This window comes from Pseudomonas chaetocerotis (genome assembly GCF_015712105.2).
Classification (GTDB): Bacteria; Pseudomonadota; Gammaproteobacteria; order Pseudomonadales; family Pseudomonadaceae; genus Aquipseudomonas; species Aquipseudomonas chaetocerotis.
The window spans coordinates 113,721-229,063 of sequence record NZ_JACFYX020000004.1; the positions used below are offsets into that span (position 1 = coordinate 113,721).

Here is a 115,343-nt window from a genome sequence, read left to right on the forward strand (position 1 = left end):
AACTTGCGCGTGGTGCGATTGAGCAAACGTACGCCAAGACGCTCTTCCAGCAACGCGATACGCCGGCTCACCGTCGATTTCTGCATCCCCAGGCTGGTCGCCGCCTGCGTGAAACTGTGGCACTCCACCACCCGGGTGAAAATCAAAGCATCATCGAGCCCCATGATTGTTCCTCATACGCAACAAAGCATGCCAGATCGTGAGTCTACTAGCGAAAAGGGAACGCTGTTAAATTTACTTACATTTCTCCGACGCATCCCGAGCCTCAAGCATGCCCGCCAAACTGCAACGTCGCCTTTTCGTATTCGTGATCCTGCTGGCGTTGATCGCCGGCGCCCTGCTCGCCCACTGGCTGCTGATCGGTCGCTACCACGAGAGCACGGACAATGCGTATGTGCAGGGCGAGATCACTCGCGTCTCCAGCCAGTTGAACGCACGCATCGAGAAGGTACTGGTACGTGACAACCAACATGTGGAGGCCGGCCAACTGCTGGCCGTGCTGGAAGACGCTGACTTCCGACTGGCTCGCCAGCGCGCCCTCGCCGCGCTGCAAACCCATGAGGCCGAGCGCGCCCAGGCGCAGAGCAAACTCGACCAGCAGGCCAGCCTGATTGCCGCCAGCCAGGCCGATGTCGCCGCCAGCCAGGCCACCCTGGAGCGCGCCAAGCTCGATCTCGGCCGCGCCCAGGCCCTGCGCAAGCCGGGTTACGTCTCCGAAGAACGCGTCACCACCCTGGCCGCCGACAACCGCGTGGCCCGCTCGCAAGTGGCCAAGGCCCAAGCCGACCTGCAGGCCCAGCGTCAGCAGGTCGCCAGCCTGGAAGCCGAACTCAAGCGCCTGGACGCACTGATTCTTTCCGCCCAGGCCGACCTGGAACAGGCCGACCTCAACCTGTCGCGCACGCAGATCCATGCACCGATCAGCGGCCTTGTCGGCCAGCGTTCGGCCCGCGAAGGCCAGGTGGTGCAGAGCGGCGCCTACCTGCTGTCGCTGGTGCCGGATCAGGACATCTGGATCCAGGCCAACTTCAAGGAAACCCAGATCGGCCGCATGCGCCCGGGACAGAAAGCCCAATTGTTGTTCGACAGCTACCCCGACACGCCCATCGAAGGCCGCATCGACAGCCTGTTCGCCGCCTCCGGCGCACAGTTCAGCCTGCTGCCGCCGGACAACGCCACCGGCAACTTCACCAAGGTGGTGCAGCGCATTCCGGTCAAGCTGACCTTCGCCGCCGACAATCCGCTGCACGGTCTGATCCGCCCCGGTATGTCGGTGGAAGTCAGCGTCGACCTGAGTGGCGACGAACACCATGGCGGGTGATGCGCTGATCCGCCCCACGGCGGAGCCCAGCCGCCGCGACTGGATCGCCGTGATGAGCGCCATGCTCGGCGCCTTCATGGCGGTGCTGGACATCCAGATCACCAACTCCTCGCTCAAGGACATCCAGGGCGCGCTGTCCGCCACCCTGGAAGAAGGCTCGTGGATATCCACCTCCTACCTGGTGGCCGAGATCATCATGATTCCGCTGACCGCCTGGCTGGTGCAGCTGCTCTCGGCGCGGCGCCTGGCGGTATGGGTGTCGGTGGGCTTTCTGATCGCATCCTTGCTCTGCTCCCTGGCCTGGAGCCTGGAGAGCATGATCGTGTTCCGCGCACTGCAGGGCTTCACGGGCGGTGCGCTGATCCCACTGGCGTTCACCCTGACGCTGATCAAGCTGCCCGAGCACCACCGCGCCAAGGGGATGGCCCTGTTCGCCATCACCGCCACCTTCGCCCCCTCCATCGGCCCGACGCTGGGCGGCTGGCTGACCGAGAACTGGGGCTGGGAATACATCTTCTACATCAACGTGCCGCCCGGCCTGATCATGATTGCCGGGCTGCTCTATGGCCTGGAGAAAAAAGCGCCGCACTGGGACCTGCTGAAGACCACCGACTACGCCGGCATCGTCACCCTCGGCCTGGGCCTGGGCTGCCTGCAGGTATTTCTCGAGGAAGGTCATCGCAAGGACTGGCTGGAGTCGCAACTGATAGTCGGCCTCGGCAGCATCGCGCTGGTCAGCCTGATTCTGTTCGTGATTCTGCAAATCTCGCGGCCCAACCCGCTGATCAACCTCGGCGTACTGCGCGAACGCAACTTCGGCCTGGCCAGCATTTCCAGCCTGGGCCTGGGCGTCGGCCTGTACGGTTCGATCTACGTACTGCCGCTGTACCTGGCGCAGATCCAGGGCTACAACGCCATGCAGATCGGTGAAGTGATCATGTGGATGGGTGTGCCGCAGCTATTTCTGATTCCGCTGGTGCCCAAGCTGATGAAGATCATCTCGCCGAAATGGCTGTGCGCCCTGGGTTTTGCCCTGTTCGGTGCGGCGAGTTTCTTCTCCGGGGTACTCAACCTGGACTTCGCCGGCGAACAGTTCCAGCACATCCAGATCATCCGCGCCCTCGGCCAGCCACTGGTGATGGTCACCGTGTCGCTGATCGCCACGGCCTACATCCTGCCGCAGGACGCCGGCTCGGCCTCCAGCCTGTTCAACATCCTGCGCAACCTCGGCGGCGCCATCGGCATCGCCCTGCTCGCCACCCTGCTCGATGCGCGCGCCAAGGTCTACTTCGACTACCTGCGCGAAGCCATCGTGCCGACCAACCCGCAAGTCGATGAACGCCTGCACCTGCTGACGCAGACGCTGGGCAGCGAACAGGCGGCCCTGGCCAAACTCAGCCAGGTCGTGCACGAACAAGCGATCATCATGGCCTACAACGACGCCTTCCATTTCATCGGCATAGCCCTGGGCGTGAGCATGCTGGCAATCCTGCTGACGCGAAAGCTGCCGCAGAACATGGCAGGCGGTAGCGCGGCGCATTAACGCCAATACCGCCCGATCTGTAGGAGCGGCGCGCCGCCGCGGAGGGTTCGCCAAAGCACCGCAGCCAAAAGCTTCGCCCCGGGGCGGGGCTCCTGCACAGGCACCTCCGCCCCACGCAGCGGCATCAAACCTGCAACAACCGATCCCTCAGCTTCTGAATCTCATCACGCAACTGCGCTGCAGCCTCGAACTCCAGGTCGCGCGCCAGGGCGTACATCTTCTCTTCCAGCTGACGAATACGCTTGGTGATCTCGCTCGGCGAACGCAGTTCGTTCTCGTAGCGCGCACTCTCCTCCGCCGCCTTGGCCATGCCCTTGCGCTTGTTACTGCGTGCGCCCGGCACCACGGCGCCTTCGAGAATGTCCTTGACGTCCTTCTGTACGCCCTTGGGCACGATGCCATTGGCTTCGTTGAAGGCGATCTGCTTGGCACGGCGCCGTTCGGTCTCGCCGATGGCGCGCTGCATCGATCCGGTCATGTTGTCGGCGTAGAGAATCGCCCGGCCGTTGAGGTTACGCGCCGCGCGACCGATGGTCTGGATCAGCGAACGCTCACTACGCAGGAAGCCTTCCTTGTCCGCATCGAGAATCGCCACCAGCGACACCTCGGGCATGTCCAGTCCCTCGCGCAGCAGGTTGATGCCCACCAGCACGTCGAAGGCGCCGAGGCGCAGATCGCGAATGATCTCCACCCGCTCGACGGTATCGATATCCGAGTGCAGGTACCGCACCTTGACGTCATGGTCACCCAGGTAGTCGGTCAAATCCTCGGCCATACGCTTGGTCAGGGTCGTAACCAGTACGCGGTCCCCCGCCGCCACGCGCAAACGAATCTCCGACAGCAGATCATCGACCTGAGTGCGAGCCGGACGCACCTCGATCTGCGGGTCCACCAGGCCCGTCGGTCGCACCAACTGCTCCACCACGCGCCCAGCATGCTCGCCCTCGTATGGCCCTGGCGTGGCCGAGACGAAAATGGTCTGCGGGCTGGCCGCCTCCCACTCCTCGAAGCGCATCGGTCGGTTATCCAGCGCAGAAGGCAGGCGGAAGCCGTACTCCACCAGTGTTTCCTTGCGCGAGCGGTCGCCCTTGTACATCGCACCGACCTGCGGCACCGAGACATGGGACTCGTCGATCACCAGCAGCGCCTCGTCCGGCAGATAGTCATAAAGAGTGGGTGGCGGCGCGCCGGATGGGCGACCCGACAGATAGCGCGAGTAGTTCTCGATACCATTGCAGTATCCCAGCTCGAGAATCATCTCCAGATCGAAGCGCGTGCGCTGCTCCAGGCGCTGTGCCTCCACCAGCTTGTTCGCCCCACGGAGGTACTCCAGGCGCTGCTGCAGCTCGACCTTGATGTGCTCGACCGCCTCCAGCAAGGTTTCACGCGGCGTGACGTAGTGGCTCTTGGGATAGAAGGTGAAGCGCGGCAGCTTCTGGATCACCTCCCCGGTCAACGGATCGAAGGCGCTGATGCTCTCCACTTCGTCATCGAACAACTCGACGCGAATGGCTTCGAGATCCGACTCCGCCGGGAAGACGTCGATCACATCGCCACGCACGCGGAAGGTGGCACGAGCGAAATCCATATCGTTGCGCGTGTACTGCAGCTCGGCCAAGCGGCGCAGCAGCGCGCGCTGATCCATCTTGTCGCCACGGTCGAGGTGCAGCACCATTTTCAGGTACTCCTCGGGGCTACCCAAGCCGTAGATCGACGACACGGTGCAGACCACGATGACGTCCTTGCGCTCGATCAGTGCCTTGGTCGCCGACAGGCGCATCTGCTCGATGTGATCGTTGATCGAGGCATCCTTCTCGATGAAGGTGTCCGAAGACGGCACATAGGCTTCCGGCTGGTAATAGTCGTAGTAGGAGACGAAGTACTCCACCGCGTTGTTCGGGAAGAACGCCTTGAACTCGCCATAAAGCTGCGCAGCCAAGGTCTTGTTCGGCGCCAGAACCAGCGTCGGGCGCTGCACTTGAGCGATCACGTTGGCGATGGAGAAGGTCTTGCCCGAGCCGGTCACCCCCAGCAGGGTCTGGTGCGACAGACCAGCCTCCAGCCCCTCGACCATCTGCCGGATCGCCTCGGGCTGATCGCCGGCTGGTTTGAAACGGGTCACCAACTGAAACTCGGACATGCAGCACCTCGACAAATGGCTGTGACGCCTCCTTTCGGACTGCGTCAAAAGCCATGAATTGCGGGGCGATCTGGCGATAGGTCCAGGTAGAGTCAAATTACCTGGCAAAAGGCCTTAATTCAGGGCTTTGCGCTGTCGCCCCCTGGATTCAGGGTCGTTATACTAACGCCCCGTTTACGCGCCCCCTAGCGCTTTTGTCGGGGACGCCTGGCCACCCACCCCTCACTCGAGTTGCCGCACCCATCATGAGTCTCTTCTCTGCCGTCGAAATGGCTCCGCGCGATCCCATCCTGGGCCTCAACGAAGCATTCAACGCCGACACCCGCACCACCAAGGTCAACCTTGGCGTGGGCGTCTACTACAACGAGGAGGGGCGAATTCCGCTGCTGCGCGCCGTCGCAGAAGCCGAAAAAGCACGTATCGAGGCCCACGCACCGCGTGGCTACCTGCCGATCGAAGGCATCGCCGCCTATGACAAGGCCGTGCAGGAACTGCTGTTCGGCAAGGGCGCCGCGCTGATCGAAGCCGGCCGCGTGATCACCACCCAGGCCCTGGGCGGTACTGGCGCACTGAAAATCGGCGCCGACTTCCTCAAGCGCCTGCTGCCGGACGCCACCGTGGCCATCAGCGACCCGAGCTGGGAAAACCACCGTGCCCTGTTCGAGTCCGCCGGCTTCCCGGTGCAGAACTACCGCTACTACGATCCGTTCAGCAACGGCGTGAACCGTGGCGGCATGCTCGAAGACCTGCGCAACCTGCCGGCCCGCTCCATCGTCGTACTGCACGCCTGCTGCCACAACCCGACCGGCGTCGATCTGCAGCTGGAAGACTGGAAGGCCGTGCTGGACGTGCTGCGCGAGCGTGAGCACGTGCCCTTCCTCGACATCGCCTACCAGGGCTTCGGTGACGGCATCGAGCAGGACGCCGAAGCCGTGCGCCTGTTCGCCGAGTCGGGCCTGGAGTTCTTCGTCTCCAGCTCCTTCTCCAAATCGTTCTCGCTGTACGGCGAGCGTGTTGGCGCCCTGTCGCTGGTCACCAGCAGCCGTGAAGAGTCGACTCGCGTCCTGTCGCAGCTCAAGCGCGTGATCCGCACCAACTACTCCAACCCACCGACCCACGGTGCCACCGTGGTCGCCAGCGTACTGGGCAGCCCCGAGCTGCGTGCCATGTGGGAAGCCGAGCTGGGCGAAATGCGTGACCGTATTCGCAGCATGCGCCTTGCCATGGTCGAGCAACTGGCCTCGCTGGGCGCCAAGCGCGATTTCGGCTTCGTCGCCGAGCAGCGCGGCATGTTCTCCTACTCCGGCCTCACCGTGGAACAGGTAGAACGCCTGAAGGAAGAGTTCGGCATCTACGCCGTCGGCACCGGCCGCATTTGCGTCGCCGCGCTGAACAAAGGCAACCTGGACAGCGTCACCCGCGCGATCCACGCCGTGCTGTAAGCCCTAGTGATAAACAAAAACGCCGGCCCATGAGCCGGCGTTTTTGCATGCACCAAAGCCACACACCTGGAGGAGCGGCTTCAGCCGCGATCTGTCGCGGGCCAACTGCTGTCGTGACTAAAGCCCCTCCCACGACACCACCGCTGAACACCCCGAATTCTGACCACATAGATATCGCGGCAAAGTGTTGACTTCTCTTTTTTAATCAGTAACATACGCGCCGTTGTTCCGCGATAGCTCAGTCGGTAGAGCAAATGACTGTTAATCATTGGGTCCCTGGTTCGAGTCCAGGTCGCGGAGCCAAATTCAAGAACCCAGCCTAACCGCTGGGTTTTTTATTGCCTGCGGACTCTCACCAGGGACCATGTCCCAGGTTATTCGCTTCGCTCACCCCTCCGGGGCCGCGCTAAAGCGCGTTCAGCTGCGCTGTCGAGTCCAGGTCGCGGAGCCAAATTCAAGAACCCAGCCTAACCGCTGGGTTTTTTATTGCCTGCGGACTCTCACCAGCCTGCGAAAAACCAGAAAAAACCCGCCGAGCGCAGGACGCAGGGCGGGTTCTGGTACAACGTGATATACCTTACAGCGTCACGGCAGCCGGCTCGGGCTCGGCGGCCATTTCAACGTCCGGCGCGACTTCGATGTGCTGCAGTTCGAGACGCTCGCTGCTCCACTGGCGAATGCGGTTGGTCAGCGCCAGGTCGTCGTTCAGCTTCTGCCCGTAGGACGGGATGATGGCCTTCAGGCGCGCCTGCCACTCAGGGGTGGCGACCTTGTCGGCGAACGCCTTCTCGATCAGGTGCAGCATGATCGGCGCAGCAGTGGAAGCACCCGGCGAGGCGCCCAGCAATGCGCTGATGCTGCCATCGGCAGAGGTCACCACTTCGGTGCCGAACTGCAGCACGCCGCCCTTCTCGGCATCCTTCTTGATGATCTGCACGCGCTGGCCAGCATTGATCAGCTCCCAATCGGCATCCTGCGCCTGCGGGAAGTACTCGCGCAGCGAGGCCATGCGGTCTTCCTGGCTGAGCATCAGTTGACCCATCAGGTAGGTGCTCAACGACCAGTTGTCCATGCCGGCGTTGACCATCGGCATGAAGTTGTCGCTGGTCATGCTGCTGAACATGTCGAGCAGCGAGCCGTTCTTGAGGAACTTGGTGGAGAAGGTGGCGAACGGGCCGAACAGCAACACGTTCTCGCCGTCGATCACACGGGTGTCCAGGTGCGGCACGGACATGGGCGGCGAACCGACCGAAGCCTTGCCGTAAACCTTGGCCAGGTGCTGAGCCACGATGTCCTGGTTACGCGTCATCAGGAACTGGCCGCCGACCGGGAAGCCCGCGTAGCCCTCGGCTTCTTCGATGCCGGACTTCTGCAGCAGCTTGAGCGCGCCACCACCGGCGCCGATGAAGACGAAGCGCGCGTTGATGCTCTGCTCGGCGCCGTCCTTGGCCAGGTCGGCCACGGTCACGCGCCAGGTGCCGTCATCGTTGCGCTTGAGGTCGCGAACTTCGTGCTCCAGGTGCAGGCTGGCCTGCTCCTTGCCGATCAGCGAGTCGATCAGCTGACGGGTGATTTCACCGAAGTTGACGTCGGTACCAATGGCCATGCGCGTGGCGGCGACCTTCTGCTGCGGGTCACGACCTTGCATGACCAGCGGCACCCACTCGGCGATCTGTGCATGGTCCTCGGTGAACGCCATGCCGCGGAACAGGTTGCTGTGCTGCAAGGCAGCATGGCGCTTGCGCAGGTACTCGACGTTGTCGTCGCCCCAGACGAAGCTCATGTGCGGAGTGATGTTGATAAAGCTCTTGGGCTTGCTCAGCACATCGCGCTCGACCTGGGTGGCCCAGAACTGCTTGGAGATCTCGAACGACTCATTGATCGCGATGGCCTTGCTGATGTCGATGCCACCGTCGGCGGTTTCAGGGGTGTAGTTCAGCTCGCAGAACGCCGAGTGGCCGGTGCCGGCGTTGTTCCAGCCATTGGAGCTTTCGGCAGCTACCTTGTCGAGGCGCTCGTAGATTTCGATGCTCCAGTCCGGCTGCAGCTCGTGGAGGTAGGTGCCGAGGGTGGCGCTCATCACGCCAGCGCCGATCAGCAGCACGTCGACGGTTTTCTCGGGCTCGCGGGGCTTGGAGCAACCGATCACGCTGAGACAAAGCAGCGTCAGCAGGATTTTTTTCATGGGACAGTCCAGTTCATCGCACGACGACAACAGCCGTGCAGGCAAGGTTTCGGGCAGCGGCCGTGTGGGCCGCGCATGGGCGATAGCCGCAGATCTGCGGCGCGACGGGAGGAAGGGTGTTTCCAGGCCTCTTGGCGGGCGTATTCCGATCGCACCGCGTGCAGGAGCAATATGCGTGCCGCTGAAAGGATTCAGCAGCCCCGATGCGGCTTTCTGCCACACAGCGGATTCCGCGCTGGCGGGAACTCGCCATCTCCACGCAAAGAGGCCCCTGGAAATGGCGGAATCCCGCCCGAATCAGGCCAGCAGCAGTGGCAGCAGCAAAGCGGTGCCGATGCCCAGCAGGCTCATCGCCAGGGCGGCGAAAGCGCCACACTCCTCGCCTTCCTGCAAGGCATGCGCGGTGCCGATGGCGTGAGCATTGATACCGTAGCTCAGGCCACGGGCCGCCGGGTGATCCACCCCGGCCCAGCGCAGCAGCAGCGGCCCCATGGCCGTGCCGATCACGCCGGTAAGCATGACCATCACCGCCGCCAGCGAAGCGACACCGCCGATCTGCTCGGCCACCGGCATGGCAATCGGCATGGTCACGAACTTCGGCGCCAGGCTCATCACCACGCTCCAGTCGGCGCCCATCGCCCAGCCGATGGCCAGGGTCAGCGCTACCGACAGCACGCCGCCGGCCGTGAGGGTGATCATCACCGGCCAGAACAGTTGGCGGATGCGCTTGATGTTGTGCTGCAGCGGCACTGCCAGGGCCACGGTGGCCGGCCCCAACAGCCAGGCCACGGGCTCGGCGCCGGCGCGGTAGGTGGCGTAATCCACCCCACAGAGCAGCAAGGTGGCGACGATCAGCGTCACCGACACCAGCACCGGTTGCAGCACCAGCCAGCCGCTGCGGCGATAGAGCCAGGCCGCGATCAGAAAGGCAGCCAGGGTCAGGGCGATGGCGAACAGCGGATGATGAGTCAAGAGCGTCATCCCTGGCGCTCCTGACGGCGGATCAGTGTCTGCAGCAGCCAGCCGCAGAACGGCACCGTCACCAGCAGCGACAGTACCAGTGCCATGGCGATCACCGGCAGCTCGCCGAGCAGCAGGTCGCTGCTGGTCATGATCCCCGAGGCGGGCACGGCCAGTAGCAGCGGCAGGTAAGGCAGCAAACCACCGGCGGCCTGTTGCAGCGGCTCGGGCACGGCGCCGCGCCACATCAGCCAGACCGAGAGCAGCAGCAGGCCGATGATCGAGGCTGGCAGCATCGGCAACAGCCAGTGATTGAGGGCCACGCCGAACAACTGCAGCAATACCAGCCAGAACAGGCCACGCACCATCATGATTTCAACTCCTCCTTATAGCGCCCCCGACGAAACAGCGGACGCGGCTCGATAACCGAGCGACCATACAACACACTGAGCCCTTGCAGGCCCTTGAGCGCATCCTCCAGCGATTTGTCGGCGCGCACGGCAAAGGCATCGAAGCCGCACTGACGCATGTGCGCCAACTGGTCGCGCAGTACATCGCCCACAGCGCGCAACTCACCGCGCCAGCCCAGTCGGGTACGTAGCAGGTAGGCCTGGCTGTAGCCACGGCCATCGCGAAAGCTGGGGAAGTCGATGGCGATAAGCGGCAGGCTGGCGAGAAAAGGCTGCAGCGCCTCCGGCTCGTCATCCACCTGCAACAGCAGGCCGTCGGCGCTAACCGCCCTACCCTCCAGCACCGCAGCAGGCTGCCGCTCGCGCCAGGCTGCCAGCGGCAGGATCAGTGGCGCGTCCCCTTCAGCGTCGAGTTGCCAGGGATCATCATTGACGATGCAGGCCTGGCCCTCGACCAGGCGAATCAGGTTGTTCATGCCACCTCCTCGCGGCTGTACACGCGCTCCTTGAACGGCTCCAGGCCGATGCGCTGGACGGTGTCGAGAAAGCCCTCGTTCACCTCTCGGTAATCGACGTAGGTACGCACGATGCGCTCGATAACCTCAGGCACCTGTTCGGCGGCGAACGACGGGCCGATCACCTTGCCCAGCGCCGCCTGCTGGCCCTGGCTGCCGCCGAGGGTGAGCTGGTACCACTCGCTGCCGTTCTTGTCGACGCCAAGGATGCCGATGTTGCCGATATGGTGGTGGCCGCAGGCGTTCATGCAGCCGGAGATGTTCAGGCTGATATCCCCGAGGTCATGCAGGTAGTCGAGGTCGTCGAAGCGCTGCTGGATGGCCTGAGCGATGGGGATCGACTTGGCGTTGGCCAACGAGCAGAAGTCGCCACCGGGGCAGGCGATGATGTCGGTAAGCAGGCCGGCATTGGCCGTGCCCAGCCCCGCCGCCTGCGCCTCGCGCCAGAGCGAATGGAGGTCGCTCTTGCGCACGTCGGGCAGCACCAGGTTCTGTTCGTGGGCGACGCGAATCTCGCCGAAGCCGTAGCGCTCGCTCCAGTCGGCCAGCGCGTCCATCTGTTCTGCGCTGACGTCGCCGGGTGGCGCGCTGATACCCGGTTTGGTCGACAGCACCACGCTGAGATAGCCGGGCACCTGATGCGCCATGACGTTGCGCGAGACCCAACGGGCGAAGGCCTCGTCACGCGCCAGGTGGGTACCGAAGTCGAGGTCGAGGGCGTCCTGTGGCACGTAGGCCGGCTTGTGGAAGGAGGTGGCGACGCGCTGGTATTCGTCCTCGGTCAGGCGCGCCGGGCCGTCCTTGATCGGCTGCCACTCGCGTTCCACTTCGGCGGCGAAGGCCTCGATGCCGAGGGCCTTGACCAGGATCTTGATGCGCGCCTTGTACTTGTTATCGCGGCGGCCGTGGCGGTTGTACACGCGCAAAATGGCCTCGACGTAAGACAGGCAGTCCTGCCAGTGCAGCCCCTCGCGCAGGGTCTGGGCGATGATCGGCGTGCGCCCCAGGCCGCCGCCGACCAGCACGCGCAGGCGCAGATCGTTGGCCACATCGCGGTAGAGCTGCAGGCCGATGTCATGCACCTGGATCGCTGCGCGGTCCTGTTCGGCGGCGCACAGGGCGATCTTGAACTTGCGCGGCAGGAACAGGAATTCCGGGTTGACCGTCGACCACTGGCGGAGAATCTCGGCCAGCGGGCGTGGGTCGAGGTACTCGTCGGCGGCCACCCCGGCAAAGGCTTCGGTGGTGATGTTGCGCACGCAGTTGCCGGAGGTCTGGATGGCATGCATGTCGTGCTCGGCCAGCCAGTCGAGAATGTCCGGCACGCGCTCCAGCTCGACCCAGTTGAACTGGATGTTCTGCCGTGTGGTGAAGTGCCCGTAGCCCCGGTCGTACTCACGGGCGATGTGCGCCAGCGCGCGCATCTGCCTGGCTGACAACGTGCCGTAGGGAATCGCCACACGCAGCATGTAGGCATGCTTCTGCAGGTACAGGCCGTTCTGCAGCCGCAGCGGCAGGAACTCCTCCTCGCTCAGCTCGTCGGCCAGACGTCGCTGTACCTGGTCACGGAACTGGGCGACGCGCTCGCGCACCAGCGCGCGGTCATAATCGTCGTATTGGTACATGCCGGCAGGCCTCCTGATCACGGGGCGTCGACTATGCCTGCCTGGGGTGTACCGAAAACAGCGCCAGAAAAGCCTTAAAAAACCGGATCAGATCGAGACGAGAGTGGCCGGCGCAGCGCACTGAATGGCGCGGCGCGATGTCGCAGGGCGATATCTGCATCGCTCGGCATGAAGGCTCCTGGCGCCAGAAATGGCGCGGTTCGGCGGCCTGTCAGCGGTTCTACCCGGAGTGCCGCTCGGTCATCTGATCCGCTTTTTTATCGAAAACCTGAGTCTGTTTTGCGAACAGTCCCACTCGGATCATGGCGCCAGCCTGATAAACGCCTGATGAGGGCACGACATGACCGATCTGATCCCCGTGCGGGCCGTCGAGACCCTCGACCCCGCCAAACCGATTCGCCTGACACCGGCCCAGGCCGGCGGCCCGATCCACACGCGCAGCTTCACCGGGCGCTTTCGCAACCTGCGCCTGCTGGGCGCCGGCCTGCTGTTCCTGTTGTTCTTCGGTACCGCCTGGATCGACTGGAACGGCCGCCAGGCCGTGCTCTGGGACCTGGATAACCGCCAGTTCCACATCTTCGGCGCGACCTTCTGGCCGCAGGATTTCATCCTGCTCTCGGCAATCCTGATCATTGCTGCCTTCGGCCTGTTCTTCATCACCGTGCTGGCCGGCCGCGTCTGGTGCGGCTACGCCTGCCCGCAAAGCGTATGGACCTGGGTCTTCATGCGCGTCGAGCAGATCACCGAGGGCGACCGTGGCCAGCGCATCAAACTCGATGCCGCGCCCTGGTCGCTGCAGAAACTGGCTCGGCGCAGTGCCAAGCATGGCCTTTGGCTGGCGGTGAGCGTGGTCACGGCGATGGCCTTCGTCGGCTACTTCACGCCGGTACGCCAGTTGACGCTCGACCTGGCGACTCTCGAAGTCGGCGCCACCACGGCGTTCTGGGTGCTGTTCTTCACTGCCGCCACCTACATCAACGCTGGCTGGCTGCGCGAGAAGGTATGCCGCGACATGTGCCCCTACTCGCGCTTCCAGAGCGTGATGTTCGACAGCGATACGCTGGTCATTTCCTACGACGCCGCCCGTGGCGAGAACCGTGGCCCGCGTCGCAAGGACGCCGACTACAAGGCCGAGGGCCTGGGCGACTGTATCGACTGCACGATGTGCGTACAGGTCTGCCCCACCGGCATCGACATTCGTGATGGCCTGCAGCTGGAATGCATCGGCTGCGGCGCCTGCATCGACGCCTGCGACAGCGTGATGGACAAGCTCGGCTATGCCCGCGGCCTGGTGCGCTACAGCTCCGAGAATGAGCTGGCCGGCGGCAAGACCCACTGGCTGCGCCCGCGCCTGATCGGCTATGCGGCGATGCTGGCGGTGATGATCGGCGCCTTCGCCTGGGCTCTGGCCGAGCGGCCGCTGATCTCCCTGGACGTGACCCGCGACCGTGGCCTGTTCCGCGAGAACGCCCTGGGCCAGATCGAGAATATCTACAGCCTGAAGATCATCAACAAGACCCAGCAGCCACGCAGCTACGCCATCGCGTTGGTCCAGGCCGGCGACTTCGAACTGCATGGCCCGAGCACACTGAAGCTGGCGCCGGGGGAGATTCGCGACCTGCCGGTGAGCGTCGCGCTGACCGCCTCGCACAACGCGGCCGGACCGCAAACCCTGCGCTTCGAAGTGCGCGACAAGGCCGATACGCAGAGCCATGTGAGCACCAAGAGTACCTTCCTCGCGCCGCTGCGTTGAGGCGCAGTAAACCGTGCTGTTCACCTAACGAAAGGTGGACACGATCAATCCCCTCTCCCCCACGGGGAGAGGGTTAGGGAGAGGGGGAGATGACACTCAGCGGTGTATCGATCCCTCTCCCCCGGCCCCTCTCCCATGAATGGGAGAGGGGAGCAAGCGTCGTAGCCCGAATGCAATCCGGGGCGATTCGAGATACGTTCCCCTTCACGAGGCACTGCCATGTCTGCCGCTCACCCCGTAAAGTGTTCGCCCGTACCCTTTGCCTCGGTGAACCAGGACAGGATGAAACGCTACGAAAAATTCGCCGACGAGATCGCCGAGCTGATCCGCACCGGCGTGCTCGGCCCTGGCGAGAAGGTGCCCTCGGTGCGCCATGCCAGCCGCACCTACGGCGTCAGCCCGTCCACCGTGTTCCAGGCCTACTACCTGCTGGAGGATCGCGGCCTGATCCAGGCGCGGGCGCGCTCGGGCTACTTCGTCCGCGAACACGCCAAACGCCCGCTGCACGAGCCGGAACTGACCGCACACGCAGCGCAGACCACCGAGGTGGACGTCAGCGAGCTGGTGTTTTCTGTGCTCGCCTCGTTGAAGGATCCGCACACCGTGCCCTTCGGCTCGGCGTTCCCCAGCCCCGACCTGTTCCCCCTGCCGCGCCTGGCCAAGAGCATGGCGCACGCGCTGCGCGGGCTCTCGCCGCACGAGATCATCGCCGACATGACCGCCGGCAACGCCGACCTGCGCCGGCAGATCGCCCTGCGCTACATGGTCAGCGGCGTGATGCTGCCGATGGAGGAGCTGGTGATCAGCAACGGCGCCATGGAGGCGCTCAACCTCTGCCTGCAGTGCGTCACCCAACCGGGCGACCTGGTGGCCATCGAGTCGCCGACCTTCTATGCCTGCCTGCAGGTGCTGGAGCGGCTGCAGCTCAAGGCGGTGGAAATCCCCGTACACCCGCGCGAAGGTATCGACCTGGGCGCCCTGTCGGAGAGCCTCAAGCAACTGCCGATCAAGGCCTGCTGGTTCATGAGCAGCCTGCAGAACCCGCTGGGCGCGAGCATGAGCGAGACCAGGAAGCAGGCGCTGTACGAACTGCTGGTCGAGCATCAGGTGCCACTGATCGAGGACGACGTATACGCCGAGCTGTACTTCGGCAGCCACCCGCCCAAGCCGGTGAAGAGCTTCGACCGTGAAGGGCTGGTGATGCATTGCAGCTCCTTCTCCAAGAGCCTGGCGCCGGGTTATCGCATCGGCTGGGTGGCCGGCGGGCGTTATGCCGAGCAGATCGCCCGACTCAAGCTGATGACCACCATCTCGCCTTCGGTGCCGGCCCAGGCGGCGCTGGCCGATTATCTGCAGCACGGCGGCTACGACCGTCACCTGCGCAAGCTGCGCCACGCCCTGGAAATGCAGCAGAGCGCGATGCTGGCCTCGGCTTCCCGGCACTTTCCTGCCAGCACGCGGGTCACGCGGCCGGCGGGCGGCTACTTCCTCTGGTTCGAATTCCCCGAGCGCCTGGACTCGCTGCAACTGCTGCGTCTGGCGCTTGCCCAGGGCATCAGCCTGGCGCCGGGACCGATCTTCTCCGCCAGCCAGGGGTTTCGTCACTGCGCGCGGCTGAACTACGGCCACCCGTGGAACCCGCGCAGCGAACAGGCCATGGAAGTACTCGGGCGCCTGGTGGCGGGGTTGTTGTAGCCCGGATGAAATCCGGGAGCCGGAGCAAGAATCGCCCCGGATTGCATCCGGGCTACGGTCTACACAGTGCTCTGCGTAGGGTGGATGACGCTGTTTTCATCCACCACCTGACAACCATGGTGGATCGGTGAAGCGTGATCCACCCTACCGACTGGCTACTTCCACCAGTACTCGACCTGCACGCCGAAATTGGAGCCGTTGCGCGCGCTGCCAAAGGCGCCGTTCTCGGATAATGCCGAGCCGTCGGCCAACAGGTTGGCGGCTTGCTGCGCCGCGCGGTTCCAGCTGGCGTAGGTGTAGTACAGGCGAATTTCCGGACGCGCCCAGAAACCGGGGCCGGCTGGTGACCAGGTCGGCGCGATGGTGAACTTGGTCAGCTTGCGCGTGCCGCCGGGCGCCTCGACCTGATCACGGCCGATCTCGCCAACCAGCTTGAACTGCTCGGTGAAGGCATAGCTGGTACGCCCGCCGATGGACAGCCAGTTCTGATCCGCACCGTCCGGGCGCTTGTCCTTCTGGTAGACCAGTTGCACCTGGCCACCGAGACGCGGGGTCACCTGGAAGTCAAAGAACTCCACCAGGCGCCAGCTGCGGTTGCTGCTGTCGAGGGTCGGATCGCCGGTGTAACCCAGCGCGGTCCCCGGCCCGCGACCATATTGCAGGGCGACGGTGTTGACCCCGCCGAGGAAGCCCTGCTGCTTGTGCTGCGCAGTAACCGCCCAACCACTGTGGCTGTCGGTGCTGTCCGGTTTGTCGATGTAGCTGACACCCACTTCCAGCTCACCACCCGGGTTGACCTGGAAGCCGCCGACGTTGAAATCGTGGCGGTTGATGTAGGGTTCCTGGTCGTAGTTGTCCTTGCGCGAGAACACGTAGCTGTACTTGAGGTCGCCGATCTTCATCTCGTCGATACCGAAACCGGTGGAGCTCTGGTTCCAGTAGTAGAAATCGGTGATGTGGATGTCGTTACGCTTGTAGAAACGCCGCCCGGCCCACAGCGAACCGCCACCCAGCGCCGGCATGTTGCTCCACTCGGCGTACATCTGGTTCATCCGCGCGAAGCCGTAGTCGCCGGTGAACTTGGGCGTGTGGCCGTACTGGTTGTACAACTGCGCCATGCCCTCGACGCTGACCACCGAGCCATCGTCCAGGCGAAACAGATCCTGGCGCAGATCCAGTTCGATGTACTGCTCGCATTCGTTACCCAGGCGGTACTTGGACTGCGCGCCCGGCAACTGGAAGCACTGCTGCGTGCCGCCGGTATCCGCACCGCCGACGCCGCTGCGCACGTAGCCGGTGAACTCGACGGCCTGCACCTGCGGCGTGGCCAAAGCCAGTGCCAGCAAGCAAGGGGCGCCGAGTGAACAGGTGAGGGTTTGCTGTGTGGTCTTCATCGTTGCTCCTGATTGTTTTTATTGAGCGATGCTGCGGATTACCGCCGCAGCGACGGTTCTTCGTTGTCTCGAGGGGCTGTAGCGCGGATGCAATCCGGGGGATATTGGGCAGCCCCCCGGATTTCATCCGGGCTACGCGGCTAACCGAGCTTGAACTGGGCCACCTTGTTGTCAGTGGCCTGACGCTTTCCCGGGCGCAGGCGCTCGCCGCTGGTGGCGTCGAACAACAGCACGCGCGCCGGATCGAACTGCAGATCGAGGCTGCTGCCCGCTTGCGGCATGGCATCAGGCGCCAGGCGGCAGCACACCTTGGTCTGGTTGAGGCTGACGAACACCAGCGTGTCCGGCCCCGTCGGCTCGACCACCTCGACCTCGGCGCGCAGGCTCGGCAGCGCCGCAGCGGCGCCGGCCAGCTGGATCTGTTCAGGCCGCAGGCCAAGAATCAGCTCGCGCCCGTCCAGCTCCGCCGCGGCGCCCAGCGGTAGCTCGCAGCGCGCCTGCCCCGGAGCGCCGGCCGCGGATTCGAGCAGGCCGAAGCACTGGCCGTCGCGCACCTGCACGCGCAGCGGGATGAAGTTCATCGGCGGCGAGCCGATGAAGCTGGCGACGAACTGGTTGGCCGGGTCGTTGTAGATCTCTTGCGGGGTGCCGAACTGCTGGATGATGCCGTCCTTCATCACCGCCACCTTGTCGCCCAGGGTCATGGCCTCGATCTGGTCGTGAGTGACGTAAACCGTGGTGGTCTTCAGGCGCTGGTGCATCAGCTTGATTTCGGTGCGCATCTCCACGCGCAGCTTGGCGTCGAGGTTCGACAGCGGTTCGTCGAACAGGTAGATCTTCGGCCGCCGCGCCAGCGCCCGGCCCATGGCCACGCGCTGCTGCTGGCCGCCGGACAGCTGGCCGGGCTTGCGACCCAGCAGATGCTCGATCTGCAGCAGCTTGGCCACGCGCGCCACCTCGGCCTCGATCTCGGCCGGCGGCAATTTACGCATCTTCAGGCCGAAGGCGATGTTGTCCTTCACCGTCATGGTCGGGTACAGCGCGTAGGACTGGAACACCATGGCGATGTCGCGATCCTTGGGGCTCATGCCGCTGATGTCGGCACCATCGACCAGGATCGCCCCGCCGCTGATTTCCTCCAGGCCAGCGATGCAGTTCATCAGGGTGGATTTGCCGCAGCCGGAGGGACCGACCAGGATCAGGAACTCGCCGGCGTCGATGGCCAGTTCGATGTTCTTCAGGGTGTCCGCCAGGCCGCTGCCGTAGGATTTGTTGACGTTGCGCAGTTCGAGGGTAGCCATGGTTATTACCTCAACCTTTGACGGAGCCGGCCGTCAGGCCGCGCAGGAAGTACTTACCGGCCAGGATGTAGACCAGCAGAGTGGGCAGCCCGGCGATCATCGCCGCAGCCATGTCGACGTTGTATTCCTTGGCCCCGGTGCTGGTATTGACCAGGTTGTTCAGCGCCACGGTGATGGGCTGGGTGTCGCCGCTGGCGAACACCACGCCGAAGAGGAAGTCGTTCCAGATCTGGGTGAACTGCCAGATCAGGCTGACCATGATGATCGGCACCGACATCGGCAGCAGGATGCGCCCGAAGATGGTGAAGAAACCGGCGCCATCGAGGCGCGCGGCGCGCACCAGCGCCTCGGGAATGCTCACGTAGAAGTTGCGGAAGAACAGCGTGGTGAAGGCCAGGCCGTAGACCACGTGCACCAGCACCAGGCCTTCGGTGGTGTTGGCCAGGCCGAGTTGGCCGAGGGTGAAGGACGCCGGCAGGAGGATTACCTGGAACGGCAGGAAGCAGCCGAACAGCAGTAGGCCGAAGAACAGCTGCGAGCCGCGAAAGCGCCACATGGCCAGCACGTAGCCGTTCAGCGCGCCGAGCAGCGTGGAGATCAGCACCGCCGGGATGGTGATCTTCACCGAGTTCCAGAAGTAGCCGCCGACGCCGTCCCAGGCCTTGACCCAGCCGATGACGGTGAACACATCCGGGATCGACAGCAGGTTGCCGCTGCGGATGTCGTCGGGGGTCTTGAAGCTGGTCAGCAGCATCACCAGCAGCGGCACCAGGTACACCGCGCAGGCCAGGATCAGGGTGGTGTGGATGGCTATACGGCTGAAGCTGAATGCCCTCATCCGGCGCTTCGCGCCACCTTCTCCCGGAGGGAGAAGGACATCAGAAGATCGTCGCTGCGCGACGCTCACACTACTCATGGCGTTTGCCTCGCAGTTCGGAATACAGGTAGGGCACCAGGATCGCCAGCACCGCGCCGAGCATCAGCATCGCGCTGGCGGCACCGAGGCCCATCTGGCCGCGGGTGAAGGTGTGGGCGTACATGAACATCGCCGGCAGATCGGAGGCGTAGCCGGGGCCGCCGGCGGTCATCGAAGCGACCAGGTCGAAGCTCTTGATGGCGATATGGGCGAGGATCATCAGCGCGCTGAAGAACACCGGGCCCAGGCTTGGCAGGACGATGCGCAGGTAGATGCTCGGCAGGCTGGCGCCGTCGACCTGGGCGGCGCGGATGATCGAGTGATCGACGCTGCGCAAGCCGGCGAGAAACAGCGCCATGACGAAGCCCGAGGACTGCCACACGGCGGCCATCACCAGGCAGTAGACGACACGATCCGGGTCCACCAGCCAGTCGAAGCGAAAGCCCTCCCAGCCCCAGTCGCGCAGCAGCTTGTCCAGCCCCAGACCGGGGTTGAGCAGCCACTTCCAGGCAGTGCCGGTGACGATCATCGACAGCGCCATGGGGTAGAGAAATAGGGTGCGGATAAAGCCTTCGCGGCGGATGCGCTGGTCCAGCAGCACCGCCAGAAACACGCCAATGATCAGGCTGATGGCGATGAACAGGCCGCCGAACAGCAGCAGGTTCTGGCTCGCCACCCACCAGCGGTCGTTGTCCCACAAGCGCGCGTACTGCTGCAGCCCGACGAAGTTGTAGCTGGGCATGAAACGCGAATGGGTGAACGAGAGCAGGAAGGTCCAGCCGATGTAGCCGTAGAAGCCCACCAGCACGATGACCATGCTCGGCGCCAGCACCAGCTTGGGCAGCCAGCGCTGCAAGGCGTCCAGCGGTGAGGCTTTGGTGATGACTGCGGTTGAACTCATGGTTGACTCCATTGCGTCAACGGTGGAAACAAGCCCCCTCTCCCAGAGGGAGAGGGGTGGAAAGCACGGCGCAGCCGCTCCCGTGGCGCGTGCCTGTAGGCGTGCGCCAGGAATGGAAGGCTTGGATTCGGCGGGTTACACCCGCCCTACGGCAAGGGCCGCCTAGGCGGCGCGTAGACTCACTGCACCGCCTGGATCGCTGCTGCCAGTTGCTGGGCGGCGCGCTGGGGGTCGGCCTCGGGATCGTTGAAGAAGTTGGTCACCACGTCGAACACCGCACCCTGCACGTAGCTGGAAGCGGCCATGCCGTGGGCCAGGCTCGGCTGCAGGCCGCCACCGGAAGCGGCCGCCTTGAAGTCAGCCATGGACTTCTGCGCGCAGACGTCGAAGCTGCTCATGTCCTGGTCCATGCGCACCGGGATCGAACCTTTGTTCTGGTTGAAGAACGCCTGGAATTCGTTGCCCATCACCGTGCGCGCCAGGTCTTCCTGAGCCTTGCGGTTGTCAGCGTCGTTCAGCTTGAACATGGCCAGCGAGTCGATATTGAAGGCGAAGCTGCCCTGGGTGCCAGGGAAGGCCAGGCATTCGTAGTCCTTGCCGGCGACCTTGCCGGCAGCGGTCCACTCGCTCTTGGCCCAGTCGCCCATGATCTGCATGCCGGCCTTGCCGTCGATCACCAGGCCGGTGGCGCTGTTCCAGTCACGCCCGGCGGCGTCGGCGTCGATGTAGCCGCGCAGTTTCTGCAGGGCGGCGAACACTTCAACCATTTTGTCGCCGGTCAGGGTGTCGCGGTCCTGCTCGACGAAGGCTTTGCGAAAGCCTTCGGCACCGAGAATGCTGAACGCCAGGTCCTCGAACACGGTGCCGTCCTGCCAGGGCTGGCCGCCATGGGCGATGGCGATGAAGCCAGCGGCCTTCAGCTGGTCGGCGGCAGCGAAAAATTCATCGAGGGTGGTCGGCGGCGTGGCACCGGCCTTGGCGAAGACCTGTGGGTTGATCCACAACCAGTTGACCCGGTGCACGTTGACCGGCACTGCCACGTAGTCACCTTGGTATTTCATCACCTCGATCACCTGCGGCGGCAGCAGCTCATCCCATTTCTGCTCGGCGGCAACGCCGTTGAGGTCAGCGAGCAGGCCCAGCTCGCCCCACTCCTGAATATCCGGCCCCTTGATCTGTGCAGCAGCGGGCGGATTACCGGACACGGCGCGGGTCTTCAGCACGGTCATGGCCGCTTCGCCGCCGCCACCGGCCACGGCGAAATCCTTCCAGGTGTGGCCCTGGGCTTCGACCAGTTTCTGCAGGGTATCGGCCGCACGCTTTTCGCCACCGGAGGTCCACCAGTGCAGCACTTCGACTTCACCGGCAGTGGCGGACAGGGGCAGCAGAACAGCGAGGGAGATGGCACAGGACAGGCGAGAGATCGCTTTCATGGGATAAGACACCTTGTTGTTGTTATTCGCGAGCACGTCGTGGTGCTTGCATTGCGATTGAGTCTACCCAGCCCCCATAGCGCTGGGGGTAACAAAGGGTATTGGAACGTCACCAAGCCGTTACAAATCAGTGCGAGCACGTGACATGGGGCGCAAGGGCGCGTTCAACGACTCTGACGCGGCAACCAGAGAGTGACGCGCAGCCCACCATCGCGCAGGTTGCGCAGGCTCAGCTCGCCGCCGTGGCTGTGCGCCAGGTTGCGTGCGATGCCGAGCCCCATACCGTAGCCCTGCTGCTGGCTGGCCAGGCGAAAGTGCGGCTCGAACACCTGCTCGAGCTTCTGCTCGGGCACACCCGGGCCCTCGTCATCGACATGCAGGACGAACGCCTCGGCGTCGTCCTCGATGTTCAGATGCGCACGCTCGCCGTACTTCAGCGCGTTATCCAGCAGGTTGCCGATACAGCGACGCAGGGCCAGCGGCTTGCCGGGATACAGATCACGCGCAGCCCCGTCGAGGGTCACCCGCCCCGAGCCGAGGTAGGGTTCGGTCAGCCCATGCAGCAGGTGATTGAGGTCAACCGGCTCGATGTTCTCGTGAATGTCGGTGTCCTTCACACATTGCAGCGCGCCTTTGACCAGCAGCTCGAGGTCGTCCAGGTCACGCCCGAACTTGCTCTGCAGGCTTTCGTCATCCAGCAGCTCGACGCGCAGGCGCAGGCGTGTGATCGGCGTGCGCAGGTCATGGGAAATGGCGCTGAACAGCCGGCTGCGCTCGGTCAGGTAACGACTGATGCGCTCGCGCATGGCGTTGAAGGCGCGGGCCACCTCCACCACCTCGCGGCCGCCGCCTTCGGCCACTGGCTCCACTTCCGCGCCCAGCGACAGGTGTCGCGCGGTACGGGCCAGGCGCTTGAGCGGGCGGCTCTGCAGATGCACCAGTAACCCGATGAACAACAGCAAAAAAGCAGTGGTCAGCAGGATGAACCACAGCTGCTGGGTGGGCAGAATGGGTTCCTCCAGGCTGGTATAGGGCTCCGGCAGCAGCGAGGCGATGTACAGCCACTCCCCTGGCGCCAGCCGGATCTGCGTCACCAGTACCGGCGGGTTGATCGGCTCCAGGGTCAAGGCATAGTGCGCCCAGGAACGCGGCAGCTCGTCGAGTTTCAAGCCGCCGTTGAAGATGCGCAGGTCACTCGGGCTGACGAAGGTCACCGAGATGTCGGCGGCATTGCCCAGCGCCTGGCGCAGCACCGCGGTCACCGCGTCGGTTACCGCCTGCTTGCGGGGCGTGGCTGGCAGCAGCTTCATCTGCAAGGGTCGGTCATTGAGGCTGACCACGAAGCGCGTGCCGCCCATGCTGCGCAACTGATCGAGCACCAGCGGCCGGTAATTCACCGGCAGCGAACGAAAGTAACGCACGCTAGCGGACATCGAATGCGCCAGGCTGCGCGCGGTGGTGACCAGGCCTTCGAGCTGGGTGGCGCGCAACTGCGACAGCCAGATCACGCTGGACAACGTCTGCGCAGCCAATATCGCCAGCAGCGTGAGCAGCAGCATGCGCCCGAGCAACGAGCGCGGCAGCCAGCGCCGTGGGTTAACGCCCATCGCCAGCCTGCAGGCTTACCGTGGCCGCCAGTTGGTAGCCGCTGCCGCGCACGGTGCGAATCAGCCGTGGCGGCTTGTCGGTGTCGCGCAGGCGCTGACGCAGGCGACTGACGGCCATATCGACGATGCGCTCCAGTGGCATCACCTCGCGGCCACGGGTGGCGTTGCCGATGGTGTCGCGGTCGAGAATCTGCTGTGGGTGATCGAGAAACAGCTTGAGCAGCGCAAAGTCGGCGCCGGACAAAATGACCTCCTCGCCGTCGCGGTGGAAAAGCCGATGGCTGACCATGTCCAGGCGCCAGTCCTCGAAAGCCAGCACCTCGCCGCTGCGCTCCTGAGTGAACTGGGCGCGGCGCAGCAACGCCTTGATCCGCGCCAGCAGCTCGCGAGGGCTGAATGGCTTGCCGAGGTAGTCATCGGCTCCCAACTCCAGGCCGATCACGCGGTCGGCTTCGTCCGAGCTGGCGGTGAGCATGATCACCGGCACCTGGGCCAAGCGCTGGTGTTCGCGCACCCAGCGACACAGGCTGAAACCGTCCTCGTCGGGCAGCATCACGTCGAGGATGACCAGATCGGCCGACTCCGCACACAGACGCTGGCGGAAGGCGGCACCATCGGCGACGGCGCGCACCTGAAAGCCGACGCGGCTCAGGTAGGTATCGAGCAGTTCGCGAATGTCCTGGTCGTCATCAACCAGCAGAATCGATTTGCCGGGCTGGCTCATGGTCCGCCACCTTTCTTGTTCTGGCTGTGTAACCCGGATGAAATCCGGGGTTCTATCAACGGCTCTCCCGGACTGCATCCGGGCTATGGTCCGGCGCTTGTTGCAAGGCCACACCTGCCCCCGTCAGGCCGGGGTACTCGGCCGTCACCAGCCACACCGGAATGCCGTGAAGGTAATGGCTCATGCAACCCTTGTCGCGGAAACTCTTGGCAAAACCGCTGGCCAGAAAGCGCTCGGCGAAACGTGGCACCACGCCGCCGACGATATACACCCCACCGCGTGCCCCCAGCGTCAGCACGTCGTTGCCGGCGACGCGCCCGAGCCAGCAACTGAACTGTTCCAGTACTTCGCCGGCCACAGGCTCGCCCGCCAGGCCAGCGGCGCTGATGGCCGCCGGCGTCGCGTGCTGCAACGGCTTACCGTCCAGTTCGCAGATGGCCCGATACAGCACCAGCAAGCCGTTGCCACTGAGCACGTCTTCGGCGCGCACATGACCCAGCTGTCGATAGAGGACCTGCCAGAGTTCGGCCTCGCGCGGGCTGCCAATGGGCAGATCGACGTGACCGCCCTCGCCCGGAAGCACCAGCCAGTTGCCATCTGCTTGCGCGAGCAGCGTACCGACACCGAGGCCAGTGCCGGCGCCGATCACCAGGGCCGGACGATCTGCCTGCGCCTCCCCCGGACACACCTGCACACGCTCGTGGTCGGCGATGCGGGTCATGCCCAGGGCCATGGCGGAGAAGTCGTTGACCATCAGCAAACGGTCGATCTGCAACGTTTGGCAGAACGCCGCACGATCGATACGCCAGTGATTGTTGGTGAAGCGGAACAGGTCACCGCCGACCGGTCCGGCGCAGGCCAGGCACACCGAGCCTATGGCGCCCAGCGGCAGGTCCTGGGATTGCAGATAAGCAGCGATGGCCTGTTCCGGCCCTTCGAAATCGGCGGTCGCCAGAACCTGCACCGCCTCCAGTTGTTCGTCACGCCAAAGGGCAAAGCGTGCATTGGTACCACCGATATCGCCGACCAGAGCCAGTTTCACGAAAACGACTCCTGAGCGAAGGCCGTTCGCTGATCGGCACCTGCAGAAAAGTGAGGATGCATGGCATCGACTCCAAACCCGAATTATTTTTATAGTTCAGACAACGCGCACCACAGTAAACCCGAAAATTACGCCCATCAAGACGGATAAACTTGTAATAACAACAATATTTAATGTCGACTCATAGCTCTCGCCCCGTACAACACATTCAGCCCACGGCATGATCCCGGACAATATCTGCGGCGCTGCTGCGACCTAGACTCGCACTTCGCATCTGCGCACGGCGGGTTTCACCCGCCCTACTGGTCACACGCACGGAGAGCTGCAGCATGTCACCCGATATCGTCATCGTCGGCGCCGGCCCGGCGGGCCTGTGCCTGGCACGTGCCCTGTCCGGGCACGGCCTGTCCATCGTGATACTGGAACGCCAGGCCGAGCAAGTGCTGGCCGAACCGGCCTTCGACGGCCGCGAGATCGCCCTCACCCACGGCTCGCAGGCCCTGCTCGAACGCCTGGATTTATGGTCACGCCTGCCCGCTGAGGAAATCTCCGTACTACGCGATGCCCAGGTATTCAGCGGCCCCTCGCTGTTCGCCCTGAAGATCCGCGCCGAACAGGCCGGCGCCGAACGCCTCGGCCATCTGGTGGCCAACCAGGCCATTCGCCGCGCCGCCTATCAGGCGGTAAGCACATGCGCTGATGTGCAATTGCTGTGTGACACCAGCGTGCGCGCCATTGAGGCCAGCGAGCGCGAGGTGAAACTGGTGCTGCAGGACGGCCAGGTGCTGCAACCGCGCCTGCTGGTCGCTGCCGACAGCCGCTTCTCGGAAACCCGCCGCCAGCTCGGTATCGGTGCGCACCTGAAGGACTTCGGCAAGAGCATGCTGGTGTGCCGCATGCAACATGAAGAGGATCACCAGCACGTGGCCTGGGAGTGGTTCGGCTATGGCCAGACCCTGGCCTTGCTGCCGCTCAGTGGCCGGCAGTCGTCGACCGTACTGACCCTGCCACCGCGCGAGATCGAACGCCTGCAGAAACTCGACGAAACCAGCTTCGCCCGCGAGATGGAAAGGCGCTTCGACCGCCGCCTCGGCGCCATGCAGCTGGTCAGCAGTCGCCACGCCTATCCGCTGGTAGGTGCCTATGCGCGACGCATGGTCGGTGCCCGCTGCGCCCTGCTCGGCGACGCCGCCGTGGGCATGCATCCGGTCACCGCGCATGGCTTCAACTTCGGTCTGATCGGTGTGCAACTGCTCAGCGACGCACTGCTCGCCGCTCATGGCAAACACCAGGACATCGGCGCAGCCGCGCCACTGGCGCGCTACGAGCGCCAACTACGTCTGGCGACCTGGCCGCTGTACCAGGCCACTAACCTGCTGGTAGAGCTGTACACCAACGACCAGTTGCCCGCACGCCTGCTGCGCGGTGCCGGCCTGCGCATGGCGCAGGGTCTGCTGCCGCTGAAGAAGGGCATCGCCCGTCATCTGACCGCCCAGCCCTGAACCCTGAAAAGCGCGCGCCGAACGCAGTGCGCGCTGCTGGGCACATCATCTGATACGCATCAGACAGCGGTTTCTGAGTCTGTTTTGTTTCTCCCAGCCTCCCTACAGTTTCGCCACTCGCGCGGCTACGCCCGCACTACTGTATGGAAGGTTACCGCGATGCAATCTGCTGCTTCCCACCCGGCCTATAACTACAAGGTCGTCCGCCAGTTCACCTTGATGACGATTTTCTGGGGGGTGGTGGGCATGTGCACCGGCGTGCTCATCGCCGCCCAACTGGTGTGGCCGGCACTCAACTTCGACATACCCTGGCTCAGCTTTGGTCGCCTGCGCCCCTTGCATACCAGCCTGGTGATCTTCGGCTTCGCCGGTAGCGCACAGTTCGCCGCCAGCTACTACGCGGTGCAGCGCACCTGCCAGACGCGCCTGTTCTCCGACAAACTGGCCGCTTTCACCTTCTGGGGCTGGCAGGCGACCATCCTGATCATGCTGGTGACGCTGCCCATGGGCCTCACCACCACCAAGGAATACGCCGAGATCGAATTCACCGGCGCGGTATGGATGGCCATCGTCTGGGTCGTCTACGGCATCGTGTTCTTCACCACGCTGACGCGCCGCAGGACGCCTCACATCTATGTCGGCAACTGGTTCTTCGGCGCCTTCATCCTGGTCATCGCCATGCTGCACATCGTCAATCACCTGTCGGTGCCGGTGAGTTGGTTCAAGTCCTACTCGGTGTATTCCGGCGCCACCGACGCCATGGTGCAGTGGTGGTACGGGCACAACGCCGTGGGCTTCTTCCTCACCACAGGTTTCCTCGGGATGATGTATTACTTCGTGCCCAAGCAGGTCAATCGGCCAGTGTATTCCTACCGCCTGTCCATCGTGCACTTCTGGGCACTGATCACCCTGTACATCTGGGCCGGCCCGCACCACCTGCATTACACCGCCCTGCCGGACTGGGCGCAGAGTCTGGGCATGGTGATGTCGATCATCCTTCTGGCGCCGAGCTGGGGCGGCATGGTCAACGGCATGATGACGCTGTCCGGTGCCTGGCACTTGCTACGCACCGACCCGATCCTGCGCTTTCTGGTGGTGTCTCTGGCCTTCTATGGCATGAGCACCTTCGAGGGGCCGATGATGGCCATCAAGACTGTAAACGCCCTGTCCCACTACACCGACTGGACCATCGGCCACGTGCATGCCGGGGCACTGGGCTGGGTGGCGATGATCACCTTCGGCTCGCTCTATCACCTGATCCCGAAAGTCTTCGGCCGCGAGGGCATGTACAGCATCGGCCTGATCAACGCGCACTTCTGGCTGGCCACCATCGGCACCGTACTGTACATCGCCTCGATGTGGGTCAACGGCATTACCCAGGGCCTGATGTGGCGCGCGGTGAACGAGGACGGCACCCTCACCTACTCCTTCGTCGAGGCACTGGAAGCCAGCCACCCGGGCTTCGTAGTGCGCCTGGTCGGCGGCCTGTGCTTCCTCGCCGGCATGCTGCTGATGGCGCTCAACACCTGGCTGACCCTGCGCAGCCCAGCCAGCGAACTGCAGGATGCCGGAGCAGCCGCTCATGCCGGCTGAAGCCTGGGGGATGATCGCCGTGGTGATGTTCTTCCTCGGTGTGCAACTGACCCTTGGACGCGGCAGCCAGCGTGACCTCGACGAGGCGACCATGCTGCCCTTCGCCGACGACCCCGAAGTGGCGCAGCGGGTCGAGCGCGACACCGGGCGCAGCATCCGCGGCTGCGCCTGTCCCGGCACCTGCGACGGATGCTGCAGGCATCAGGGGCAGCAGACGTTCTGAAGACTCACACCCACTGATCATTACGTTTGCGCTTGACCCGCAGCATGGTCGGCAGGATCAGCCCGAGCAGCAGCCCGGCGCCGGCGATGCTGCCGCCATAGGCCATGTAGCGCATCAGCACCTGTTGCTGTTCCTCACCGAGTTGCGCCTGGGCATCGCGCAGTTGCGAACGGGTGGTGGTCAGTTCGGCGTCCAGTGCGCCGCGGGCGGCCTGCAGCTCGTCGATGAGTTTCTTGCGTGAGTCCAGGGTTTCCTGCATGCCTTGCACACGGATCTTCCAGGCGTCGTCGATGCCTTTGAGCTCCGCGCTGAGGTCAGCGACTTTCTGTTCCAGCTGCGGCAGGCGCTCGGCCTGGCCTGGTACCGATTGCAGGTCGCGGCTGGGAATCCAGACGCTGTTGCCGCTTGCGCTGCGCACCTGGCTGTAGTCGCCCTGAGTACGCAGCAGCTCCACTTTCTCCCCGGAAACCAGGGTGCCGACGATGCGGTAGCCATCGGTGGGGCCACTGCGCACGTAGGTGTTCAGGCTGTCGCTGACCCAGCGCTGGTTGCCAGACGCCTCTTCGGCCAGAGACGGCTGTGCGCCGCCGAGCAGGCCACCGAGCAGCAGGCAGGCACCGAGAATGCGGGGTTGGAGTGGAGTATGACGAGATAAAAACATGGGCAATCTTCACGTGGCAGTCAGACGAACCCGGCGAACGGGATGGACGTTGCCGGCCACGCGCTGAAGAACACGCTCGAGCATGATGCAGGCAGAATCCGCGACGTAGACGCCACACTAGCGGCCAATAGCCATCTATTCCTGCCGGTACGGGCCGACAGCAGACAGACATTGGCCACTTGCTTCAAGTTCACTCCAGACAGGAGATCAAAGATGGACGGAGCAGCGATTCAGCCGTTGTGGCGCTGAACGAAGGCACAGAAATCCGCCAACGGCATCGGTCGGCCGAGCAGATATCCCTGGAACTGACTGCAACCGTTGTCAGCCAGAAACTGCCGCTGTGCCTCGGTTTCCACGCCCTCGGCGATCACCGTCATGCCCATGCTCTGCCCCAGGGCGATCACCGTGCGCACGATGGTTTCGCTATTGGCATCGGTGAGCACATCGCAGATGAACGAACGGTCGATCTTCAGTTTGCTCAACGGCAGGCGCTTGAGGTGGCTAAGAGAAGAAAAGCCGGTACCGAAGTCATCCAGCGAGAAGCGCACGCCATGCTCGACCAGCGCCGTCATCTTGCGCGTGAGGTCCTCCATGTCATGCACGATCAGCGTCTCGGTCAGCTCCAGTTCCAGGCGCCGGGCGTCGATGCCGTGGCGTTCGATCAGGCCGAGAATTTCGGCGACGAAACTGCTCTGCGAGAACTGCTTCTGACTGATGTTCACCGCCAGGCCCAGGTCGCCGAAGAGCGGGTCATCCTTCCACTGACGCAGGCGCGCAGCCGTTTGCTCCAGCACCCATTGGCCGATGGGGATGATCAGCCCGGTATTCTCGGCGTGATCGATGAACTCGCCGGGCGCCAACAGCCCGCGTTGCGGGTGCTGCCAGCGAATCAGCAACTCGGCACCGATGACCCGCCCGGCACCACTGAGCTGCGGCTGGTAATACAGCACGAACTGCTGCTCGCGAATGGCCGCGCGCAGGTCACGATCCAGCTCCGAGCGCTCGGCGGTGTCGCTCTGCAGGATATGCAGGAGCAGGAAGAACAGCGCCATGGCGGCAATGCCCTGCACCCAGGAGCCGACGATGCGCACATCGTCCGGCAGCGCATAAAGATCGGTGGGCCGCCAGTTGGACGCGGCCAGGGCGACGAACAACAGCAGGCAGAACAGCGACATGCCGTAACGAAGCCACAAGGGCTCATCGCGGAAGGCCATCAACGCGCCGACAGCCACCGGAAGCAGATAGAGATGCGTCGCACGCGGCGCCGTCAGGGTCGGCGGGTCGAGCAGCAGGGTTGAGGCGACGACGATAAGGATCAGCGCACCGAACAGAATCAGGTTGGCGCTACGGGCCTGGTTGCGCAGGGTCAGCGCGAAGACCGCAACACCGCTGAGGACGATGGCCACATCCATGATGACGATGGCCCAATAGCCGCGAGAAGAAAAGAACAGCCCCCAGAGCAGGCCCATCACGATCATCACCAGGCTCGACAGCATGCGCATGCGGCGCTCGCGGCGCTGCCCGACCAGAGCCAGGTCTGCACCATGCCAGAGTTTGCGAACGCGCCTGCCGAAGCTTGTGAGTGATGGCATGGTGAAATCCTGATCCGGTCACTTCATTCTTGAAGCTACCTGGCCGAATGCAAGTTTCCGGCGCAGCTTTTGACAGGCTGTCAATGCTGCCAGTGCGACTCGCTGGCCAGTCGCTCGGCAATGAAGTCCAGCAGCAGGCGCATCGCCGGCAGCATCTGCCGACGCGTGCCGTACAGGGCATGAATGCCCAGTTCCGGCGGCCGGTAGTCCGCCAACAGGCGCACCAGCCGTCCCTCGCGCAGCGGTGCAGCCACCGAATACAGGGGCTGCAGGCTGATACCTGCACCAGCCAGGGTCGCCTCCAGCAACACCATCGACTCGTTGGCGCTGAGGCTGCCGGACACCGAAACGGCACTCGCCTCCCCTCGATGCTTGAACTCCCACAGGCTGCGGCCGAAGTAGGCGTAAGCCAGGCAGTTATGCCGGGCCAGATCCTCCGGGCGCTGCGGCGTCCCGTGTCGCGCCAGGTAATCCGGGCTGGCACAGACCACCGAGCGACACACGGCCAGACGCCGGGCGATCAGATTCGGGTCGAGTTGATTGGTGATGCGCAGCGCCAGGTCGATGCGCGCCTCTACCAGATTGACCGCCTCGCTGCCGACCAACAGGTCAATGCTGACCTGCGGGTAACGCTCGGTGAAGGCCTGCAGCGCATGCACCAGCCAGGCCTGCGCGAAGGACTGGCTGCAGGTCATGCGCAGCGTGCCGCGCGGCGTATCACCCATGCCTTGCCCCAGTGCCTGCATGCGCTCGGCCAGCGCCAGCATCTCGCGGCATTGCGGCAGCATCTGTTCACCGGCGGCCGTCAGGCTCAGTCGCCGTGTGCTGCGGTGCAGCAGGCGCACATCGGCCCAGGTTTCCAGCTCGGCGAGGTAGCGCGACACCATCGCCCGCGACATGTCCAGCGCCTCGGCAGCAGCCGTCTGACTGCCGCGCTCCAGCACCTCGACGAACACCCGCGCCGCCGTCAGTCGATCCATTATTCGCTCGATCCATGCAACAAATATGGCCAGCTTACGGGGCTTTTCGCTCGCCAGGTAGCACATAAGATGCGCCGCGTCCTTATCTGCCTGGAGATCACCATGTCCCACGTTACCCGTTTGCTGGCCGGCCTCGGCCTGCTCGCCGCTGCCAGCGGCGCCCTCGCCCAACCGCTGACACTGGACACCTACAACCCACGCGAAGCCGCTGTATTTCCGGTCAGCTCGACGTTGATCAGCGGTGAGAAGGACGCCATCCTGGTGGATGCGCAGTTCTCCAACAGCGAAGCCCAGGCGCTGGTCGAACGTATACGTGCCAGTGGCAAGCGCCTGACCACCATTTTCATCAGCCACGGTGACCCGGATTTCTACTTCGGCCTCGACGTTCTGACCCGCGCCTATCCCGAAGCCAAGGTGCTGGCCACACCGGCCACCGTCGCCTACATCGAGAAGACCCGAGCACCCAAGCTGGCCTACTGGGGGCCGATTCTCAAGGACAGCGCGCCGGCCCGTACCCTTGTACCCGAAGCCCTGCAAGGCACTCGACTGGAGCTGGAAGGCCAGCCTATCGAAGTGCTCGGGCATGACCCGCAGCACACCAGCCTGTGGATTCCCGGCATCAAGGCCGTGGTCGGCGGCGTGCTGACCAGCGCCAATATCCACTTGTGGGTCGCCGATGCACAGAGCGTTGAGGCCCGCCAGCGCTGGCTGAAGTCGCTTGATGAACTCGAAGCCCTGCAACCGGCCACCTTGATTCCGGGCCATTACCTGGGCCAGCCGGCGATGAACATGGCCGACCTGCGCTTCACCCGTGACTACCTGCTTGCCCTGGAGCAGGAACTGCCCAAGGCCAAGGACAGTCAGGCGCTGATCGCGGCGATGAAGGCACGCTTTCCAGGGCTGCAGGATGACAGCAGCCTGGAGCTGAGCGCCAAGGTGCTCAAGGGCGAGATGCAGTGGCCTTGAAGCTATGCGCTGCCTGACGCAGCCACGTTAGCGCCCTTGTCGAACATCAGGGCCAACCCCCCGCCCTGATGTTCGCACCCGTGATGCATACGCCCGACAGCGTCTCTGACCTGTCGGGCGTTGCCGTTTCAGGGCCGGCAAAACCTGTACAGCCTGCACAACCGCCGGCGTGACTCGGCAGCCATTGCACGAACGTGCACGAAAGGGCTTGCAAAGAAGGGCAAACAGCTATACAAAAACTGTACACAAATAAATCTTGTACAGTTTTGGGTAAATCGCCATGCCTTCTTACCGTGCTCCGCTGCGTGATATGCGCTTCGTGTTCGAAGAACTGCTCGACGCCTACACCTTGTTGCAAACGCTGCCTGAACAACGCGAGTTCAGCGCCGACCTCGGGGGGGCGATCCTCGAAGAAGCGGCCAAGCTGGCCGAGAACGTGCTCGCACCACTCAACGGCCCCGGCGACAAGCAAGGCTGCCAGTACGATCCGCATACACACAGCGTGCGCACCCCTGACGGTTTCAAGGCGGCGTATCAGCAGTTCGCCGAGGGGGGCTGGACGGCCCTGGCGTGCACCCCGCAATTTGGTGGCCAGGGCCTGCCGCATGTAGTGAACATGCTGGTCGAGGAGATGACCTGCTCGGCCAACCTCTCGCTGGGCATGTACCCCGGTCTGACCCACGGCGCCATCAACGCCCTGACCAGCCATGGCACGCCCGAGCAGCAGGAAAAGTACCTGCCGCGCCTGATCAGTGGCGAATGGACCGGCACCATGTGCCTGACCGAGCCGCAATGCGGCACCGACCTGGGCCTGATCCGCACCCGTGCCGTGCCGCAGGCCGATGGCAGCTATGCCATCAGCGGCACCAAGATCTGGATCACCGGCGGTGAGCACGATCTGGTGGACAACATCATCCATCTGGTGCTGGCCAAGCTGCCGGACGCACCGGACGGCGTGAAAGGCATTTCCCTGTTTCTGGTGCCCAAGGTGCTGGAAGACGGGTCTCGTAACCCGGCCTTCTGCGGCGGCCTGGAGCACAAGATGGGCATCAAGGGCTCGGCCACCTGCGTGATGAATTTCGAAGGTGCCAAGGGCTGGCTGATCGGCGAGCCGAACAAGGGCCTGAGTTGCATGTTCACCATGATGAACTCGGCGCGCCTGATGGTCGGCATGCAAGGACTGGGCGTGGCCGAAAGCGCCTATCAAATTGCCCTGGGCTTCGCTCGCGAACGCCTGCAGAGCCGCTCCATCTCCGGGCCCAAGGCCGCCGACAAACCGGCCGACCCGATCATGGTGCACCCGGACGTGCGGCGCATGCTGCTGCGGCAGAAGGTGATGATCGAAGGCTGCCGCGCCCTCGCCTACTTCGCCGGCCTGCAGCAGGACATCGCCCATGGCGCCGAAGATGCCGAGGTGCGCAGCCGCGCCGACGACCTGGTGCAGTTGCTCACGCCGGTGGTGAAGGCCTTCCTCACCGATGAAGGCTTCACCTGCGCCAACGAAGGCCTGCAGGTACTCGGTGGCTCGGGTTTCACCGAAGACTGGGGCATCGAGCAACTGGTGCGCGACAGCCGCATTACCCGCATCTACGAAGGTACCAACGGCATCCAGGCGCTCGATCTGGTGGGTCGCAAGCTGTCCCTCGGAGGCGGTCGTGCCGTGCGCGCGTTCTTCGCCCTGGTCGAGGGCTGGCTCAAGAACAATGCCGAAGCTCCGCATGCAGAGGCTGTCACCCAGGCACTGAAACACCTGCAGCAAGCCACCCTGTGGCTGGCCAGCGAAGGCAGCAAGGACCCGGAGCAGGCGGCTGCAGCGGCTACGCCCTACCTGCGCCTGTTCGGTCTGACCTGCCTGGCCTGGCTGTGGTCGCAGCAGGCCCAGTTGGCGCAGCGCCAACTCGATGCCGGCAGTTCGGAAACCCATTTCTATGCGGCCAAGATCAAGTCCGCCGATTTCTTCATGGCCCGCATCCTGCCAGAAGCCAACGCCCTGCTCAGCGAGATCAAGGCAGGCAAGGCGACGCTGATGGCCTTCACTGACGAGGAATTCGCCGCCTGACCGCAGGCGCCACTGACAAGCTGCGCAATCCGACAACCCACCTCTCCCCTTTTTGGTTGTCGGATTTTTTTATTCAATACCCGTGGCCAGACGCTGGTCACGGTCAACATCAACTGCGGAGTGATGGTTCATGGCACCCCTGACATCGCGGCTCTGTTCGACCCTGCTACTGACGCTGGCGTTGCTCAGCGCCACGGTGCAAGGCAACAGCCAAGCTGCCTGGCGTGAGCAGTTGCCACAGGCCAACCTGGTCGGCAGCGGTGATTTCAGCTGGTTCGGGTTCTCGGTCTACAACGCCAAGCTATGGAGCCCGGTGCAGCAGGTGGATTTCACCCAGCCCTTCGCTCTGGAGCTGACCTACCGACGCAGCATCAGCCGGGAGACCCTGGTCGACACCAGCCTCGACGAAATTCGCCGGATCAACGGTGAGCCCCTCGACCGTGAACAGCAGGCCGAGTGGACGCAACAGATGAGCCAGGCTTTCGTCGACGTGAAGGATGGTACGCGCATCACCGGCGTATTCCTGCCCGACCAGGGCTGCCGCTTCTATGTCGACGGCAAGCTGCAGCATGTCATCGATGATCAAGAGTTCGCCCGCGCCTTCTTCTCCATCTGGCTCGATCCGCAGACCCGCAGCCCGAAGCTGCGCGCGGCATTACTCGGCCTTAACCCCTGAGGTATTGCATGAAAACCCTGTTGATTATGCTGAGCAGCCTGCTGCTGATCAGCTGCGGCCAGGTCCCGGTAGAGCGTTACGGGAACGAGAAGCCGGTGCTGGATCTGCCCACTTACTTCTCCGGGCCGGTGCAGGCCTGGGGCATGTTCCAGGACCGCTCCGGCGAAGTGATCAAGCGCTTTCACGTCGATATCCAGAGCCGTCGCGAGGGCGACAAGCTGGTTCTCGACGAGCGCTTCCTGTACAGCGATGGCACCCGCCAGCGTCGGGTCTGGACGCTGACGCCCGACGGCCCCGGCCGCTGGATCGGCACCGCCGACGATGTGGTTGGCGAAGCCATCGGTGAAGTGGCCGGCAACGCCTTGCGCTGGCGTTACCACCTCAATCTGCCGGTGGATGACAGCACCTACGTCGTCTACTTCGATGACTGGATGTACCTGATGGACGATGACACCCTGATCAATCGCTCGGTCATGAGCAAGTTCGGCATCGAACTCGGCCAGGTCACGCTGTTCTTCCGCCGTGGCGCCGCTCAGCCATGACCCTGCACAGCCTGGGCAACGGCTACAAGGCGCTGGTGATTGGCGCCAGCGGCACTATCGGCCAGGCCTTCTGCCAGTTGCTGCGTGCCGACCCCAACTGCGCCGGCGTACGTGAGCTAAGCCGCAGCAGCTCACCAGCGCTTGATCTCGAAACCCCCACCAGCATCGCCGAAGCAGCAGCAGCTTTGGCGGACGAAGGGCCGTATCAGTTGATCCTGCACACGGCCGGACTGCTACATCGCCCGGGCATAGCTCCGGAGAAAAGCCTGGCCTCTATCGAGGCCGAGGCCTTGCAGGCGGTATTTCAGGTCAATGCGCTGGGGCCGGCTCTGGTGCTGCGCCACTTTCTGCCTCTGCTCGACAAACAGGGCGCCATGGCCATGCTTTCGGCCAAGGTCGGCAGCATCGGCGACAACCGCCTCGGTGGTTGGTACGCCTACCGCGCATCCAAGGCGGCGCTGAACATGCTGATCAAGACCGCCGCCATCGAGCTGGCACGCAGCAAGCCCAGGGCACGGCTACTCAGTTTGCACCCCGGCACGGTCATCTCTCCCCTGTCGCAACCCTTTCGCGGTGCCAGCGCCGCACGTCCGGCCGAACTGGCCGCTGCGGAAATGCTGCAGGTGATCGACAGCCTTGGCACCGAGCACAGCGGCAGCTTCCACGCCTACGACGGCCAGCCCCTGCCGTGGTGACAACAGCCAACCGAGGTGGCTTGCGCATCAGGGGCGCGGCTGCCCGGCGCCCTTGAGAAAGAACTGCTCCAGCACCACCAGCGAGCGCGCACTGGCGGCGCGACCACGACGCTCGGCATCGACCATGCCATAGATCAGCGACACGAACAGTTCGGTCAGCAGCTCGGCGGTGATGTCGATGCGCAAGTATCCCTCCTGCTGGCCGCGCAGAAAGAAGCGGTCCAACGCATCGGTGTAAGCGATCCAGCGCGCTCCGTCCTTGTCCGGATCGAGGCTGTCCGGGCGGTACTGGAAGATCATGAACACCAGCAATTCGCGGTGTCTGAGGTGATTCTCGATCAGATTACGCAATGCCTGCGCCACATCGGCGACCTGCAGGTCGGCGTCCTCTATCACCTGATTGAGCGCTGTCTGGCTGTGATTCATCAGGCGCTCGACCAGGTTGTCACGCGTACTGCAGAAACGATGCAAGGTGGCCTTGCTGACGCCCGCGGCTTCGGCCAGATCTTTCAGCGTCGCCCGCGGGCGGTCGACGATGGCAACGGCGAGGGCCTTGAGCAGTTTTTCATCATTGGACATCGAAGGCCCTCCGCTTGAGCAGCGCGCATTGTGCAGAAAAAGTCCCCAGACTCAACGGGGACTTACAATTTTGCTCACAGACGATCCATATGAGTCAACATTGACTCATTTCAGCCAAAACATGATCATTCGCGCCTTTCAGGGAAAATGGATCTCACTCCAGGTGACAGGCATGAGCAGAATTCGCGGACGTTACGTTTTTTCAGTGGTCGCTCTACTGGCGGCAATCGGCCTGGCCGGCTGCGACAAAGGCGAGCAAGGATGGAGTGAGGCGCCACCCCGAGAGGTCGATGTACTGACCGTCAGGACCGAGCCGTTCACCGTGATCGCCGAACTGCCAGGCCGTATCGAGCCGGTACGGGTGGCCGAAGTACGCGCCCGGGTCGCCGGCATCGTGCTCAAACGCACCTTCGAGGAAGGCGCCGACGTCAAGGCCGGCGACCTGCTGTTCCAGATCGATCCGGCACCGTTCAAGGCCGCCCTGTCTCGTGCCCAGGGCGAACTGGCCCGGGCCGAGGCGCAGCTGTTCCAGGCGCAGGCTACGGTCAAGCGCTACGAGCCGCTGGTGAAGATCGATGCAGTCAGCAAGCAGGACTTCGATGTAGCCAGGGCTGCCCTGCAAAGCGCCCAGGCCGACAAGCGCTCGGCGCAAGCCAGCGTGGAAACCGCACGCCTTGATCTGGGTTATGCCGAAGTGCGCGCGCCCATTGCCGGGCGCATTGGCCGTGCCCAGGTGACCGAAGGCGCACTGGTCGGCCAGGGTGAAGCCACCCTGCTCGCCCGCATCCAGCAGCTCGACCCGGTCTACGCCGACTTCACCCAGCCGGCCGCCGATGCCCTGCGTCTGCGCGCCGCCATCGCCGATGGCACGGTTGCCGGTGCAGCTGATCAGCCCTTGTCGTTGCGCGTCGATGGCACCGATATCGAGAGCAAAGGCACCCTGCTGTTCACCGATATCTCCGTGGATCGCAGCACCGGCCAGATCGCCCTGCGCGGCCGCTTCGACAACCCGCAAGGCGTGCTCCTGCCCGGCATGTACGTGCGCGTGCTGACGCCGCAGGGGCTCAATCAGAACGCCATCCTGGTACCGCAACGCGCCGTGCAGCGTGCCGCCGACGGCCAGGCCAGCGTGATGCTGCTGGGCGAAGACGACACCGTCGAGGTTCGCCAGGTCACCACCGGCGCCATGCACGGCTCACGCTGGCAGATCGCCGAAGGCCTCGAGGCCGGCGACAAGGTGATCACCAGCTCGCTGGCCGCCATCAAGCCGGGCGCCAAGGTCGTGCCGCGCGGGGAAGCTGCCGCAGCATCCGACGCGAACGCTCCACAACCCCAGGCGCAGTAAGCCGGAGAGAACCTCATGTCCCTGTTTTTCATACGGCGCCCCAATTTCGCCTGGGTTGTCGCCCTGTTCATATCGCTGGCCGGCCTGCTGGCCATCCCGTTCCTTCCGGTGGCGCAGTACCCCAACGTGGCGCCGCCGCAGATCACCGTGACCGCCACCTATCCCGGCGCCTCGGCGCAGGTGCTGACGGACTCGGTGACCAGCGTCATCGAGGAAGAGCTCAACGGCGCGAAGAACCTGCTGTACTTCGAGTCCACCAGCAACGCCAACGGCATCGCCGAGATCACCGTGACCTTCCAGCCGGGCACCGACCCCGAACTGGCCCAGGTCGACGTGCAGAACCGCCTGAAGCAAGCCGAGGCGCGTATGCCGCAGGCCGTGCTCACCCTGGGTATCCAGACCGAGCAGGCCACGGCGGGCTTCCTGCTGATCTATGCGCTGAGCTACAAGGATGGCGGCAAGGACGACAACACCACGGCGCTGGCCGACTACGCCGCGCGCAACATCAACAACGAAATCCGTCGCGTCCCTGGTGTTGGCAAGCTGCAGTTCTTCGCCTCCGAAGCCGCCATGCGGGTGTGGATAGACCCACAGAAGCTGGTCGGCTATGGCCTGTCGATCGACGATGTGAACAACGCCATCCGCGCGCAGAACGTGCAGGTGCCGGCCGGCGCCTTCGGCAGCACGCCAGGCTCCAGCGAGCAGCAACTGACCGCGACACTGGCGGTCAAGGGCACCCTGGACAATCCTGATGAATTCGCCGCCATTGTGCTGCGCGCCAACCAGGACGGCTCGCGCCTGACCCTGGGCGACGTGGCGCGCATCGAGGTCGGCAGCCAGGACTACAACTTCGGCTCGCGCCAGGACGGCAAGCCCGCCGTCGCCGCCGCCGTGCAGCTGTCGCCCGGTGCCAACGCCATCCAGACTGCCGAGGCGGTGAAACAGCGCCTGACCGAGTTGTCGGTTAACTTCCCGGACAACGTCGAGTTCTCGGTGCCTTACGACACCTCGCGCTTCGTCGACGTGGCCATCGACAAGGTCATCATGACCCTGGTCGAGGCCATGGTGCTGGTGTTCCTGGTGATGTTCCTGTTCCTGCAGAACGTGCGCTACACCCTGATCCCGTCCATCGTCGTGCCGGTGTGCCTGCTCGGCACCCTGACCTTCATGTACCTGCTGGGCTTCTCGGTGAACATGATGACCATGTTCGGCATGGTGCTGGCCATCGGCATCCTGGTCGACGACGCCATCGTGGTGGTGGAGAACGTCGAGCGGATCATGGCCGAGGAAGGCCTGGCGCCAGTACCGGCGACCATCAAGGCGATGGGCCAGGTGTCCGGGGCGATCATCGGCATCACCCTGGTGCTGTCGGCGGTGTTCCTGCCGCTGGCCTTCATGTCCGGCTCGGTCGGCGTCATCTACCAGCAGTTCTCGCTGTCGCTGGCGGTGTCGATTCTGTTCTCCGGTTTTCTCGCCCTGACCTTCACCCCGGCGCTGTGCGCGACGATTCTCAAGCCCATCCCCAAAGGCCATCACGAGAAGACCGGTTTCTTCGGCGCCTTCAACCGCCTGTTCACTCGCCTGACCGGGCGCTACACCGCGCTCAACGGCAAACTGGTGCCACGTGCTGGCCGCATCATGTTCGTCTACCTGGGCATCGTGGTGCTGATGGGGTTCTTCTACCTGCGCCTGCCGGAATCCTTCGTGCCGGTCGAAGACCAGGGCTACATGATCGTCGACATCCAGCTGCCACCGGGCGCCACCCGTGAGCGCACCTCGTTAGCCGGCGAGGAACTGGAAGAATTCCTGATGGCCCGCGACGCCATCGAGACCTCCTTCCTGGTGCTCGGCTTCAGCTTCTCGGGCATGGGCGAGAACGCCGCCATCGCCTTCCCGCTGCTCAAGGACTGGTCGGAGCGTGACTCCACACAATCACCGGAGGCCGAATCGGCAGCGGTCAACCAGCACTTCGCCAACCTCGACGACGGCGCCATGATGGCCGTGCCGCCACCACCCATCGAAGGCCTGGGCAATTCCGGCGGCTTCGCCCTGCGCCTGCAGGATCGCGCCGGTCTCGGTCGCGACGCCCTGCTCGCCGCACGCGACGAGGTGCTGGGCAAGGTCAACGGCAACCCGAAATTCCTCTACGCCATGATGGAAGGCCTGGCCGAGGCGCCGCAGTTGCGCCTGGTCATCGACCGCGAACAGGCGCGTACCCTCGGTGTGAGCTTCGAGTCGGTGAGCAGCGCACTGTCTACCGCCTTCGGCTCTTCGGTGATCAACGACTTCGCCAACGCAGGTCGCCAGCAGCGCGTGGTGGTGCAGGCCGAGCAGGCCGAACGGATGACCCCGGAAAGCGTGCTCCGGCTGCACGTGCCCAACGACAGCGGCGGCCTGGTACCACTGAGCGCCTTCGTCACCACCCAGTGGGAAGAGGGCCCGGTGCAGATCGCCCGCTACAACGGTTATCCGTCGATCCGCATCGCTGGCGACGCCGCCCCTGGGGTGAGCACCGGCGAGGCCATGGCCGAACTGGAGCGCATCGCCGCCGAGCTGCCGGAAGGCATCGGCTACGAGTGGACCGGCCTGTCGTATCAGGAGCGCGTTGCCAGCGGCCAGGCAGCGATGCTCTTCGCCCTGGCCATCACCGTGGTGTTCCTGCTGCTGGTAGCCCTCTACGAGAGCTGGGCGATCCCGCTGAGCGTGATGCTCATCGTGCCGGTCGGCGCCCTCGGCGCGGTGCTGGCGGTGACCGCCATCGACCTGCCCAACGACGTCTACTTCAAGGTCGGCCTGATCACCGTGATCGGCCTGGCGGCGAAGAACGCCATCCTCATCGTCGAGTTCGCCAAGGATCTGTGGGAAGACGGCTACTCGCTGCGCGATGCCGCCATCGAAGCAGCACGCCTGCGTTTCCGCCCGATCATCATGACCTCCATGGCCTTCATGCTCGGCGTGGTACCGCTGGCCATCGCCACCGGCGCCGGCGCCGCCAGCCAGCGCGCACTGGGTACCGGCGTATTGGGCGGCATGCTCAGCGCGACCCTGCTCGGGGTGATTTTCGTGCCGATCTTCTTCGTCTGGGTGCTGTCGCTGCTGCGTACCAAACCTCAGCAAACCGACAACCATCCCCTGCACAAAGCGGAGTAATGCGATGACTGCTCACCTCACGCTGCGCCACGCTCTGCTGACCCTGGCCGTCGCCCTCGGCGGCTGCTCCCTGGCGCCTCATTACGAGCGGCCAGAGGCGCCGGTCGCCGCTGACTGGCAGGTGGCCGACGCCAATGGCACCCGCGCGCAAGCGCTGGACTGGCAGACCTTCATCGTCGATGCCGACCTGCGCCGCGCGGTGGATACCGCACTGAACAACAACCGCAGCCTGCGCCAGGCGCTGCTGGATATCGAGGCGGCGCGTGCGCAGTACCGCATCCAGCGCGCCGACCGTCTGCCGTCGCTCAATGCCAATGTCAGCGGCAACCGCCAGCGCTTGCCGGCAGATCAGTCGCAAACCGGCCGCTCGGAGGTCACCAGCGTCTATCAGGTCGGCCTCGGCCTGGCCGAGTACGAAGTCGACCTGTTCGGCCGCGTGCGCAATCTGTCAGAGTCTGCACTGGAAACCTACCTGGCCACCGAGGAAGCGACCCGCGCCACACAGATCAGCCTGATTGCCGAGGTGATCCAGGCCTACCTGACCCGCGATGGCGCACTACGGCGCAAGGCGCTGGTGGAACAGACCCTGGACAGCCGCCTGGCGTCGCTGGAGCTGGTCAGCAGACGCCGTGAAGTAGGCGCCGCCACCGCCCTGGATTACCAGGAAGCGGTCGGCCTCGCCGAGCAGGCCAGGGCCGAGCGAGAAAGCACCGAGCGCCAGCTTCGCCAGGCGGACAACGCCCTGGCGCTGCTGCTCGGCACGCCAGACACCGGGCGACTGTTGCCGTCGACCCCACGCGACGAGCTGATGGTGCTGCAAGACATCGCCCCCGGCACCAGCTCGGAACTGATCGAGCGGCGCCCCGACATTCTTGCCAGCGAACATCGCCTCAAGGCGCGCAATGCCGATATCGGTGCGGCCCGTGCGGCGTTCTTCCCGCGCATCACCCTGACCGGGTCGGTGGGCAGCTCCAGCACCGAGCTGTCCGGGCTGTTCGAGGGCGGCTCGCGTGCCTGGAGCTTCGCTCCGACGCTGTCGCTGCCGATCTTTGCCGGCGGCCGTAACCGCGCCAACCTGGATCTCGCCGAAGTGCGCCAGGACGCCGCCGTGGCCGACTACGAAGGCACCATCCAGACCGCCTTCCGCGAAGTCGCCGACGCCCTCGCCGCCACCGACACACTGCGCCGTGAAGAAGCCGCGCGGCGTGCCCTGGCCGAGTCCAGCCGAGCGGCCGAAGCCCTGGCCGAAGCTCGCTACAGAGGCGGCGTGGATGACCACCTGCGCTACCTGGATGCCCAGCGCAGCAGCTTCAACGACCAGACCACGCTGATCCAGATCAGCACCGAGCGCCAATTGGCGCTGGCCGATCTGTTCCGGGCACTGGGCGGCGGCTGGCAACGCTAGCCTGCTCACCCTTCACAAATGACAAGGCCACGCCGAAGCGCGGCCTTGTCGTTTTCGATCGCAGCGTATTCGACCTAACCAGCCCCCAGCAGATCGTTGGCGTCGAGTAGGCGCCAGGCGATTTCCGGCCTTTTCTCCATCGCCCGTCGGATCGCCGCCGGAATGCTCTGCCGGGTCTTGCGACACAGCCCCGGGTGGGCATCGAAATGCATGTGGATACCGCGCATGCTGCGCACCTCGCCATGGGCCGGCTCGATATGCAGGCGAATGCCCAACTGCTCGAACATACGCTGCCGCATGCGCTCGAGATCATCCAGGCTCTGCAGGTTTTCCAGACGCTCGAGCAGGCGCTGCTCCTCGCTGCGGTTCAGCAGCAAAATACGCGTGTCGGCGCCAGGCCTGTCCAGCAGCTCGTCACGCTGACAATCGCAGGCACCCGGTGGGCAGGGAGTACGCAGGGGCAATGGTGAATTCATGGCCCTGATCATAGCCATAGCCAGGCGCGCTGCCCATCCACTCCCATCGCTTGGCTTGCCTACGCTGCAGACTCCGTTAAGCTCACAGCATTCCCCCTCGATGCAAGGATGAACACCATGCTACGCCTCACCACGTTCGCCGCTGGCCTGCTGCTTTCGGCCAACGTCTTCGCCCTCTCCCTCTCCGACCTGAGCCAGCAGGACGCCAGTGGCGGCCTCAAGGATGCCCTGATCCAGGGCGCCCAGGTGGCCGTCAAGCAACTGGGTACGCCCGGCGGTTTCAGCAACAACCCGGACGTGCGCATCGAGCTGCCCGGCACGCTCGGCAAGGCCGCCAAGACCATGAAGATGATGGGCATGGGCGCCCAGGTCGATCAGCTCGAAGCAAGCATGAACAAGGCCGCCGAGGCCGCCGTACCGCAGGCCCAGGCGCTGCTGGTCGATGCGGTGAAGAAGATGACCGTGGCCGACGCCAAGTCGATTCTCAGCGGCCCGCAGGACTCGGCCACCCAGTACCTGAACAAGAGCAGCCGCGAGCAGATTCGCGCCAAATTCCTGCCCATCGTCAAGCAGGCCACCGATCAGGTCGGCCTGGCCCAGCAGTACAATGCGTTCGCTGGTCAGGCCGCCAGCTTTGGCGTGGTCGACGCCAAGAGCAGCACGGTGGAAAGCTACGTCACCGAACAGGCGCTCGACGGCCTGTTCGAGATGATTGCCAAGCAGGAAGCCAGCATCCGCCAGAACCCGGCCGGTGCCGCTACCAGCCTGGCGAAGAAGGTATTCGGCGCGCTCTGAGAAAAGCCTCTGACGCCTGATGCCGGTCAGATAAGCGTCCAAAGCGGACTTTAGTGGGAGCACCGCTCCTGCATGTTCGATGCGTCGGCGCTTGACTGACCGGCATTACCTGGCGCCCCGGTTGCTGGTCGCTAGCCCGGCAAACAGAGCCTGTCCAGCGCAGGCCTGGCGAAGAAAAAGCCCTGCATGTAGCGGATGCCCTGCTCGATTAACGCATCGCGCTCACCAGACGTCTCGATACCTTCGGCGATGATGCGAATTCCCAAACGCTGGGCTACCAGCACGATGCCTGCAACGATGGCCTGGCGCACCGGGTCCTGATCGATGCCACGGGTCAGGGCCATGTCCAGCTTCAGCACGTGCGGCTGGAATTCGGCCAGCAGGTTGAGCCCGGAGTAGCCGGCCCCGAAATCATCGATAGCGGTGGTGAAGCCCTGCTTGCCGTACTCGGCGAAGATCTGCTTGAGGTGCTCGGCATCATGGATCTGCTCGCCCTCGGTCACCTCGAACATCAGCCGCTCACGCGGGAAGTCGAAGCGCCGTGCCGCCTCTAGCGTGGCGCGGATGCAGGTCTCGGCGCGATACACCGCATTGGGCAGAAAGTTGATGCTGAGCAGGCAATCCGGGATGTCGAGCAGCCCGAGCCTGGATGCCTGCTCGATGGCCTTGACCCGGCAGGCCTGATCGAACCGGTAGCGGTTGCCATCATTGACCCGTCCGAGCACTTCCCCAGCGGACTCACCATTGCAGCCTCGTACAAGGGCTTCATAGGCGAACGGCCGCTGCTCCTCGATATCGACGATCAGTTGAAAAGCCATGGTGAAATCGAACCCCAGGGCCTCGGCGTTACGGCATTCGGCGCAACCCACAGGTCGAAATGGCTGAGGAAAGATGCTCTGGCTGACAATATCCATCCGCGATTCCTTGCAAAACAGGCTTGGACACCACCTCATTGTCAGCCTAGTCAAAAATGGAACAAAGCCACGCCAAGAGGTAGGGAAAACACCGGCAACAGAACGATCAGCTGGGCGACACCGAACCCCGCGTGCTGCACCTGGGGAACATCAAGATTGGCGCAAATCGAGCGAGGCCTCTGAGTCATCATGGATGAACGAGCAGATATGTACCGTTCAGCCGCGCTTGCTAGCAGTAAGCCATTATGCAGACCAGCGCGGTAATTATAGAAAATAATTTAATGTATAGGTTTGCGTATCCCGCAAAGAAAAACCCCGCCGGGCTTTTGGCCGGGCGGGGTTTTCGTTTGCCGTTGCCGATCAGGCGCAGGCGGCTTGCATCTGGCGATGCGTGTCGATGAGGTGCTGCACCACGCCAGGATCGGCCAGCGTGGAGATGTCGCCGAGAGTATCGTATTCGGCGGTGGCGATCTTGCGCAGGATACGGCGCATGATCTTGCCCGAGCGGGTCTTCGGCAAGCCGGGGGCCCACTGAATCACGTCCGGCGTGGCGATCGGGCCGATCTCCTTGCGTACCCAGTTGCGCAGTTCCTGACGCAGTTGCTCCGATGCTTCTTCGCCAGCATTGAGGGTGACGTAGACGTAGATCCCCTGCCCTTTGATGTCGTGCGGTACACCGACCACTGCGGCCTCGGCCACTTTCGCGTGGGCGACCATGGCGCTCTCGATCTCGGCGGTACCCATGCGGTGGCCGGAGACGTTGAGCACGTCGTCGACACGGCCGGTGATCCACCAGTAGCCGTCTTCGTCGCGGCGCGCACCGTCACCGGTGAAGTACATGCCACGGAAGGTCTTGAAGTAGGTGTCGACGAAGCGGTCATGGTCGCCGTACAGGGTACGCGCCTGACCCGGCCAGGAGTCGATGATCACCAGATTGCCTTCGGCAGCGCCTTCGATGATGTTGCCCAGGTTATCTACCAGCGCCGGCTGTACGCCGAAGAACGGACGCGCAGCGGAGCCCGGTTTGAGGGCATGAGCGCCCGGCAGCGGAGTCATCAGGCAGGCGCCAGTTTCCGTCTGCCACCAGGTGTCGACGATCGGGCAACGGCTCTGACCGACGTTCTCGTAGTACCACTGCCAGGCTTCCGGGTTGATCGGCTCACCAACCGAACCGAGCAGGCGCAGGCTGGAACCATCGGCGCCTTCGACCGCGGCCTTGCCCTCGGCCATCATGGCGCGAATGGCAGTCGGGGCAGTGTAAAGGATGTTGACCTTGTGCTTGTCGACGATCTTGGCGACGCGCGAAACGTCCGGATAGTTCGGCACGCCTTCGAACATCACTGTAGTGGCGCCGTTGGACAACGGCCCATAGACCAGATAGGTGTGGCCGGTGACCCAACCGATGTCGGCGGTGCACCAGAAGACTTCACCCGGCCGGTAGTCGAACACGCGCTCATGGGTCAGCGAGGCGTACACCAGGTAGCCGCCAGTAGTGTGCAGCACACCCTTGGGCTTGCCGGTCGAACCAGAGGTGTAGAGGATGAACAGCGCTTCTTCTGCGCCCATTTCCTTGGGTGCGCAGACACTGCCTGCGACCTTCATCAGGTCTTCGTACCAGATGTCACGATGCTGATTCCATTTGATTTCGGAACCGGTGCGCTGCACCACGATGACTTTCTGGATGCTGCGGGTCTCGGGGTTGGTCAGCGCGTCGTCGACGTTGGCCTTGAGCGGCACTTTCTTGCCGCCACGCAGCCCTTCGTCAGCAGTGATCACCACCTTGGATTGGCAATCGATGATGCGGCCGGCCAGTGCCTCGGGCGAGAAGCCACCGAATACCACGGAGTGGATCGCGCCGATGCGCGCACAGGCCAGCATGGCCACCACGGCTTCCGGGATCATCGGCATGTAGATGGTCACCACATCGCCGCGGTGAACGTCCTGGCCGCGCAGGGCGTTGGCGAACTTGCACACTTGCTCGTGCAGTTCGCGGTAGGTGATTTCCCGGTGCTCGGACGGGTCGTCGCCTTCCCAGATGATCGCGATCTGGTCACCGCGCTCTTCCAGATGACGGTCGAGGCAGTTGTAGGAGACGTTCAGGGTGCCGTCGGCGAACCACTTGATGTCAACGTGGTGATCATCGAAGGTGGTCTGCTTGACCTTGTTGTAGGGCTTGATCCAGTCGATCCGCTTGCCCTGCTCGCGCCAGAAACCCTCGGGGTTGACCACGGACTGTTGATACATGGCCTTGTAGGTGGCCTCGTCAGTGAGGGTCCGCGCGGCCACTTCGGGACGCACAGGGTAAAGAGACGCAGCACTCATGAAATCACCTCGACGGGGAGTTGTTTTTGTATGGTGCATGTTGTATCCCCCGACCCTTCGTGAGGCCATTCGACCATGGTCTTACCGCTCTAAGACCATGGTCTTGAAGCCCTGCCCGGCACATGTGAAGCCGATTCGACGGCATCATGGATATATCAAGGCGCGCGGATAAAAAGGTTCATCGTACCCTTCGGGGTAGGCGACCTTGATTTTCAGGAAGAAGCTGGCCAGCAAGCCGCTGGTTTGAAGAATCGGGGCGGTGTGTTTCCCAGGTGCATGCAACCAATCCGCTCGAACAAAACCCTCGCCCTACAAACACAAAAGGCCGGTCATAAGACCGGCCCGGACAACAACACTGCCAGGTATCAGTTAACACTCAACCTGTCACGGTTCTTCTCCAACGTCGCCTCGCCGATACCTTTCACCTCCAACAACTCATCGACCGAGGCGAAATTACCGTGCTCCTCCCGATAAGCCACAATCGCCTGCGCCTTGGTCGCACCAATCCCCAACAACTCACTCTGCAACGTTGCAGCATCGGCGGTGTTGAGATTGACCACAGCAACCTGCGCCAACTGCACGGCAACCGGTTTGGCACTTTCGGGCTTTGGGGTTTCAGCTGCGGCAGCAGCCAGAGAGAAGGAAGCGAGAACAGCGAACAGAAGGGAAGATAGACTGACTTTCAGCATGGGGAAACACTCCTTTGTTTTAGAAAAACGAGGCAACCATGGCCTCGCTTTTCAAACTAGACGCTATCTCCCAGCTGTCAAATCAACGCCTCAACGCTCCCGGTTTCTGAGATGAATCCAGTCGACGATCTCACCTTCCGGCACATAACCATGCACTGTTTCGCGCAGCAACATGCGCACGCGAGCGTAATCATCCTCACTGACCGCCGCCAACAACTCCTGCAGACGGCCCTTGAGCTCATCCCAGGGCAGCATGTCCTCTTCCGCGCGCATGATCATCGGATGCTCGGTCGGCTTCACATCCTCGCCGATCAGCAGCTCCTCGTAGAGCTTTTCACCCGGACGCAACCCGGTGAACTCGATGCCGATATCGCCATGCGGACTATGCTCATCACGTACAGTCAGGCCCGACAGACGAATCATCTTTTCGGCAAGATCGGCGATCTTCACGGGCTCGCCCATGTCCAGCACGAATACATCCCCCCCCTGCCCCAGCGAGCCCGCCTGAATGACCAGCTGCGCCGCCTCAGGGATCGTCATGAAATAGCGGGTGATGTTCGGATGCGTCACCGTCACCGGCCCACCCCGCTTGATCTGCTCCCTGAACAACGGAATCACCGACCCGGAAGAGCCCAGCACATTACCGAAACGCACCATGGTGAAACGGGTCTTGTTGACGTGATGAACACCTGAATCATCAGCGAACAACACGGGCGCAGACTCACGACTCAGCGCCTGCAGCACCATCTCAGCCAGGCGCTTGGTGCTGCCCATCACATTGGTAGGCCGCACCGCCTTGTCGGTAGAAATCAAAACGAAATTGGCAACGCCCGCCCTGATCGACGCCTGCGCGGCATTGAGCGTACCAACGAGGTTATTGAGCACGCCCTCGGCGACGTTATGCTCGACCATCGGCACATGCTTGTACGCAGCGGCGTGATAAACGGTATTGACCCGCCAGGTCTGCAGAATGTCGAGCAAACGCTCGAAATTACGGATAGACCCGAGAATCGGCACCAGCTTGATCGGCAGCGACTCCCGCTCGATTCGCTGCTGCAATTCGCCATGGATACTGTAGAGATTGAATTCACTGTGCTCGAAAAGCAGCAAGGTACGTGCACCGCTCGCCAGTATCTGCCGACACAGCTCCGAACCGATAGAGCCGCCAGCGCCGGTTACCAGCACGACCTGATTCTTGATGCAGCGCTCGAACAGATCTTGCCGAGGCGGCACGGCGTCGCGCCCGAGAAGATCGGCGATATCGACTTCCTGCAGATCCGTGACACTGACCCGGCCGCTGGCCAGGTCCATGAAGCCCGGAATCGTGCGCACATGAATCGGAAATACCTCAAGCGAAGTGAGAATTTCCCTGCGACGAGAACGCGAGACTGAAGGAATCGCCAGCAGCACGTCCTGGGCGCCGGTGTCATCGATCATCCGCTGAGTCTGATCGGACGTGTAGATCTTAATCCCATCGATCACGCGCCCGGCGATGCTTTCATCGTCATCGATGAACGCCACCGGCAGCATGTGCTTGCCCATGCGCAACGCCGTCAGCAACTGATTGCCCGCCGCACCGGCGCCATAGATAGCGACACGCTGCCGATCGTGCTCATAGGCATGTATACGAAGAGGAAACAGCTCACCGATAAAGTACTGCCGCATCACCAGACGAAGGCCGCCCACCAGCATCAACGACACCGCCCAGTAGATGAACACGACCGAGCGTGGCATCAACTCATCAGGCCTGACCAGATAGATCACCACAGCTAGAAGCAATGCCGACAGACTGACGGCATTGAAAATCGTCACCAGCGCGGCGCTACCGAAATAACGGAGAACCGCACGATACAAGCCGAAGCGCACAAACAGAGGGATGGCCGTAGCGGGAGCGGCAATAAACAACCACAAGTATTCGCCCAATGGATTGATCTGCCCAAAGCTGCTCAGTCGGATGACAAAGGCCACCCAAAGAGCCACCCAAAGCAGGAGGACGTCGGCAAAGACCTGCAACGTGCGCTTGGTTTGCCGCGGCAATTTCAATAGTCGCTCGCGCAACCGGTCAATCGTGCTCAACACAACAATGCCCCGATCGGTAGGTGGTACATCATTGAGCAGCCGTCGCCAATGCCATCACGTCAGCGAGAGCATCACAGGTCTGTTCAATTTCCCGCTGGCTGAGCGTGGGATGGACGAGAAACATTAAGCTAGTCTCGCCCAGCTCTTTTGCCACAGGCAGGCGCTGCGCAGGCCGCCATCCGGTGTCATCGAAAGCCTTCTCCAAGTAAACCTCTGAACAGGTTCCCGAGTAACATGGAACACCGCGCTCAGCGATCTCCGCCTGAATACGATCCCGGTTCCATCCCTCTTTGAGTCTGGATGGCTCGACAAATACATAACATTTGTAGGCAGCATGACGAATGTCGTCAGGCAAGCTCGGCACACGCAGGCCGTTCAAGGAACGGGCTCGTTGCCAGATGCGATTGGCATTCTCGAGTCGCGTAGCTTGCCAAGTCTCCATACGTTTTAGCTGAATGCGCCCAATGACCGCCTGAACCTCCAGCATGCGCCAATTAGTGCCAAAGCCCTCATGCAGCCAGCGAAAGCCAGGCGCGTGATCACGCTCATAGACTGCCTCCCAAGACTTTCCATGATCCTTGAACGACCACATTTTTGACCAGAGGTCGGGGTCATTGGTGGTCACCATCCCGCCTTCACCACCTGTGGTCATGATCTTGTCCTGACAGAAGGACCAGGCGCCGATATGCCCAATAGACCCAACCGGACGCCCCTTATAGAGAGCCCCATGCGCTTGGGCACAGTCCTCGACGACGAAAAGCCCATGCTCTTCAGCCAGTGCCATGATCGGGTCCATGTCGCAAGGCCAACCCGCCAGGTGAACACAGATGATCGCCCGTGTACGAGATGTCAGAACCGCCGCAATCGACTCGGCGGTAATTGCTTGAGAATCTAGATCAATGTCCGCAAACACAGGGACAGCCCTTGCATTCACGATAGAGGATACGGACGCCAGAAAGGTCCTTGACGTGACGATCACCTCGTCTCCGTCACCAATGCCGAGCGCATTCAACGCCAGATCCAGAGCCACCGTCCCATTCGCTAGGGAGATCGCGTGACTCGTTCCGCTCCACTGCGCAAACTCGCGCTCGAACTCTCGACACTCCTGCCCGGTCCAATAGTTGACCTTGTTGGACAGCACCACATCCCGAACAGCATTCGCCTCTTCTTCGGTAAAGGAAGGCCAAGGAGAAAACGGCGTATTCAGCACAAATAAGATTCCCAATAAAAACTTTGAAAACTGACCACGTACATAGCAACACTACAATCGGCGGGCGGGCACACCGGCCACTGTGAGGCCATCGGCAACGTCCGATACAACGACAGCCCCCGCACCGATCATGACATTTTCGCCGACGCACACCACTTGACGCACACAAGCGCCAATGCCGACCCAGCTCGCCTCACCAATGCGCACACCTCCCGCCAGACGGGCACCCGGGCTGATATGGACACCGGCCAGGAGAATGCAGTCATGGTCGACGCTGCATCCGGTATTAAGGATGCAACCCATGCCAACCCGTGCGTCTGCATTGACGACAGCACCCGCAAACACCACCGTACCTTCTGCAAGAATGGCATGGCGGCTTACGGTCGCTGCAGGATGCACCAAACAAGTAAACCGGGCTCCCGCACTTGCCAGTTTCGCGAGCTTTTCCAAGCGAATGCGATTGTCCCCGATCGCAACCAGGACAGCATCAAAGTCCGACAACTGCCCAAGCAACTCGGCAGTGCTCCCTTCGATAGGCCACGCTCCATTTCGCGTTCGTACCGGCCAGGCATCATCGAAGAACGTGATGGACTCCCAACCACAGACCTCGGCCGTGTCGGCCACGACCTTGCCATGTCCACTGGCACCCAGGATAGCCATGCGCTTCATTTGTCGTCCCCTGTGAACCTCGACATGGTTGCCTGCCCCTCAGCGCTTATACCTTCACGGACGAAAACTTTGCGCACGGTAAGCAACAGTATGCGGAAATCCAGCCAGAACGATTGATTCTTCACGTACCAGATATCCAGGTCGAACTTTTCACTCCAGCTCAGTGCATTACGCCCGTTAACCTGCGCCCAACCGGTAATTCCGGGACGTACATCATGACGTCGCGCCTGCTCGGCACTGTACAACGGCAAGTATTCCATCAGCAGCGGACGAGGCCCGACCAGGCTCATCTCGCCCTTCAGTACATTCCATAATTCCGGCAACTCATCCAGACTGGTTCCGCGCAGGAAACGTCCGAATCGTGTAAGGCGGAGCTCGTCCGGTAACGGATCACCGTTTCCATCCACGGCGTCAAGCATGGTGCGAAACTTCACCATCATGAAGGGGCGCCCATGCAAACCTGGGCGCTGCTGGCGGAAAAGCGCTGGCGAACCCAAGTAAACCCGGATCAGTATAAAAAGCGCCAGCAGCAGCGGCCAAAGCAGTAGAAGCGCCAAGGCGCTGCAAACGATATCGAACAGTCGCTTGAGCCTCATCGCTCGCTCCCGGACCGCAGTACTCGGCTGTAAAAATCATGCAGCCCTTCGACAATACGCGCGCGGGAAAATCGCTCGAGCGCCCTTGTCCTTGCGGCCTGCCCCATAGCACGACACGCCTGCCGGTCAGAAAGCAATGTTGCCAAGGCGGCAGCCAACGCGGAGGCATCTCCTGCGGGGACCAGTACCCCGGAGACACCATCCTCGACGGCATCGGTCAGCCCGTAGATACGGCTAGCAACCGAGGGCACACCAGCCGCAGCAGCCTCCAGCACGGAGCTGCCGAACCCCTCACGATAGCTTGGCAAGCAGAAAATATCGGCGGCAGTCATGCACGATTCGGGCTCTCTGGTGAATCCCTGGAAATGCAGCCGATTATCCAGGCGACCGGCGACGGAACGAATGTGCTCGACCATTCCGCCTTCGTCCGGCCCCACGATCAACCAGTGTACGGAATCGAAGCGCTCGTCGAGCTGGACTATGGCTTCTGCCATTTCCCGCAGTCCCTTATCAACGTTGAGCCGTCCCAGAAAGAGAACAAGTTGCGCATCTTCCGGAATGCCAAGCTCCGCCCTGATACGCAGCCGGGTTTGCGCATCTGGCTTGAAGCGCTCACCGTCAACACCACAAATGGACCCGTCCCCGATCACATCGACGGTATCTGCCCCGCAAACACCCTCCTCGATCAAAAAGTCTCGCTGTGACGGGCTATCTGCAAGCAAGTGCGAAGCCAGTGCGGCGATCAGACGATCTGCACTTTTGAGTACAGCACGCCCGAGGCCCTGACGCGTGACCCAGACCTGCCCGGTAAACCAATGAACACGCACTGGAACTCTGGCAAGGAAACCGGCAAGCATTGCCAGCAGCCCGGCTTTGGGAGTTACCGAATGGACGACATTAAAACGGTGTGTATAAAACAAACGCAGCAGGCACAAAAGCGACAATACATCTGCGACCGGAGAAATCTCTCGAGCTAATGCGACGTTCAGGTATGTGGCCCGCCCGTCCTGAGGTACAGGCTCGTCACCGTAACTCGAGATAACGAATACATCGTAGTCATCGGCTAAACGTTCAATATGCGGACGAAGGAAGGCATTGACCGCCATGGGTACCGTGGTGACAAAGCATATTTTTTTGCGTTTCAAAAGCGATTCACCTTGAGCCCAAAGCAGGGCAGCTAGCCAAGCGACAAGGAAAGCACCAGAGCCCGCCTCTGCGCATGCATTTGCCCGCCAGCATCACAAGGCTTGCTCCAGTGCAACACACATAGCTCATACGGGGAAACTGGGGGAGCACATTCTACGGCACTAACAATTATCATCAACTCGGCTCAAGCAACCACGACTCAGCGTCTAATCGGTCTGACGAAAGCGATTGCAGAAGCATCTAAAATTACGCCCTGGCTTAGCGAAACACATCAGGCATGAGCACCTCTCCGATGTAGTCCTTAACGGCGCGACGAGGTCGATAGCCAAGTACCGCTTCCAGCTTCTCGCACGGATAGTGCGTACGCCCAACAAGTGAATCGACTCTAGCTTGAGTCAGGGGAAAACGCTTCAGCCAACGACCACTCAGTGCGAGCCCCCTGACCAGCCCCTCTGGCAGCCTAAGAAAAGGCTGACCTGCATCCAGATGGGCCGCTATAGCGTTTACCAACTCTTCCTGGATGCAATCGTTCGATAGATTAAAGACTTCGCCTTGGGCGGCCGGATCGAACCCGCACAACATCAAGGCTTCGACTACGTCATCCACATGCACATAAGTCGACACCGCTCCAGGTGCACCCACATAGAAAAAAAGACGCCTCTTAATGAGGCGCCCCAACTGGCGCAGCGAACCATTGGGCATTCCCGGACCAAAGACATTGGACGGACGCAAAATGGAAACCGTCAGCACACCAGGCTGAGCATTGCCGATAACAAGATCATCAGCCTTTGTCTTGGTCACTTCGTATGCACCACGCGGAGCCGGTAAGCTTTCCTCAGTGATCGTACGCTCAGCACTCGCGCAAACAGGTGGGCCGTAAGCGCCTACGCTACTAAGCTGAACCCAATGCAAGGGACGGCCTGAAACCTTGGCCTGACGCTTGCTGGCAGCCAGTAAACGGGCAGTGGCGTCGACATGCAGCGCCTCCATCAGCGCTTCATTACGTAATTCACCAGCGCAATTGAAAACCAGCGAACAGCCTTCAACGGCAGCATCAAGGTCACTGCTGTGATCAAGCAAATCCAGCTGCAGCCACTCAATATGAGAATCGCCAGCAGGTGCTTCAGATTGTGACTTCCGGGACAACGCACGTACGTCATGACCGGCCTCGAGCAACGAAACAACCAGTCTTTTCCCTATGAAACCAGCACCACCAACCAGAAGAACTTTCAACTAAGACTCTCTAAACTGAGGAGGTGAAATTGAGGACATAATTTAGAAGAGCGAAGCAAAATACGCATTTATTGAGCACGCCTTCGAAAGCGGACCAAAAAGACCCGACGGATGAATTTCACTATCGACAGCCCCACCCAAAAACCCATGCTTAAAATATTAATACCTCCCCCACGATATATACTCCAATAACTGGCAACCTCCCCTTTCTCCATTTCCCAAAGTCGCCCACTAAGCCCCGCAGCACCATAAGGAGCTTTATACATATAAGCCAGAACGCGCTCGAAGAGATAACATTCGCCGGAAAAGAAACAGACATGGAGCCAAAGTCTATAGTCTTCGCAGTAACGCTCACCATAGGCAAAGCGCTGTGCGATATCACTCCGCAGCATAACCGTAGGGGTAGAAAAACGATTGGACGCCAATAACTTCCGGCAAGATATTTGAACAGGCAATACAGTACTATTCTCTAAAAGCGGGTCATCGCCTCCATCATCTACTGCCATAAGATGGCCGATCAAAGCGACATTGGGATGATGCTCCATCCAGTTATATTGCAATTCAATTTTTTGTGGATGCCAGCGGTCATCGGAGTCAAGAAACGCAACATAACGCCCTTGAGCGAGCTTCCAGCCCTCATTACGGGCAGTCCCTGGCCCAGCGTTTTCAGGCAACGCACAAACTTTTATCCAGTCCGCACCCAAACGCGCCTGCAGGCTGTATAGCACCTTTAGAGTGTCGTCCTGACTATAGTCATCAACAAGTATGATCTCTAGGGGCAGTAACGACTGACAAACAACCGAATTCACCGCTCGCGAAATGGTGGTAGCACAACGAAAACAGGGAATAATAACACTGACGCTTGCCATAGAGCGCTGGCTTTTATCCGAGCTATCATTCGGCATCATCTTTTATTTTTCCACGAGAAGGCTTTAGCAAAATTTTTTATGCCATACCTAAATACATGAACATGCAACATAAATAAAATTTTGGAAAAAAAATTTCGCGCGCTAAGCTGACAATATAGCATTATCAATGTCCCACGCAGCCGACGAAACAATTCTATTTTAAAAAAAATCATGGCATGCAGCATTTGGCATCTAACCATTCAAACGCCAATAGATGGCTTTGAGAAAACCAAAAGCCTTACTCTCCGACTTAATCCTTAGCTTACTTAACACCCACAATTTTAATCGAACTGAAAAAGAAGCGGGAGCTTCATGATGTAAATTAGCCCAGCGACTTGAAATATTTGAACACTGACTGGCCGCGCGGTAATACAAACGCAGCGATTGATCAGTCACAACTGCCCGTGCTTCACCAGTAGCATTGGCTAAGAGGCTATTTACTACGCTATCAACTTTATCCATGTCAACCCCCTCCTTAGACGAGCTCCTTAACTTGAGAATTTCCTGAAAATCGGCAGTAGATAACCCAAGGGATGAGGAGACACTCTGCCAATACTCTTGTCGTACTTTATGCGTCAAAATCTGCTGCTCACTAAGAGAGGCCGTTGATATTTGAGCACTGTGTTGACGGTACAGGAGTAGCGGCTCTGGTACGTTAGTCATACGCCATCCAGCCAAAAACGCCCGCCGCCAAAGATCATAATCCTCACATTTTTCCCAAGTAGCGTCATATGGCAACCCTTTCGCTAATGCTGCGCGCATCATTACCGTAGGGTGGGCAAATGGGCTCCCGAAAAGAAGCTCAACAGCAATAGCCTCGTGCGTCTCAGCATGTTTTATTACATGTTTAGATGAGGCACCAAATAAGCGTATCCAAGTTCCACAGATATCAGATTTTGTTACCTCCAATTGCTGCAACTGCCGCAGAAACCTATCAGGCAATGCAATGTCATCCGCATCCATGCGTGCTATCCATTTCCCCCGCGACTTTGCGACACCTTCATTAAGAGTGCTGACCAGCCCTCTATTTTCACGGGAAATTAGAATAATTCTAGAATCCAACTTTGCAAGGCGCTCTAGAATCGCAGCGGAGCCATCGGTCGAGCCATCATTGATGATAATAAGCTCGAATTCACGAACTTTTTGCACAAGAATCGACTGGACTGAAATCTCAATATGTTCGACCGCATTATATACGGGCAGTACGACCGAAATTAGAGGTTGATTTATCGAATCAGCATCGATCTTCATATACCTCTACACTCCCAGGCCCAAGCATGGCTAATAATGGCGTCTAAATCATAGAGCGGCTTCCATCCAAGCTCCTCACGAATTTTAGAGGAATCGGCCACCAACCGACTTGGATCACCCGGCCTACGCGGACCATATTTAACATGAGCCAATTGGCCAGTGACGTTTTCAACCGTACGAATGATATCCAAGACTGAATACCCTTCCCCATTACCCAAATTGTAGCTTTGACTCGAACCGCCACGAATTAAGTGATCAAGCGAAAGTATGTGTGCTTCGCAGAGATCACACACATGGACATAGTCTCGAATACAGGTACCATCGGGGGTATCGTAATCCGTCCCATAAATAGTCAAATTTTGATCTGCAGAATACGTAGCTCGCAGTGCGAGAGGAATTAAGTGTGTCTCGGGTTCGTGCTGCTCCCCAAGCTCCCCCTGAGGGTCAGCGCCAGCAGCGTTAAAATATCTGAGTGAAACCCATCGAACACCATGAGCAACCTCAAAACGTTTGAGCGCCCACTCTAACATCAGCTTACTCTCACCATATGCATTGATGGGAGATGACGGATGAGACTCGTTAATAGGAATGTAAATAGGTGAACCAAAAATCGCTGCGGTAGAAGAAAATATGAATTTTTTTACTCCACATTCCACCGCGGTGTTCAAAAGCGCTAGCGAAGCGGTGAAATTATTATAAAAATATTTTTCTGGCGATACGACCGACTCCGAAACGGAAGTTGATCCAGCAAAATGAATGACAGCATCATAGCGAGCCATCGTAAAAATCTTTTTCAGAAGAAGGACATCATCTGTGCGTCCTCTTATTAAAAAAGCGCTATGTTGCTCATTAACCACACCGGCGGACATATCATCCAAAATAGTGACATCAATATTAGATTGTAGCAGTCGCTTAACCATATGAGAGCCGATATACCCTGCTCCGCCAGTGACCAAAACTCTCATAATTTAATCCAGGCCTCAGGACACAAATCACTTGCGTCAGTACCGTTAACAAACCACGCCTCTGGAGCAATGACAATCTTATCAATACAAGGATTTAGCCAAGCTCCCCACCAACTAAATGAACTATTTGCAATTATGTGGTGATCACACCTGCTCATTAGCCGCATGTCGTTGTAGCTTTCGGTCCCTTTGTTATGCGAAACATAAAAATGGTCATATTCAAATTTAAGATTGGCCTTGACCCAATCAGGATCGTCTGAAAAAACGAAAAACACCGGATCCTTTACTTGCGCAGCGATGTAGTCCACTGCCTTTTTGTAATAGCCTATTGAACAGCAGGCATAAACGCTGGTATTAGCATAAGCAACATAGTCACCTCGCCGCACATGCAAACTCACAGAGTTTTTTTGCGTTATTTTTTTCAATAGCTCTTCATTGAGAGAACCAAGAGGCTCTTTAAACGCGAAATCTTTGCGAATGATGGACACACAGTCTGAAAAATATTTTTCACTTTGCCAATACCCGCTCAAATAACAATCACCAGGCACCAAGCGCATGCCTGGCCAGTAATTAAACGACGGCTCAATAATAAAGGAGCACTTTCTAATACGTTTAAATTCCGGGCGAGCGACTATTCGCCGCATATATTTAAAACCTTGCCATCCCAGAACCCTCGAGATCTCTTCGAAACCTGCCAAAGGGGTGTCGATATTGAACACTCGAAACAACTCAAAGCCTTGATGCAACGAACTACTTTCAAAAAAAGAAATATCAAGGGCCATTGTTTCATTTAAACGCAAGGACGCTGCACGCCCGGCTGCATACTGAAACATTTGGTTCCCTAAACCACCATATATTTGGTTTATGATCATCTGCCCCGTCCTAACTTGGCATTTAGCATTCGACCCAGCGCTGGGTTATTGTAAAGCAATATAAACAATGAGATTAGACCGATTGAACACAAGGTGATCATTACGATGAAAACATGCGCGAAAGAAATGAAAACGGGCAGGAAAAAAGCCACGCCCGACATAACTAGTGACAGCACGCAGGCGGCCACCAGGCCGGCACTATAAACTTTAAATTTAAGTTGCCCATACATTCTTAAAGCAAGCAACACTAGCATAATTACGCCCCCCACAATCAATGCAATGCCTGCCCACCATATTTCGAAACCTTTTAGGCCGAAAATGTAAAGTCCAAAATATATAAAAACCACACCAGCCGCATATGGTAGTACAAGCGTCCCTGTTGCTCGTTTAGCGTGAGCGGCGTTACTCAACAAGTTCGCGCTGACACGACAAAATTCCACAACAGTTCCGACAATAAAAAACTTTACTCCACCATAAAACTGGGCAGACACAAGGAGTTTTAACAGATAGGGCGCAGCTATAATGCTCAGCCCCATTAAGATCAGATAAGCAGGAAGCAAAATGCTCAGCAAATCAGATAGCGCACTCTGTTTTTCCTCATAATTAGCACCCTGACTAATGCGTTGGAAAAAATAAGGATACAAGAACTGAGTAGCAATTGACTCCGCCAACGACCACAACTGATATGCCAGCTGAAGTCCTATCGCAAAATAAGCAAGCTCTTTTAGCCCCCAATAACGCTCAACAACAAAACGGTACCCGCTTAGCTGCAACCACATCAGCCCTGTAGCTATTGCTAAAGGCACGCAATAAGCAAATATCGTTTTCCTATCGATCAACTTAACTATTCGTGGTTTTGAGTTTTTTCCAAAAACGCTTTTATGGATAATAAAACTAGCAATTCCGCCACCGATACTTAATCCAATCATCTGCCCTACAAACCAACCAGTGGCCGAAGGTTCCCAAGAGACGATATACATTGAGGCTGACAAGCTAGCACAAGAAGTGATCAATGTTAATATCACTGAGGAGCGCCTGAACCCTAACATATTAAGCATCGGAATTAACGTGGCATTCCAAGTACTGGCAACCACGGTCAAGTACATCGCAAACAACATCAGCGGTAACTGAGGCTGCATGAGGGGATCAATCAGTAGCCAAGCGGCTAAACTTCCAACGCTAGAAATTAAAAGCACATAGCCCCAATAACAATTCAAGCGGGGGCGTAATGTTTTATCTGAAAACCACGAATGAGTATTAAGGTTTATATATTGACCAATCGGATTTACAAGAAACAGGCCACAAAATGTTTGAACGGAAATCAGGAGAGCAAGCTCTCCGTACTGGTCCGGCGAAAGATATGTGGTTACCGCACGCACGGACGCAAGAGCAATAACTGCAGATAAAACCCTGCCTGCAGTTAGCCATAAAAAATCACTCCGCTCGCTCAAGGTCTCGCACTATCGAACTGACGATAGTCTCCGCAAAAAACTCAGAACTAAAAGGGTAAGCAGCATCACTTGCTAAGAAATTTGAAATTCTTTGTTGATAGCCAACAAACTCACCTTCCGTCATGGCCTTGAGAAATCTATAGAGATCCTCCATGCTTTCAAAAGCTCGCCTATCAATAAAGCAATCTGCAGGAATATACTCATTAATATTCGACGCCCCCCAATAGACAGGAACGCACCCAGAAATAAAACAATCGAAAATTTTCTCCGTAATATAACCAGGCAAATCCCTAACATTTTCATAACATATAGAAAATTTTGCACGAGATAAAACTTGACATTTGCTATCAATGCGCCCCTTATAGCTTGGAAAAAAAACCACCTTATGTATCTTCCCTAATTTATTCCATATGTGCCTATTAGCTTTCCCCAACAGCCCAACTGTTGATTTAGGCAAGTTCCAGCCGGCCCCATATAGATCAAAATCATGAGGTGCATTTTTTTCAAACCACCGGATGGCCTTGACTCGCTCTACATAGAGATCTCTCGAATCACGAATAGCTAGACTTTTATTGCTAGCAATCAAAACGCAAAAACGATCTCTATCAGAAAATCCGCCACTGGGAGCTAGTTTAATAAAATTTGGAAAATTAATTTTAATGAATTTTTCACCATCTACCAAATCATCATTCCAGGTGAAAACCCTCCTATAACCACTAAAGTTCTTAATCACACCATTCTCAGGAATTATCTGAGGAGTTTCCATTAACAATAGATAACTATTTCTTACTCCCTGACGATCCGCTTGAATGTCCATATCGAGAACAACTGGGACCTGTTCAACTAGGTCAATAGTATCAATAGCAATCCCAACACTTAAAAACGACTTTTTCATTAACCAAAAAGGATAAAAACAATTATCCCTATTAAGAGGATGCTGTAAATCGAAAATGGCGTTTCTCAAAAAACCATTTGCGCGAAACCCTATTGCTCGAACCTGCATCAGTTTATCTCTTTAAACGCCAGCTTTCCCAAACAAACTCATAGTTCCAAATTTCTTCGTGGGTTACACACAATGCATCTCTAATATTCTTTCTCTTTCGATCCGCATCATCGACAAAATTATGAAACTGAATTTGTAGGTTATCAATGCTATTGATAAGTCCCGATTCTATAATACGCGGCAAAATATCAAATTCCCCACCCTCGATATTTATTTTTAGAAGATCTACACGCTCAACATTAAGTTCTCTAACTGATTCGACAATATCGCGCACCTCAACCATCGTAACGTCAGCATTCTTTGCACGCTGAGTAAAACTAGAGGCATTATCAGAAAGAGCTATCTCCCAGCGAGCATTTTCTGTTGCCAAGCCATAATTCATACATATGATATCTGAATTACCCTTAAATCGCTCAACACAGCTATTGTAAAAGCTAGAGACGGGCTCAAAAACATAAACCTTGCACTTGTATTTTTTGTTTATGTCATCTGCAAAATCCCCTAGGTATCCGCCCAAATCAAGAACAACACTATTGGCGGATAGGGGATAGTCCAAGCGCAAAGTACTATCACCTTCATCCCTAAACCAGCGGGAAGCTTCTAGCAGAAACGGATCACGACAAATATTCTTGCGATAAATAAAAATTATTTTTCGCTTAACTTTATCTAAAAAATTCATTTCAGCTCACTATATTGAAACAAGCGCCGCAATGGCATCAGAGATAGGGTAGTGATGATTGCCGATAAAAAGACCATTGGCGTCTATGTACTCCGCATTCTTTAGCTCACCAAACACTTCAGAGTTGAAATATTTAACGACCTCATTTTTTGCAAAATTCCCAGCAACAATGGGACGGCACTCAAATCCTTTCGCCACTAATTTTTCCACCAACTTTTTCCGAGTTAATTTACTGCTTTGACGTATTACCAGGCTGAATCCAAACCAACTAGAAGCACCGATTTCTTTTTGAATTAAAAGATCAGGGTGCATACTCATGCTTGACTGCAGAAGAGCTCCATTTTTTTGACGCGCCTCAATCATAGCCGGTAAGCGTTTTACCTGCTCAATCCCAAGTGCACCTTCTAACTCTAATGGCCTTACGTTATAGCCAGGCAACACAAAGCGAAATGACTCCTCAAACGGGTCATCACTTTTTTTATCACAAACAAGATTCTCTTTAGGTAAATTCCTGGTCCAACCATGAGCACGTAGAGAAAGCAATATCTGATAAAGTTCTTCGTCATCTGTAACGATCAATCCACCTTCCATTGTGGATATATGGTGGCTAAAGAAAGAGCTAAAGCTCCCCATTACTCCAAAAGTACCCGCGTGTTTGTCGTTATAGGTCGCCCCCATTGATTCACAGTTATCTTCAACCAGAACAATATTACGACCCCCAATGATCTCGTTGATGCGATTGAAATCATTAGGATTACCGAGCAAGTTGACGGCCATAATAGCTCGCGTATCGCTGCTTACTGCTTGAGAGAGCTGATCAAGATCATAATTGAGCGTATTAATATCAACATCGACGAACTTTATTTTCAGTCCGTATTGATAAAGCGGATAATAAGTTGTACTCCAAGAAACAGCGGGAACAATAATCTCATCTCCTCGCTTTAACTTTAACATTGGGTTTTTCGTATAAAACAAAGCTGCAATGATCAGCAGATTCGCGGAAGAGCCGGAATTCACCATCACGCAATGCTTGCTTCCTACATACTGCGCAAATTTTTGTTCGAATAACTGAACATTTTCGCCCATGGTAAACATGCCAGAAGAAATGACCCTTTGCATAGCATCGATTTCTTCTTTGCCCCACGAAGAAGTTGCAAGCGGAAATATTACACTCATTGACAGTGCTCCAAATAATAGCGATAGGTCTTTTCTATACCATCGTGCAGTTGATACTTCGCGCGCCACCCCCACTCATGAAGGCGGTCGACATTCATCAATTTGCGGGCCATTCCGACGGGTTTGCTAACATCATGTACAAAGGAGCCGTCGTAGCCCATTACCAAGGCAGCAGCTTCATAGAATTCATTAATGGAATAATCATAGCCCAAGCCAACATTCATAGTATTCGGCAAACTATCGAAGCTATCTATCGCACGCATGATGGCATCTGCTAAGTCTTCACCATACATGAACTCGCGCCGAGCAGTACCATCGCCCCAGATATCAACCTCTCGCTGCTGCAAGGTTTTGGCCTTATGAATTTTATCGATGATCGCCGGTACAAGATGGGAATTGAGAGGATCAAACTTGTCATACCGCCCATATATATTGCACGGTATGAGGGTTTTGTAGTTATACGCTCCATCTTCCCGCATTATATATTCACATAGCTTAGCCGTAGTAATCTTAGCTAAAGCGTAACCTTCATTCGTTGGTTCTAACTCCCCCTTGAGCATCATGTCCTCAACAAGGGCTGAAGAATGATTTTTGGGGTACATGCATGAGCTACCGAGATTCAGCAGCTTTTTAACACCAGTTTTTTTTGCTGCCGAAACTATATTTCGGCCCATGTCTAAATTTTCAACAAGAAACCGAACCGGCTCGCGAATATTCGCTTGTATACCACCCACTCGACCAGCTGCATGGACGATGATATCCGGTTGATGGTCATTCAGATATTGCTCTACCTGAGAATAATTACATAAATCCAACTGATTGCTACGTGGAGCCAAAACAATATAGTTATGCAAAGCAGAATGCTCAAGGACATTACGCCCGACCATTCCGCCGCTACCGGTCAATAAAATCTTCTGCTTTTTCATCGATTAGGCCCGTAACTTACTCTTTAGGGCCAAAAGTTGAATAACCGTGCTTACCAACTAGCTGGTCACGCTCAGCACTTTTAAGATCCTCTCGGACCATTTCCTCTACGAGCTCGGCGAATGTTATTTTGGGTGTCCAACCCAATTTAGCCTTAGCTTTGGAAGCATCTCCAAGTAAGGTTTCTACCTCTGTCGGTCTGAAGTAACGAGGATCCACGGCAACGATGCACTTTCCGTTACTATCGTATCCCTTTTCCTCTACACCCTGACCCTTCCAAAAAACTTCAATGCCTAACTCTTTTGCCGCTACGTTAACGAAATCCCTTACACTGTATTGAACACCGGTGGCGATTACAAAATCCTCAGGCTGCTCTTGCTGCAACATCAACCATTGCATCTCTACGTAGTCCTTTGCGTGCCCCCAGTCTCGCAATGAATCCATATTGCCCAAATAAAGACAATCTTGGAGGCCCAATTTTATTCTCGCCAACGCTCTCGTAATTTTTCGAGTAACGAAGGTCTCGCCGCGGATTGGACTTTCATGATTAAACAAAATTCCGTTACAGGCATAGATGCCATATGCTTCACGGTAATTTACTGTAATCCAGTATGCATACAATTTAGCAACAGCATATGGACTCCTAGGATAGAACGGTGTGGTTTCTTTCTGAGGGATCTCCTGAACCAACCCATAGAGCTCAGATGTAGATGCCTGGTAAAAGCGCGTTTTTTGTTCGAGTCCCAAAATTCGTATTGCTTCGAGTATCCGCAACGCTCCTAACGCATCGGAGTTTGCCGTATATTCCGGCTCTTCAAATGACACCGCAACGTGACTTTGTGCAGCAAGATTATAAATCTCGTCAGGTTGTACTTTTTGAATAATATGAGTAAGACTTGAAGAATCTGTCATATCTCCGTGATGTAAAAAAAACGGCTTTCCCGACTCATGTGCATCATGAAATAGATGATCTATTCGTGCGGTATTAAATAGAGAGCTCCGTCTTTTGATACCGTGAACTTCATATCCCTTCTCAAGCAGAAGCTCTGCCAAATAAGCTCCATCTTGCCCTGTTACACCTGTAATAAGCGCCTTTCTAGTCATTTCACTCTACCGTAATTATCTTCGAACCTAATGATATCGCTCTCGTCTAGATAGCTTCCAGACTGAATTTCTATGATTTCCAATTCGATCATTCCCGGATTCGACAAACGATGGACCTCACCGACAGGAATATAGGTCGACTGGTTTTCGCTTAATAAAAAAACCTCATTACCACGCGTAACCTCAGCAGCTCCTTTAACAACAATCCAGTGTTCCGCGCGATGATGATGTTTTTGCAGCGATAGCGACCTGCCAGGTCGCACACCTATCCGCTTAACCTGAAAGCGCTCGCCAACATCAATGCTGTCATACCAGCCCCACGGACGGTGTACCTTGCGGTGAAGGGCGTGCTCCTCGCGAGACTGCTGGTTAAGCAGGCTGACAATCTGCTTAACGTCCTGGCAGCGACTTCTATCTGCAACCAGAACCGCATCTGCTGTTTCAATCACCACGAGGTTCTCAACTCCGGCCAGTGCTACAAGGCGGCTGCTGGCATGCACAAGCGAATTGCCGCTGTCGGCTATCAACACATCACCGTGAAGGGCATTACCTTTTTCGTCCTTGGGCGAGACGCTCCATACAGCATCCCAGGCACCCAGATCACTCCAGCCGGCATTCAGAGGTAGCATTCTGATGGGAAAGCCACTACCGGGGCATTTCTCCATAACGGCGTAATCGATCGATTCGCTAGGTGTTGCAGCAAAAGCTTCGCTATCAGGCCGAATAAAGGCGCCATCAATCCGCTTTTCCGTCCAGCTCTTCAAGGCAGCCTGAAGAATATCGGGCCGAAAGCTCTCCAGGGCCGCTAACCATACCGATGCCTTGAGTACGAATAAGCCTGCATTCCAGTAGTAACCGCCCTCATCCAAGTAGGCTTGAGCAGTGTCCCGGTCGGGTTTCTCTACAAAGCGCTCGACAGCTGCAACCGTCTCGTTGTCAGAAGCCACCTTGATATAGCCATAGCCGGTTTCAGGCCTGTCAGGGGTAATGCCGAGAATGACGATGTTGTCCTCAAGCGCAGACTCAACCGCTCGCTGCATCGCAACGCGGAAAGCTTCGTCATCAGTGATGGCTTGATCTGCCGGGGTAACCACGAGCACTGGATCTGTTCCTGCTTCGCGTGCAGCCAAGGCAGCCAGTGTCAGTGCCGGCGCGGTGTTACGCCCTACTGGCTCGAGCAGGAATGTCGCATTGTTGACCCCAAGCTCCCTGAGTTGCTCTTGTGCCAAAAAGCGGTGTTCTTCATTGCAAACGATGTAAGGCAAGGAAGGGGCCCCGCTCGACTCACTGCCACCCAGGAGGCGCTTTATGGACTGTTGGAACAAGCTGTCATTGCCCACCAGGCAAAGGAACTGCTTTGGAAAGCCTGACCGCGACAACGGCCACAGCCGCGTACCTGATCCGCCGCACAGCACTACTGGTTGAATGGGGTTAGTTGGCATCATGAAACGTTGAACCTGTGTGATGGGTACTTATCTAGGCAATGGCAAACCGGTTTCTTTCCAGCCCAATCAAACTCTAGATAGAGTGACAAAGCCTCAGATCTACTGGGCGCCTACGCAAAGGAATGGCAACGGCTCACCCCATCCCGGTCTCCTCATCAATGCCTGGCAACAGGATGTCTACATCACTGCTCTGGTCGACATAGCGCTCTCGCAATGCACCAGCCAAAGCACGTCTAGCTGGCTTCTCGCCATGTACCGGACGGATTTCATTTGGCCACGCGCTCATACGACTGACAAACCTTACCAGCCCTGACTGATCCGCATGAGCTGAATAACCGCCTATGGTATGCACCTGAGCCCGAATGTCATAGCGCTGCCCGTCAAATTCCACATAGCCATTACGTGAGCCAACGCACTGGGCCTGTCGCACCGGTGTTCCTGTAGCCTGGCAGCCGAAGGTCAACACATCATGCCGCGCATCACCCCGCATGACCTTGAGGTAGTTGACGATACGCCCACTGGAGCAAATGTCGTTGCCAGTGATCGCAATAGCTGGCTGATCGGTTTGCGTTGAGGCGAGGATAGGTAGCTCGATCAGCTTTAAGTCACGCTCGACCTTTTTTGGGTCGCGACTGAAACCGAGCTTGAAGGCATCCTTGAGGACGATGAGCAGCGCCCAGACCGACGACTCAGTACGGAAAATTGGGCGTTTGCAGCTGACCGCGCGGAGGCCGGGCATGGGGCCAACGTAGTCGGTATGAGCAGTGACTGCGACCAGCGCCTTGATGCCGTCCAGAGAGAAATCCGGTGCGAGGCTGCCTGCGCCTGCCCGGCCCGCAGAAGAGGTTTCGGCGCTTTGAAAGAGGCCGCTGTCAATCAGCAACGCATACTTATCGTCCACCTGCAACTGATGGCATGAGCCCGTCACGCCTGTTGTGGCGCCGTGATGAACAATGGAGGGGTACCGCACGAGTCAATCCCTTAACGCTGAGGAAAATTTAAAGGGACTCGGCCCAGTAGTGCGGATGACTGTTCAGAGAATGGTAATTAACTGAACCAGCTGGAAATTTGGCAACGACGCGCCCTGTGAAAGCCCGCACATTTTGCCGGTTTTCCATGATTTCGCAAGCATGACAAAAGCGTGACGCCAGGCGATCGCCTGATCAGGAGACTTGCACCAGCGAGAAGGACAAAGCGCTGTCACTCGTCCTCATTGACCCGGTCACGCAGCTCCTTACCCGGTTTGAAATGCGGCACGAACTTGCCATCCAGGCAGACAGATTGGCCGGTTTTCGGGTTGCGCCCAACGCGCGGCGCACGGTAATGCAGCGAGAAGCTGCCAAAGCCACGAATCTCGATGCGATCCCCCGTGGCCAGTGCCTGGGACATTTGCTCCAGCATGGTCTTGATGGCTAACTCGACATCCTTGGAGGACAGCTGACCCTGATGAGTGACAATTCTTTCGATCAACTCCGACTTGGTCATGGTTTTCCCTTCTTTTTCAAGCGGCTAGAAGACTCGACGGTTCGGTTGTAGCACGCGGGTCAGCTTTTGAACAGCCTAAAAAACAAGGTGTTAGCGCAATCTGAGGACAGAACCGCGCCATACGACACGCAAGAGGCTTACATCGGGACATAAAACGGTTTGTCGACCCCGGGGCTGGCAAGCCTTTCCTGGACGGCCGAAGCAAAGCGCATCCGCGCACCCAGCGATCAACGACAGGAAAAAGCTGCGAGCAGCCCCATCAGACGACCCAGACAATTGAGCGTGCCGAATGCTGTGGGGATGCACTGCCTAGCAGAGCAAAACATCGCCTGGTGCGCGCGGCGCACCCTACGGGATACGGAAACGAAAAAGGGCGGCCCGAGGGCCGCCCTTTTTGATGAATTACCCGAACTTAGTTCTGGTTTTCCATCTGTGCACGGATCAGATCACCAATGGTGGTCGGGCCGGTGCTTTCAACGTCTTGCTTGTTACGCAGTTCCTTCATCGCGTCTTTCTCGTCTTCAACGTCTTTCGACTTGACGGACAGGCTGATGACGCGGGACTTGCGGTCGACGCTGATGATCTTGGCTTCTACTTCGTCGCCTTCTTTCAGGACGTTGCGCGCGTCTTCAACGCGGTCACGGCTGATTTCGGAGGCTTTCAGGGTAGCTTCGATCTCGTTGCCCAGGTCGATGATGGCGCCCTTGGCGTCTACTTCTTTCACAACGCCACGGACGATAGTGCCCTTGTCGTTGATGGAGACGTAGTTGCTGAACGGATCGTCTTCCAGCTGCTTGATGCCCAGGGAGATGCGCTCGCGCTCCGGGTCAACCGACAGGATGACGGTTTCCAGCTCGTCGCCCTTCTTGAAGCGACGCACGGCTTCTTCGCCGGCTTCGTTCCAGGAGATGTCGGACAAGTGAACCAGACCGTCGATGCCGCCATCCAGACCAATGAAGATACCGAAATCGGTGATCGACTTGATGGTGCCGGAGATCTTGTCACCCTTGTTGAACTGACCGGAGAAGTCTTCCCACGGGTTGGTCTTGCACTGCTTGATACCCAGGGAGATACGACGACGCTCTTCGTCGATGTCCAGAACCATGACTTCCACTTCGTCGCCGACGTTGACGACTTTCGACGGGTGGATGTTCTTGTTGGTCCAGTCCATTTCGGAAACGTGTACCAGGCCTTCCACGCCCTCTTCCAGCTCGGCGAAGCAGCCGTAGTCGGTGAGGTTGGTGACGCGGGCAACAACGCGGGTGTTTTCCGGGTAACGAGCCTTGATGGCAACCCATGGGTCTTCACCCAGTTGCTTCAGGCCCAGGGATACGCGGTTACGCTCGCGATCGTACTTCAGAACCTTGACGTCGATCTCGTCGCCAACGTTGACGATCTCGGACGGGTGCTTGATGCGCTTCCAAGCCATGTCGGTGATGTGCAGCAGGCCGTCTACGCCGCCCAGGTCAACGAACGCACCGTAGTCGGTGAGGTTCTTGACGATACCTTTGACTTGCTGGCCTTCCTGCAGGGATTCCAGCAGCGCTTCGCGCTCGGCGCTGTTCTCGGCTTCCAGGACGCTGCGACGGGAAACGACAACGTTGTTGCGCTTCTGGTCCAGTTTGATGACCTTGAACTCGAGCTCTTTGCCTTCCAGGTGAGTGGTGTCACGCACCGGACGGACGTCAACCAGGGAACCCGGCAGGAACGCGCGGATGCCGTTGACGTCAACGGTGAAGCCGCCTTTGACCTTACCGTTGATAACGCCCTTGACCACTTCTTCAGCGTTGAACGCAGCTTCCAGAACCAGCCAGGACTCAGCGCGCTTGGCTTTCTCGCGGGACAGCTTGGTTTCACCGAAGCCATCTTCAACCGCGTCCAGCGCGACGTGGACTTCGTCACCGACCTTGATGGTCAGCTCGCCTTGTTCGTTGAAGAACTGGTCGAGCGGGATGACGCCCTCGGACTTCAGACCGGCGTGAACGGTAACCCAGTCACCGTCGATGTCGACCACGATACCGGTGATGATGGCGCCCGGCTGCATGTCGAGGGATTTCAGGCTTTCTTCAAATAGTTCTGCAAAGCTTTCGCTCATGTTGATTCCTGTTGATCAAGGGCGGGGATTCGCCCAAACCACATTCCAGACCATGTGGGTTCGTTCATGTAAAAAGAGGCCTACGGGACAAGGACTGGTCTCCCGTATGCCTCCTTGCGAGTCCGTCAGCTTATAGCAGCTGCGACTCTCTACCCGGCAAGATCGCGATCAGCGACCTCGCTCAGAATTCGTTCAAGTACCTGCTCGATGGAAAGCTCGGTGGAATCCAGCACGATTGCATCGGCTGCCGGTTTGAGCGGAGCCACCGCGCGCTGGGTATCGCGCTCGTCGCGCGCCCGTATCTCGTCGAGAAGACTCGCGAGATTAACATCATCGCCCTTGGCCTTCAACTGCAAGTAGCGGCGACGCGCACGCTCCTCGGCGCTGGCGGTCAGGAAAATCTTCAGCGGCGCGTCGGCGAACACCACAGTGCCCATGTCGCGACCGTCTGCCACCAGGCCTGGCATCTCCTGAAACGCGCGCTGACGCTGCAGCAGCGCTTCGCGTACGGCCGGCAGCGAGGCGACCATGGAAGCGCCCGCCCCTATCTGCTCGTTACGGATGGCGTCGGTCACCTCCTCGCCTTCGAGGATGATGCGCTTTTCGATGAACTGCACATCCAGATGCGCGGCCAACTGCTTGAGCGACTCTTCGTTGGTCAGGTCGATGCCGTGGTTGCCAGCGGCGAAGGCCAGCAGGCGATAGAGCGCACCGGAGTCGAGCAGATTCCAGCCCAGCTGCTTGGCCAGCAAGGCGCAAAGCGTGCCCTTGCCCGACCCGCTCGGCCCGTCGACGGTGATTACCGGGGCGCTCATGCGTTGCCCTCTACGGCCACATTGATACCGACTTCGGCCGCCAGAGCAAGGAAGTTGGGGAAGGAAGTGGCGACGTTGGCACAATCATGGATACGGATCGGCGCACTGGCGCGCAGCGAGGCGACGCTGAAGGACATGGCGATACGGTGGTCGCCATGCGCCCAGACTTCGCCACCGCCAATGGCGCCGCCTTCGATGATGATGCCGTCCGGTGTCGGTTCGGCTTTCACACCCAGCGCGACCAGGCCGTCAGCCATGACCTGGATGCGGTCGGACTCTTTCACCCGCAGCTCTTCGGCGCCGCGCAACACGGTGCGACCTTCAGCACAGGCGGCGGCGACGAACAGTACCGGGAATTCATCGATGGCCAGCGGCACCAGATCTTCCGGGATATCGATGCCTTTAAGCTTGGCCGCACGCACGCGGATGTCAGCCACTGGCTCGCCGCCGACTTCACGCTGATTTTCCAGGGTGATGTCGCCGCCCATCAGCTTGAGAATGTCGATCACACCAGTGCGGGTCGGGTTGATGCCGACGTGCTCGAGCACCAGCTCGGAACCTTCAGCGATGCTGGCGGCGACCAGGAAGAACGCCGCCGAGGAAATATCCGCCGGCACTTCGATACGCGTGGCGGTCAGCTTGTGGCCGGACTCGACGCAGGCAGTGCTGCCGTCGACGCTGACCGGATAGCCGAAGCCGCGCAGCATGCGCTCGGTGTGATCACGGGTCGGTGCCGGCTCGGTCACCGAAGTGCTACCAGCGGCGTACAGGCCGGCGAGCAGCAGACAGGACTTGACCTGGGCGCTGGCCATGGGCATGTCGTAGGCCATGCCGGTCAGGCGCTGACCGCCCTTGATGGTGAGCGGCGGACGACCTTCAGGGCCAGTCTCGATCACCGCCCCCATTTCACGCAGCGGCTTGGCCACGCGATTCATCGGGCGCTTGGACAGCGAAGCATCACCGGTGAGGGTGGTGTCGAACGGCTGCGCCGCCAGCAGACCAGAGAGCAGGCGCATGGAGGTGCCGGAGTTACCCATGTACAGCGGGCCAACCGGGGCTTTCAGGCCATGCAGACCGACGCCGTGGATGGTCACGCGACCATGGTGCGGGCCTTCGATGACCACGCCCATGTCGCGGAACGCTTGCAGCGTGGCCAGGGCGTCTTCGCCTTCGAGGAAGCCTTCGACCTCGGTGGTACCTTCAGCCAGCGAACCCAGCATGATCGAGCGGTGCGAGATGGATTTGTCACCCGGTACGCGGATACGTCCAGCCAGCGAGCTACCAGGTTTTGCCAGGAAAATCAGATCGGTCGAGTGCATAGCGTCCACATAGGCCCTGCGGGCCAGAATTTTGCTGAAATGTTCGCGGGCCACGCGGGCGCGCGTGAACACGCCCAGCAATTGATGCCCATCCCCGGCGTCGACCGCGCCGCGCAGGGCGTCGAGGTCGTCGCGAAACGTATCCAGTGTGCGTAGCACGGCCTCGCGGTTGGCGAGGAAGATATCGTGCCACATCACCGGGTCACTGCCGGCGATCCGCGTGAAGTCGCGGAAACCACCAGCGGCATAACGGAAAATTTCCAGGTTCTCGCTGCGCTTGGCCAGCGAGTCAACCAGGGTAAACGCCAGCAGGTGCGGCAGATGACTGGTGGCAGCAAGTACCTGGTCGTGATGTTCCACCTCCATCGACTCGACATCCGCGCCTAGCTCGCGCCAGAGCCCTTCGACCAGCGCCAGAGCGGCCTCATCGCTGTACTCGCACGGCGTGAGAATGACCTTATGGCGACGGAACAGCTCCGCGTTGGCGGCCTCCACCCCGCTCTGCTCGGAGCCCGCAATGGGGTGGCCGGGCACCAGACGCACAGCCTTGCCGGAAAATGCCAGGCGCGCCGCACGCACGACATTACCCTTGGCGCTACCGACGTCGGTCAGTACGGCATTGCCGAGATCGATCCTGGCCAGCTGGGCAAGCACCTTCTCCATGGCCAGGATAGGCACTGCCAGCTGGATGACATCAGCCCCCTGACAGGCGGCTGCAAGGTCGCTCTCGCAACGATCGACAACGCCCAACTGCACCGCCAAGCGACACGATTCGGCGTCCAGATCGACCCCCACGACCTCCCGGCAGAGGCCGCGCTCACGCAGCCCTTTGGCGAAGGAACCACCGATCAGGCCGAGGCCGACCACCACCAGGCGGCCGATCTTAGGGGCATTCGATTGCACTGCAGTGACAGTCACGCCGACAGCACCTTGGCCAGTGCCTCGAGGAAACGCGCGTTCTCTTTCGGCAGGCCGATGGAGACGCGTAGGAAATTCGGCATGCGGTAACCGGCCATCGGCCGCACGATCACCCCTTCTCGCAGCAGCGCCTGGTTGATCGCAGCAGTGTCGCGAGCAAAATCGACGGCGATGAAGTTGCCCTTGGAAGCAATCCAGCTCAGGCCCAGGGCACGCAAGCCGTCTTCCAGCTGCTGCATGCCGGCATCGTTCAAGCGACGGCTCTCGGCCAGGTAATCGACATCGGCCAGCGCGGCGCAGGCTGCGGCCAGCGCGAGGCTGTTGACGTTGAACGGCTGGCGCACGCGGTTGAGCACATCGGCGATGGCCGGCGAGCTGATGGCATAGCCGACACGCAACGAAGCCAGGCCGTAGGCCTTGGAGAAGGTGCGCGAGACCAGCAGGTTCGGATAGCGCGCCAGGTAATCAAGACCATCTGGCAGTTCGTCGCCTTCGGCGTACTCGATATAGGCTTCGTCCAGCACTACCAGCACCGATTCCGGCACCTTGGCCAGGAAGGTCTCCAGAGCATCCGGGCCAAACCAGGTACCGGTCGGATTATTCGGGTTGGCAATGAAGACGACGCGGGTGTTGTCGTCGATGGCGGCAAGCATCGCCTGCAGGTCGTGAGCGTAATCCTTGGCCGGCACGATCTTGCCCTGCGCGCCGACTGCCTGGGTGGCGATGGGGTAAACCGCGAAGGCGTAGTCGCTGAACACGGCGTTGAGACCGGGCGCCAGATAGGCACGGGCTACCAGTTCGAGGATGTCGTTGGAACCATTGCCCAACGTCACCTGCGCGGCGTCGACGCCGTAGCGAGCGGCCAAGGCAGTCTTGAGGGTGAATCCATTGCCATCCGGGTAGCGGGTCAGCTCGTCCAGTTCCGCACGAATCGCCGCCAGCACCTTGGCGCTGGGACCAAGCGGGTTCTCGTTGCTTGCCAGCTTGACGATGCCGGCCGGATCGAGCCCCAGCTCACGAGCCAACTCGTCGACGGGCTTGCCAGGCACGTAGGGGGACAGCTTTTGCACGCCTGGCTGGGCCAAGGCGATGAAATCACAGCTCATTTGCAAACCTCTTCAATCCAATTGCCCGCGGTACGCCCTGCCCTCACCCTTAAACCCTCTCTCAAGGGGAGAGGGGAACCGAGCGACTGCGACTGTAAGACCGCGTTCCGCAGGCTACATCCCAAATTAGAGACGCCTGTGATTCGCTCCCCTCGCCCTCCGGGAGAGGTGTTGGGGTGAGGGGGCTTTCAGCGATCAGAAGCAATCCGCTCGCTAGCCACCCGATAAATCTCCTGCAACACAGCCTCGGTTTCCTTCAAGGCCTGATCATTCCAAAAGCGCAGCACCATGATGCCTTCACGCTCTAAATCCAACGTTCTTGCAGCGTCGTCTTCACCACCGTGCTGAGAACCATCCAACTCCACCGCCAATTTCGCCGCCTCACAGAAAAAGTCGACGATATAAGGTGGCAACGGATGCTGCCGGCGAAACTTCAAACCGCCCAGCCGCCCCGACCGCAGGCAATACCACAGACGCACCTCGGCATCCGTAGCCGCGATGCGCAATTCCCTCGCGCGCTGTTTGTGCCATGCGGGGAGCGGTCTGTATTGAGGTGGCATCCTTGCCCTCTCTTGAAATTGTGGTGACTCCTACCCTCACCCCCGCCCCTCTCCCGGAGGGAGAGGGGAGACCAGCAAAACGGCGCAGGGCTGAAATCTGAGTCCAGGCTAACGATCGTACTGACTGCACGTGATTGATCAAACGTTCACCGTACACCGCCCCTCTCCCCAGGAAGAGGGGCCGGGGGTGAGGGGCTTTACCTCAAAGCACCGCCTTCGGATATGACCCCAGCACCTTCAGCGCCACAGCCTCCTGCGCGAGCTTCTCCAGCACATCCTTGATCAACGGATCGCGATGATGTCCGACAAAGTCGATGAAGAACACGTAGGTCCACTTGCCGCTGCGCGACGGGCGAGTCTCGATGCGAGTCAGGTCGATGCCGTTGTTGTGGAACGGCACCAGCAGCTCGTGCAATGCACCCGGCTTGTTGCGCATGGAGACGATGATCGAGGTCTTGTCGTCGCCGGTCGGCGGTACTTCCTGGCTACCAATGATGAGAAAGCGCGTGGAGTTGTCCGGGCGATCCTCGATCTTTTCCGCCAGCTTGGTCAGGCCATACAGATTGGCCGCCATGTCGCCGGCGATAGCCGCACTGTTCCACTCGCTCTTTACTCGCTTGGCCGCATCGGCGTTACTGGAAACCGCCACGCGTTCGACGTTCGGATAGTGCGCGTCCAGCCACTTGCGGCACTGCGCGAGCGACTGGGCATGGGAGTAGATGCGGGTGATCTTGTCGGTCTTGGTGGTCTCGCCGACCAGCAGATGATGGTGAATGCGCAGCTCCACCTCACCACAAATGACCATGTCGTGCTCGAGGAAGCTGTCGAGGGTGTGGTTGATCGCGCCTTCGGTGGAGTTCTCCACCGGCACCACGCCGAAGTTGACCGCACCGGCAGCCACCTCGCGGAACACTTCGTCGATGGCCGCCATCGGCACGCTGATCACCGCGTGACCGAAGTGCTTCATCGCCGCTGCCTGGCTGAAGGTGCCTTCAGGGCCGAGATAAGCGACTTTCAGCGGGTTTTCCAGCGCCAGGCAAGAGGACATGATTTCGCGGAACAAGCGCGCCATTTCCTCATTGCCCAACGGCCCTCTGTTGCGCTCCATCACGCGTTTGAGCACCTGAGCTTCGCGCTCGGGGCGATAGAAGACGGGCGACTCGCCCTCCTTCAACTCCTTCATCTTCACACGGGCGACTTCTTCGGCGCAGCGGGCGCGATCGCTGATCAGCTCGAGGATACGCTCGTCGAGGTTATCGATGCGCACGCGCAGCGCTTGCAGTTCCTGCTCCGAGATTAAATCCGTCATTAGCCATGCTCCTTCTCGAACTCGGCCATGTAGGCCACCAGCGCCTCGACTGCATCCATGCCAACGGCGTTGTAGATCGAGGCGCGCATGCCACCGACCGAACGATGCCCTTTCAGGTTGAGCAGGCCGCGCGCATCGGCGCCGGCGAGGAAGGCCTTGTCCAGCTTCTCGTCAGCCAGGCGGAACGGCACGTTCATCCAGGAGCGCGCGTTATGGGCGATGGGGTTGCTGTAGAAATCGCTGCCGTCGATGGCTTTGTACAGCAGGTCCTTCTTGGCGCGGTTGACGCGCTCCATGGCCTCTACGCCGCCCTGCTCCTTCAGCCACTGGAAGACCAGGCCGGACAGGTACCAGGAATAGGTCGCCGGGGTGTTGTACATCGAACCGTTATCGGCGGAGATCTTGTAATCGAGCATGGTCGGGCAACTGGAACGGGCGCGACCGAGCAGATCTTCACGGACGATCACCACCACCAGGCCGCTTGGACCGATGTTCTTCTGCGCACCGGCGTAGATCAGACCAAACTGCGACACATCCAGCGAGCGCGAGAGGATGTCCGAGGACATGTCCGCCACCAGCGGGATATCGCCGACCTGCGGCACCCAGTCGAACTGCAGGCCGCCGATGGTTTCGTTGCTGCAGTAATGCACGTAGGCGGCGTCTTTCGACAGCTGCCAGTCGTTCTGCCCGGGAATGGCGAAGTAATCATGCGCCTTGGCGCTGGCGGCCACGTTGATGGCGCCATAGCGACGCGCCTCTTCGATGGCTTTCTTCGACCAGATGCCGGTTTCGACGTAGTCGGCCACGCCGTCTTCCGGCAGCAGGTTCAGCGGAATCTCGGCGAACTGCTGGCTGGCACCGCCCTGCAGGAACAGCACCTTGTAGTCGTTGGGCACAGCGAGCAGATCACGCAGATCCTGCTCGGCCTGACTGGCGATAGCCACGTACTCGTCGCTGCGATGGCTCATCTCCATCACCGAGAGGCCCTTGCCTTGCCAGTCGAGCATCTCGGCCTGGGCGCGTTGCAGTACAGCGGTCGGCAGCGCGGCCGGGCCGGCGCAGAAGTTAAAAGCTCGCTTGCTCACGTCTGTCTCTCTCAGATTCACAGAACGCCACCACCAGGCGATGGCATGTCCACACTGTCACCGTGCCCATGGGAGGAGCTTCAGCACGATAGTTGCGGCTAATACGGAACGCCGCCCGGCCCCTCCCACAGGATCTCACTCCTCGCTGCCTTCCTCGGCATCGGCGACTGGTACTTCGGCGCTTTCGGCGACTTCAGCGCCCTCTTCGCCCTCGACCAGCTCGTCCTCTTCCACCGCAGTCGGCTCCTGCACACGCTCCAGGCCAACCAGGGTCTCGTCCTTGGCCAGCTTGATCAGGGTCACACCCTGGGTATTACGGCCTGAGCTGGAGACTTCGTCGACACGGGTACGCACCAGAGTGCCCTGGTCGGAAATCAGCATGATTTCCTCGCCGTCCTGCACCTGGATGGCGCCAACCAGCTTGCCGTTACGCTCGCTGGTGACCATGCCGATAACGCCCTGACCACCACGACCGCGACGCGGGAACTTGCCCAGGCCGGTACGCTTGCCAAAGCCACGCTCGGAGGCGGTGAGGATCTGCGCGCCGGACTCAGGAATCAGCATGGAGATCAGTTGCTGGCCCTTGCCCAGGCGCATACCGCGCACACCGCGGGCGGTACGACCCATGGTGCGCACCTTGCTCTCGGCGAAGCGCAGCACCTTGCCGGCATCGGAGAACAGCATGACTTCCTTGGCGCCGTCGGTAATGGCGGCAGCGATCAGGGTGTCACCCTCTTCCAGTTTCAGGGCGATCAGACCGGCGCTGCGCGGGCGGCTGAACTGCACCAGCGGGGTCTTCTTCACGGTACCGAAAGCGGTGGCCATGAAGATGAAGGCGCCGGTCGGTTCGGCGATCAGCTCAGGGGTTTCGCCCTCGACTTCTTCGACTTCCTCAGCCTCGACCACTTCAACGGCTTCGCCTTCGATCACCACACCGTCGTCGTCCAGATCTTCGTCGGCACCGGCGCTCTGCTGCAGCGCTTCGAGGTCGATCTGCAGCATCGCGGTGATGCGCTCGCCCTCATCCAGCGGCAACAGGTTGACCAGCGGACGACCGCGCGCGGCGCGCGAGGCCTCGGGAATCTCGAAGGTACGCAACCAGTACACCTTGCCCTTGCTGGAGAACAGCAGCAGGGTCGCATGACTGTTGGCGACCAGCAGGTGCTCGACGTAGTCCTCGTCCTTCACCCCGGTGGCCGACTTGCCCTTGCCGCCACGGCGCTGCGCCTCGTAGGCGGCCAGCGGCTGGCTCTTGGCGTAGCCACCGTGGGAGATGGTGACGACGCGCTCTTCTTCGGTGATCAGGTCGGCAATGGTCAGGTCCAGACGCGAGGCGACGATCTCGGTACGACGGGCATCGCCGAACTCGGCCTTGACCTTCTCCAGCTCCTCGCGGATGACTTCCATCAAGCGCTCAGGGCTGGTCAGGATGCGAATCAGCTCGCCGATCAGGCTGAGGATTTCCTGGTACTCGGCCAGCAGTTTCTCGTGCTCCAGACCGGTCAGGCGGTGCAGGCGCAATTCGAGAATGGCCTGAGCCTGCTCCGGCGACAGGTAGTACTTGCCGTCACGCAGGCCGAACTGTGCATCCAGACCTTCCGGACGGCAGGAGTCGGCACCGGCGCGCTCGACCATGGCCTCCACGGCGGACGATTCCCAGGCCGTGGCGATCAGGCGCTCCTTGGCCTCGGCCGGCGTCGGCGAGGCCTTGATCAGCTCGATCACCGGATCGATGTTGGACAGGGCAACCGCCTGGCCTTCGAGGATGTGGCCACGTTCACGCGCCTTGCGCAGCTCGTAGACGGTGCGGCGGGTCACCACTTCGCGGCGGTGACGGACGAACACCTCAAGCATGTCCTTGAGGTTCATGATCTTCGGCTGACCGTCGACCAGCGCCACGACGTTGATGCCGAACACGCTCTGCATCTGGGTCTGGGCGTACAGGTTGTTCAGCACCACGTCCGGCACTTCGCCACGACGCAGTTCGATCACCACGCGCATACCGTCCTTGTCGGACTCGTCACGCAGCTCGGTGATGCCTTCGATCTTCTTCTCTTTGACCAGCTCGGCGATCTTCTCGATCAGACGCGCCTTGTTCAGCTGGTATGGCAGCTCGGTGACCACCAGTTGCTGGCGGCCGCCGACCTTGTCAATGTCCTCGACCTCGACGCGAGCGCGGATGTAGATGCGTCCACGGCCAGTGCGATAGGCCTCGATGATGCCGGCACGACCGTTGATGATGCCCGCGGTGGGGAAATCCGGACCCGGGATGTATTGCATCAGGTCATCGACGGTCAGGTCGGCGTTATCGATCAGCGCCAGGCAGCCATCGATCACCTCGGAGAGGTTGTGCGGCGGGATGTTGGTGGCCATGCCCACGGCGATACCGCTGGAGCCGTTGACCAGCAGGTTCGGCACCTTGGTCGGCATGACCGCCGGGATCTGCTCGGTGCCGTCGTAGTTGGGCACCCAGTCGACGGTTTCCTTATCCAGGTCGGCCAGCAGCTCATGCGCCAGCTTGGTCATGCGCACTTCGGTGTATCGCATGGCTGCGGCGTTGTCGCCGTCCACCGAACCGAAGTTGCCCTGGCCGTCGACCAGCAGGTAGCGCAGGGAGAAGTCCTGCGCCATCCGTACGATGGTGTCGTACACCGCAGTGTCGCCGTGCGGGTGGTATTTACCGATCACGTCACCGACCACACGGGCGGATTTCTTGTAGGGCTTGTTCCAGTCGTTGCCCAGCTCGCTCATGGCGTAGAGCACACGACGGTGTACCGGTTTCAAGCCATCGCGCGCATCCGGCAGCGCACGCCCGACGATCACGCTCATCGCGTAGTCGAGGTAGGACTGTTTCAGCTCGTCTTCGATATTGACCGGGAGGATTTCTTTGGCCAGTTCGCCCATGAGAAGCCTGGTTCCTTTTTTCTGGTGAAACTCCGCGTCATTCTTCCTGAACGCCACGGAGCTCGTCGCGATAGCCTCAAGCCATCAGCGACTCACGACAAATCAACGAGTTATGTCACGATTCGATGCAGTGAAGGTGGCTGTAGTCAGCCCCCCTGAAAACTGCCGGAGATTACCACAAAGCGCGCCACACACCTACCCCGCGAACCCTCATCGAGAACCGAAGCTGGCGCGACGAAAACAGGCGAAACGACCGGCCTGCAGGAGCTGATACACGACCAATGAGAGCAAAAGCTTCGCCCCGAAGAACAGGGCTCCTACGGTGGGTATGCTGCTGCACGACCAGATCAGTGCAAGCGCTTGCGGCACATCAGCTGCGCCAGCTTGGCGCTGTCGGGACGCTCGATCACACCTTTCTCGGTCACGATGTAGTCGACCAAATCAGCCGGCGTCACATCGAACACCGGATTGACAGCATGCACATCCGCTGCAACCCGATGCCCCGCCACCTCCAGCAGCTCTCGACCATCGCGCTCTTCGAGCAGGATGTCTTCGCCGCTTTCCAGGCTCATGTCGATGGTCGAGCTGGGCGCCACCACCATCAGGCGGACGCCGTGGTGCATGGCATTGACTGCCAGCTGATAGGTGCCGATCTTGTTGGCCACATCACCATTGGCGGTGATGCGGTCGGCCCCGACGATGACCCAGGTAATGCCCTTGGTTTTCATCAGGTGGGCGGCAGCGGCATCGGCATTGAGGCAGACCGGAACGCCGTCGCCAGCCAATTCCCAGGCAGTCAGACGCGCCCCCTGCAGCCAGGGGCGGGTTTCATCGACATAAACCTGCTCGACCAAGCCTTCCAGATACGCTGCGCGGATCACCCCGAGCGCCGTACCAAAGCCGCCGGTCGCCAGCGCACCGGCATTGCAGTGAGTCAGTAGCACCTGCGGATTGCCCTGATGCTTGCGAATCAGCTCCATACCCAACTGCGCCATGGTCAGATTGGCCTCTCGGTCACTGAGATGAATCCCCACCGCCTCAGCCTCCAGCAGCGCCAGGATGTCATCGCCCTCCTTGAGTCTTGCCAGGCGCTCACGCATGCGCTGCAGGGCCCAGAACAGGTTGACCGCAGTAGGGCGCGAGCGCTCGAGACAGGCAAAATCTGCCTCCAGCGCCTCGCGCCAGTCACCACCCGCCAGCAGCCGAGCACGAACACCCAACACCAGGCCATAGGCAGCAGCGATGCCGATAGCCGGCGCGCCGCGCACCACCATGTCGCGAATCGCGTCAGCCACCTCGGCGGCAGAATCGAAACGCAACCAGGTCTGCCGATGCGGCAGCAGGCGCTGATCGAGCAGGTACAGCGCACCATCGCGCCACTCGATTGCCTGAACCTTCTCCACCGCCAGCAATTGCTCGCGCATCGCGCACTCCATCTGTCACCGCCAAAAAATCGCGGATTATACGCAGACCGACTGAGGCCAGCCGAACAATCCGGCAGCCCCTCACGACTTCAAGCTAAGCGTATTCATCTATACACTGGCGCCCTTCCCTGCATCGATCAAGCCAGACGGACAATCCCCCATGCCCGAAGCCCCTCTCGACCTGCTGCTCCTGCCCACCTGGCTGGTGCCCGTTGAGCCGGCCGGGGTGGTGCTACGCGACCATGGACTGGGCATCCGTGACGGACGCATCGCACTGATCGCACCGCGCAGCGAAGCCCTGCGCCACCCGGCAGCGGAGGTGCGAGAGCTGCCGCAATGCCTGCTCGCCCCCGGCCTGATCAACGCCCACGGCCACGCCGCGATGACGCTTTTGCGCGGCATCGCCGACGACCTTCCACTGATGACCTGGCTGCACGAACATATCTGGCCCGCCGAAGGCAAGTGGGTCGACGAGGATTTCGTTCGCGATGGCACCGATCTGGCCATCGCCGAACAGATCAAGGGCGGCATCAGCTGCTTCTCAGACATGTACTTCTACCCGCAGATCGCCGCCGAACGCGTGCACAAGGCCGGCGTTCGTGCGCAGATCACCGTTCCCGTGCTGGACTTCCCGGTACCCGGCGCACTCAACGCTGCCGAAGCGCTACGTACGGGCCTGCAACTGTTCGATGACCTCAAACAGCACCCGCGCATCCGCATCGCGTTCGGGCCACATGCGCCTTACACCGTCAGCGACGACAAGCTGGAACAGATTCGCGTACTGGCTGACGAGCTGGATGCAGGCATTCATATGCATGTGCACGAAACCGCGCAGGAAGTGGCCGAAGCCGTCGCCAAGCACGGCGAACGCCCACTGGCGCGCCTGGCTCGCCTCGGCCTGCTCGGCCCGCGCTTCCAGGCGGTGCACATGACGCAGATCGACGACGAGGACCTGGCGCTATTGGTGGAGCACAACTGCAGCATCGTGCATTGCCCTGAGTCCAACCTCAAACTGGCCAGCGGCTTCTGCCCGGTCGAACGCCTGTGGCAGGCTGGCGTCAACGTCGCCATCGGCACCGATGGCGCCGCAAGCAACAACGACCTCGACCTGCTCGGCGAAACCCGCACCGCCGCCCTGCTGGCCAAGGCCGTCGCCGGCTCCGCCACCGCCCTGAACGCTCACAGCGCCTTGCGCATGGCCACCTTGAATGGCGCCCGCGCACTGGGACTGGAAACACAGACCGGCTCACTGGAACCGGGCAAGCTGGCCGATGTGGTCGCCTTCGACCTTTCCGGCCTGGCTCAGCAACCGATCTACGACCCGGTGTCGCAGCTCATCTATGCCAGCGGCCGCGACTGCGTGAAGCATGTGTGGGTTGGCGGCAAGCAGTTGCTGGATGACGGCCGCCTGACCCGCATGGACGAAAGCGAACTGATCACCAAGGCCAGGGAATGGGGAGCCAGGATTGCAAAAAGGTAGCCCGGATGAAATCCGGGAAGAATGCAGCCGCCCCGGATTGCATCCCGGCTACGCTGACGAAACGACTGCGACAAACTGACATACATTGAACGAACCCGCGCCGCCCCAAGCCCGTTCTTAAACTGGCAACATAGCGGCGATACGCTTTCCCTGCTTTGAAAGAGATGCTTATGAGCAACGTCGACCGCGCCGAAATCGCCAAATTCGAGGCCCTGGCTCACCGCTGGTGGGACCGCGAAAGCGAGTTCAAACCCCTGCACGACATCAACCCGCTACGAGTCAACTGGATCGACGAACGCGTCGGGCTGGCCGGCAAACGGGTACTGGACGTCGGTTGCGGCGGTGGCATCCTCAGTGAGGCCATGGCCCAGCGCGGCGCAACGGTGATGGGCATCGACATGGGCGAAGCGCCGCTGTCGGTCGCCCAGTTGCACCAGTTGGAGTCCGGCGTGGAAGTCGACTACCGGCAGATCACCGCCGAAGCGCTGGCCGAGGAGATGCCGGGCCAGTTCGACGTCGTCACCTGCCTGGAAATGCTCGAGCACGTGCCAGATCCCTCTTCAGTCATCCGCGCCTGCCACAGGCTGGTCAAACCAGGCGGCCAGGTGTTTTTCTCCACCATCAACCGAAACCCCAAGGCGTACCTGTTCGCCGTGATCGGTGCTGAATACATCCTGCGCCTGCTACCGCGTGGCACTCACGATTTCAAGAAGTTCATCCGCCCCTCCGAACTGGGCGCCTGGAGCCGCGCAGCAGGGCTGGAGGTCAAGGACATCATTGGCCTGACCTACAACCCGCTGACCAAACATTACAAGCTGGAAGCCGACGTCGACGTCAACTACATGATCCAGACGCTGAGGAAAGACTGATGCGTTTGCGCGCTGTACTGTTCGACATGGACGGCACCCTGCTCGACTCGGCGCCGGACTTCATCGCCATCACCCAGGCCATGCGCGCCAAACGCGGCCTGCCGCCACTGGCCGACAAGACCATACGCGACCAGGTATCCGGTGGCGCACGCGCCATGGTCGCCTGCGCCTTCGATGAAGACCCGGACTCCGCCGCCTTCGAAGTCCTGCGCCAGGAATTCCTGGAGCGCTACCAGCAACACTGCGCCGTCTTCACCCGCCCGTTCGAGGGCATCGAAGCCCTGCTCGACGACATTGAACAGGCGCGCCTGCTGTGGGGCGTCGCCACCAACAAACCGGTGCGTTACGCCGAGCCGATCATGCAAGGTCTGAATCTGGCCGAGCGCTCGGCCGTACTGGTCTGCCCCGACCATGTCGAGCAAAGCAAACCCGCACCGGACATGCTGCTGCTCGCCTGCCAGCAGATGGGCGTCAAACCCGAGGAAGTGCTGTTCATCGGTGACGACGCGCGTGACATCGAATCCGGCCGCGCCGCCGGCTGCCGCACGGCGGCGGTGACCTACGGCTATATCCACCCCGAGGACAACCCACGCAACTGGGGCGCCGACGTGGTCGTGGACCACCCCCAGGAACTGCGTGCGGTACTCGATCGCGCGCTGTGCAGTTGCTGATCGCGCAGGGCGGGTGAAACCCGTCATTCTCCAATTTGGCGGGTTTCACCCGCCCTACCCTCAAGAGTTCTCCGAAGGATCCTCACATGTTCGACTACACCGCCCGCCCAGACCTGCTCAAGGATCGCGTCATCCTGATCACCGGTGCCGGCCGCGGTATCGGCGCGGCCGCCGCCAAGAGCTTCGCCGCCCACGGCGCCACGGTGCTGCTGCTGGGCAAGACCGAAGCCAACCTGAGCCAGGTTTATGACGAAATCGAGGCAGCTGGTCACCCGCAGCCGGTGGTGATTCCCTTCAACCTGGAAACCGCCCTGCCGCACCAGTACGACGAACTGTCGGTGATGATCGAGAACGCGTTCGGCCGCCTCGATGGCCTGCTGCACAATGCCTCGATCCTCGGCCCGCGCACGCCACTGGAACAACTGTCCGGCGACAACTTCATGCGTGTGATGCACGTGAACGTCAACGCCATGTTCATGCTCAGCAGCACCCTGCTGCCGCTGCTCAAACTGTCGGAGGACGCCTCCGTCGCCTTCACCTCCAGCAGCGTCGGCCGCAAGGGCCGCGCCTACTGGGGCGCCTACGCGGTATCGAAATTCGCCACCGAGGGCCTGATGCAGGTCATGGCTGACGAACTGGACGGCATCGCCAACGTGCGCGCCAACAGCATCAATCCGGGCGCGACCCGCACCGCAATGCGCGCCCAGGCCTATCCGGGAGAGAACCCGGCAACCCGCCCATTGCCGGAAGAGATCATGCCGCTTTATCTCTACCTGATGGGCCCGGACAGCAAGGGCGTCAACGGCCAGGCGTTCGACGCACAGTGATTACCTGTCATGGCCTGCCGCCAGTCAGCGGGCCATCGCCGACAAAAATCCGCCACTGACCTTGCCAGGCGGCAGCACATTGCCAGTATCACCGTCAGGCAACCGGCAAGCACTTGCCGATCAGCACTTTAAAAAACATCTAAGTGACTGACTTCACAAGACTTTAATCCCACTTGAACCACCTGGCACGAAATTCGCTCTAACCCTCTCGTCGCACCATCAGCGCCAGAGGTTCAGCTCCATGGTTCCCCCCAGCCAGTCCAACACCATCGATTTCGATGCCGCCAAGCTGCAGCGTCTCGGCTTTACCGGCAGTCGCAATTTGCCGCTGAAGCCCGCCAGCCTGATAGAGCTGCGCCAACAATTGAGTCTGCAACTGCAGACCAGCCTGGACGTGGAACGAATCCTTACTCTGTTCTTTCGCGAGGTACAGCGCCTGGTGCCGCTCGATGCACTGGCTTTCCAGCATCCGTCGCACGACCTGCGCCTCGAGCTGGGCGAGCGCGCGCCCCACTCGGCCGGCTATCGCCTGAGCCATGAGGGGGAATACCTGGGCGAGCTGATTTTCCGCCGCAAGCAACGCTTTGCCGAGGACGAACTGATCCAGCTGGAAGCGCTGCTGGCGAGCCTGCTGTTCCCGCTGCGCAATGCCCTGCTCTACCGCACCGCGCTGCAAAGTGCGCTGCGCGACCCACTGACCGACACCGGCAACCGCATTGCCATGGACCAGGTGCTGCAGCGCGAGGTGGATCTGGCCCGCCGCAATCTGCAACCGCTGTCGCTGCTGATGCTCGACATCGACCACTTCAAGAGCATCAACGACAACCATGGCCACACGCTTGGCGACGAAGTACTGAAAGCGGTCGCCCAGACCCTTAAGAACCAGTTGCGCAATATCGATATGGTCTTTCGCTACGGTGGTGAGGAGTTTCTGGTGATTCTCTCCGGCACCAACCGCGAGGGCGCTGCGTTGGTAGGCGAGCGTTTGCGCTTTGCAGTGATGGAGCTGCAATGCCTGGATGCCGGCCGCGCCATCGACGTTTCCATCAGCCTGGGCTGCTCCAGCCTGTTGCCGGGCGAGTCCGCCGAAAGCCTATTGCGCCGCGCCGATAACGCGCTCTATGTGGCCAAGCGCGAAGGCCGCAATCGCCTGTCCATGGCAGGCTGAGAGGCCGCCCTGCGTAGCCCGGATGAAATCCGGGAATGCTCTGAAGGCAATGGCTCACTACATCCGGGACAGCAGAATGAAAAAAGGGACTCCGCGGAGTCCCTTTTTCGTATCTCAGCGCTTGCGGCCGAAACCGGGGCGCTGGCCATCACCGGCGGGCGGACGCTTGCCGGGCGTTGCCGGACGCGGCTTGCGCGCCGGACGCTCGGACAACTCGACGGCTGGGCGCGGCTGACGCTTCTTCACATCGCTCGGACGCTCCGCTACCGGCGTGCCGCGACCGTTTTCACGACGCTCGCCACTGTCCTTGCGCGGGCCGCGCGGCGCGCGCTGCTCACCGTCCTCGCGGCGCGGTGCGCGGCTCGGGCGAGCATTTTCTGCGCCTGCCTGGTCCTTCGCCGGGCGCAGCACACGCTTGCCGCGCACCTCCACCGGTTTGGCGGACTTGCGCTGCAGGCGGTCGAGCTTCTCGCGGGTCTTTTCCTTCATCGCTGGCAGTGCCTGCGGGGTCAGGCCCACTTCGGCACTGAGAATGTCCACTTCACGCTGATCCATCTCGCGCCAGCGGCCCATGGTCAACTCGGAGGTGAGGAACACCGGACCAAAACGCACGCGTTTCAGGCGACTGACCACCAGGCCCTGGGACTCCCACAGGCGACGCACCTCGCGGTTACGCCCTTCCATCACCACGCAGTGATACCAGTGGTTGAAGCCCTCGCCGCCAGGCGCTTCCTTGATGTCGGTGAACTTGGCCGGACCATCTTCGAGCATTACGCCGTTCTTGAGGTTCTCCAGCATTTCCTCGGTCACTTCGCCCCGTACACGCACCGCGTATTCGCGGTCCATCTGGTAGGACGGGTGCATCAGGCGGTTGGCCAGCTCGCCGTCAGTGGTGAACAGCAACAGACCGGTGGTGTTGATATCGAGGCGACCGATATTGATCCAGCGGCCCTCTTTCGGACGCGGCAGGCGATCGAATACGGTAGGGCGACCTTCAGGGTCGTCACGTGTGCAGATCTCGCCGTCCGGCTTGTTATAGATCAGCACGCGGCGAACCGAACCGGTAATTTCTTCGCGCTTGAGCAGGCGGCCATCGAGGGCGATGGCGTCGTTGGCATCGACACGCTGCCCCAGGGTCGCCGCAGCACCATTGACCTTGACCCGACCCTCAGTGATCCAGGTCTCGATCTCGCGACGCGAAGCCAGCCCGAGGCGGGCCAGGACTTTCTGCAGTTTCTCGCCTGCAGGACGCGGTTGTTCGTGCTCAGTCATCTTGGGCACCTCCCGGTGTAGTAGTTGATGATCGAAGGGCGCGCATCATACGCGCTGTAGAGCCCATAGGGTAGACGATACTGCGGCATTCGCCTGGTAGAAGCAGGAACACAGCACCGGATCGTAGGGGCCCCGCCCCGGGGCGAAGCTTTCTTGCACTATCGACGTCCCGCCTTTCGCCGCGAGACGCGGCGCCTACACGGATGGGCGCTCAATACTTGCGCCTCCCGGTCGCCTCCAGCGCCAGCAAGCGCATATCGGCCTCAGCCAACAGCGCCAGGCGCTCACTCTTGTCCAGGCGTTTCCAGCCTTTGATTTCCTCACGACTGCGGCCACAGCCCAGGCAGATATCGCGTTCGAACTCACAGACCTTGATGCAGGGACTCTTGCTCACTGGATCGCCTCGAACAGAAAGAATCGAATGCGCGCAGGATAAGGGCCTGAAACCGGCAAGAGAGATTGAAGTATTCGATGCCTGGCTTAAACGCTGTCAATGCAACGATTCATCGCCGTCCAGGTCGGCCAGATCGTCTTCAACTGCTTCATCTTCTTCGTCCTCTACCAGATGCAAGTCATCGAAGTCGGTCTTGAGCCCCTGCTCCATGTCATCAAGTTCGGCCAGCAGGCTGCGGAAGCTGGTTTCCTCGCGCGGCTCGGCGGTTTCGCCGTCTTCCTGCAAGGCCAGATCAGCGCGCGCCTGCAGGCCTGCCGGCACTTCGGCGTCATCATCCAGCGCCAGTTCAGGCTCCGGCTCCAGTTCGCGCAAGGCAGCAAGCGGCGGCAGTTCGTCAAGGCTTTTCAGGTTGAAGTGATCGAGAAAACCCTTGGTGGTGGCGAACATCGCCGGGCGCCCCGGCACGTCGCGATAGCCCACCACGCGAATCCACTCGCGCTCGAGCAGGGTCTTGGTGATGTTGCTGTTGACCGCCACGCCGCGCACGTCCTCGATCTCGCCACGGGTGATGGGCTGGCGATAGGCGATCAGCGCCAGGGTTTCCAGCAGTGCACGGGAATAACGCTGCGGGCGTTCCTCCCAGAGCCGGCCGACCCAGGGCGCGAAGCGCTCGCGCACCTGCAGGCGGTAACCCGAAGCCACTTCTTTCAACTCGAAGGCGCGCCCTTCGCAGGACTGACGCAGGAGTTCCAGCGCAGCCTTGAATTGCTCGGGCTCGGGCCGTTCGCCCTCTTCGAACAGCTCGAAGAGACGCTCGAGCGACTGCGCCTTACCAGAAGCCAGCAGAAAGGCCTCGAGCAATTGGGCCAGGTCTTTGGGGTCGTTCAGATTCATTCGGCACGGGCTCGGACGTGGATGGCGGCGAAGGGTTCATTCTGCACCAGCTCGACCAGGGATTCCTTGATCAATTCGAGCACCGCCATGAAGGTCACCACCACGCCAAGCCGGCCCTCTTCGGCAGCGAACAACTCGACGAAAGGCACGAAAGCACCGCCCTTGAGGCGCTCCAGCACTTCACTCATGCGCTCGCGGGTGGACAGCGCCTCGCGGGTGACCTGGTGGCTTTCGAACATGTCGGCGCGGCGCAGCACCTCGGCCATCGACAGCAACACTTCCTCCAGGCTGACGTCCGGCAACAGCTTGCGTGCGCGGGCTTCGGGCGCATCCAGTTTCGGCACGGTCAGGTCGCGGCCGACGCGCGGCAGTTCATCGATACCTTCGGCAGCGGCCTTGAAGCGCTCGTACTCCTGCAGGCGGCGGATCAGCTCGGCACGCGGGTCGTCTTCCTCCTCCTCGGTCTCGGTCGAGCGCGGCAGCAGCATGCGCGACTTGATCTCGGCAAGCATGGCAGCCATGACGAGGTATTCGGCGGCCAGTTCCAGGCGCACCGTATGCATGAGTTCGACATAGCCCATGTACTGCTTGGTGATCTCGGCAACGGGGATATCGAGGATGTCGATGTTCTGCTTGCGGATCAGATACAGCAGCAAGTCCAGCGGTCCCTCGAACGCTTCGAGGAAGACTTCCAGGGCATCCGGAGGAATGTACAGGTCCAGCGGCAGCTCGGTGACCGCCTCACCATAAACCAGGGCGAACGGCAGTTCCTGCTGGGCGCCGGCCTGACTGTCCGTGGTGGGTGTGGCGGGCTCACTCATCGACTGACGCTCCTTCAACGATAATTCAGGCCCATGGCCATACGGACTTCGGCCAGGGTTTCACGCGCCTCGTCACGCGCGCGCTCAGCGCCTTCGGCGAGGATGCTGCGCACCAGGTCGGGGCTGTCCTCATAATCGATCGCGCGCTGCTGCAAGGGCGCAAGCTCGCCCTGCAGGGATGAGCACAGTGCGCTCTTGCAGTCCAGGCAACCGATGGAGGCACTGCGGCAGCCTTCGATCACCCAGTGCAACTGCTCGTCGGCAGAATACAGCTGGTGCAGCGACCAGACAGGACAACGTTGCGGCTCACCCGGATCGTCACGGTGAACCCGGGCGGGATCGGTGGGCATGCGCCGCAGCTTTTCCTCGAGCTCGGCATCGCTATCGCGCAGGAATATCGCGTTGCCGCTCGATTTGGCCATCTTCTGCCCGTCCAGACCAGGCACCCGCGAAAACTCGGCAAGAATCGGCTGCGGCTCGCTCAGAATCACCTTGCCGTCACCTTCCAGGTAGCCGTACAGCCGCTCCTGATCACCGAGGGTGATGCTGCTCTGCTCCTTGAGCAAGGCCCGCGCCGTCTCCAGCGCCTGTGCATCGCCCTGTTCCTGATAGGCCTTGCGCAGGTTGCTGTAGAGCTTGCCGAGCTTCTTGCCCAGCTTGCCGATGGCGGCTTCGGCCTTGCGCTCGAAATCCGGCTCACTGCCGTAGAGATGATTGAAGCGGCGCGCCACTTCACGGGCAAATTCGATGTGGGGGAGCTGATCGGCACCGACTGGCACCTGCCCGGCGCGGTACAGCAGAATATCTGCCGCCTGCAGCAACGGGTAACCGAGAAAGCCGTAAGTGGACAGGTCCTTGCCACTCTGATGCTCCTGCTGCTCCTTATAGGACGGCACGCGCTCAAGCCAACTGAGCGGGCAGATCATCGACAGCAGCAGATGCAGCTCGGCATGTTCCGGCACCTGAGACTGCACGAACATTGTCGCGGAGCTGGGGCTTACGCCTGCAGCCAGCCAGTCCACCGCCATATCCATGACGTGCTGGGAAAGCTGGCCTGCATCGGCGTATTCGGTGGTCAGGGCATGCCAGTCGACGATACAGAAGAAGCAGTCGTACTCATGCTGCAACCTGACCCAGTTTTTCAGCACACCGTGGTAGTGCCCGAGATGAAGACGACCACTCGGACGCATCCCCGACAGCACCCGACGTTCGGAGTCGTTAAGGCTCAAACCGTTCTATCCAAAATCCAGACAAGGCCACGGAGTATAGGGCAGCTACATCCACAACGGAAAAGACGATGTCAGAGATCGTTGAACGGCGTCGGGTCGCCGCAACCGACGCGCAGAACTTCCGGGCTGTCGTCAGCAAGATTGACCACGGTGGACGCTTCCAGTCCGCCAAAACCACCGTCGATGATCAGGTCGACATGGTGTTCGAGAATCTGGCGCATTTCGTAAGGGTCGGACATCGGCAGCTCGTCGCCCGGCATGATCAGGCTGACGCTCATCAGCGGCTCGCCCAATTGCTCCAGCAAGGCCAGGGCTATCGGGTGGCTGGGTACGCGGATGCCGATGGTGCGACGCTTGGGGTGCAGCAGCATCCGAGGTACTTCGCGGGTGGCGTTGAGGACAAAGGTGTAAGGACCCGGAGTGTGATTCTTCAACAGGCGGAAGGCCGCAGTGTCGACCTTTGCAAACAGCCCTATCTGCGAAAGATCGCGGCAAACCAGGGTGAAGTTGTGCTTGTCGTCGAGCTGACGCAGGCGACGAATGCGCTCTACCGCATTCTTGTCACCGATCATGCAGCCCAGCGCATAGGAGGAGTCGGTCGGATAGACCACCACGCCGCCACCACGAATGATTTCCACGGCCTGTTTTATCAGGCGTGCCTGTGGGTTTTCCGGGTGAACCTGGAAAAATTGACTCACACTTGCTCCCAGCTCATGAAGTGACAGCGGATGGCTGTGCATGTTCGAAGCGCTCCCAGAGCGCAGTCAGGTCATCAGGCAACGGGCGATACATGCCCAATTCGGACCAGTCGCCAGGCGCATGGAAATCGCTGCCGACACTGGCCATCAAGCCGAACTCGCGCGCCAGAATCGCCAAACCTCCGACTTGTTCAGCGGGCTGCATGCCATTGACCACTTCCAGGGCATGACCGCCAGCCGCCGCGAAATCGGCCACCAGGCGTCGACGCTTACTGCGAGTAAAGTCGTACTGCCACGGATGCGCCAGGCTGATCCAGGCTCTGGCCGAACGCAGGGTGGCGATGGTTTCCTCCAGCATAGGCCAGTGCTGCTTGACGTCACCCAACTTTCCCGAGCCCAGCCACTTGCGAAACGCCTCGGCGCGATCACGCACATGGCCGGCGCGCACGAGAAATTCGGCGAAATGTGGCCGGGCCGGCGCATTGCCGCTATCGCCCAGCTCCTGCTGAACAGCCCGCGCGCCCTCCAGAGCGCCTGGCATACCTTTGGCCGCGAGGCGTCGGTCGATTTCTTCAGCACGCTGCCAACGTCCATGGTGCAGGGCATCGATGGCAGCACACAACGCCGGCGCCTCGCGCTCGAAGGCATAGCCCAACACGTGGATGGTCGCTCCACCCCAGGTGCAGGAAAGCTCGATGCCATTGATCAGTTGCATATCCAGAGCCGCTGCTGCGCGGCCTGCTTCATCGAGCCCTTCCAGGGTGTCGTGATCGGTCAGTGCCAGCAGCCGCACGCCACGCTCGTGCGCCCGGGCCACCAGTACGGCGGGGGCCAGGGCGCCATCGGAGGCGGTGCTGTGGCAGTGCAGATCGACAATCATGGCGGCGCTTTCGTTGAGATTGATGTTTGTTATTATGCCCCACATCCGCGCCAAGGCTGTCACCGCGTGGCGAAAATGCTTCATCCCTCCCCGCTTCGACCCTAAATAAGGATTGAGATGCTCTACGCCATCATCGCCACCGACGTCGAAAACTCCCTGGACAATCGACTGGCCACCCGCCCTGCTCACCTCGCTCGGTTGGAGCAGTTGAAGCAGGAAGGTCGCCTGCTGCTGGCCGGCCCGCACCCGGCCATCGACAGCAATGATCCAGGCCCGGCGGGCTTCAGCGGCAGCCTGGTGGTTGCCGAGTTCGACTCCCTTGAAGCTGCCCAACAATGGGCCGATGCCGACCCGTACCGCACAGCCGGCGTGTATGCCAACGTTTTGGTCAAACCCTTCAAGAAAGTACTGCCCTGACGAAGTGCCACCCACGCTGCTTTCGCACACAAGGAATCGCGATGCGCCCGATCCCGCTGTCCCTGCTGGTCACCGTGATGCTGACCTGTGCTTCGGCACAGGCAGAAGAACAACCCGCTCAGCCGCCTGTCCCGGCAGCCACGCTCGACAGCCAGGTGCTGGAACAGCGCCTGGCGCAGAGTGAGCAACTGCGCAATGAGCAGGAAGCGAGCAGCGCCGTGCAATTGCAGCGCCTGCGCCAGGAAAATCAGCGCCTGCGCTTGCAGCTCAAGGAGAGCCAGGCGCAGGCTCAACCCCGGCTGCTCAGCGAGGAACAGACCTGGTTCGCCCTGGGCGCCGCCCTGAGCCTGATCTCGATGCTATTCGGCGTCCTGTTGCGTGGTTCTCGCAAGACTCGTCGCGAGTGGATCAACTGAGCCATGAGCCGCCTGCTGCTGATCGATGATGACCAGGAACTCTGCGAACTGCTTACCCGCTGGCTGACCCAGGAAGGTTTTCAGGTCACCGCTTGCCACGAAGCCGGCGGCGCGCGTCATGCACTTGCCGCACAGACGCCTGATGCGGTGGTGCTGGATGTCATGCTGCCAGACGGCAGCGGCCTGGAGTTACTCAGGCAATTGCGTGGCGAGCATCCGGACCTCCCGGTACTGATGCTCTCCGCCCGCGGTGAACCGCTGGATCGCATCATCGGCCTGGAGCTGGGCGCCGATGACTACCTGGCGAAGCCCTGTGACCCTCGCGAGCTGACCGCACGCCTGCGTGCCGTTCTGCGCCGCACCGTGCCCGCACCGGCCAGCAGCCAGCTGGAGCTGGGCGATCTAAGCTTCAGCCCCAATCGCGGGGTGGTCAGCATTGGCGAACATGATGTTCCTCTGACACTTTCCGAAAGCCGCCTGCTCGAAGCCCTGCTGCGCCAACCCGGCGAGCCGGTGGACAAACAGACATTGGCGCAACTCGCCCTGGGCCGCAAATTGACCCTGTATGACCGCAGCCTGGACATGCACGTCAGCAACCTGCGCAAGAAGATCGGCCCGCACCCGGATGGCCGGCCACGCATTCTCGCCCTGCGCAGCCGTGGCTATTACTACGCGCAGTGAATACCCCCCGGTGCAGCGTAAATAACCCGCAACATTGCCTTTACCCAAGCTTTACCCGCAGCTGACCGCCCTTGACCTTGACCGCCGCATAATGAGCCCATCCGGTCGTTACCGGTTTCGAGACAAGGAGAATCACCATGCGCAAGACCCTTACCGCCCTGCTGCTCGCTGCCACCCTGCCGACCCTGGCCTTCGCCATGCCCATGCATGACGGCGGCCCTCGCCACCATGATCGCGACCATGGCATGTTCAAGGAGCTGAACCTGAGCAAGGAACAGCGCCAGGAGTTTCGCAAGCTGATGGGCGAGCAGATGAAGACCCATCGCGACATCACCAAGCGCTACCTGGACAAGCTGCCGGAAGCCGAAAAGCAGGCCATGAAGAAGGAACTGGACAAAGCCCGCGCCGACCAGCACAAGGCCCTGCGTGACCTGCTCAACCCCGAGCAGCAGAAAGCCTTCGACGAACACCAGAAGAAAATGGAAGCTCGCCGCGCGGAAATGGCCGAATTCAAGGCCTGGAAGGCCGAGAAGGACAACAAAGGCAACTGATCGACGCCCCCTAGACCCGCCGCTGCGCTCCCTGAGCCCGGCGGCTTTTGCATGAGGAATAACCGTGCGTTCACTGTTCTGGCGCATTCTGGCGACCTTCTGGCTGGGCATCGCTCTGGTGGCCGCTCTGTCGCTGCTGCTTGGCCGCGCCCTGAATCAGGACGCCTGGATTCTGAGCCTGCACCCGGGCCTTGATGATCTCGATAGCAAGTGGGTCAAGCGTTATGAACAGCAAGGGCCAGCAGCCGCCCAGGACTTTCTCGAACAGCGCAAGCGCAAGTACCGTATCGACACCCAGGTGCTTGGCGAGAGTGGCCAGCAACTGGTCAAAGGCACCTTTCCGTCTCGCGCCGCCGCCTTCGAGGCGCGTCACAGCGACCGTCGCTTGCCATGGCGGCGCCTGACCGCCGAATACACCAGCCCGGAAAGTGGCGAAAGCTACCTGTTCATCTACCGTATTCCACACCCGGAGCTAGCAGCCTGGCACCGTGGCAGCCTGTTCTGGCCACTGAGCGCCATCGTCATCGCCCTGGTGGTGCTGACGCTGTTCAGCCTGATGCTGACACTGTCGATCACCCGCCCGCTGGATCGCCTGCGCGGTGCCGTACATGATCTCGGTCAGACCGCCTACCAACAGAACAGCCTGGCGCGTCTGGCCACGCGCCGCGACGAGTTGGGCCTGCTGGCCAAGGACTTCAATCGCATGGGCGAGCGACTGCAAGGCTTGATCGGCAGCCAGCGCCAGCTGCTACGCGATGTTTCCCACGAACTGCGCTCGCCCCTGGCGCGCCTGCGTATTGCACTGGCACTGGCGGAGCGCGCCGATGCTGCGGAACGAGAAAGGCTCTGGCCTCGTCTGAGTCAGGAGTGTGATCGACTGGAAGCACTGATCAGCGAAATTCTTGCCCTGGCCCGCCTGGACGCTGACCCGGGTGCCGCGCAGCCCGTCGATCTGGCCGCCCTGCTCGGCAACCTGCAGGAAGACGCTCGCCTGACCGCCCCGCAACAACAGCTGCAGATCGATCTCGACCCACGCGCACGCCTGGAAGGCTGGCCAGACATGCTCGAACGCGCGCTGGACAATCTGCTACGCAATGCCTTGCGTTTCAGCCCTGCGGATCAACCTGTCCTCATCAGCGTGCAAAGCCAGGGGCACAGCGTAACGCTGAGCGTGCGCGATCACGGACCTGGGGTCGCCAGCGAATACCTGGGGCAACTGGGTAAACCGTTCTTCCGCGCACCGGGCCAGAATGGCTCCGGCCATGGCCTCGGCCTGGCCATCGCACGCCGGGCGGCGCAGCGTCACGGCGGTGAACTGCTGCTGAACAATCACCCGGAAGGGGGCTTCATCGCCACGCTCAGCCTGCCGGCAAAACAGCAGGCAAGCTGAAGCGACGCGCGATCAGCCCTCCCAGGCGCTGACGAAGTCTTCGACGATGACTTCTGGCGCTCGCCGCAGCTCACGCTCCGGTGTACCCAGGTAGAGATAGGCGATGATCTGCTCGTCCGCCGCCAGGCCCAGACCTTTGGCGACATGGGTGTTGTAGGCCATGTCGCCGGTACGCCAGACGGCACCGATACCCTGAGCATGGGCGGCCAGCAGCATGCCGTGCGCGGCACAGCCGGCTGCGATCACCTGCTCGGAGGCGGGCACCTTGGGGTGAGCCTGAACCCGGGCGATCACCACTACCAGCAATGGCGCGCGCAGCGGCATGCCACGTGCCTTGTTCAGCGCCTCCGGCGCAGCCTGCGTATCGGCGACCTGCAAGGCCTCGGCGAACAGCTCGCCCATGCGCTCACGCGCCTGCCCCTCTACCGTCAGAAAACGCCACGGCCGTAGCTGACCATGGTCAGGCGCACGCAGAGCCGCGCGAAACAGCATCTCGCGCTGCGTCGCATCCGGAGCTGGTTCGACCAGGCGAGGCACGGAAACACGGTTGAGTAGAGCGTCGAGGGCATTCATCGGCCACCTCCAAAAACAAAGATGGCGCATTCTCAATGCTGCAAGCTGCAAGCTGCAAGCTGCAAGCTGCAAGCTGCAAGCTGCAAGCTGCAAGCTGCAAGCATGACCAATGCACGGAGCGGATGTCAGAAGCCTGTCGAGCCTTAGCCCGCTAACCTGCAGCCGCCGTCAGGCTACCCGGTCAGGCGATATCACCGGTTGCACTGGCGGAGTGAGCGGCGGCAGACCGTAAGCCTTGCGCGCATCGTCACAACGCGGGTTGTGCTCACCGTTCGCCCATGACGCTTCGAACTCGCGGCAGCTACTCGAGCGCTGTTCGTACATGGTGCAACGTACACCGCAACCGACGTCGCCCAACAGTTGCGTGCAACGTGCCGGTTTGCTCTCCGTGCCACGCATGGCGACGTAGTGGGGGCTGATCTGGATGACCTGCTCGTCCGGAACGCTACCGCCCGCGGATTGGCACTCGCCCCAGAAGAAGGACACACGAAAAAACGCGCAGCAGGCGCCGCACGTAAGGCAGGGATTAGCTTCGGACATTTGAGGAGAACTCGGAAACCGACGGACGTCGGCAACTGGCGGCTATTCTATGCTCGGCCAAGCGCTTGTAAAGCCCCCCACCCGTTGCGGTTTACAGCCGCCGAAGCGCAGGTAGAATGGCGCATTTTCCACCCCCAGAGCCCCTCTAAATGGCCTTGCCGACGCTGCGCATCATCGGTTTCATCATCGGCATCTTCCTGATTACCCTGGCGATCAGCATGGCCATCCCCATGTTGACACTGCTGGTCTTCGAGCACCCTGAAGATCTCACTGCGTTTCTCTGGTCAAGCCTGATCACCCTGATCGCCGGGCTCGCCCTGGTGATTCCAGGCCGACCACAGAATGCCCAGTTGCGCCCGCGTGACATGTATCTGCTGACCACGGGGAGCTGGACCATGGTGTGCAGCTTTGCTGCGTTGCCCATGATGCTGATCGCGCATATCAGCTACACCGACGCCATCTTCGAAACCATGTCAGGTATCACCACTACGGGTTCCACCGTACTGACCGGACTCGATGACATGTCGCCCGGCATTCTGATCTGGCGTTCCATGCTGCAATGGCTGGGCGGCATCGGCTTCATCGGCATGGCCGTGGCGATTCTGCCGCTGCTGCGCGTGGGTGGTATGCGCCTGTTCCAGACCGAATCCTCGGATTGGGGCGAAAAGGTCATGCCACGCTCGCACATGGCCGCCAAGTACCTGCTGCTGGTCTACCTGGCCCTGACCGGATTCGGTTTCCTGGCCTACTGGATCGCCGGCATGTCACCTTTCGACGCCATCAACCACGCGATGACCTCGATCTCGACCGGCGGCTACTCCACCTCGGATTCATCGTTGGCCAACTGGCAGCAACCGGCCGTGCACTGGACGGCAGTCGTGCTGATGCTGCTCGGCGGCATGCCATTCATGCTCTATGTCGCCTTCGTTCGCGGCAATCGCCAGGCGCTGTTCAAGGACCATCAGGTTCGCGGCTTCATCGGTTTTCTGCTGCTGACCTGGCTGGTATTCGGCACCTGGCTGTGGATCAACTCGGAGCATGCCTGGCTCGACGCCGTTCGCATCGTCGCGGTGAACGTCACCTCGGTGGTCACCACCACCGGCTTCGCCCTCGGCGACTACACCACCTGGGGCAGTTTCGCCGTGCTGCTGTTCTTCTATCTGACCTTCGTCGGTGGCTGCTCCGGCTCGACATCGGGCGGCCTTAAGATCTTCCGTTTCCAGGTTGCCTACGTGCTGCTCAAAGCCAACCTGATGCAACTGGTGCATCCACGCGCCGTGATCAAGCAGCAGTACAACAGCCACAACCTGGATGAAGAGATCGTACGCTCGCTGATCACCTTCTCCTTCTTCTTCACCATCACCATTGGCGTACTGGCTCTGGCCCTGACCCTGGTCGGCCTCGACTGGGTCACTGCGCTGACAGGGGCCGCTACCGCGGTGTGCAACGTCGGTCCGGGGCTTGGCCCGATCATTGGCCCGGCCGGTAACTTCGCCAGCCTGCCGGACTCGGCCAAATGGATGCTCAGTGCCGGTATGTTGCTTGGCCGCCTGGAAATTCTGACCGTACTGGTGCTGGTCACCCGTAGTTTCTGGAAACACTGACCGATGCCCCTCGCCAGCCTGCGCATCCTCGCCTTCATCAACGGCATCTTCCTCGTCACCCTGGCGCTGAGCATGCTGGTGCCGGTGATCACCCTGCTGATCTTCGAACAGCCGCAAGGCATCAATGCCTTTCTCTGGTCGAGCCTGATCACCGCACTCAGCGGCATCGCCATGATCGCTCAGGGCAAGCCTCAACAAACGCAACTGCGCCCACGCGACATGTACATGCTGACGGTGTCGAGCTGGGTGATGGTGTCGATCTTCGCTGCCTTGCCATTCCTCTTCGCCGAACGGGCAAGCGTCACGGATGCGTACTTCGAAAGCATGTCCGGCATCACCGCGACCGGCGCCACCGTGTTCAGCGGCCTGGACGACATGTCTCCCGGCACGCTGATCTGGCGTTCGCTGCTGCACTGGCTGGGCGGCATTGGCTTCATCGGCATGGCCGTGGCGATCCTGCCGATCCTGCGCATCGGTGGCATGCGCCTGTTCCAGACCGAGTCGTCGGACCGCTCGGAGAAGGTCATGCCGCGCTCGCACATGGTCGCCAAGTACATGGTGCTGGCCTATGTCGGCCTGAGCACAGTCGCGGTGCTGGCGTTCTGGTGGGCGGGTATGGACCTGTTCGATGCGATCAACCACGCCATGTCGGCGATCGCCACCGGTGGTTTCTCCACATCCGACTCCTCACTGGGCAAATGGCAGGAACCGGCCATTCATTGGGTCGCCATCGTGGTGATGGTGCTCGGCAGCCTGCCGTTCGTGCTCTATGTCAGCACCCTGCGCGGCAACTACCGCGCACTGTTTCGCGACGCGCAGGTGCGTGGCTTCCTGGTGCTGCTGGTGGGCAGTTGGTTCGTGCTGGCTGGCTGGAAATGGCTCACCACCGACCTTTACTGGCTCGATGCGCTGCGCCTGGTGGCGGTGAACATCACCTCGATCATGACCACCACCGGCTTTGCGGTGGGCGACTACCACCTGTGGGGCCCGTTCGCCAGCATGATGTTCTTCTACCTGGGTTTCGTCGGCGGCTGCTCCGGCTCCACCGCCGGCGGCCTGAAGATCTTCCGCTTCCAGGTCGCCTACATCCTGCTCAAGGCCAACCTCAGGCAGCTCATTCACCCCCGTGCGGTGATCAAGCAGCAGTACAACCGCCACCGCCTGGATGAAGACATCGTTCGTTCGATCCTGGCCTTCGCCTTCTTCTACACCATCACCATCGCCACCCTGGCGCTGGCGGTGGCGATGTGCGGAGTGGACTGGATCACTGCCCTGACCGGTGCTGCGGCGATGGTTTCAGGCGTTGGCCCGGGGATGGGCGAGATGGTCGGCCCAGCCGGCAACTACGCCACCATCCCCGACCTGGCCAAGTGGCTGCTGAGCTTCGGCATGCTGCTCGGGCGCCTGGAAATCCTGACCGTGCTGGTGCTGTTGTTCCCGGCCTTCTGGCGCCATTGAGCAGCAGGTGAGCCCTAGCCGACCAGACCACGACGGCTGCGATACTCGCCGGGCGTTTCACCGAACCAGCGGCGAAACGCCCTGAAGAAGTTGCTCGGATCGGCAAAGCCCAGCAGATAGGCGACTTCCAGCAACGTCAGGTCGACCTGACCGAGATACTGCTCGGCAAGCTCACGGCGGGTGTCGTCGAGCAGCTGCTGGTAGCTGGTGCCCTCCTCCTGCAGACGCCGCTGCAGCGTACGCTGCGACAGGTGCAGCGTTTGCGCCACCACCTCACGCCGTGGTTCGCCCTGGGGCAACAGGCGACACAGTACCTGACGTGCCTGATGGGTGACACGGCTGCTGCAGAAACGCGCCAGGTATTCTCCGGCAAAACGGTCATGCAGCTGCGCCAGCGCCTCATTGGCACTGGGCAATGGTGTTTCCAGATCAGCACGCTCGAAGATCAACCCATAGTGCTCGGCATTGAACTTCAGAGGCGCCTGGAACACCTGCTGGTAGGGCGTCAGATCGACAGGTGGCGGGCCTTGCAGACGAATCTCGCGCGGGCGAATGGGCTTGCTGGTCATCCAGCGGCAAAACGCCAGACAGTACGCCAGCGAGGCCTCGGCGCTCTGCCGGGCCGGCGGCAGGCGGTCGCCATGAATGGCCAGCGTCAGCGCATAGCCGTCGGGTTGCGGCATAAGATTCAGGTCTGCACCTTCACCGATGATGCGCTGATAGCGCACCAGACGAGTGAAGCCATCACGCAGGTTGCGGCTGGACATCAGCGCGTAGCCCACGACATGGAAGGACGCAGGGCGCACCACTTGCGCCATGTTCAGACCGATCGCCGGGTTGCCCGACAGCGCCACGGCGCGCTGCCACAGACGGGTCATGCCGTCCTGCGGGAAGCGCGCATCCGGGTCATTCAATGCGGCGTAATCCATGCCCAGCTCGGCGAACAGGCTGGTGCAGTCGACGCCGCCCAGCTCCAGCGCCTGCACGATGGCCAAGGCCCAGTTGGAGGATGTGGTTCTTTCGCTCATCGTCTTGTTCTTGTGATCAGTCAGCAAGGCCATGGTTGGCGGCGCAAGGATACTAGACTGGCACTTTAAGTCAGTGGCCCGCGGAGACAGCGCATTTACACTGACAGTGACAATAACAGGAGGTGCGCCATGACCGCCCAGACCACCGAACGCTACCAGAGCTTCGCCGAGTTCTATCCCTACTACCTGCAGGAACACAGCAACCCTGTGTGCCGCCGTCTGCACTATGCCGGTAGTCTGCTGGTGCTGGCGATCCTCGCCTACGCCCTGCTCACTCAGCAATGGCTCTGGCTGCTGGCCATGCCGCTGGCCGGTTATGGCTTTGCCTGGGTCGGCCATTTCGTCTTCGAGAAGAACCGACCGGCTACCTTCGACTATCCGCTGTACAGCCTGATGGGCGATTGGGTAATGCTCAAGGATGCCTTCACCGGCCGTATCCGTTTCTGATGAAACGGATGTACGCCTCTCTACAGAACAACAAGAACGAGAACGCCCATGAATAGCCGCGCCCGCTTTACCCACATGCAAGACGGCCAGGCCGAGGACTGGGCCATCATCGCCCAGGACTTCGCCGCCTACGCCGCTCAGTTGCCTGCCCGCATCCTCGACCACCTGCGCCTGCTCGACGGCGATTTCGGTGGTTTCCCGGTGGACCGTCTGACCCACTCGCTGCAGACCGCCACCCGCGCCTATCACGACGGCCGCGACGAGGAGTACGTGATCTGCGCGCTGCTGCATGACATCGGCGATACCCTCGGCAGCTACAACCACCCGGACATCGCCGCGGCCATCCTCAAGCCCTTCGTCAGTGCCGAGAACCACTGGATGGTGGAGAAGCACGGCATCTTCCAGGGCTATTACTTCTTCCATCACCTGGGCATGGATCGCCATCTGCGCGAGCAGTTCAAGGATCACCCCCAATACCAGGCGACCATCGAGTTCTGCGCCAGGTACGATGCGGCCGCCTTCGACCCGGACTATGAAAGCCTGCCACTGAGCTTCTTCGAGCCCATGTTGCAGCGCGTGTTCGCCCGGCCGAAGAACTCCATCTATCTGGCTGCAATGGATAATACCGGCGCCTGACCGCCGGCCACTGTTGCGCCACCGTTCGGCGGCCATGCTTGGCTGGCCGCCACCCCCTTGGTTATGATCCCCGCCCAGCGAGCCTCTGGCTCAGGTCTTGCAGACCAGCCAGGCGTCCAGCAGAGACGCCAGAAATCCAGCAGGGACAGTTCCAGCAGATGAAGCCAGCAATCACCAGCCGTGCCAACGGGCTACCGACGCCGCCGTTGCGTGAATACTATTCGCGCGTACTGGCCTATATCGCCACGGCCGCCAGCATCGCCGCCGGCACCTATGTCGGGCACTTCGCCTACGACATTCTGTGGATGGTGCCCTACGCCCTGCTCTACCCTCATCTGGCGCACAATCTCAGCCGCCGCTTCAAGCGCGACTACCCGCAGCAGACTGACCTCGCCCTGCTTTTCTTCGATGCCCTGCACGCCGGCGCATCCTGCGTGCTGCTGGGTTTCTCCGCCGTACCCAGCCTGATGTTCCTGCTGATTCTGTGTTTCAGTGCACTGGTCGTCGGTGGCATGCGCTATCTCGGCATGGCGCTGCTGGTGGCCGCCAGTGGCATGGCGCTGTGCGCCGCGCTGGTGGGGGTTCATCCCAATACCGACACGCCGACCCTGGTGGCGCTGGTCAGCATCCTCTTCACCACCCTGTACATCTGCATCACCGCCTATTTCGTCAACCAGCAGGGCCTGCGTCTGGCCCAGGTACGCAGCGAGATCAAGCGTGAGCAGGAAAAGGCTGCACGCCTGGCGCGCAACCTGGCCAAGTACCTGTCACCACAGGTCTGGGAATCGATCTTTACCGGCAAGAAGAGCGTGCGCCTGGAAACCCAGCGCAAGAAGCTCACGGTGTTCTTCTCCGACATCAAGGGCTTCACCGAGCTGTCGGAAGAACTGGAAGCCGAAGCCCTGACCGACCTGCTCAACACCTACCTCAACGAAATGTCGAAGATCAGCCTGAAATACGGCGGCACCATCGACAAGTTCATCGGTGACTGCGTCATGGTGTTCTTCGGCGACCCGAGCAGCAACGGCGCCAAGAAGGATGCGGTCGCTGCGGTGTCCATGGCCATCGCCATGCGCAAGCACATGAAAGTGCTACGCCAGCAATGGCGCGCCCAGGGCATCACCAAACCGCTGGAAATCCGCATGGGCCTCAATACCGGCTACTGCACGGTGGGCAACTTTGGCGCCGACACGCGCATGGACTACACCATCATCGGCCGCGACGTGAACCTTGCCAGCCGCCTGGAAAGCGCCGCCGAATCCGGCGAGATCCTGATTTCCCACGAGACCTATTCGCTGGTCAAGGACGTGATCATGTGCCGCGACAAGGGCCAGATCGCCGTCAAGGGCTTCACTCGCCCGGTACAGATCTACCAAGTGGTGGACTTCCGCCGGGACCTGGGCGCCACTTCCAGCTACGTCGAGCACGAACTGCCGGGCTTCTCCATGTACCTGGACACCAACGGCATTCAAAACTTCGACAAGGAGCGCGTGATCCAGGCGCTCAATCAGGCGGCCGAAAAGCTGCGCGACAAGGTCATTCTCTGAAGCGAACGACCTGAGGGCGATTCGCGGCTGAAGCCGCTCCTGCGAACCGCCCTTGTGGGAGTGGCTCCAGCCGCGATAAAAGCCGATTACAACGCGGTATCCGGCAGCGCCTCGTTCAATACCACCGGCTCACCATCGATCAGCGCCTGCAACGCCAGAAACTCCAGCGCCGAAGCGCGCCAGGACTGCGCTGCCGCCAGCTCTGCGCAACGCCCGCGATCCAGTTCCAGCGCAGCCAGGCAGGCAGCACGCAGATCCTCGTCCATCACCCCGCTCTGCCCTTGCAACAGCACATCCAGCGGCCCGGCCACGGGAAACGCAGCCACCGGCGTACCGCAAGCCAGCGCTTCCAGCATCACCAGCCCATAGGTATCGGTACGCGAGGGGAAGACCAGCACCGAGGCATCCTGATAGGCCTCGGCCAACGCCTGGCCATGGCGATAACCGAGAAAGCGCACCAGCGGATACTGCTGTTGCAGCGCCTCACGCTGCGGGCCGTCGCCGACCACGCGTTTCTCTCCCGGTAAATCCAGATCGAGAAAGGCCTGCAGGTTCTTTTCCGGAGCGATGCGTCCGACATAGAGAAACACTGGCCGCACCGGACGAGTGCGCGTCTCGTCCGGCCGGAACAATCGGGTATCCACCCCTTTACGCCACAGTTGCAGCCGCTGCAGAGCCCAGTTGGCGAACTCCTCGCGCAACCGCTCGGTGGTCACCAGCACGGCCTGACTGGGGCGATGGAACGCGCGCAGAAAGGCATAACCCCAACGCGGCGCAATCCACGGCCAGCGGGTGCTGACGTACTCAGGGAATCGCGTATGGATAGCCGTGGAAAACGCCAGCCCACGCTTGACCAGCCAACGCCGCGCTGCCCAACCCAGCGGCCCCTCTGTCGCGAGGTGCACGCAGTCTGGACGAAAGTCGCGAATCGCCGCACCGACACGCCACAGATCCCAAACCAGCGGTATCTCCGGGTAGGTCGGACAGGGCACAGCGCGAAAATCGGCGGGCGACAGCAGTTTGACCTGATGTCCCAACCCACGCAGTTCGCTGACCAACGCGGCCAGGCTGGTGACCACGCCATTGACCTGAGGCGCCCAGGCGTCGGAGACGATGAGTATCCTCATGCGCCGGTCTCGAGGGCGACGGCCGGCTCCTCGCTGGCCAGTTGCGCCTCGGCCAGGCGATAGAGCTCGATCTGCCCGTCCCAGTGCTCGATCAGCGCCGTGCAGGACTCCACCCAGTCGCCGCAGTTCATGTATTCCACGCCGCTCACCTGGCGAATCTCGGCATGGTGGATATGGCCGCAGACCACGCCCTGCAAGCCGCGTTTGACGCACTCGTGAGCGATGGCTTCCTCGAAGTCGCTGATGAAATTCACCGCCGTCTTGACCTTGTGCTTGAGGTAAGCCGACAAGGACCAGTATCCGTATCCCCAGCGGCTGCGCCAGTGATTGAGCCAGCGATTGAGAGTCAGGGTGAACTCGTAGGCCGAATCCCCGAGAAAGGCCAACCAGCGGTGATAACGGGTGATCACATCGAACTGATCGCCATGGATCACCAGCAATTGACGGCCATCGGCCGTGACGTGCACGGCCTCATCCACCAGTTGGATATTGCCCAACAGCAGGCTGGAGTATCGGCGCAGGAATTCGTCATGGTTGCCGGTGACGTAGATGACCTCGGTACCGCGCTTGCTCATGGTCAGCAGGCGACGGATCACGTTGGTGTGCGCTTGCGGCCAGTAAATGCCACCGCGCAGTTTCCAGCCATCGATGATGTCGCCCACCAGATAGATGCGGTCAGCGTGATAGCGCTTGAGAAAGGCTGCCAGGTGTTCGGCCTGACAATCGCGTGTGCCGAGGTGCACGTCGGATATCCACAGGGTACGGACACGTTGCTTGCGGCTGGGCTTGGCGAGCTGGGCGCTGGTCATGGGCGACCTCCGGCTGGGTTTAGTCGAGCTTGAGGGGTCGCGGTGAAATGCTTGTGACAGGAAAAAGACCGTTCGATGACGCAGCATCACCTCGGCCCTGGCGTTACACTCCGGCGGTTACCGAGGAAACCGCCATGCTCCCGACCCTGTCCCTGCGTCATTACAGTCACGAAGTGCTCAGCCATAGCCACGACCATGCGCAACTGGTGTTCGGCCTGGCGGGCGAGCTGCAATTCGAAGTGGATGGTCAGGGCAGCCAGGTACTGCGCCACCATCTGGCCGTAGTACCGGCCGAAGCCCGCCATACCTGCGGCAGCCCGCGTGGCAGCCAGTGCCTGGTACTGGACCTGCCGGCCAACGACTGGCTGGAACGCCAGCTCGGCCACCATGCGAACGATATCCAGCGTCTGCTGGACAAGCCCAACGCCCTGCAACTCGATGCCTCGCAGGGCCAGCTCCTCAACTGGCTGGCCAGCAGCCCGATCAATGACCCGATCATCGCCGGCCAGGGTGCGGCCTTGCTACTCGGCAGCCTGGCCTGCAGCCGCCAGCATGCCGAAGCGCCCGGCCTGCCGATGGCGGCCCTGGATCGCTATATCGAACAGCACGTGACACATCCGCTGCAGGTGGCGGACCTGGCGCGCCTGGCCGGTCTGTCGGTGGCGCGCTTCCACGCCCGCTTCCTCGCCGAGACCGGGCGCACGCCCATGGAGCATATTCGTCAACGGCGCCTGCACCTGGCCGAACAACTGCTGCGTGGCAGCGACCTGGCCGTTGGCGAAATCGCGGCCCGAGTCGGCTACAACTCGCAAAGCGCATTCACCGCCGCCCTCTCCCGCCACCTCGGCATGACCCCAAGGCAATTGCGCCGCACGCGCTAGCCAACACACGAGCCATAGGGTGCGTCATGCGCAGCGCAGAACTATCGGTTGGTCCCGGTGCGCGCGGCACACCCTACGCGAGCGTCGTCACAGCTTCTGTAGGGTGCGCCTTGCGCACCGGTAGCCAGCGATGCCCGCACTAACCCTCGATAGCCTGGCGACAAAACTCATCACTCCCGCGACAGACAGCTGCCGTCTGCGCCGCATAGACTGCGCCGCATCATTGAGGAGTACCCCATGCAAACCATCGAATGGCAGGATTTCGAGAAAGTGGAGCTGCGCGTCGGCACCATTCACAGCGCCCGCCCCAATGAAAAGGCCGTGAAGCCGGCTTACGTGCTGGAAGTGGATCTCGGCGAACTGGGCATCAAGACTTCCAGCGCCCAGATCACCGCACACTACGGCTGTGACGAACTGGTTGGTCGCCAGGTGCTGTGCGTGTGCAATTTCGCCCCCAAACGCATCGCCGGCGTGCGCTCGGATGTACTGGTGACCGGGGTGTATGACCGCGAAAACCGCGTTGTCCTCGCCGGTTTCGACCAACCATTGCCCAACGGTGCGCGCCTGGCATGACGGAACGTAACGCCCTGCTGGCGATTCACCTGGGTGCACTGCTGTTCGGCTTGTCGGGAATCTTTGGCAAGCTCGCGGCGACCACACCGAACATGATTGCAGGCGGCCGCGCGTTCTTCGCCGTGCTCGCCCTGAGCCTGGCTGCGGTGCTCTGGCGCAGTCGCAACGCGATTCGCCCGAGCCTGCGGCAGATGGCCCTGCTGGCACTCGGCGGCCTGCTGCTGGGCACGCACTGGGTCACCTTCTTCGAAGCGGTGAAGGTCTCCGGCGTGGCCATCGCCACCCTGGGTTTCGCCAGCTTCCCGGCCTTTACCGTATTGCTCGAGGGCCTGCTGTTTCGCGAACGCACCCGTCCCAGCGAGTTCGCCATGGTCGGCGTAGTGTGCGCTGGGCTGATCCTGGTCACGCCGCAGTTCAGCCTGAGCAGTGATGCCACAGTCGGATTACTGTGGGCAGTGCTGTCAGGTTTTCTGTTCGCTCTGCTATCGCTGCTCAATCGCGCCAGCACCCGTGGCCTCGACCCGGTGAAGGCCGCGCTGTACCAGAACATCACCGTACTGCTGTGCTTTGTGCCGCTGGCCTGGCCGCTGCTGCCCAGCGTGAGCGCGGTAGACTGGCTGTGGCTGGCCATGCTCGGCATCTTCTGCACGGGCCTGGCACACAGCCTGTTCGTCGCCAGCCTGCGCGTGCTCAAGGCACGCACCACGGCAGTGATCTTCGCCCTGGAACCGGTTTACGGGATTCTGTTCGCCTGGTGGCTGTTCAGTGAACAGCCGACGCTACGCATGCTGGCCGGAGGTGTGCTGATCGTCAGCGCCATCTTCGTCTCAGCGCGCATGGCGCGCTGACCCTAAGACGTCGCCCAAGAGCCTGTTCAGGATCTCTCGAGCTAGAGCGATACAACACCGATGGCGGCCCCGAAAAAATAAGCGCGGAACGGTCGGAGTCGCGGGCGACTGTACGTTTGTACATGAGCATTTCGACCGGGCTGGCGCTCCAGCTTGTTTTTAACGCAGTAACGCCGACGCGCAGCAGATCATAAATAGGCTCTACCGGTCGTTGTGGCCCAGGTCGCGGGTTGGATCGATCAGATCGCGCACCCGTTGCTTGAGCACCTTGGCCTCGGGGAAGCCACCATCGGCCTTGCGTTCCCAGATCTGCCGGCCATCACAGAAGATGCGGAACACGCCGCCCGTGCCCGGCTCCAGGCTGACCCGGCCCAACTCGTCGGCAAAGGTACTCAGCAGCTCCTGAGCCAGCCACGCGGCGCGCAGCAACCACTGACACTGGGTGCAATAGGTGATGACGATTTCGGGCTTCTGATCGGGCATGGCAGGGGCTCTACTGTGGGGCTTGGTGCCTATAATACCGGTCTTTGTCTTTGCTCCTGCCGGAATCCATCATGCGCCGCCTGCTCCTTTCGCTGCTTTGCCTGTTCGCTCTGTCCAGCCTGCCTGTCATCGCCGCCGAACGTGTCGGCCTGGTGCTGTCGGGCGGAGCCGCTCGCGGCCTGGCACACATTGGTGTGCTCAAGGCGCTGGAAGAACAAGGCATTCGCATCGACGCCATCGCCGGTACCAGCATGGGCGCCATCGTCGGCGGGCTCTATGCCGCCGGCTATTCGGTGGCTGAGCTTGAGCGCCTGGCGCTGGAACTGGACTGGCAACAGGCGCTGTCCGACTCACCGCCACGCGAGGACATCCCCTTTCGCCGCAAGCAGGACGACCGCGATTTTCTGATCAAGCAGAAACTCAGTTTCCGCGACGACGGCAGCCTTGGCCTGCCGCTGGGCGTGATTCAGGGCCAGAACCTGGCGCTGCTGCTGGAAAGCCTGCTGGTGCATCGCAGCGCCACCCGCGATTTCGATCATCTGCCGATCCCCTATCGCGCCGTGGCCACCGATGTGGTCACCGGTGAACAGGTGATCATGAGCAGCGGCCACCTGCCGCAGGTGATGCGCGCCAGTATGTCGATCCCGGCGGTGTTCGCCCCGGTGGAAGTGGACGGCCGCCTGCTGGTCGACGGCGGCATGGTCAACAACGTGCCAATCGACGTCGCGCGGCAGATGGGCGTCGATCACGTCATCGTCGTCGACCTGGGTATGCCACTGAAACCGGCCAAGGACCTGCTCACCGTGGTCGACGTGATGAACCAGTCGATCAACCTGATGATGCGCAAGAACTCCGAGGCCCAACTCGAAACGCTGGGGGCAGACGACGTATTGATCCAGCCTGCTCTGGCCGGTTTTGGCGTCGCCGACTTCAATCGTGGCGAACAGATGATGGACGCCGGTTACCGTGCCACGCAGATCCAGGCAGAGCGCCTGGCCCGCTTGCGTACCAGCAGCGCCGGCAACCCTGCGCTGGCCATGGCGCGCTCGCGCGAACAGCGCACACCGGTGATTCGCGAGATTCAGGTGGAAAACGACTCGAAAGTCGGCGACGCGGTGATTCGTCGGCACATTCGCCAACCTCTCGGCGAGCCGCTGGACATGAATCGCCTGCAGAAAGACATGGGCACGCTGTACGGCCTGGACTACTTCGAGCGCGTGCAATACCGCGTGGAGCCGCTGGACGAACAAGGTAGTGCGCTGGTGATCGATGCGCGTGGCAAGCGCACCGGAACCGACTACCTGCGCCTGGGGCTCAATCTGTCCGACGACATGCGTGGCGACAGCGCTTTCAACATCGGCGCCAGCTACCGCGTCAACGGCATCAACGAGCTCGGCGCCGAATGGCTGACACGCCTGCAGCTGGGTGACCGCCAGGAGCTCTACAGCGAGTTCTACCAGCCGCTGGACGCCGGCTCGCGTTACTTCGTCGCGCCCTACCTGTTCGGCGAGGCGCAGAACGTCGAAGCGATCCTGGACAACGACCCCATCGCCGAATACCGCCTGGAGCGCTACGGCTATGGCCTCAACCTCGGCAGGCAGATCGCCAACAACGGCGAGATTCGCTTCGGTATCGCCCAGGCCTGGGGCGAGGCGGATGTGCGCGTCGGCGAGCGCGACCTGCCCAGCTTCAGCTTCAGTGAAGGGTATTACGAGCTGCTGTACTCCTTCGACACCCTGGATAACCTCGACTTCCCACGCACCGGCGAGGACATCGGTCTGATGCTGCGCAAGTATGATCGCGGCCTGGGTTCGGACGAGGAATATCGGCAATGGCAGCTGAAGCTGGATAAGGCCTACAGCCACGGCCCCAACACCTGGCTGTTCGGTGGTCGCTACGGACGCACCCTGGATGAGGCGGAAGTGGTCACCTCGGGCTTCATTCTCGGCGGCGCCCAGGAGCTGTCGGGCTTTCGCCAGGACTCGCTGAGCGGCCAGAACATGGCGCTGGCGCGGATGATCTACTACCGACGCATGACACCCACCTCGATGTTGCCGCTGAACTTCCCGCTGTACCTGGGCATGTCGCTGGAGCGCGGCCGCGCCTGGAACAACGACAACGCCTTCGACAGCGGCTACATCAACGCCGCCAGCATCTTCCTTGGTCTGGATACACCGCTGGGGCCGCTGAACTTCAGTTACGGCTTCAACGACGAGCGGGAAAAAGCGCTGTACCTGAACCTGGGCAAGAGCTTCTGAAACGAAGAGGCCGCGCATGTACGCGGCCTCGTTACATGACAGCAGGGTCGATCAGGCAATTTCTGCCAGCAACTGCCGAGCGGCCTTTTTCTGCTCGTCGTCACCGTGATCGATCACCTCGTTGAGGATGTCGCAGGCGGTGGCGATATCGCCCTGTTTGATATAGGCCAGTGCCTGGTTGAGCTGGGCCATGTGCTCCGGATTGCCCGCCAGATGGTCGATATCGCCCTGCAGCGCGGCAGTGGCGTCGGCATCGCCGGCGAAAGCGTCGAGGAAGTTGTCATCCAGGGCCGGCATATCATCGCTAAGCACCATCTCCATCTCACCAAAGGCGCTCAACTGCTCGTCCTCATGATGCAGCTCGAACACCTCGGGCAGTTCCTGCAGATTGCTGGCGAACGATGCATCGAACTCCGGTTCTGCGGCGGCCTTGAGCTTGGGTTTGGCCTTGGCAGTGGCCGGGAACGGGCTGACCAGGTCCCAGTCGGCGTCCAGTGACAGGTCGTCGAGATTGAGCTGGAAATCGGGTTCAGCCGCAGGCGCGGCCGCCGGTTGCAGCGCAGCGACAGGTTCGAGAACTGCCTGCTGAGTCACCCGCAGATCGGGATGACGTGCTTTCAGCGCATCGATGCGTGCATCATCGAACGCCTCGGCACGCAGGACCGCTTCCTCGCGCGCGAAGCCCGCTCCATCGCCCAGCAGTGCCAGCACTTCCAATAGGCGAAAGCGCAGATCACTGCGCTGTGGGTCCTGAGCCAGCGCCTTGCTCAGCTCACCACGCGCCTCGCTGACACGACCGTAGGCTATGTAGACATTGGCTGCCTCGAGCGGGTCGACCGGCCCTTGAGCACGCACCGGAGCCGGCGCCGGTACTGCCTTGGCCACCGGAGCTGCGCCAACGGGAGCGGTAACCGGCGCGAGTTGGGGGCGAGGCGGTTGCTGAGGCGGCTGCGCCTTTGGCTGCACCTGCACCACCGGCCTGGTTTTCTCGCCACGCCGCCGCACGGCCCAGAAAAGCGCACCGAGCAATAGCAGAAGCCCAATACCACCGGCCAGCAGTGTCGACCACCAGCCTCGTTCTGCTACCGCAGGCTCCTCGATACCGGCCGGCGCGGCGGCAATGGGCTGGGCGACCGGCTCGGCCGGCGTACGCGCAGCCAGCTCAGCCAACTGAGCGTCCTTCTGCGCCAATTGCTCCTGCAACTGCTGCAGTTGCAATTGCAGTTGCGCCAGGCCTTGTTGCAGCTGCAGATTTTCCGCCGCCTGATTGGCCAGCTCCAGATCGACCTGGCGCTGCTTCTCGGCCAGCAGCTCCAGGCTTTCGCTTTGCTGCGGTGCCGGCTCCAGGGCAGCCAGAGGCGCGCTAACGGGTCCTTCGGCAGTGTTTTCAGCGAGCGCAGGTGCGGCCTCGGCAGAAGCCGGAGCAGCAGTCGGCTGGGCAGCCCCCGCACGCGCCGCATCAGGCAGCAGCAGGTCGGCGCCAGCCTGTAGACGACTTGGATCGCCGCCAGCAAAGGCATTCGGGTTGAGGGCAAGAATGCCCTCCATCAGCGCCTGCTGAGATAGCGTACTGCCCTGCTCACGCAGACGCGCAGCGATGGACCAGAGGCTGTCGCCACGGCTGACCTGATGACGGTGCCCTGCAGATGCACTCGGTGGTGTGACCGTGCTGACCGGCGAGAGCGGTGCTACGGCGCGAGTGGAAGGTTGCACAAGGGCTGCTGCGCTTGGCGCAGCCACGGCTGAGTAAGCCGAAGAGCTGGGAGGGTCCAGCAACACGGTGTATTCACGCAGCAACTGGCCATTGGGACGCGCCACTTCGACGATGAAGTTCAGGTATGGCTCACGAACCGGACGGTTCGACACCACGCGGATCACGCTACGTGACCCCTGCAGAAGCGGCGTGAAACGCAGATCATTGAGAAAGTAGAAGCGCTCGACACCCGAACGGCTGAACACTTCGGCCGGTGCCAGACCGACACGCAGATCCTGCGCACCCAGATCGCCCACTTCCAGCAGCTCGATTTCAGCCTCGAAAGGCTGATTCAGCGCCGAATGCAGCGTGATTTCACCCAAACCCAGCGCCGGAGCCATTCCTGAATAGAGAGCGGATCCTGACGCCAAACCCAACACCAACTGACGCACCCGAGCCATGTGACCTCCAGGGTTATCCGGCTCGAACGCCACCTCCTCGACTTCCTGTCTGAGCTTCCCTTGGCCGGGAGACTGGCGCCCTTGATAGTTTCGAAACGGGTGACAAGGTCCTTGTCGATGCCGTCTCGAAATTCATTATGGCTACTAATTCACAAAGTAGCGGCTTGGACGCCAGTTTGCCGACGAAAGCACAGTGCTATCAAGGCAAATCAGTCAAAAATTAGGCACAGAAAAAATCCGATCAAAAATTGATCGGATTTTTGACAGTGCAGGCGTTTCACTTCATCAGGTTGCCGAGCACTCGAGCATGCACCTGCTGACAGCGACGCAGATCCTCCTCGTCGATGCCGGCGAAGACTTCATGGCGCAGTTGGGTGGAAATCGCTTCGATCTTCTCGATCAAAGGCTGCGCGTCCGGCTGCAACGCAATCTTCTTGGCACGGCGGTCTTCGGGTACCGCCACGCGAATGACCAGCCCCTGGCTTTCGAGACTGTCGAGCAGGCGCGCCAGCGTCGGCCCTTCCACGCCGATGCTTTGCGCCAATTCACGCTGGGTCGGCATTTCGCTGAAGCGCGCCAGGTGCAGCAGCACCAGCCAGCGAGCCTGGGACAGGCCCAGCCCGACCAGGCGTCTATCGAGTTCGGAACGCCAGGCACGTGACAGCTGGGCAACCTGCATGGCAAAGCGATGTTGATCGGGGTAAGACATGGGCAAGCGGACTCATACAAAGGTCAAAAACTAATTATTAGCCAGCTAGCCATAACCCGATGCACAGGGCAAGCGCAGATTGCGTCACGAGCATTGCAGAATGCGACCGACTCGCAGCCCTGGCTTCAGCTCAGGCCGCTACCAAGGGACGCTTACACCTCGAACTCGGCCTGCAGTGCTGCACGCACGCAGTAGAGCACCGCCTCGTCGACCCGCCCGGCGAACAGCGGGGCGATCTCGCTGACTGTCGGCAACTCGCCCTCGCCATCGAGGAAGGCCTCCTGAATCTCGCCCAGCAGTTCCTCCGGAAGATCCAGCGCCTGTTCCAGGCTCAATTGCTGCTGGGCGATGGCCTCGGCCAGCAGGCTGTAGACGTTTTTCTCAGTGCACCCCAACTGGCCGGCGATCTGCGTCGGGGTCATACCCGCGCGAGCCAGGCTGACCAGCTCGTGACGCAAATCGGCCACCGGAGCCGGCACTTCATCTGCGCCGCTGCCGTTGAGCACTTCCAGGAAGGCCTGGCCGTAGCGCTCCAGCTTGCGCGCGCCAACGCCACTGACCTCGGCCATATCGCTCAGCGAGCTGGGCTGGCTGCGCAGCATCTCCAACAACGTGGCATCGGGGAAGATCACGTACGGCGGTACGCTGTGCTCCTCGGCCAGCTTACGACGCAGACTGCGCAGCGCTTCCCACATTTCCCGCTCGTGGCCACGCACCAGTTGGCTGGCTGCGCTGCTGGAGGCCTTGGCCGCCTGCGCCGGCTTGGGCTCACGGCGCAGTTGCAGGCTGACCTCACCACGCAGCAGTGGCCGGCAGGTCTCACTCAGGCGCAGACCGCCGAAACCGTCCAGATCGACATCGGCCAGGCCGCGGGCGACCAACTGGCGGAACAGGGTGCGCCATTCGACTTCGGAAAAGCCCTTGCCCACACCGAACACCGCCAGGTGCTGATGACCAGCGGCGCGAATCTTCTCGTTGTCACGGCCCAGCAGAATGTCCACCAGATGGCCGACGCCATAGCGCTGGCCGCTGCGATAGACGGCCGACAACGCCTGGCGCGCCGGCTCGGTGGCATCCCAGGTCTCGACGCCATCGATGCAGTTGTCGCAGTGACCGCAAGGGTTGGGCAATTCTTCATCGAAGTAGGCCAGCAGCGCCTGACGGCGGCAGCGCGTCTCCTCGCACAGGGCGAGCATGGCATCGAGCTT

The 115,343-nt window shown here is 60.8% G+C and carries 103 protein-coding genes and 1 tRNA gene (2 of these 104 cut by a window edge); 37 read left to right on the forward strand and 67 right to left on the reverse strand.

Annotation, left to right across the window (positions count from 1 at the left end; translation table 11 throughout):
* On the reverse strand, positions 1–164 hold the beginning of the coding sequence (locus H3221_RS08890) for a LysR family transcriptional regulator (protein ID WP_196474107.1). It extends 757 nt beyond the left edge of the window; the window shows 164 of its 921 coding nt (coding positions 1–164); it begins with the start codon at positions 162–164; its stop codon lies beyond the left edge, outside the window.
* 107 nt (positions 165–271) lie between these two features.
* On the opposite strand from H3221_RS08890, the gene H3221_RS08895 reads away from it, so the two are divergent.
* Both H3221_RS08895 and H3221_RS08900 read left to right on the forward strand, forming a co-directional pair.
* Positions 272–1,321, forward strand: coding sequence for an HlyD family secretion protein (locus tag H3221_RS08895; RefSeq protein ID WP_196474106.1), 1,050 nt, complete (start codon positions 272–274; stop codon positions 1,319–1,321).
* A 49-nt stretch (positions 1,322–1,370) separates the two neighbouring features.
* Positions 1,371–2,864 (forward strand): MDR family MFS transporter, encoded by a 1,494-nt coding sequence (locus H3221_RS08900; RefSeq protein ID WP_196474190.1) that lies wholly within the window; start codon positions 1,371–1,373, stop codon positions 2,862–2,864.
* A gap of 124 nt (positions 2,865–2,988) precedes the next feature.
* Here the strand turns inward: H3221_RS08900 and uvrB are convergent, their stop codons facing one another.
* Positions 2,989–5,004, reverse strand: coding sequence for an excinuclease ABC subunit UvrB (gene uvrB, locus H3221_RS08905; RefSeq protein WP_196474105.1), 2,016 nt, complete (start codon positions 5,002–5,004; stop codon positions 2,989–2,991).
* Positions 5,005–5,249: 245 nt separating this feature from the next.
* Between uvrB and H3221_RS08910 the strand changes: the two genes are divergently transcribed.
* Both H3221_RS08910 and H3221_RS08915 read left to right on the forward strand, forming a co-directional pair.
* Entirely contained in the window at positions 5,250–6,446 is a 1,197-nt protein-coding gene (locus H3221_RS08910) for an amino acid aminotransferase (RefSeq protein WP_196474104.1), read from the forward strand.
* A gap of 227 nt (positions 6,447–6,673) precedes the next feature.
* A tRNA-Asn gene (locus tag H3221_RS08915) sits at positions 6,674–6,749 on the forward strand.
* Between the two features lie 274 nt (positions 6,750–7,023).
* Here H3221_RS08915 and H3221_RS08920 read toward each other — a convergent pair.
* The 5 genes from H3221_RS08920 to H3221_RS08940 all read right to left on the reverse strand — a co-directional run bounded on the left by H3221_RS08920 (position 7,024) and on the right by H3221_RS08940 (position 12,141).
* Complete coding sequence (locus H3221_RS08920; protein ID WP_196474103.1) at positions 7,024–8,631, reverse strand: malate:quinone oxidoreductase; 1,608 nt, start codon at positions 8,629–8,631, stop codon at positions 7,024–7,026.
* Between the two features lie 297 nt (positions 8,632–8,928).
* Positions 8,929–9,612: an LrgB family protein gene (locus tag H3221_RS08925; RefSeq protein ID WP_196474102.1), complete on the reverse strand. Its 684-nt coding sequence runs from the start codon at positions 9,610–9,612 to the stop codon at positions 8,929–8,931.
* Positions 9,609–9,962 carry a CidA/LrgA family protein gene (locus H3221_RS08930; protein ID WP_196474101.1) on the reverse strand — a complete coding sequence of 118 codons (354 nt, stop codon included), beginning with the start codon at positions 9,960–9,962 and terminating at the stop codon, positions 9,609–9,611. The genes H3221_RS08925 and H3221_RS08930 overlap by 4 nt, the downstream gene beginning before the upstream one ends.
* Positions 9,959–10,477, reverse strand: a complete 519-nt coding sequence (locus tag H3221_RS08935; protein WP_196474100.1) for a DUF934 domain-containing protein — start codon at positions 10,475–10,477, stop codon at positions 9,959–9,961. The genes H3221_RS08930 and H3221_RS08935 overlap by 4 nt, the downstream gene beginning before the upstream one ends.
* A complete protein-coding gene (locus tag H3221_RS08940) occupies positions 10,474–12,141 on the reverse strand; it encodes a nitrite/sulfite reductase (protein ID WP_196474099.1) in 1,668 nt (555 codons plus the stop codon). Before H3221_RS08940 ends, H3221_RS08935 begins: the two co-directional genes overlap by 4 nt.
* 340 nt (positions 12,142–12,481) lie before the next feature.
* Between H3221_RS08940 and ccoG the strand changes: the two genes are divergently transcribed.
* Entirely contained in the window at positions 12,482–13,894 is a 1,413-nt protein-coding gene (gene ccoG, locus H3221_RS08945) for a cytochrome c oxidase accessory protein CcoG (RefSeq protein ID WP_196474098.1), read from the forward strand.
* Positions 13,895–14,176: 282 nt separating this feature from the next.
* Positions 14,177–15,589 carry a GntR family transcriptional regulator MpaR gene (gene mapR / locus H3221_RS08950; protein ID WP_196474097.1) on the forward strand — a complete coding sequence of 471 codons (1,413 nt, stop codon included), beginning with the start codon at positions 14,177–14,179 and terminating at the stop codon, positions 15,587–15,589.
* Between the two features lie 155 nt (positions 15,590–15,744).
* Here the strand turns inward: mapR and H3221_RS08955 are convergent, their stop codons facing one another.
* The 8 genes from H3221_RS08955 to H3221_RS08990 form a co-directional block, all read right to left on the reverse strand.
* Positions 15,745–16,983 (reverse strand): maltoporin, encoded by a 1,239-nt coding sequence (locus H3221_RS08955; RefSeq protein ID WP_196474096.1) that lies wholly within the window; start codon positions 16,981–16,983, stop codon positions 15,745–15,747.
* A gap of 140 nt (positions 16,984–17,123) precedes the next feature.
* Positions 17,124–18,284, reverse strand: coding sequence for an ABC transporter ATP-binding protein (locus tag H3221_RS08960; protein ID WP_196474095.1), 1,161 nt, complete (start codon positions 18,282–18,284; stop codon positions 17,124–17,126).
* Between the two features lie 10 nt (positions 18,285–18,294).
* Complete coding sequence (locus tag H3221_RS08965) at positions 18,295–19,122, reverse strand: carbohydrate ABC transporter permease (RefSeq protein ID WP_196474094.1); 828 nt, start codon at positions 19,120–19,122, stop codon at positions 18,295–18,297.
* A 70-nt stretch (positions 19,123–19,192) separates the two neighbouring features.
* Positions 19,193–20,101 carry a carbohydrate ABC transporter permease gene (locus H3221_RS08970; protein WP_196474093.1) on the reverse strand — a complete coding sequence of 303 codons (909 nt, stop codon included), beginning with the start codon at positions 20,099–20,101 and terminating at the stop codon, positions 19,193–19,195.
* Between the two features lie 179 nt (positions 20,102–20,280).
* Positions 20,281–21,534 (reverse strand): ABC transporter substrate-binding protein, encoded by a 1,254-nt coding sequence (locus H3221_RS08975; protein WP_196474092.1) that lies wholly within the window; start codon positions 21,532–21,534, stop codon positions 20,281–20,283.
* A gap of 164 nt (positions 21,535–21,698) precedes the next feature.
* Positions 21,699–23,141: a HAMP domain-containing sensor histidine kinase gene (locus tag H3221_RS08980; RefSeq protein ID WP_318011446.1), complete on the reverse strand. Its 1,443-nt coding sequence runs from the start codon at positions 23,139–23,141 to the stop codon at positions 21,699–21,701.
* Positions 23,131–23,865 (reverse strand): response regulator, encoded by a 735-nt coding sequence (locus H3221_RS08985; RefSeq protein WP_196474091.1) that lies wholly within the window; start codon positions 23,863–23,865, stop codon positions 23,131–23,133. Before H3221_RS08985 ends, H3221_RS08980 begins: the two co-directional genes overlap by 11 nt.
* A gap of 55 nt (positions 23,866–23,920) precedes the next feature.
* On the reverse strand, positions 23,921–24,907 hold the full coding sequence (locus H3221_RS08990; RefSeq protein ID WP_196474090.1) for a glucokinase: 987 nt from the start codon (positions 24,905–24,907) through the stop codon (positions 23,921–23,923).
* Between the two features lie 329 nt (positions 24,908–25,236).
* Between H3221_RS08990 and ubiM the strand changes: the two genes are divergently transcribed.
* The 3 genes from ubiM to H3221_RS09005 all read left to right on the forward strand — a co-directional run bounded on the left by ubiM (position 25,237) and on the right by H3221_RS09005 (position 28,225).
* Positions 25,237–26,409 carry a 5-demethoxyubiquinol-8 5-hydroxylase UbiM gene (ubiM, locus tag H3221_RS08995; protein WP_196474089.1) on the forward strand — a complete coding sequence of 391 codons (1,173 nt, stop codon included), beginning with the start codon at positions 25,237–25,239 and terminating at the stop codon, positions 26,407–26,409.
* Positions 26,410–26,568: 159 nt separating this feature from the next.
* Positions 26,569–28,002: a cytochrome-c oxidase, cbb3-type subunit I gene (gene ccoN, locus H3221_RS09000; protein WP_196474088.1), complete on the forward strand. Its 1,434-nt coding sequence runs from the start codon at positions 26,569–26,571 to the stop codon at positions 28,000–28,002.
* Complete coding sequence (locus H3221_RS09005) at positions 27,992–28,225, forward strand: cbb3-type cytochrome oxidase subunit 3 (protein ID WP_196474087.1); 234 nt, start codon at positions 27,992–27,994, stop codon at positions 28,223–28,225. Before ccoN ends, H3221_RS09005 begins: the two co-directional genes overlap by 11 nt.
* A 4-nt stretch (positions 28,226–28,229) precedes the next feature.
* Here H3221_RS09005 and H3221_RS09010 read toward each other — a convergent pair whose 3' ends face one another.
* From H3221_RS09010 to H3221_RS09020, 3 genes are all read right to left on the reverse strand, one after another.
* The gene (locus H3221_RS09010) at positions 28,230–28,886 is read right to left on the reverse strand and encodes a TIGR04211 family SH3 domain-containing protein (RefSeq protein ID WP_196474086.1); all 657 of its coding nucleotides are present in this window, start codon (positions 28,884–28,886) and stop codon (positions 28,230–28,232) included.
* 230 nt (positions 28,887–29,116) lie between these two features.
* Entirely contained in the window at positions 29,117–30,478 is a 1,362-nt protein-coding gene (locus tag H3221_RS09015) for a putative bifunctional diguanylate cyclase/phosphodiesterase (protein ID WP_196474085.1), read from the reverse strand.
* Positions 30,479–30,558: 80 nt separating this feature from the next.
* Positions 30,559–31,458, reverse strand: a complete 900-nt coding sequence (locus H3221_RS09020; RefSeq protein ID WP_196474084.1) for a LysR family transcriptional regulator — start codon at positions 31,456–31,458, stop codon at positions 30,559–30,561.
* 102 nt (positions 31,459–31,560) lie between these two features.
* Between H3221_RS09020 and H3221_RS09025 the strand changes: the two genes are divergently transcribed.
* The 5 genes from H3221_RS09025 to H3221_RS09045 all read left to right on the forward strand — a co-directional run bounded on the left by H3221_RS09025 (position 31,561) and on the right by H3221_RS09045 (position 36,396).
* Positions 31,561–32,424 (forward strand): MBL fold metallo-hydrolase, encoded by an 864-nt coding sequence (locus H3221_RS09025; RefSeq protein WP_196474083.1) that lies wholly within the window; start codon positions 31,561–31,563, stop codon positions 32,422–32,424.
* 280 nt (positions 32,425–32,704) lie between these two features.
* Positions 32,705–34,483, forward strand: a complete 1,779-nt coding sequence (locus H3221_RS09030; protein ID WP_196474082.1) for an acyl-CoA dehydrogenase C-terminal domain-containing protein — start codon at positions 32,705–32,707, stop codon at positions 34,481–34,483.
* Positions 34,484–34,613: 130 nt separating this feature from the next.
* Positions 34,614–35,159: a chalcone isomerase family protein gene (locus tag H3221_RS09035; protein ID WP_196474081.1), complete on the forward strand. Its 546-nt coding sequence runs from the start codon at positions 34,614–34,616 to the stop codon at positions 35,157–35,159.
* Between the two features lie 8 nt (positions 35,160–35,167).
* Positions 35,168–35,701 carry a DUF3833 domain-containing protein gene (locus H3221_RS09040; RefSeq protein ID WP_196474080.1) on the forward strand — a complete coding sequence of 178 codons (534 nt, stop codon included), beginning with the start codon at positions 35,168–35,170 and terminating at the stop codon, positions 35,699–35,701.
* The gene (locus H3221_RS09045; RefSeq protein ID WP_196474079.1) at positions 35,698–36,396 is read left to right on the forward strand and encodes an SDR family NAD(P)-dependent oxidoreductase; all 699 of its coding nucleotides are present in this window, start codon (positions 35,698–35,700) and stop codon (positions 36,394–36,396) included. The genes H3221_RS09040 and H3221_RS09045 overlap by 4 nt, the downstream gene beginning before the upstream one ends.
* Before the next feature lie 27 nt (positions 36,397–36,423).
* Here H3221_RS09045 and H3221_RS09050 read toward each other — a convergent pair whose 3' ends face one another.
* A complete protein-coding gene (locus tag H3221_RS09050) occupies positions 36,424–36,975 on the reverse strand; it encodes a TetR/AcrR family transcriptional regulator (protein ID WP_196474078.1) in 552 nt (183 codons plus the stop codon).
* Positions 36,976–37,147: 172 nt separating this feature from the next.
* On the opposite strand from H3221_RS09050, the gene H3221_RS09055 reads away from it, so the two are divergent.
* Genes H3221_RS09055 through H3221_RS09065 form a run of 3 tightly spaced genes read left to right on the forward strand, consistent with a single transcriptional unit; the run spans position 37,148 to position 42,875 of the window.
* On the forward strand, positions 37,148–38,320 hold the full coding sequence (locus H3221_RS09055) for an efflux RND transporter periplasmic adaptor subunit (protein WP_196474077.1): 1,173 nt from the start codon (positions 37,148–37,150) through the stop codon (positions 38,318–38,320).
* A gap of 15 nt (positions 38,321–38,335) precedes the next feature.
* Positions 38,336–41,470, forward strand: coding sequence for a multidrug efflux RND transporter permease subunit TMexD (tmexD, locus tag H3221_RS09060; protein WP_196474076.1), 3,135 nt, complete (start codon positions 38,336–38,338; stop codon positions 41,468–41,470).
* 4 nt (positions 41,471–41,474) lie between these two features.
* A complete protein-coding gene (locus tag H3221_RS09065; RefSeq protein ID WP_196474075.1) occupies positions 41,475–42,875 on the forward strand; it encodes an efflux transporter outer membrane subunit in 1,401 nt (466 codons plus the stop codon).
* A 74-nt stretch (positions 42,876–42,949) separates the two neighbouring features.
* Here the strand turns inward: H3221_RS09065 and H3221_RS09070 are convergent, their stop codons facing one another.
* Positions 42,950–43,351 (reverse strand): hypothetical protein, encoded by a 402-nt coding sequence (locus H3221_RS09070; RefSeq protein WP_160016705.1) that lies wholly within the window; start codon positions 43,349–43,351, stop codon positions 42,950–42,952.
* A gap of 117 nt (positions 43,352–43,468) precedes the next feature.
* Here H3221_RS09070 and H3221_RS09075 point away from each other — a divergent pair, with 117 nt between their 5' ends.
* On the forward strand, positions 43,469–44,146 hold the full coding sequence (locus H3221_RS09075; protein ID WP_116618157.1) for a DUF4197 domain-containing protein: 678 nt from the start codon (positions 43,469–43,471) through the stop codon (positions 44,144–44,146).
* A gap of 131 nt (positions 44,147–44,277) precedes the next feature.
* Here the strand turns inward: H3221_RS09075 and H3221_RS09080 are convergent, their stop codons facing one another.
* From H3221_RS09080 to mtnA, 31 genes are all read right to left on the reverse strand, one after another.
* On the reverse strand, positions 44,278–45,060 hold the full coding sequence (locus H3221_RS09080) for an EAL domain-containing protein (RefSeq protein WP_196474074.1): 783 nt from the start codon (positions 45,058–45,060) through the stop codon (positions 44,278–44,280).
* A gap of 360 nt (positions 45,061–45,420) precedes the next feature.
* Positions 45,421–47,382, reverse strand: a complete 1,962-nt coding sequence (acs, locus tag H3221_RS09085) for an acetate--CoA ligase (protein WP_196474073.1) — start codon at positions 47,380–47,382, stop codon at positions 45,421–45,423.
* 365 nt (positions 47,383–47,747) lie between these two features.
* Positions 47,748–48,071: a ComEA family DNA-binding protein gene (locus H3221_RS09090; RefSeq protein ID WP_196474072.1), complete on the reverse strand. Its 324-nt coding sequence runs from the start codon at positions 48,069–48,071 to the stop codon at positions 47,748–47,750.
* A gap of 90 nt (positions 48,072–48,161) precedes the next feature.
* Complete coding sequence (locus H3221_RS09095) at positions 48,162–50,138, reverse strand: polysaccharide biosynthesis protein (protein WP_196474188.1); 1,977 nt, start codon at positions 50,136–50,138, stop codon at positions 48,162–48,164.
* Between the two features lie 40 nt (positions 50,139–50,178).
* Entirely contained in the window at positions 50,179–51,360 is a 1,182-nt protein-coding gene (locus tag H3221_RS09100) for a DegT/DnrJ/EryC1/StrS family aminotransferase (RefSeq protein WP_196474071.1), read from the reverse strand.
* A 51-nt stretch (positions 51,361–51,411) separates the two neighbouring features.
* The gene (locus tag H3221_RS09105; protein WP_196474070.1) at positions 51,412–52,029 is read right to left on the reverse strand and encodes an acetyltransferase; all 618 of its coding nucleotides are present in this window, start codon (positions 52,027–52,029) and stop codon (positions 51,412–51,414) included.
* Entirely contained in the window at positions 52,026–52,625 is a 600-nt protein-coding gene (locus H3221_RS09110) for a sugar transferase (RefSeq protein WP_196474069.1), read from the reverse strand. Before H3221_RS09110 ends, H3221_RS09105 begins: the two co-directional genes overlap by 4 nt.
* Positions 52,622–53,770, reverse strand: coding sequence for a glycosyltransferase (locus H3221_RS09115; RefSeq protein WP_196474068.1), 1,149 nt, complete (start codon positions 53,768–53,770; stop codon positions 52,622–52,624). The genes H3221_RS09110 and H3221_RS09115 overlap by 4 nt, the downstream gene beginning before the upstream one ends.
* A 259-nt stretch (positions 53,771–54,029) precedes the next feature.
* Positions 54,030–55,004, reverse strand: coding sequence for an NAD-dependent epimerase/dehydratase family protein (locus H3221_RS09120; RefSeq protein WP_196474067.1), 975 nt, complete (start codon positions 55,002–55,004; stop codon positions 54,030–54,032).
* Between the two features lie 68 nt (positions 55,005–55,072).
* Positions 55,073–55,912 carry a glycosyltransferase family 2 protein gene (locus H3221_RS09125; protein WP_196474066.1) on the reverse strand — a complete coding sequence of 280 codons (840 nt, stop codon included), beginning with the start codon at positions 55,910–55,912 and terminating at the stop codon, positions 55,073–55,075.
* Positions 55,913–56,104: 192 nt separating this feature from the next.
* Positions 56,105–57,163: a glycosyltransferase family 2 protein gene (locus H3221_RS09130; protein WP_196474065.1), complete on the reverse strand. Its 1,059-nt coding sequence runs from the start codon at positions 57,161–57,163 to the stop codon at positions 56,105–56,107.
* On the reverse strand, positions 57,160–58,128 hold the full coding sequence (gene galE / locus H3221_RS09135) for a UDP-glucose 4-epimerase GalE (protein ID WP_196474064.1): 969 nt from the start codon (positions 58,126–58,128) through the stop codon (positions 57,160–57,162). Before galE ends, H3221_RS09130 begins: the two co-directional genes overlap by 4 nt.
* A complete protein-coding gene (locus H3221_RS09140) occupies positions 58,125–59,000 on the reverse strand; it encodes an alpha-1,2-fucosyltransferase (protein WP_196474063.1) in 876 nt (291 codons plus the stop codon). Before H3221_RS09140 ends, galE begins: the two co-directional genes overlap by 4 nt.
* A complete protein-coding gene (locus tag H3221_RS09145; RefSeq protein WP_196474062.1) occupies positions 58,997–60,451 on the reverse strand; it encodes a polysaccharide biosynthesis protein in 1,455 nt (484 codons plus the stop codon). The genes H3221_RS09140 and H3221_RS09145 overlap by 4 nt, the downstream gene beginning before the upstream one ends.
* Positions 60,435–61,454, reverse strand: a complete 1,020-nt coding sequence (locus H3221_RS09150; protein ID WP_196474061.1) for a glycosyltransferase family 10 domain-containing protein — start codon at positions 61,452–61,454, stop codon at positions 60,435–60,437. Before H3221_RS09150 ends, H3221_RS09145 begins: the two co-directional genes overlap by 17 nt.
* Before the next feature lie 4 nt (positions 61,455–61,458).
* Positions 61,459–62,133: an FkbM family methyltransferase gene (locus tag H3221_RS09155; protein ID WP_196474060.1), complete on the reverse strand. Its 675-nt coding sequence runs from the start codon at positions 62,131–62,133 to the stop codon at positions 61,459–61,461.
* Positions 62,134–62,142: 9 nt separating this feature from the next.
* Complete coding sequence (locus H3221_RS09160) at positions 62,143–63,309, reverse strand: DegT/DnrJ/EryC1/StrS family aminotransferase (protein ID WP_196474059.1); 1,167 nt, start codon at positions 63,307–63,309, stop codon at positions 62,143–62,145.
* Complete coding sequence (locus H3221_RS09165) at positions 63,306–64,235, reverse strand: GDP-L-fucose synthase family protein (protein WP_196474058.1); 930 nt, start codon at positions 64,233–64,235, stop codon at positions 63,306–63,308. The genes H3221_RS09160 and H3221_RS09165 overlap by 4 nt, the downstream gene beginning before the upstream one ends.
* 16 nt (positions 64,236–64,251) lie before the next feature.
* Positions 64,252–65,337: a GDP-mannose 4,6-dehydratase gene (gmd, locus tag H3221_RS09170; RefSeq protein WP_196474057.1), complete on the reverse strand. Its 1,086-nt coding sequence runs from the start codon at positions 65,335–65,337 to the stop codon at positions 64,252–64,254.
* Complete coding sequence (locus H3221_RS09175; protein ID WP_318011448.1) at positions 65,334–66,779, reverse strand: mannose-1-phosphate guanylyltransferase/mannose-6-phosphate isomerase; 1,446 nt, start codon at positions 66,777–66,779, stop codon at positions 65,334–65,336. Before H3221_RS09175 ends, gmd begins: the two co-directional genes overlap by 4 nt.
* A gap of 136 nt (positions 66,780–66,915) precedes the next feature.
* A complete protein-coding gene (locus H3221_RS09180; RefSeq protein ID WP_196474055.1) occupies positions 66,916–67,752 on the reverse strand; it encodes an MBL fold metallo-hydrolase RNA specificity domain-containing protein in 837 nt (278 codons plus the stop codon).
* Between the two features lie 230 nt (positions 67,753–67,982).
* Positions 67,983–68,267: an integration host factor subunit beta gene (ihfB, locus tag H3221_RS09185; protein WP_025167342.1), complete on the reverse strand. Its 285-nt coding sequence runs from the start codon at positions 68,265–68,267 to the stop codon at positions 67,983–67,985.
* A gap of 412 nt (positions 68,268–68,679) precedes the next feature.
* Positions 68,680–70,362 carry a 30S ribosomal protein S1 gene (gene rpsA, locus H3221_RS09190; protein WP_061239651.1) on the reverse strand — a complete coding sequence of 561 codons (1,683 nt, stop codon included), beginning with the start codon at positions 70,360–70,362 and terminating at the stop codon, positions 68,680–68,682.
* Between the two features lie 149 nt (positions 70,363–70,511).
* Complete coding sequence (gene cmk / locus H3221_RS09195; RefSeq protein ID WP_196474054.1) at positions 70,512–71,177, reverse strand: (d)CMP kinase; 666 nt, start codon at positions 71,175–71,177, stop codon at positions 70,512–70,514.
* Complete coding sequence (locus H3221_RS09200; protein ID WP_196474053.1) at positions 71,174–73,414, reverse strand: bifunctional prephenate dehydrogenase/3-phosphoshikimate 1-carboxyvinyltransferase; 2,241 nt, start codon at positions 73,412–73,414, stop codon at positions 71,174–71,176. Before H3221_RS09200 ends, cmk begins: the two co-directional genes overlap by 4 nt.
* Positions 73,411–74,520, reverse strand: a complete 1,110-nt coding sequence (gene hisC, locus H3221_RS09205; protein ID WP_196474052.1) for a histidinol-phosphate transaminase — start codon at positions 74,518–74,520, stop codon at positions 73,411–73,413. Before hisC ends, H3221_RS09200 begins: the two co-directional genes overlap by 4 nt.
* Before the next feature lie 188 nt (positions 74,521–74,708).
* Positions 74,709–75,080, reverse strand: coding sequence for an endonuclease domain-containing protein (locus tag H3221_RS09210; RefSeq protein WP_196474051.1), 372 nt, complete (start codon positions 75,078–75,080; stop codon positions 74,709–74,711).
* Positions 75,081–75,282: 202 nt separating this feature from the next.
* Positions 75,283–76,389 carry a prephenate dehydratase gene (pheA, locus tag H3221_RS09215; protein WP_196474050.1) on the reverse strand — a complete coding sequence of 369 codons (1,107 nt, stop codon included), beginning with the start codon at positions 76,387–76,389 and terminating at the stop codon, positions 75,283–75,285.
* Positions 76,389–77,474, reverse strand: coding sequence for a 3-phosphoserine/phosphohydroxythreonine transaminase (gene serC / locus H3221_RS09220; protein ID WP_196474049.1), 1,086 nt, complete (start codon positions 77,472–77,474; stop codon positions 76,389–76,391). The genes pheA and serC overlap by 1 nt, the downstream gene beginning before the upstream one ends.
* Before the next feature lie 135 nt (positions 77,475–77,609).
* Positions 77,610–80,378: a DNA gyrase subunit A gene (gene gyrA, locus H3221_RS09225; RefSeq protein ID WP_196474048.1), complete on the reverse strand. Its 2,769-nt coding sequence runs from the start codon at positions 80,376–80,378 to the stop codon at positions 77,610–77,612.
* Between the two features lie 347 nt (positions 80,379–80,725).
* Positions 80,726–81,802 carry an S-methyl-5-thioribose-1-phosphate isomerase gene (mtnA, locus tag H3221_RS09230; RefSeq protein ID WP_196474047.1) on the reverse strand — a complete coding sequence of 359 codons (1,077 nt, stop codon included), beginning with the start codon at positions 81,800–81,802 and terminating at the stop codon, positions 80,726–80,728.
* Between the two features lie 160 nt (positions 81,803–81,962).
* On the opposite strand from mtnA, the gene H3221_RS09235 reads away from it, so the two are divergent.
* The 5 genes from H3221_RS09235 (at position 81,963) to H3221_RS09255 (ending at position 86,817) form a co-directional block, all read left to right on the forward strand.
* On the forward strand, positions 81,963–83,282 hold the full coding sequence (locus tag H3221_RS09235) for a TRZ/ATZ family hydrolase (RefSeq protein WP_196474046.1): 1,320 nt from the start codon (positions 81,963–81,965) through the stop codon (positions 83,280–83,282).
* 170 nt (positions 83,283–83,452) lie between these two features.
* The gene (ubiG, locus tag H3221_RS09240) at positions 83,453–84,151 is read left to right on the forward strand and encodes a bifunctional 2-polyprenyl-6-hydroxyphenol methylase/3-demethylubiquinol 3-O-methyltransferase UbiG (RefSeq protein ID WP_196474045.1); all 699 of its coding nucleotides are present in this window, start codon (positions 83,453–83,455) and stop codon (positions 84,149–84,151) included.
* Positions 84,151–84,822: an N-acetylmuramic acid 6-phosphate phosphatase MupP gene (gene mupP / locus H3221_RS09245; protein ID WP_196474044.1), complete on the forward strand. Its 672-nt coding sequence runs from the start codon at positions 84,151–84,153 to the stop codon at positions 84,820–84,822. Before ubiG ends, mupP begins: the two co-directional genes overlap by 1 nt.
* A gap of 86 nt (positions 84,823–84,908) precedes the next feature.
* Positions 84,909–85,649: a YciK family oxidoreductase gene (locus tag H3221_RS09250; protein WP_196474043.1), complete on the forward strand. Its 741-nt coding sequence runs from the start codon at positions 84,909–84,911 to the stop codon at positions 85,647–85,649.
* Between the two features lie 241 nt (positions 85,650–85,890).
* A complete protein-coding gene (locus H3221_RS09255; protein WP_196474042.1) occupies positions 85,891–86,817 on the forward strand; it encodes a GGDEF domain-containing protein in 927 nt (308 codons plus the stop codon).
* A gap of 114 nt (positions 86,818–86,931) precedes the next feature.
* On the opposite strand, the gene rluB is transcribed toward H3221_RS09255, so the two are convergent.
* The 7 genes from rluB to H3221_RS09290 all read right to left on the reverse strand — a co-directional run bounded on the left by rluB (position 86,932) and on the right by H3221_RS09290 (position 93,005).
* Positions 86,932–88,089 carry a 23S rRNA pseudouridine(2605) synthase RluB gene (gene rluB / locus H3221_RS09260; RefSeq protein WP_160016736.1) on the reverse strand — a complete coding sequence of 386 codons (1,158 nt, stop codon included), beginning with the start codon at positions 88,087–88,089 and terminating at the stop codon, positions 86,932–86,934.
* A gap of 211 nt (positions 88,090–88,300) precedes the next feature.
* On the reverse strand, positions 88,301–88,483 hold the full coding sequence (locus tag H3221_RS09265; protein ID WP_192982354.1) for a DUF1289 domain-containing protein: 183 nt from the start codon (positions 88,481–88,483) through the stop codon (positions 88,301–88,303).
* A 96-nt stretch (positions 88,484–88,579) separates the two neighbouring features.
* Positions 88,580–89,377: an SMC-Scp complex subunit ScpB gene (gene scpB / locus H3221_RS09270; RefSeq protein ID WP_196474041.1), complete on the reverse strand. Its 798-nt coding sequence runs from the start codon at positions 89,375–89,377 to the stop codon at positions 88,580–88,582.
* Positions 89,374–90,072 carry a segregation and condensation protein A gene (locus H3221_RS09275; protein ID WP_196474187.1) on the reverse strand — a complete coding sequence of 233 codons (699 nt, stop codon included), beginning with the start codon at positions 90,070–90,072 and terminating at the stop codon, positions 89,374–89,376. The genes scpB and H3221_RS09275 overlap by 4 nt, the downstream gene beginning before the upstream one ends.
* A gap of 140 nt (positions 90,073–90,212) precedes the next feature.
* A complete protein-coding gene (locus H3221_RS09280) occupies positions 90,213–91,427 on the reverse strand; it encodes a tryptophan--tRNA ligase (RefSeq protein WP_196474040.1) in 1,215 nt (404 codons plus the stop codon).
* Positions 91,428–91,498: 71 nt separating this feature from the next.
* Complete coding sequence (locus H3221_RS09285) at positions 91,499–92,125, reverse strand: L-threonylcarbamoyladenylate synthase (RefSeq protein WP_196474039.1); 627 nt, start codon at positions 92,123–92,125, stop codon at positions 91,499–91,501.
* A gap of 13 nt (positions 92,126–92,138) precedes the next feature.
* Complete coding sequence (locus tag H3221_RS09290) at positions 92,139–93,005, reverse strand: PHP domain-containing protein (protein ID WP_196474038.1); 867 nt, start codon at positions 93,003–93,005, stop codon at positions 92,139–92,141.
* A 117-nt stretch (positions 93,006–93,122) separates the two neighbouring features.
* On the opposite strand from H3221_RS09290, the gene H3221_RS09295 reads away from it, so the two are divergent.
* From H3221_RS09295 to H3221_RS09315, 5 genes are all read left to right on the forward strand, one after another.
* A complete protein-coding gene (locus tag H3221_RS09295; protein ID WP_196474037.1) occupies positions 93,123–93,422 on the forward strand; it encodes a YciI family protein in 300 nt (99 codons plus the stop codon).
* 41 nt (positions 93,423–93,463) lie between these two features.
* Positions 93,464–93,838 (forward strand): translation initiation factor 2 (IF-2, GTPase), encoded by a 375-nt coding sequence (locus H3221_RS09300; protein WP_196474036.1) that lies wholly within the window; start codon positions 93,464–93,466, stop codon positions 93,836–93,838.
* Between the two features lie 3 nt (positions 93,839–93,841).
* Positions 93,842–94,519, forward strand: coding sequence for a response regulator transcription factor (locus H3221_RS09305; RefSeq protein WP_196474035.1), 678 nt, complete (start codon positions 93,842–93,844; stop codon positions 94,517–94,519).
* A gap of 137 nt (positions 94,520–94,656) precedes the next feature.
* Positions 94,657–95,070, forward strand: coding sequence for a periplasmic heavy metal sensor (locus H3221_RS09310; RefSeq protein ID WP_196474034.1), 414 nt, complete (start codon positions 94,657–94,659; stop codon positions 95,068–95,070).
* A gap of 64 nt (positions 95,071–95,134) precedes the next feature.
* Positions 95,135–96,460: a sensor histidine kinase gene (locus H3221_RS09315; RefSeq protein ID WP_196474033.1), complete on the forward strand. Its 1,326-nt coding sequence runs from the start codon at positions 95,135–95,137 to the stop codon at positions 96,458–96,460.
* A 12-nt stretch (positions 96,461–96,472) separates the two neighbouring features.
* Here the strand turns inward: H3221_RS09315 and H3221_RS09320 are convergent, their stop codons facing one another.
* Together H3221_RS09320 and H3221_RS09325 are read right to left on the reverse strand one after the other, a co-directional pair.
* Positions 96,473–97,033 carry a nitroreductase family protein gene (locus H3221_RS09320; protein ID WP_196474032.1) on the reverse strand — a complete coding sequence of 187 codons (561 nt, stop codon included), beginning with the start codon at positions 97,031–97,033 and terminating at the stop codon, positions 96,473–96,475.
* Between the two features lie 168 nt (positions 97,034–97,201).
* Entirely contained in the window at positions 97,202–97,573 is a 372-nt protein-coding gene (locus H3221_RS09325; protein ID WP_037002400.1) for a YkgJ family cysteine cluster protein, read from the reverse strand.
* 149 nt (positions 97,574–97,722) lie between these two features.
* Here H3221_RS09325 and H3221_RS09330 point away from each other — a divergent pair, with 149 nt between their 5' ends.
* On the forward strand, positions 97,723–99,177 hold the full coding sequence (locus H3221_RS09330) for a TrkH family potassium uptake protein (protein WP_196474031.1): 1,455 nt from the start codon (positions 97,723–97,725) through the stop codon (positions 99,175–99,177).
* Between the two features lie 3 nt (positions 99,178–99,180).
* Entirely contained in the window at positions 99,181–100,635 is a 1,455-nt protein-coding gene (locus H3221_RS09335) for a TrkH family potassium uptake protein (protein WP_196474030.1), read from the forward strand.
* 14 nt (positions 100,636–100,649) lie between these two features.
* Here H3221_RS09335 and H3221_RS09340 read toward each other — a convergent pair whose 3' ends face one another.
* Positions 100,650–101,663, reverse strand: a complete 1,014-nt coding sequence (locus H3221_RS09340; protein WP_196474029.1) for an AraC family transcriptional regulator — start codon at positions 101,661–101,663, stop codon at positions 100,650–100,652.
* Positions 101,664–101,792: 129 nt separating this feature from the next.
* Here H3221_RS09340 and H3221_RS09345 point away from each other — a divergent pair, with 129 nt between their 5' ends.
* The 3 genes from H3221_RS09345 to H3221_RS09355 all read left to right on the forward strand — a co-directional run bounded on the left by H3221_RS09345 (position 101,793) and on the right by H3221_RS09355 (position 104,293).
* Positions 101,793–102,110 (forward strand): Mpo1-like protein, encoded by a 318-nt coding sequence (locus tag H3221_RS09345; RefSeq protein ID WP_160016751.1) that lies wholly within the window; start codon positions 101,793–101,795, stop codon positions 102,108–102,110.
* Between the two features lie 48 nt (positions 102,111–102,158).
* Positions 102,159–102,746 carry an HD domain-containing protein gene (locus H3221_RS09350; RefSeq protein WP_196474028.1) on the forward strand — a complete coding sequence of 196 codons (588 nt, stop codon included), beginning with the start codon at positions 102,159–102,161 and terminating at the stop codon, positions 102,744–102,746.
* A gap of 158 nt (positions 102,747–102,904) precedes the next feature.
* The gene (locus H3221_RS09355) at positions 102,905–104,293 is read left to right on the forward strand and encodes an adenylate/guanylate cyclase domain-containing protein (RefSeq protein ID WP_196474027.1); all 1,389 of its coding nucleotides are present in this window, start codon (positions 102,905–102,907) and stop codon (positions 104,291–104,293) included.
* An 86-nt stretch (positions 104,294–104,379) separates the two neighbouring features.
* Here H3221_RS09355 and H3221_RS09360 read toward each other — a convergent pair whose 3' ends face one another.
* Positions 104,380–105,420, reverse strand: a complete 1,041-nt coding sequence (locus H3221_RS09360) for a glycosyltransferase family 4 protein (RefSeq protein ID WP_196474026.1) — start codon at positions 105,418–105,420, stop codon at positions 104,380–104,382.
* Positions 105,417–106,229, reverse strand: coding sequence for a UDP-2,3-diacylglucosamine diphosphatase (locus tag H3221_RS09365; RefSeq protein WP_074675017.1), 813 nt, complete (start codon positions 106,227–106,229; stop codon positions 105,417–105,419). Before H3221_RS09365 ends, H3221_RS09360 begins: the two co-directional genes overlap by 4 nt.
* Before the next feature lie 134 nt (positions 106,230–106,363).
* Between H3221_RS09365 and H3221_RS09370 the strand changes: the two genes are divergently transcribed.
* From H3221_RS09370 to H3221_RS09380, 3 genes are all read left to right on the forward strand, one after another.
* Entirely contained in the window at positions 106,364–107,110 is a 747-nt protein-coding gene (locus H3221_RS09370) for a helix-turn-helix transcriptional regulator (protein WP_196474025.1), read from the forward strand.
* 237 nt (positions 107,111–107,347) lie between these two features.
* Positions 107,348–107,683 (forward strand): tRNA-binding protein, encoded by a 336-nt coding sequence (locus H3221_RS09375; protein ID WP_196474024.1) that lies wholly within the window; start codon positions 107,348–107,350, stop codon positions 107,681–107,683.
* Positions 107,680–108,531: a DMT family transporter gene (locus H3221_RS09380; protein ID WP_196474023.1), complete on the forward strand. Its 852-nt coding sequence runs from the start codon at positions 107,680–107,682 to the stop codon at positions 108,529–108,531. Before H3221_RS09375 ends, H3221_RS09380 begins: the two co-directional genes overlap by 4 nt.
* A gap of 201 nt (positions 108,532–108,732) precedes the next feature.
* On the opposite strand, the gene H3221_RS09385 is transcribed toward H3221_RS09380, so the two are convergent.
* Positions 108,733–109,014, reverse strand: a complete 282-nt coding sequence (locus H3221_RS09385; protein WP_196474022.1) for a SelT/SelW/SelH family protein — start codon at positions 109,012–109,014, stop codon at positions 108,733–108,735.
* Between the two features lie 71 nt (positions 109,015–109,085).
* Here H3221_RS09385 and H3221_RS09390 point away from each other — a divergent pair, with 71 nt between their 5' ends.
* On the forward strand, positions 109,086–111,272 hold the full coding sequence (locus tag H3221_RS09390) for a patatin-like phospholipase family protein (RefSeq protein WP_196474021.1): 2,187 nt from the start codon (positions 109,086–109,088) through the stop codon (positions 111,270–111,272).
* Between the two features lie 51 nt (positions 111,273–111,323).
* On the opposite strand, the gene H3221_RS09395 is transcribed toward H3221_RS09390, so the two are convergent.
* From H3221_RS09395 to recQ, 3 genes are all read right to left on the reverse strand, one after another.
* Positions 111,324–113,426, reverse strand: coding sequence for a FimV/HubP family polar landmark protein (locus H3221_RS09395; protein ID WP_450091410.1), 2,103 nt, complete (start codon positions 113,424–113,426; stop codon positions 111,324–111,326).
* 277 nt (positions 113,427–113,703) lie between these two features.
* Positions 113,704–114,135: a MarR family transcriptional regulator gene (locus H3221_RS09400; RefSeq protein ID WP_090336714.1), complete on the reverse strand. Its 432-nt coding sequence runs from the start codon at positions 114,133–114,135 to the stop codon at positions 113,704–113,706.
* Between the two features lie 152 nt (positions 114,136–114,287).
* Positions 114,288–115,343: the end of a DNA helicase RecQ gene (recQ, locus tag H3221_RS09405; protein ID WP_196474020.1), read on the reverse strand. The gene runs 1,077 nt beyond the window's last position; 1,056 of the gene's 2,133 nt are visible here — the last part of the coding sequence; the start codon falls outside the window, past its right edge; it ends in the stop codon at positions 114,288–114,290.

Bases quoted from the DNA above. Each gene is read 5' to 3' on its own strand.
- H3221_RS08980 (WP_318011446.1), bottom strand. From the start codon at position 23,141: ATGGGCGTTAACCCACGGCGCTGGCTGCCGCGCTCGTTGCTCGGGCGC.
- H3221_RS09385 (WP_196474022.1), bottom strand. From the start codon at position 109,014: ATGCCCGATCAGAAGCCCGAAATCGTCATCACCTATTGCACCCAGTGT.
- hisC (WP_196474052.1), bottom strand. From the start codon at position 74,520: ATGAGCTGTGATTTCATCGCCTTGGCCCAGCCAGGCGTGCAAAAGCTG.
- H3221_RS09290 (WP_196474038.1), bottom strand. From the start codon at position 93,005: ATGATTGTCGATCTGCACTGCCACAGCACCGCCTCCGATGGCGCCCTG.
- H3221_RS09210 (WP_196474051.1), bottom strand. From the start codon at position 75,080: ATGCCACCTCAATACAGACCGCTCCCCGCATGGCACAAACAGCGCGCG.
- mupP (WP_196474044.1), top strand. From the start codon at position 84,151: ATGCGTTTGCGCGCTGTACTGTTCGACATGGACGGCACCCTGCTCGAC.
- mapR (WP_196474097.1), top strand. From the start codon at position 14,177: ATGAAACGCTACGAAAAATTCGCCGACGAGATCGCCGAGCTGATCCGC.
- gmd (WP_196474057.1), bottom strand. From the start codon at position 65,337: ATGACTAGAAAGGCGCTTATTACAGGTGTAACAGGGCAAGATGGAGCT.
- H3221_RS09010 (WP_196474086.1), bottom strand. From the start codon at position 28,886: ATGTTTTTATCTCGTCATACTCCACTCCAACCCCGCATTCTCGGTGCC.
- H3221_RS09345 (WP_160016751.1), top strand. From the start codon at position 101,793: ATGACCGCCCAGACCACCGAACGCTACCAGAGCTTCGCCGAGTTCTAT.
- H3221_RS08970 (WP_196474093.1), bottom strand. From the start codon at position 20,101: ATGAGTTCAACCGCAGTCATCACCAAAGCCTCACCGCTGGACGCCTTG.
- ihfB (WP_025167342.1), bottom strand. From the start codon at position 68,267: ATGACCAAGTCGGAGTTGATCGAAAGAATTGTCACTCATCAGGGTCAG.
- ccoN (WP_196474088.1), top strand. From the start codon at position 26,569: ATGCAATCTGCTGCTTCCCACCCGGCCTATAACTACAAGGTCGTCCGC.
- mtnA (WP_196474047.1), bottom strand. From the start codon at position 81,802: ATGCGCGAGCAATTGCTGGCGGTGGAGAAGGTTCAGGCAATCGAGTGG.
- H3221_RS09175 (WP_318011448.1), bottom strand. From the start codon at position 66,779: ATGCCAACTAACCCCATTCAACCAGTAGTGCTGTGCGGCGGATCAGGT.
- H3221_RS08925 (WP_196474102.1), bottom strand. From the start codon at position 9,612: ATGACGCTCTTGACTCATCATCCGCTGTTCGCCATCGCCCTGACCCTG.
- H3221_RS08920 (WP_196474103.1), bottom strand. From the start codon at position 8,631: ATGAAAAAAATCCTGCTGACGCTGCTTTGTCTCAGCGTGATCGGTTGC.
- H3221_RS09350 (WP_196474028.1), top strand. From the start codon at position 102,159: ATGAATAGCCGCGCCCGCTTTACCCACATGCAAGACGGCCAGGCCGAG.
- H3221_RS09335 (WP_196474030.1), top strand. From the start codon at position 99,181: ATGCCCCTCGCCAGCCTGCGCATCCTCGCCTTCATCAACGGCATCTTC.
- H3221_RS08940 (WP_196474099.1), bottom strand. From the start codon at position 12,141: ATGTACCAATACGACGATTATGACCGCGCGCTGGTGCGCGAGCGCGTC.
- galE (WP_196474064.1), bottom strand. From the start codon at position 58,128: ATGAGAGTTTTGGTCACTGGCGGAGCAGGGTATATCGGCTCTCATATG.
- H3221_RS09255 (WP_196474042.1), top strand. From the start codon at position 85,891: ATGGTTCCCCCCAGCCAGTCCAACACCATCGATTTCGATGCCGCCAAG.
- H3221_RS09155 (WP_196474060.1), bottom strand. From the start codon at position 62,133: ATGAATTTTTTAGATAAAGTTAAGCGAAAAATAATTTTTATTTATCGC.
- pheA (WP_196474050.1), bottom strand. From the start codon at position 76,389: ATGACGGATTTAATCTCGGAGCAGGAACTGCAAGCGCTGCGCGTGCGC.
- ubiM (WP_196474089.1), top strand. From the start codon at position 25,237: ATGTCACCCGATATCGTCATCGTCGGCGCCGGCCCGGCGGGCCTGTGC.
- H3221_RS09050 (WP_196474078.1), bottom strand. From the start codon at position 36,975: ATGTCCAATGATGAAAAACTGCTCAAGGCCCTCGCCGTTGCCATCGTC.
- H3221_RS09055 (WP_196474077.1), top strand. From the start codon at position 37,148: ATGAGCAGAATTCGCGGACGTTACGTTTTTTCAGTGGTCGCTCTACTG.
- H3221_RS09070 (WP_160016705.1), bottom strand. From the start codon at position 43,351: ATGAATTCACCATTGCCCCTGCGTACTCCCTGCCCACCGGGTGCCTGC.
- H3221_RS08965 (WP_196474094.1), bottom strand. From the start codon at position 19,122: ATGAGGGCATTCAGCTTCAGCCGTATAGCCATCCACACCACCCTGATC.
- H3221_RS09005 (WP_196474087.1), top strand. From the start codon at position 27,992: ATGCCGGCTGAAGCCTGGGGGATGATCGCCGTGGTGATGTTCTTCCTC.
- H3221_RS09015 (WP_196474085.1), bottom strand. From the start codon at position 30,478: ATGCCATCACTCACAAGCTTCGGCAGGCGCGTTCGCAAACTCTGGCAT.
- rluB (WP_160016736.1), bottom strand. From the start codon at position 88,089: ATGACTGAGCACGAACAACCGCGTCCTGCAGGCGAGAAACTGCAGAAA.
- H3221_RS09400 (WP_090336714.1), bottom strand. From the start codon at position 114,135: ATGTCTTACCCCGATCAACATCGCTTTGCCATGCAGGTTGCCCAGCTG.
- H3221_RS08895 (WP_196474106.1), top strand. From the start codon at position 272: ATGCCCGCCAAACTGCAACGTCGCCTTTTCGTATTCGTGATCCTGCTG.
- H3221_RS09355 (WP_196474027.1), top strand. From the start codon at position 102,905: ATGAAGCCAGCAATCACCAGCCGTGCCAACGGGCTACCGACGCCGCCG.
- uvrB (WP_196474105.1), bottom strand. From the start codon at position 5,004: ATGTCCGAGTTTCAGTTGGTGACCCGTTTCAAACCAGCCGGCGATCAG.
- H3221_RS09035 (WP_196474081.1), top strand. From the start codon at position 34,614: ATGGCACCCCTGACATCGCGGCTCTGTTCGACCCTGCTACTGACGCTG.
- H3221_RS08910 (WP_196474104.1), top strand. From the start codon at position 5,250: ATGAGTCTCTTCTCTGCCGTCGAAATGGCTCCGCGCGATCCCATCCTG.
- H3221_RS08975 (WP_196474092.1), bottom strand. From the start codon at position 21,534: ATGAAAGCGATCTCTCGCCTGTCCTGTGCCATCTCCCTCGCTGTTCTG.
- H3221_RS09045 (WP_196474079.1), top strand. From the start codon at position 35,698: ATGACCCTGCACAGCCTGGGCAACGGCTACAAGGCGCTGGTGATTGGC.
- H3221_RS08955 (WP_196474096.1), bottom strand. From the start codon at position 16,983: ATGAAGACCACACAGCAAACCCTCACCTGTTCACTCGGCGCCCCTTGC.
- H3221_RS09140 (WP_196474063.1), bottom strand. From the start codon at position 59,000: ATGATCATAAACCAAATATATGGTGGTTTAGGGAACCAAATGTTTCAG.
- H3221_RS09080 (WP_196474074.1), bottom strand. From the start codon at position 45,060: ATGGATATTGTCAGCCAGAGCATCTTTCCTCAGCCATTTCGACCTGTG.
- H3221_RS09250 (WP_196474043.1), top strand. From the start codon at position 84,909: ATGTTCGACTACACCGCCCGCCCAGACCTGCTCAAGGATCGCGTCATC.
- scpB (WP_196474041.1), bottom strand. From the start codon at position 89,377: ATGAATCTGAACGACCCCAAAGACCTGGCCCAATTGCTCGAGGCCTTT.
- H3221_RS09235 (WP_196474046.1), top strand. From the start codon at position 81,963: ATGCCCGAAGCCCCTCTCGACCTGCTGCTCCTGCCCACCTGGCTGGTG.
- acs (WP_196474073.1), bottom strand. From the start codon at position 47,382: ATGAGTGCTGCGTCTCTTTACCCTGTGCGTCCCGAAGTGGCCGCGCGG.
- H3221_RS09380 (WP_196474023.1), top strand. From the start codon at position 107,680: ATGACGGAACGTAACGCCCTGCTGGCGATTCACCTGGGTGCACTGCTG.
- H3221_RS09165 (WP_196474058.1), bottom strand. From the start codon at position 64,235: ATGAAAAAGCAGAAGATTTTATTGACCGGTAGCGGCGGAATGGTCGGG.
- H3221_RS09065 (WP_196474075.1), top strand. From the start codon at position 41,475: ATGACTGCTCACCTCACGCTGCGCCACGCTCTGCTGACCCTGGCCGTC.
- H3221_RS09130 (WP_196474065.1), bottom strand. From the start codon at position 57,163: ATGAAGATCGATGCTGATTCGATAAATCAACCTCTAATTTCGGTCGTA.
- H3221_RS09075 (WP_116618157.1), top strand. From the start codon at position 43,469: ATGCTACGCCTCACCACGTTCGCCGCTGGCCTGCTGCTTTCGGCCAAC.
- H3221_RS09320 (WP_196474032.1), bottom strand. From the start codon at position 97,033: ATGAATGCCCTCGACGCTCTACTCAACCGTGTTTCCGTGCCTCGCCTG.
- H3221_RS09295 (WP_196474037.1), top strand. From the start codon at position 93,123: ATGCTCTACGCCATCATCGCCACCGACGTCGAAAACTCCCTGGACAAT.
- H3221_RS09300 (WP_196474036.1), top strand. From the start codon at position 93,464: ATGCGCCCGATCCCGCTGTCCCTGCTGGTCACCGTGATGCTGACCTGT.
- H3221_RS09105 (WP_196474070.1), bottom strand. From the start codon at position 52,029: ATGAAGCGCATGGCTATCCTGGGTGCCAGTGGACATGGCAAGGTCGTG.
- H3221_RS09330 (WP_196474031.1), top strand. From the start codon at position 97,723: ATGGCCTTGCCGACGCTGCGCATCATCGGTTTCATCATCGGCATCTTC.
- gyrA (WP_196474048.1), bottom strand. From the start codon at position 80,378: ATGGGCGAACTGGCCAAAGAAATCCTCCCGGTCAATATCGAAGACGAG.
- H3221_RS09395 (WP_450091410.1), bottom strand. From the start codon at position 113,426: ATGGCTCGGGTGCGTCAGTTGGTGTTGGGTTTGGCGTCAGGATCCGCT.
- H3221_RS09125 (WP_196474066.1), bottom strand. From the start codon at position 55,912: ATGATGCCGAATGATAGCTCGGATAAAAGCCAGCGCTCTATGGCAAGC.
- cmk (WP_196474054.1), bottom strand. From the start codon at position 71,177: ATGAGCGCCCCGGTAATCACCGTCGACGGGCCGAGCGGGTCGGGCAAG.
- H3221_RS08960 (WP_196474095.1), bottom strand. From the start codon at position 18,284: ATGGCTACCCTCGAACTGCGCAACGTCAACAAATCCTACGGCAGCGGC.
- ccoG (WP_196474098.1), top strand. From the start codon at position 12,482: ATGACCGATCTGATCCCCGTGCGGGCCGTCGAGACCCTCGACCCCGCC.
- H3221_RS09325 (WP_037002400.1), bottom strand. From the start codon at position 97,573: ATGTCCGAAGCTAATCCCTGCCTTACGTGCGGCGCCTGCTGCGCGTTT.
- H3221_RS09340 (WP_196474029.1), bottom strand. From the start codon at position 101,663: ATGAGCGAAAGAACCACATCCTCCAACTGGGCCTTGGCCATCGTGCAG.
- H3221_RS09040 (WP_196474080.1), top strand. From the start codon at position 35,168: ATGAAAACCCTGTTGATTATGCTGAGCAGCCTGCTGCTGATCAGCTGC.
- H3221_RS09025 (WP_196474083.1), top strand. From the start codon at position 31,561: ATGTCCCACGTTACCCGTTTGCTGGCCGGCCTCGGCCTGCTCGCCGCT.
- rpsA (WP_061239651.1), bottom strand. From the start codon at position 70,362: ATGAGCGAAAGCTTTGCAGAACTATTTGAAGAAAGCCTGAAATCCCTC.
- H3221_RS09390 (WP_196474021.1), top strand. From the start codon at position 109,086: ATGCGCCGCCTGCTCCTTTCGCTGCTTTGCCTGTTCGCTCTGTCCAGC.
- H3221_RS09305 (WP_196474035.1), top strand. From the start codon at position 93,842: ATGAGCCGCCTGCTGCTGATCGATGATGACCAGGAACTCTGCGAACTG.
- H3221_RS09360 (WP_196474026.1), bottom strand. From the start codon at position 105,420: ATGAGGATACTCATCGTCTCCGACGCCTGGGCGCCTCAGGTCAATGGC.
- ubiG (WP_196474045.1), top strand. From the start codon at position 83,453: ATGAGCAACGTCGACCGCGCCGAAATCGCCAAATTCGAGGCCCTGGCT.
- tmexD (WP_196474076.1), top strand. From the start codon at position 38,336: ATGTCCCTGTTTTTCATACGGCGCCCCAATTTCGCCTGGGTTGTCGCC.
- H3221_RS09365 (WP_074675017.1), bottom strand. From the start codon at position 106,229: ATGACCAGCGCCCAGCTCGCCAAGCCCAGCCGCAAGCAACGTGTCCGT.
- H3221_RS09020 (WP_196474084.1), bottom strand. From the start codon at position 31,458: ATGGATCGACTGACGGCGGCGCGGGTGTTCGTCGAGGTGCTGGAGCGC.
- H3221_RS09110 (WP_196474069.1), bottom strand. From the start codon at position 52,625: ATGAGGCTCAAGCGACTGTTCGATATCGTTTGCAGCGCCTTGGCGCTT.
- H3221_RS08930 (WP_196474101.1), bottom strand. From the start codon at position 9,962: ATGATGGTGCGTGGCCTGTTCTGGCTGGTATTGCTGCAGTTGTTCGGC.
- H3221_RS09030 (WP_196474082.1), top strand. From the start codon at position 32,705: ATGCCTTCTTACCGTGCTCCGCTGCGTGATATGCGCTTCGTGTTCGAA.
- H3221_RS09090 (WP_196474072.1), bottom strand. From the start codon at position 48,071: ATGCTGAAAGTCAGTCTATCTTCCCTTCTGTTCGCTGTTCTCGCTTCC.
- H3221_RS09160 (WP_196474059.1), bottom strand. From the start codon at position 63,309: ATGAGTGTAATATTTCCGCTTGCAACTTCTTCGTGGGGCAAAGAAGAA.
- H3221_RS09150 (WP_196474061.1), bottom strand. From the start codon at position 61,454: ATGCAGGTTCGAGCAATAGGGTTTCGCGCAAATGGTTTTTTGAGAAAC.
- H3221_RS08985 (WP_196474091.1), bottom strand. From the start codon at position 23,865: ATGAGCCAGCCCGGCAAATCGATTCTGCTGGTTGATGACGACCAGGAC.
- H3221_RS09370 (WP_196474025.1), top strand. From the start codon at position 106,364: ATGCTCCCGACCCTGTCCCTGCGTCATTACAGTCACGAAGTGCTCAGC.
- H3221_RS08935 (WP_196474100.1), bottom strand. From the start codon at position 10,477: ATGAACAACCTGATTCGCCTGGTCGAGGGCCAGGCCTGCATCGTCAAT.
- H3221_RS09310 (WP_196474034.1), top strand. From the start codon at position 94,657: ATGCGCAAGACCCTTACCGCCCTGCTGCTCGCTGCCACCCTGCCGACC.
- H3221_RS09375 (WP_196474024.1), top strand. From the start codon at position 107,348: ATGCAAACCATCGAATGGCAGGATTTCGAGAAAGTGGAGCTGCGCGTC.